Raw genomic sequence first — 115,343 nt, forward strand, 5'->3', positions numbered from 1 at the left:
GTGTTGCCGCTTGTTCATGACGAACGAGTATGTGCTCTACATCGTCTTGTCGAAACAGTGCATCATAAATGTCTAATACTGTTCCGCCTGGATAGCCAAACAAGTATTTTACCTTAAGTGCTGCCAAGGTTTTTACTACCAGTTCAGCACCTGAGAATAGCTCTTTTGTCATATGTAATCCCTTTAATAAATCGATAAATAGCGATAAAAAAACCCCCGTTCTTTTCAGAGCGAGGGTTTATTGTTTATATTTTTACTTTATTTTTACACACAATATCGACCACGCTTTGGTTTTAAGACCAAGACGACAACGAGGAGAGATAAAAGCGTGTTTACGAAGTTCATATTAAAATATTGTGTAAAAAGTAATAGCTACAGTTTTAAGGGGTTTAGCTATAACTGTCAATGAAAAGTTAGTAATTATTTATAAGTATTTATTATTTGTTATAGCTCAAGATATAATTTTGTCATTAATTTAACGTTTGTCTGGTCATATAATGAGATATGCGTTATTCAGTAGATAAGTTAAGTTATTCAAATTGAGCGTTGAACTTGTTACCACCTGTAGCGATATTTTAAGATAGGCTTTATATGAAAACTGACTGTAATTGTTTTTTATTCTGTCTAACTCTGTCTAATAACGTGAAGTCGTTACATTTTTCAACAGCTTATTAACGTATTTATGATAGGCTGTTATAACAAGTTTTAAACACCTCAAAGTTATATGGAAGGATTTATGTTAAAAAATAAACTAATCATAATGTTAGCACTTGTCAGTGCAATGGCCGGCTGTGTATCAACGCAACAAGCTAGAGTTGACTTTGATCGCAATAGTGAGATAACTACATCGCATTATAAAACATTCGCGTGGCTTAATGAGACAAAGGCGCTAGCCGAGTCTGTTGATGCTAATCCAGTAATGAAAGTTAGAATTGATAACGCCATTGAACAGGCTTTTATCGCCAAAGGCTACCAATTAGTTAAAGAAGCAGAGCAGGCTGACTTTACAATTTCATATACTATGGGTAGTAGAGATAAAGTTAAAGTTGATTCTTTACCTGTTATGTATCGCACTAGCTTTATGTGGGGACATAGTTACTACGGTGGCATAGGCATGGGTTCTGATACGCGTATGCGTAATTATACTGAAGGAAAATTAGCGATAGATGTATATGATGTGAAAAGCCACCAGCCTGTATGGCATGGTTGGGCCGTAAAACGTCTTAAGACTTCTGAACAAGATAACCCAAGTAAAGCGATTAAAATGGTCGTTGAGCAGGTTGTTGCGCAGTTTTAGGCTAGAGAGTTAAATAAAGCATTTTTAAAGCGCAGACTATCAGCGCTTTTTTGTTTTTAATAAATTTAATTTATCAATCACCATGTATATTTTCTATTCGGAGCTAATATTAATCAACTTGGTGTTAATTTGTATAATACCAAATGTAATAAGTTATTGACCAATTTTAAGCGAGGATAAATTGTTCAAGAATACATGTTTATTGTTCCAGACTAAACATAAGTACCTGCATGCCTGCAGGCAAGGCGTTTGATTGATTAGGGCATGGATGCCCGTAAGTAGAACAATGCAGGAGCAATTGTCGAGTAATAGCGGGCGTGTGTGATTGAAAACAACGCAGTTATTGACGATTTAAACCGCCTTAAAATGATCGATTATTTATTTCAATTGGTATAAGTGTTTTATCGATAAAAGTGAGGGATATATGAAACCACTAATTTTTATGACTTTCGCAGCATTCGCTTGGTTGGTTTACGTGCCTGCAAGCCAGAGTGCTAATTTAGCTAGCAGTATATGTGAATACGTTGCAGTTGATGAGAAAGGGCGCTTAAGAAAACTACTTAAATCAAACCGGTTAAAATTGCGCAATGTGTTTAAGGACGTGAGTTGCGACAACGATAATATATTGGTTTTTGCTGCGAAAAAAAATGCCAACGAAATTGGTCAACTTCTGATTAAAAAACTCCCCAAAGCTGTTATAGCAAGTGAATTAGAAAATTTAATCAGTTTATCCCCACAATTAGCTGAGCTAGCGAAAGCACGTATAAATTAATGCTAATACGCGCTTGAGTTAATGTGTCTCATCTAAGTTTTAAATGGATGTTCAACGAGATTGAATGTCGTGTTGTTCTCACCAAAAATATAGACATTACATTGTTGCCAAGTATCTGGGATTGTCCATGTGTTGTTGCTTTCTATGGAATAAACGTGGCGTTTATTCGCACATCGAATATCCATCTTAGTTAACTTTCCGGTGATATTGCTCAGGGTGAATTCATTTCGCACGAGTGCATAGCGCCAATAATCATTACTGCGAATATCGCCACTCACCACAAGCGCTTTTTCTGACTCAACAAACTCGTCCATACGTTCTATTAGCACTTGGTAATCAGCTAAATAAGTTTCATCACCCGCAATTTTTTTAAGGTAATTGAATGTGCTGTATGCTGCTTTTAATTGGTTTAATTTTATTTGTAAAATGAACTTCTGCTTAAGTAAAGATACTAGCTGTTGGTTATTCTCGGGATCTGAAGAAAACAGGACTTTATTTAGATGAGAAAGTTGTAGGGCTGGGTCATCTATGTCACTCGCATATTGCGCACTAAGTAATTGTAAAAAATTATTTTCAGATAAATGCATATACTTTATCTTCTCAAATTTGGCTAACAGTTGCTTTACTTCGGCATAATCTTTTTCTGCTAAGGCGGATTTTGTCTTGTTATATAAGCTTCTAAAGCGTTTAGTTGCCCCATTAGTTCCGTTTTTTTGTTTATGCATCTTAAAGCTAAGTTGCACACTGTTAGCGCATTGCTGTATTGGCTCGCCATTTTCCATTGCTGGCTGATATTGCCACTTCATTATTGCTTTTTTAGCCGCGAGGGTGATGTCTTTACTGCCCGATGTTTCTTGTGTTATTACATTAGAAACACTACCGTCTTTTTCAATGATAAAACTAAATCTAGCCCAACCTTCACGACCGTTTCTAGCGGCATCTACCGGATATCGGGGCTCAACTCTAACTTTAGGCGTAGGTTCAGTGGATGTACTAAGGTGCTGAGACAGCTCAAAAGCGGAAACACTATTGCAAAGCAACATTACGGGCAGGAATTTAACAATCGTTTTGTTCATTTGAACATCCGTGTAAGTATTATTAATTTTAATTAACACATTTATAACATTTTACATGCTGATTTGTAATCTATAACCTAGTTTTATTTAGCGACTGAATTTAGCTGTACGAGTTAATTAAATCAGTAATTTTTTTCGCTGTTTCTATCGGCTCTTCCATCGGAAAACAATGATGCTGACCAAAGGTCTGCCATTGTATAATATGATTGATTTTTGAGGCTCTTTTAACGGCTTTCGGAATGAAGAAATAACTTTTCTTTGCTATTAATATTTCTACCGGAATATCAACTTTGTATATTGCTCGCCATAATCCTTTTGGGTAAGAGCCGAAAATGGAAGCTTCCCAACTTGGCTGACAGTTAAGTTGTACAGAATTATCCTGACGTGTATTTGAGGAAGATTCACAATAATCGCTGATCACTTGTGGATGCCAGCTTTTATAAAAAGATTTATTGGCAATACTTTCTTTCATGGCCGCTAAACTTGACCATGTTGCATTTCGATTAGCAACCGATTTTACTAATGCTCTTTGTCGCCATGTTCCTGTTGCACGCATTAGTTGCTGCGCGATAATCATTTCAGTTTGAAATAATACGGGGTCTAACAAAATAATTTCACTGAATAAATCAGGATATTTAACGGCCGCAAAGAGTGTTAAAACTCCGCCCATTGAGTGACCAATGCCAATCAATGGGCCATTTTCTTTTACATTGGCCTGCTGATAAATAGCATCTGCGATAGTATTTGCCATTTTTGGCCAGTTGGGCATTTTTGTCGTTGGCTGTGTTGAACCACCATGTCCAGGGACATCGGTTAACCAAATTGACCAGTCTTGCGGGAATTGTGAAGCCATAGCCGCTAAGGTCATGGCTGAAAAGCCTGTTCCGTGCAGTAAGTGGATACGATTAGCATTTTTAGCTCCCGCCCGGTAATAGCCATTAACCGTCATTTGACTGTTAGATTTTTGCTGCCATTGTTCAATGTTTTCAAGCTCAAGAGGGCTAGAGAGTGGCATGCTTTTGGAAGATGAACATTCAGACATTGGTTTTTATCTACTCATTATTTCGTGTAAGTAAGATATCAACTTACTTAACGGTTGTGAATGTTGTTTATAAGAATTGTTGAATAAATTAACCCAGGATATTATGGTAACTGCCTGAGTTTTAGCCAAATACTAATAATAAAATCCGTTTATAAGGTCATTCGACGTCATTATGATACAGATGACTTTATGATTCGAAAAAATACTACAAGGTATGTCAATGTTTAGTAAGTCCATGTTTAGTAAATTAATGTTTAGTAAAGCAATCTTTAATAAATCAATAGTCGCTTTTATATTGAGTATTGTATTGACGCAAGTGAGTACAGCAAAGACGCAAGTAAATACAGAAAGTGACCATGTTAATGCGAATAGTATTGCCCAGCAGTGTTATTCGGCTAAATGGAATAAGCAAAAATTACTCGGCTTAGCTGAGCAGAACTTTATCATTGAAAATGAGTTGGAACGTGCTGAATTGGCCATGCAATTATTACATTGCTTGGCTATCCCACAACCTGAAATTCGTGATGGTGTCGCCTTTGCTGGTCTTTCAAAATGGTTGAGGGGAGATAAATTATCCCGTGATGTACATCAGTTAATGTTTACAACTTTAATTGAAAACTTTGGCGCTGAAACAAATGACGAAAATGATGTTTATCAGCCCTTTGTCGCATTAGTGTTAGTTGAATTAGCACGTGTTGATCGAAAATCGCCTTACTTAAATCTAGAGCAACGAGACTTATTGGTGTCAAAAAGCACAGCTTTCATGAGCAATACCAATGATTATCGTGGTTTCGATGAAGTCATTGGTTGGCGACATAATGTCGCACATACTGCTGATATATTTCTCCAATTAGCCTTAAACCCAGCAATTAATAAAGCGCAGTTAACCCAGATGTTAAATGCCATAGGAGAGCAGGTGCTTGCGAAAAATACGCACTTTTATATTTATGGCGAACCTGAACGTTTGTCTACAGCGCTGCTTTATATTCTACTGAAAAATCAGCACAGTGAACAAGATTGGCAGCGCTGGTTACAGCGTTACATCACTCCAAGTCCGCTTAAAAGTTGGCAACAAGTCTACACCAGCCAACAAGGCTTAGCTCAGCTGCACAATGCGCGTGCGTTTTTAGGCGCGGTATTTGCCTCAATAGCCGATAGTAATAATGAAAAACTGAAAATGCTAAAACCAGCATTAGTCAATGCCTTTGATAATTTGCCATAAAATAGACCTTTAGTCTTAAAAACGTCTTCATTTTATATTTATCGTGTCATAGCTTAAATAAAACAGGTGGCAACTTTACTCGATAATATCCAAAATAAAGCGCATAAATCGTGCTTTAAGCGCATAAGTGAGGATATATTTCGCGATCATAGCCGAATTTATATTCTTTAGGTGCGCTTGGGTTAATTCTATTGATATAATATCTTCAATTACATTATTTAAATTTTATTATTTTTAGGGGTTCTGTGGATGTCGGAAGTAGAAAACCGTCCAACCAATTTTATTCGTCAAATTATTGATGCCGATCTTGCTAGTGGTAAGCATAGTAAAGTACAAACACGTTTTCCGCCTGAGCCAAATGGTTTTTTACATATTGGTCATGCGAAATCCATTTGTTTAAACTTTGGTATTGCGCAAGATTACCAGGGTTTATGTAACTTGCGTTTTGACGATACTAACCCTGAAAAAGAAGATATTGATTTCGTAAATTCTATTCAAGCCGATGTTAAGTGGTTGGGTTTTGAATGGGCGGGCGATATCCATTATTCTTCAGATTATTTTGACCGTTTGTATGGTTATGCTGTTGAGCTTATCGAAAAAGGTTTAGCTTACGTTTGTTTTTTAAATGCCGAAGAAACGCGCGAGTATCGTGGTACGTTGAAGCAACCAGGTAAAAACAGTCCTTATCGTGAAACGTCAGTTGACGAAAACTTAGCTTTATTTGAAAAAATGAAAGCGGGTGACTTTAAGGAAGGGCAGTGTGCCCTACGTGCTAAAATCGACATGGCATCAAGCTTCATGTGCATGCGCGATCCAGTAATTTATCGAGTTAAATTTGCCCATCATCACCAAACAGGTGATAAATGGTGTATTTATCCAATGTACGATTTTACGCATTGTATTTCTGATGCCATTGAAGGTATTACGCATTCAATATGTACCTTAGAATTTCAAGATAATCGTCGTTTGTATGACTGGGTGATTGAAAATATTTCGATAGAAACCACACCACGACAGTACGAGTTTTCACGCTTGAACCTTGAATATACTGTGATGAGTAAACGTAAATTAAATAGCCTGGTAGAAGATAAGCTAGTTAGCGGCTGGGATGATCCTCGTATGCCAACTATTGCTGGATTTCGTCGCAAAGGCTTTACGCCAGGTTCATTACGAGAATTTGCGAAGCGCATTGGCGTAACGAAAATGGATAACACAGTCGAAATGAGTGTGTTAGATGCATGTATTCGCGAAGATTTAAACGACAATGCACCACGCGCTATGGCGGTTCTAGACCCAATTAAATTGGTGATTGAAAACTATCCTGACGATAAAGTTGAAAATCTTGATGTTAAGAATCACCCAAGTGATGAAAGTCATGGTTCTCGCGTTGTGCCATTTGCTAAAACGCTTTACATTGAAGCAGAAGATTTTCGTGAAGAAGCCAATAAAAAGTATAAGCGTTTAGTGTTAGACAAAGCCGTGCGTTTACGTGGTGCTTATGTTGTTACCGCTACCCGTTGTGATAAAGATGCAGAAGGTAACGTAACGACGGTTTATTGCCAATATGATCCTGAAACTTTAGGTAAAAACCCGACTGACGGCACTAAGCCTAAAGGTGTTATTCATTGGGTTGCGGCTGAGCAAAGTCTTGATGCAGAAATTCGTTTGTATGAACGTTTATTTACCGTGCCAAACCCAGGTGCTGCAGAAGATTTTCATTCAGTGATTAACCCTGATTCATTGACTATCATCAATTCGAAAGTTGAACCTTATCTAGCGAATGCAAAACCTGAACAAGCATTTCAGTTTGAGCGCCAAGGTTACTTTTGTTTAGATAATAAAATATCAGCAGAAGATACTGCTGCAGGTAAGCTAGTATTCAACCGCACGGTTGGTCTTCGCGATACTTGGGAAAAAAAGTCAGCTTAGTGATTAGTGATTAGTGATTAGTTACTAGTTAACTAAGCCGCAACAAAAAAGCTCATAAGATAATACTTATGAGCTTTTTTATTTTCAAACTATCGCAGTTTACTGACAGCTATTACGTGAGCGTCGGCTAATGAACACCTTGAATTTAAATCGTACTCAGGTTTGCATTATATTTATATTCTTCTAGTATTGTTGGTGTTGGCAACAACACCAAGCAGGATGCTGGGTTATGGATACTTCAGGATGAAGTGCGGTGGCATGGAGCCACTACAAGGACGAATAAAACAGGGAGTGTTGATCATGGATGATTTCCTCTGTTTTCCCCCACAAACTTTCTCTACACTTTATTAAGTTTTACGTTCCAAGGTAATAATGCGTTAATGTCGAGTGTTGAGTTGGTTAATTGCTCAAGGCAATGCATGAGATAATCAAACGGGACTAAATCATTCGCTTTTGCTGTTTCTATCATCGAGTAAAGCATCGCACTGGTGTTTGCGCCATTCGCGGTGTTTGAGAATAACCAGTTTTTTCGACCAATCACAAACGGTTTCACGGCACGCTCTGCACGGTTATTGTCGATACTTAGCTCACCATTTTCAATATAACGACTGAGTTTATGGCGTTGATTTTTACAGTATTGAATAGCCTTACCTAAGGCTGTTTTGGGTGGCACGTTGGCTTTTTCTAACCATTGATAAAACTGTACGAGTATAGGCTTAGCTTTTTCCTGGCGCTGTTGATACTTTTCCTGCGCCGTTTTATCTTTTATTTGTGTTTCTAATCGATACAGCTTTTGAATATGGCTCAGCGCCATATTCGCCTTACCTGTTTTTCCTTTTGGTTGTGCGATGTCTGCTTCTTTAAATTTTCGACGCGCGTGTGCCCAACACCCCGCGAGGGTTGCTTGCGTTTTTTCATAACCCGCATAGCCATCCACTTGCAAATAGCCCGTATATCCATTGAGATAATCAACCGGACATTGCCCCGCACGACTAGATTGATAATCAAAAAGCACAATATTAGGCACATCACTGTGCACAGGCGTATCACTGCCCGTGCAGTAGAGCCACATATAGCACTTAGCTTTATCTTCATTAATCACGTTAAGCGTGGTTTCATCCGCTTGAATAACATATTGCTGTAAGAGCGTTTTCTTTAACTGTTCATAAAGCGGCTTAAATAGTTCGCTGCATTTCATCATCCACTCGCTCATCGTCTGCCGGCTTAATGCAATACCGTATTGCTTAAACAAGCTTTCTTGGCGATAAAGCGGCAATGCATATTGATATTTACTGGTGATGATTTGACTTAACAATGACGGCGTTGCAAACCCTTTAGGTATTGGGCTGAGAGGGACACGTGCACTTTTAACGTGCGTGCTAACACCTTCTTTTTCACATGTTCGACAACTGTATTTGAGTCGTACATGCTCAATCACTTTAACTTTTGCCGGAATAAACTCAAGCTTCTCACTGCGCGATTCACCCATAGGATGCAATGACTCACCACAGCAGTCACAGGTCTTTTCTGTGTCGCTTAAATCATGAATTATAATTTCACGCTCAAGCGTTTTAGGGAGCTTTTGTCTCACCGGTTTTTTCTTAACAACTGCAGGGGTTGACTCAACCGTTGCTAAAACCTCATCAAGGACGACTTCGACTTCATTAAACAAATCACCTTGTGCAGGATGACCTTCACTTCGCACACCAAAGCGTTGCTGTTGAGCAAGGCGGAACTGCTCCTCCAGAAACTGCAATCTCGCGGCCTGGTTAGCTGATTGCTTACGCTCAGCCAACAGCATCGCTTTGAGCTGTTCAATGTTATTGGGTAAGGATTGCGCGTCATCATTCATGGACTTATTTTATCAATAAATCACACTAACTTGTTGGCTTTATTAAGATTATTTCGTGATCAATAAATGCTGCTTATGATCACATGTTATAAGGCAACCGTGTCATAACGAATAGCTTGATGTCCCAGCACATCAAAGCCGTTAAACAGCCAATGCAATTGCTGCTCAGATAAATCAAGTGATGTTGAAGTAAGTTTATTGGGCCATTTAAACTTGTCTTTTTCAAGCCGTTTATACCACAAAGCAAAACCGGTTTTATCCCAATACAACACCTTAAGTTTATCTCGCCCTTTATTGCAAAACACAAAGACGCTGCCGGTTAGCGGTGATACTTGCATTTGTTGTTCAACAATCATGACTAAGCCATTGATAGATTTTCTAAAATCAACGACGTTACGATAAAGATAGACCTCTGGCACATCAACAAACATTTTCATTGGGATAACCCGCTAAGTAACTTATCCATAATGGCCTGTGATGTACTACAAAGTAGCGGTAAATCAGCAAGTGGCATGATGAGTTTTATGTTTTGCATGAGCTGATTTATCAGCTGTATCGTGTGAAGGGAAATAATGTGGCCTTGGATGACGCTGCCTTCATCACGTTGTGTGAGGTCCATTTCGCTGTGCGTACAAAGGGATGCCTGATGTAAGTAAGTCAAGCGATTACATGGCGGTTTAGCTAAACCAAAGGTGTTTGTTTTATCAACGGGGTACTGGCAATCATTAAATACTTTGTGTGTCATAAGTTACTCCAAAATTAAATTGAAACAACTGTAAGGTGAAAAGCGACTAAATATAATGTGCTATTGGGCAGACGCTCACGCTATTACTTTATAACTGACAGCTTAAAACTGAAAGCTGACAGCTACTATTTTTACTGACAGCTATTACTTTTTTTTAAATCAAAGCTTAGTAGCCTGTTTCATCGCACGAACAAACTCCGACAACTCGCCCAACATCTTAGCGTTATCATCAAGATTGCTTTCAATAATCTTAACAACCGCAGAGCCACTGATAGCACCTTTTGCCCCTGTTGCTAATGCCGCTACTACTTGTTCAGGTTTTGATATACCAAAACCAATCACAGAAGGCGCTGCTTGGTATTTTTCCAATATATCAATAAGTTTATGGCCCGTCATTTCAGCTTCAGTTTCTGTGCCCGTAACACCGACACGACTTAATACATAAGTATAACCCGAGCCATAATCAGCTACTTTTTGTAACGTTGTTTCACTGGCATTAGGTGGAGCGATGAAGATCGGCGCTATGCCATTGGCTGTTGCCGCTTGTCTAAAGGGCTCACTTTCACGAATGGGCAAGTCAGCGATAAGAACAGAATCAACACCTGCCGCAGCAACATCACGATAGAAGTTATTAATGCCACGAGCAAATACTAAGTTGCCATAAAGTAGCAAGCCAATTGGAATATCAGGCGCATACGCACGAATTTTAGCTAAAATATCTAAACAGACATCGGTATTAATATTGGCTTTTAGTGCACGAAGCGCAGCCATTTGAATGGTAAAACCATCAGCACTGGGGTCAGAAAAGGGCATGCCAAGCTCTAAAGCATCTGCGCCAGCATCAATCAGTGTTTTAATCACTTCAAAAGATTGCTCAGCATTTGGGTCTCCAATGATAACAAAAGGGATAAACGCGCCTTCATTTTTTACCGCTAATTTTTCAAACGCTTGGTCATAACGAGTACTTATATTAGTAACGTTACTTATGTCAGTTGCTTGGCTCATTATGCTTCTCCTCTATGCTTTACATCACTTTTTTCAGCAGTCTCAGGCGATATAATCGCGTTTACATGCGCTAAGTCTTTATCACCTCTACCTGATAAATTAACCAAGAAGATAGTTTCTTCTGTCACTTTATCAGCCATTTTTAAGGCATGTGCTAAGGCATGTGAAGACTCTAATGCAGGAATAATCCCTTCATTGCGCGCCAGTAACTGAAATGCTTCTAATGCTTCGTCATCGTTTATTGCGACATATTGAGCGCGGCCAGAATCTTTTAATTGTGCATGTTGTGGGCCTACAGCAGGGTAATCAAGACCCGCTGATACAGAGTAAGACTCTTCAATTTGGCCAACCTTATCTTGCATAATGTAGGTGTAGTTACCATGTAACATACCTTTGGTACCTGCCACTAAGGTTGCACCGTGGTGTGCGGTGTTTATGCCTTTACCACCGGCTTCAACGCCAATCAATTTGACATCTTCATCACCGATAAAGTCGTTAAACATACCAATAGCATTTGAGCCACCACCAACACAGGCAATAACGTAATCGGGTAAGCGACCTTCTTCAGCTAATAATTGCTGTTTGGCTTCTTCGCCGATCATTTTTTGAAACTCACGCACAATAGTCGGGAACGGGTGAGGACCCGCAGCCGTACCTAATAAATAGTGTGCGTTTTCATAATTCGCTGACCAATCGCGTAATGCTTCATTTACCGCATCTTTAAGTGTGCCGCTGCCGGCGGTTACTGGAATAACTTCAGCACCCATTAATTGCATGCGAAAAACATTCGGTTGCTGACGCTGACAATCAACCGCGCCCATATAAACCTTACATTTTAAACCTAATAATGAGCAGGCAATTGCTGTAGCAACGCCATGTTGACCTGCACCAGTTTCTGCAATAATTTCAGTTTTACCCATGCGTTTTGCGAGTAACGCTTGCCCTAAAACCTGATTAGTTTTATGCGCGCCGCCATGCAATAAATCTTCACGTTTTAAGTAAATTTTAGCTAATGGATTTTTAACAATGTTGCGACACAATGTAAGAGGTGTCGGACGGCCAGCATAGCTGGTCAGTAGTTTGTTGAATTCAGCTAAAAAAGCTTCGTCAGTTTGCGATTCAATAAAGGCTTGCTCTAGTTCTTCTAAAGCAGGCACTAATAATTCGCCGACAAACATACCGCCAAACTCGCCAAAGTAGGCAGGTAAGGTCTTTTTAGGCTGATTTTCAGTTGGTGATTTTAACATCTTAATAATTCCGTATTTGGGCGAAAACTTCATTGAGTTTATCGCGACATTTAATGCCAGGGCTCGATTCAACACCTGAGTTGATATCTAAGCCAAATAATTCTTGATGGGTCAGTTGCGCACATGCTTGGGTGATATTATCGCGTTGTAATCCACCGGCTAAAAAGCAACGGGATAAGTCTTGCTCGCTATCAGCTAGCGCTTGCCAGTTAAAGGCTTGGCCACTACCCGCATTTTTTCCGTCAAGCACAATTTGGTCGACATTTATCGGAAGTGTCGGCACGGTTTTCTCTACCGGTAACGCTTTAAATATTTGACAATTTTTAGCTAGCTTTATTCGTAAGCTATCAATATATTGTTGGCTTTCTTGGCCATGTAATTGCACGGCAGATAGCTGTAAATCTTTGGCTAGAACAATCACTTCTGTTTCAGGGTGATTAACAAACACACCAACGTATTTTAAGCTAGGGTTTTCGCTAATTATAGCGCTCGCCTGTGCTTTGTTAACACGCCTAGGTGATTTTTCCGCAAATATAAGACCGCCAAACTCAGCGCCTGCATCAATAGCAAATCTTGCATGCTCAGGTTTGGTTAAGCCACATACTTTATTGTGACCGAATATTAATTTTCGACAGGCTAAATCAATATCGTCCTCAGCCATCACAGAGCTGCCCACTAAGAAACCATCTACAGCAGGGGCAAGTTCTCTCACTTGGGCATTATTATATATGCCTGACTCAGAAATAACGATGCGATCATCTGGCAGTGTTGGCGCTAGATCAAAGGTACGTGAAATATCGGTAGAAAGATCACGTAAATTTCGGTTATTAATGCCGATGAGTTTAGCATTTAAGCTAATCGCACGGTCGCGTTCTTCTTCATTTGATACTTCGGTTAAAATCGCTAAGTTTAATGACTGCGCAACAGCGGCTAACTCATTGTATTCATTATCATTGAGCACGCTAAGCATTAATAATACCGCGTCAGCCCCATAATGCCTGGCTAGATACACTTGGTAAGTGTCAAAAAAGAAATCTTTATTAAGTACCGGACACTTGACGAGGTCACTGACCGTTTTTAAATAGCTAAAATCGCCTTGAAAATATTTATGCTCGGTTAGAACTGAAATTGCGGCGGCATAATTATCATAAATACCTGCAATTTCAGCGACATTAAAGTCTTCTCTGATCAAGCCTTTTGACGGTGATGCTTTTTTGCATTCTAAAATAAAACCGGCATAAGGCTTTTCGGCTGTACGAGTTAATGCTTGGTACATGTCTTTTTTAGACGGTGTTAAACCATCAATAAAGCTTGCTAACGGTATTTCTTTTTTCAGTTCTGCAATCTCAATACGTCGATTAGCGACGATTTGCTCAAGAATGTTACTCACTATGCTGATACTCCTGCATTAGATAATCGCACTAAATCTGCTAAGGTTTTGGTGGCAGCGCCAGAGGCTAGTACTTTTGTGGCATGTTGCGCTGCTAGCAATAAGGTGTCTGCTTGACCATCTAATTGTTCACGATGTAAATAAAGTAGCGCAGCACAATTAATGATAACGGCACTGTTATGCGCTTCTAGCCCTTTACCGGCTAATATTGCTTTAATAAACTCAGCGTTTTCTTGTGGTGTTCCACCTTTAATATCTTCCAAAGTGTAATTTTTTAACCCAAAATCTGCCGGCGAAATGTCTTTTTTAATTAACTCTCCATTGCTGATTTCAGTGACTTTAGTTTTTCCGTGCAACGCTATTTCATCTAAGCCGCTGCCGTGTACAACCCAAGCGTGCTTAACCCCTGTTAATAATAAGGCTTCGGCTATCGGGGTTATTAATTCAGGCAAGTAAACACCCAGTAACATAACATCGGGCTTTGCTGGGTTCACCAATGGCCCAAGAATATTAAACAAGGTTCTAATCGCCATCGCTTTTCTAACTGGGGCCGCATGTTTAAAACCGGTGTGGTACGCCGGCGCATATAGAAAGCAGATATTGGCTTGTGCTAAACACTCACTTGCCACTTCAGGCGACATAGTTAAGTTAACACCGAATGCTTCAAGTAAATCAGCAGAGCCTGACATACTTGAGACACTTCTATTGCCATGTTTTGCCATTTTTATGCCGCAAGCAGCCGCTAAAATAGCCGCGGTGGTTGAAATGTTAATGGTATTTGCACCATCGCCACCCGTACCAACACAGTCTGTAACACCGTTAGTTTGCATTGGAAAAGGCGTAGCATTTTCACGAATGGCAATTGCAGCACCCGCAATTTCTGCAGGGGTTTCACCTTTAATTTTTAATGCCGTTAGAATCGCGGCCAACCGTTCAGGCGCGACAAAACCATTAATGACTTGTTCAAAAACATCATGGCTTTGCTGTTGCGTTAATGAATCACCATCAACTAAAGTATTGAGTGCACTGTGGGTAATGTCATCGTTAACTTCAACCTGAGTCAGTGGTGACGTTTTGCTACTAAGTTCAGTGGTTTTCATGATCATTCCCTCGGGCTTTATAAATAGTTTGTTCCGCTAAAGCAGATAAATGACTTAGGCTTTGCGCTAATAAATTGGTGCCATAGGTAGTTAATATGGATTCAGGATGGAACTGAAAACCAATGGCAGCATCTGTGCTATGTTCAATGGCCATAGGCAAAGTAATGTCTTCACCATCAGTGGCTAAATTAACATAGGCTGTCATGGTTAATTGTTCTGGCATTTCACTGGCAACAAGTGAATGATAACGAGCCACAGGTAAAGGGCTAGCAATATTGTTAAAAGCGCCTAATTCGTTGTGGCTGATATTTGACGATTTACCATGTACCACTTCAGGTGCACGCGCTATAACACCGCCATAATGTTGAATTAATGCTTGATGCCCTAAACAAATACCTAATATGGGGAATTGTCCTGCACAAAGTGATAATAATGGCATTAAACAGCCGGCATGGGTTGGATCGCCAGGTCCAGGTGAAAGCACTAAAATAACACCGGCGTTGTTGTTTTTTTGTTTCTCTTGCAGCTTATTAAAAATAAAATCAGCGCCGATGGTGTTGCGATAAATAGTCAGTTTATAGCCTAAACAACGAAACTCATCGACCAAATTATAGGTAAATGAATCGAGATTATCTAACATGACAATCTCTGGCAAAGCGTCAGTAGAAGTGTTCGATGAAATGTCAGATGATGTCATTATTTAACCTCCTGCTGTATTGCATCGCTGTTCAGCGTAGTTTGTCTTTCCTGATGAGAAATCACTAATACTTTACCTTCCGCTTCTTTAATCGCACTGATCACCGCTTGCGCTTTTTGTTTGGTTTCGTTGGCTTCAGATTGCGGATCAGAATCAAACACCACACCAGCGCCGGCTTGAATTTGTGCGCGATTATTTTTCACAAAGGCGGAGCGAATAACAATGCAGGTATCCATATCACCTTCGCCGGTTAAATAGCCAACAGCGCCGCCATAACTACCTCGACGCTTACCTTCCACTTCACGAATTAGTGAGGTGGCTTTTACTTTTGGCGCGCCAGATAAAGTGCCCATATTCATACAAGCTTGATATGCATGCAAGGCGTCTAGTTCATGCTCTAAAGTCCCGCAAACACGAGAAACCAAATGCATAACGTGCGAATATCGGTCGACCTTTAACAAGTCAGCCACGTGGCGTGTGCCGGGTTGGCTAACTCTTGCAATATCATTACGGGCTAAATCAACCAGCATAATGTGCTCGGCTAATTCTTTTTTGTCTAGCCGTAAGTCTAATTCGATGCGGCTGTCTAAGTCAGGAGATAAGGTGCCATCAGCGTTAAAACCACGAGGGCGAGTGCCGGCAATAGGGTAAATCTCTACTTGTCGGTTACTTTGTTGATATTTAAGTGCTGATTCTGGAGAGGCACCAAAAATACAAAACTCACTGTCTTGTAAATAAAACATATAAGGACTTGGATTACGGTGCTTCAATGCTTTATAAGCATTTAAATTATTTGAGCAAGTTAAGCTAAAAGTGCGAGAAGGCACTACCTGAAAAATATCACCCGCTAAAATGTTCTCTTTCAAGTCATTAACTATCTGACAAAAAGCGTTATCGTCTATATCGCAACGCAATGTATCCGGCTCTTTTACACTAGCATTTGATGGATTATCAGATGGTTTAAGCTCAAATGTTGCAGTAATATCAGTAAATAAACTGGCTTTTATGGCTGAAATTCTGGATAAAGCTGCTTGCTTTGCCTCTTCATAGCCAACACCCGTAAATTGGTTGGTGATCAGTTCGCTTGACTGTTTTTCATGGTCAATAATGATCAAGGTTTCTGCTAGATAATAAACAAAATCAGGACAGGTGTTTTCGCCGTCGGCAACGTCAGGTAATGACTCACTCATCGACATCATATCGAATGCAAAGGCGCCGCCAAGAAATACCGCAAAAGGATGTTGGTTAGTATTATTAAGTTGGCTAAATAAGCGTAAGCTTTGAAAAGGATTAATAGCAAGTAAACGTGAACGTTCATCTAATTGCTCAGTTACTGTTGCAAAGGTTGCTGTGAAACTTTTATGATCGCCAGTAATCTTTGCATCTGATGCTAAGGCTTGCTTAGCAAAGGCAAGGGCGTTTTCGCCATTTTTACTTAAAGCCGTAAAGTTAACAATATTGCCATTACAAACAATTTTTACTGCAGTATCAGTCAACAATAAACTTTTCAATTGATGTTTTTTGTCGACTTCAGCGGACTCTAATAAAAGCGTGTTTTCTTTTTCAGCACACAAGTAATGAAAAACCGCTAATGGATCGCTCTGATAACTTAATTTATCGGTGATAGTGACTACAGCCCCTGGCTGTTGAGTATCAAGTGCAGTGTTTAGCTGCTGTTTTTCGGTGTTGTTTTTTTGGGTATTGCTCATGGGTATTCCTACAAATAATCTATTTAAAAACGGTCATCCAGCGTAAATAGGCAGAAGCCACCATAAGAACCAACGTTTAACTTTTATACGTAACATACTTATTCTCTTATTATTTAATACTAATTAATTCAAAATTTTAAAAGCAAAAAACCCGCAATAGGGTGCGGGTTTTCGAATTTTTTACTTACAAGTAAACATCACAACCCACTTATGTAGAGTTATGCCACCACCAAATCAAAGAAATAGTTTGTTTTACTTGTATCATTATCTGTTTTATCTCAGTAAAATTGTTTTTATTCACTTGCCTAAATAGCGACTTGCACTTGTTTTCAGATAGTATTAAGTCCCTATAGAAGAACCGATTCGCGTAATGATGTCAACCACTGATTTTACTAATGATAAAGATTTTTCAAACTTACGCGTTGATCTGCATAGTCACACTAATTGCTCGGACGGTGCTTTAACGCCGAAAGAGCTAATAGAACGGGCAGTTAACTTCCAAATTGACGTATTAGCAATCACAGATCACGACAGTGTTAAAGGTCTTGATAGTGCAAAACAAACTATTTTAGATCAAAATATTCCATTAACGTTAATTGATGGCATTGAAATATCGACGCAATGGCAAGGGTTTGAAATTCATATTGTCGGTTTAAATATTCAACCTGAGCATCCAGCGTTGCAATCGTTGATTTCAGCGCAGCAACAACGCCGTGAAGATCGTGCGCTCTCTATGGGTGAAAAGCTAGAAAAATGTGGCTTTAGCGACGTTTATAGCCAGGCAAAAGAGATGGCAGGTGAGGGTTCTATTACTCGCGCACATTTTGCTAAAATACTTTTACATCGCGGTATCGTCAGTAAAATGCAAGCCGCCTTTGATAAATATATTGGTAAAGGCAAACGCGCTTATGTTAATCCTAATTGGTGTAGCATTGAAGAAGCAGTAGCGACCATTCATGCCGCTGGTGGTGTTGCCGTAATGGCGCACCCGATAAGATATGACTTAACCGCCAAATGGTTGCGGCGCTTAATTGTTCATTTTAAGTCGGCACAAGGTGACGGTTTAGAGGTGGTGTTACCGCAGATGAACAACGAACAGCGTAAAATAATGCTAAGCTATTGTTCAGAGTACGATTTACATGCTTCGATGGGGTCTGACTTTCATCAGCCTAGTCGTTGGAGTGATTTAGGACGTAATTTAGTGATGCCTGAGCAAGCCAAGCCTATATGGCAACTTTGGCAAACTCAAACTGTGAGTTAGTCTGCAGGTTTTAAAGTGTATAACACCAAGTTGATTAATTAGCTGCTCATTTTTAATAATTAAAATGAAAACGCAGATCACTTAATTAATCAAATAAGTATGAGTCAAAAAGTATAGCCGCAGGGTATTGAAAAATATGATGATAAATCTGAAATTTAGTTGGAGCTTAATATGAGCCAGTTTTTTTATGTACATCCCGATAACCCGCAAGGTCGTTTAATGAAACAAGCGGCTGCCATTATTAGTCAAGGTGGTGTCATTGTTTACCCAACCGACTCGGGCTATGCTTTGGGCTGCCATATTGGTGACAAAAAAGCCTTGGAACGAATATGCAATATTCGAGATATTAATAAAGAGCATAACTTTACTTTAATGTGTAGTGATTTGTCAGAGTTGTCGGAATATACGCGGGTTGATAACAGTGCTTTTCGCTTGTTGAAAAACAATACCCCAGGTCCTTACACCTTTATTTTCAAAGGTTCAAAAGAAGTGCCTAAACGTTTGTTAAATCCAAAGCGTAAAACGATTGGCATTCGCGTACCGGACAATGCTATTGCCCAAGCGCTTTTAGCTGAGCTAGGTGAGCCAATAATGTCGACAACACTGATCATGCCAGGTGCTGACACTGCAGAGTTTGATCCTGAGCATATTCGCGATATTTTAGAGCACGAAGTAGATTTAATTATTAATGGTGGCCATTTAGGCGAACGCCCAACCACGGTGATTGATTTTTCAAATGATGACGTTGAAATAATTCGTGTGGGTGAAGGCGATCCAACACCTTTTCAATAACGCGTGATTAAATCAGCTAGCCAATAGTTATTAATGCCACTTACAAAGCAAACACAAAGCAAAAAATACATGATAAAAGCTGCTTATGCCTGAAAATACGGCTAAATTATCCAAAAACATAACGCCAGATAGCAAGCCTGCTTCTGGTGTTATGCTTCAGCAAGTATTACCTTTTGCTTTTCTGCGAGGTGAAGCGATTGTTGATAAGCCTCAAGACTTATTTATTCCACCTGATGCCTTAGAAGTTATTTTAGAAATGTTCGAAGGGCCGCTCGATCTTTTATTGTATTTAATTCGCAAACAAAAATTTGATATTCTAGACTTACCTATTTCACCTATTACCACGCAATACATGACTTATGTCGATTTGATGAAAGATATTAAGTTGGAGTTAGCCGCGGAATATTTAGTGATGGCCTCTATTTTAGCGGAAATTAAATCACGCTTATTATTGCCAAAACAAGCGGTTGAAGAAGACGAAGGTGACCCAAGGGCAGAATTAGTTAGAAAATTACAAGAATATGAAATAATTAAAAAGGCGGCTGAAAATATTGATGAGTTACCGCGTGTTGACCGCGATAGCTTTGTGGCAAAAGTAGAGTTAGCGGAAAATTTTGTGCCTGAAATTCTCAATAGCCAAGTCGACTTAGCTGAACTCGTCAGCGCGTTACAAGGTGTAATAAAGCGCACACAGGCTTATGAACATCATCATATTCAAAAAGAGTCTTTGTCGACTAGAGAGCGAATGGCACATATTATGAATACTCTCAAAGACGCTGATAGCGAGCAACCTTATTGTGACTTTAGTGATTTATTTACTGTTAAAGAGGGTAAACAAGGGGTTGTAGTGACATTTTTAGCGATTCTAGAACTGATTAAAGAGTCCTTAATTGAATGTGTTCAAACGCAAATTTATGGCGAAATTCGTGTTTGTCTTCCTCGACAAGGTTAAGCCATTTTTAGTATAAATATCGGCATAAATATCGGCATAAATAACGGCAATAACATCAGTAAAATCAACAGCAATAACAAGAGTAAAATTAGCGAAAATGATAACCGATAAAATACGCCACAAAGATATTGACGATACCAAGCTGCAACGCTTAGTTGAAGCTGCGTTATTTATTGCTGATAAGCCGTTGTCGGTGCAATTACTTAAGCGCGATTTTTTAATAGAATATCGTGTTAGTAACCTTCGCATTCGTGATATAATTATCGCTATTCAGGCTCAGTATAAAGGCCGTGGTGTTGAACTCAACAAAGTCGCTTCTGGCTATCGTTTTCAAACACCGGCAGAGCTGAGTGACGATTTAGCGCATTTGTATAAAGAAAAAGCACCGAAATACTCCCGTGCTATTCTAGAAACGTTAGCGTTAATCGCCTATAAACAACCGATAACCCGTGGTGAAATTGAAGATATTCGCGGTGTTGCCGTCAGTAGTCAGATAATTAAGACACTAACGGATAGAAATTGGATTAAAACCGTAGGTCAAAAGGAAGTGCCTGGTCGACCGGTATTGTATGCGAGCACGCAAGAGTTTCTTGATTACTTTTCGCTAACCTCACTCGACCAATTGCCGGCGTTAATGCCAATGGAAGACTTTACTAGTTAAATGCTTTTACAAATAAGCTAAACTAAAAAACATGGGGTATTTACCCTAAACTTAAAGAGACAGAAATGTAATGGTGACCCAGATAATTACTTGGTTTACTGTGAAGTTACTGACGTAAGAGAGTTAAGACAATGTCTGAAAAATTACAAAAAGTATTAGCACGCGCAGGTGCTGGTTCGCGCCGTGAAATGGAAACTTACATAAGTGCTGGCCGTGTTAGCGTTGAAGGTAAAACCGCTTATTTAGGTGATCGTGTTGAAGGTAATGAACTGATTCGCGTAGATGGCCATCAAGTTAAACTGAAACCTTTAGCAGACGATTTATGTCGTGTTTTAATGTACAACAAGCCAGAAGGCGAAATGTGTACGCGTAAAGATCCTGAAGGCCGCCCAACTGTTTTCGACCGTTTACCTAAATTAGATGGAAGTCGCTGGGTTGCAGTAGGTCGTTTGGATATTAACACTTCAGGTATGTTGCTTTTTACTACCGATGGTGAGCTTGCTAATCGTTTAATGCACCCATCTAAACAGGTAGAGCGTGAATATGCTGTGCGTATTTTTGGTGAAGTTAATGAAGCGATGTTACAAACATTGCGTCATGGTGTAAAACTCGAAGATGGCACGGCAAAGTTTCAAAAAATCACTTATAAAGGTGGTGAAGGCCGCAACCATTGGTTTCATGTGGTTTTATCTGAAGGCCGTAACCGTGAAGTTCGTCGCCTTTGGGAAAGCCAAGATGTACAAGTTAGCCGCTTAATTCGTGTTCGTTACGGTGACATGGAAATGAAGCGTCAGTTACCACTTGGTGGCTGGACAGAATTAAACTTACAAGATGTTAACTACTACAGAAAACTCGTTGATTTAGCGCCTGAAACACAAAGTAAAGTGAAGGTTGATGAGAAAGCGATGGATAACGCGAAAAGCCGCAGAATTCGTCGCTCAGTGAAAAAGCATCAACATCGCAGCCAACAAGCAACTAGACGCAGACGTTAAGCGTTAGATAAAGTAAATTGCTGAATTTATGTGTTACAACAACCAGCTAAACAACCAGCTAAATTAATGACAAGTTCAATTCACTATCGAACTTGTCATTTTTATTTCAGTAATTTAATTTCACCTTTGGTATTGGTAAAAAAATAAGATATTGTAAGTCGACACTTTAGACACTTTTCATGATCAGCTTTATTGTTTAAGTGTCGTGGAAAATATTTACCTTAGTAATTGATTTAATTTTGACTCAACATAGGACATTACGTGCAAGCAACTCTTAAAAGAATTTATATCGAAGACTCCGAGCAATTACATCTAGTTTGTCAACGCTACGCACAAGCCAGTGTGCTTGCTATCGATACTGAATTTGTACGCACGCGAACGCTTTATCCTAAATTGGGACTTATTCAAATAAACGACGGTAAAACCTTAGCATTAATTGATCCCGTTGCTGTGCCAGACTTAACACCTTTTTGGCAATTACTTGAAGATGCAAAAATTCAAAAAGTGTTACATGCTTGTTCAGAAGATTTAGAAGTTTTTTTGACCGCAGGCAACTGTCGCCCCGTCAATTTAATTGATAGCCAAATTATAATGGCTTTTTTAGGTCATGGTATATCCATGGGTTATGCGGCGATGATCTCACATTACACCGATATTGAAGTCGATAAGTCTGAATCTCGTACTGACTGGATGAAACGACCATTAACGCAAAATCAGCTGACCTATGCAGCCGCTGATGTTGAACATCTGTTTAATATATTACCTTTATTATTTGCGGATATTGAAAAGGCGGGTTGGTTAGCCGCGGCTCAAGAAGAAAGTGATGTTATGGTTGAGCGTAAGTTCAGTGACATTGATGAAAGTCAGTTATATCTTAACCTTAAAATGGCTTGGCGTTTAAACCCTACGCAACTCTATCGCTTGCAGCAATTAACCATTTGGCGCTATCAACAAGCTAAAATAAAAGATAGACCCATCGGTTTTATCGCCAAAGACCATACGTTATTAGCCTTGGCGCAAGTTAACCCAAGTAATGTCGGCGCTATGTCGGGTATTGAAGGTGTTGAGGCACTGGATATTCGTCATAAAGGTAATGCGATGTTAACGGTACTGAAACGCGCCGCAGAGGCAGAAAATATTCAATTGCCGCCACAAATTGTTCGCCTTGACGAATACCCTGGTTATAAACAAAATTTTAAAAAAGTTAAAAACCACATTAACGAATTAAGTAATGAAACAAATTTACTGACGGAAAATTTAGCCTCTAAAAAACAAATTAATCAATTTTTATCTTGGTATTTTAAGATCAATGGCGCAGAGCATCAGCCTCAAATGGTTGATATTATGCGTGGTTGGCGCAAACCATTGTTTGGTGAAAAGTTACTTGCCTTTGTTGAGAATGACTTTCAGTAAATTAGCCTTAAATCTTATTGAGTAAAGTGTTACATAACAGTCAAAGACGCTGTTGTATTGTTATGATAACGTTACTCAGCGGTTGTTAAGGCAAATAAAATTAGTAATTCCCCATATATCATTTTAATCATAGGTCTCCATTATGCTGTGTAGTGTTTATAAAAGTTCTAAAAAATTACAAACTTATCTTTATGTTAATAACAGAGATGATTTTTCTGATGTGCCTGACGCGTTAATGAAAATGTTTGGTAAGCCAGTGATGGTTACCGTACTGAACCTTTCTTCAAAGGTGAAATTGGGATTTGCAGACCTTGAAAAAGTAAAAGTAAGTCTAGCTGACCAAGGTTATTATTTGCAGCTAACACCGCAGGAAGAAGATATGTTAAAAGGGCATAAAGCGAGCATGACTAATGCTAAGAATGCTAATACAGGCAAAGATGAACAAGGAGAATAATCATAATGCGCTATTTAAAATCAGTAAAAACAATATCTTTTTCACTATGCTTAGCGTTATTTTCCCAAGTAACCTTAGCTGCAGATGATAATAAAACGACAACGTTAGATGCTAAAGCAAGCTTCGAACAATATATCGTAAAGTTAAAACAAGAAGCGATTTCTAGGGGCTTTGAGCAAACCTTAATTGACGAATCTTTCGCTAATGTGGTTTTTCACCAACGTGCAGTAAAAGCGGATCGTAATCAACCTGAAACCGTTGAAACCCTTGATACTTACTTGCCAAAACGCTTACCTGATTGGAAAATTAAACGTGCTCGAGCAAAATATAAAGAGCATGAAGCACTGCTAACCAAAGTAGCGGCCGAATACGGTGTACAACCGCGTTTTATTGTTGCGCTTTGGGGGCTAGAGACAAACTTTGGTAAAATTATGGGCAACTATAATGTTATTTCTGCGTTATCAACCATGGCCTATGAAGGACGCCGCGAAGCATTCTTTAAAAAGCAGCTTTGGGCCGCGTTACAAATATTAAAAGAAGGCCATATCGATAGTGCGAACATGAAAGGCTCTTGGGCCGGCGCTATGGGACAAAATCAATTTATGCCAACTTCATTTGTTGGTTATGCGGTTGACGGTGATGGCGATGGGAAAAAAGATATCTGGGGTAACCAAGCCGATGTCTTTGCTTCAATGGCAAACTATTTGAAAAAAGAAGGTTGGAATGACCAACTCACATGGGGTCGTCAGGTTAAATTACCGAGCGATTTTGATACGTCATTGGCGATACCTAATAATACCGGTGGTCGTAAAAACTGGTTAAAAGCTTGGGCTAAAACCGAAAAAACCTTAGCCCAGTGGCAGGCATTAGGCGTTCGACGCAGCGATGGTACTAATTTACCAAAAGTTGATATTAAAGCGGCATTAGTTTTTCCTGATGGCGCTAAAGGACGTGCGTACTTAGCTTATAATAACTATAAAAGTTTAATGCATTGGAATTTATCCTATTACTTTGTCAGCTCGGTTGGCCATTTATCTGATCACATTAAATTTCCGCCGATTCAGTAGTCAGTTTTAATTAGCCATAACATGTAATTGCAACAGTAAGCAGCCATAAGTAGTCATATGAGTAAAAAAAATAGTCGTTCGAGCTCAAAACCCACAAAAGTCGTTGTCGAACGTTTTTGGGAAACAAAAACATTAAATGAGATGACGCGAAGTGAGTGGGAATCATTGTGTGATGGTTGTGCTAAATGTTGCCTGAATAAATTCATTGATGACGATAGCACTACCGATGAAACCGAGTTGATGCCGACCACGCATATTGCTGAAGGTGAGCAAATGAGCTACTCAAACATTGCTTGTCATTTACTCAATGATAAAACTTGTCAGTGTTCAAAGTACGAGCAGCGTACTGTACTCGTGCCAGACTGCGTGCAGTTAACCCAAGAGAATTTAGATGATGTGTTTTTTATGCCGCCAAGCTGTACTTATCGGCGCTTAAAAGAGGGCAGAGGTATGCCGTCTTGGCACCCACTGTTGCACAATGGCAAAAAATCAGCCATGCACCAAGCAGGTATGTCAGTGCGTGGTAAAATCATTAAAGATAACGATGTTGAATTAGACGATTTTGAAGACTATATCGTGCTTTGGCCACTGAACGATATTAATTAATTCATCAGAATATTCGTATCATGCATAATAAGTGATGCTAGATATTAACCATGCTACTAACCTGAAAGCTTAAAGTAATAGTAAGCTTTCAGCCATTTATTCAGCAACTTTTATATTAAAGGCATAATGCTCTAAAGGGCAAACTCGCTGCGCCGACAGATACTGGCTCATAAGTTACTTCTGATATCAGCAATTCTGGTTTAGGCCGCTCGGAAGAACGACGATGTAACGCATACATAACCACTTCCTTGATCAATAATTTAGATAATGATTTTGGTATGTGTCCACCAATGACAATGGCTTGGGTATCTAATAAAGCGGCTGATGATGACGCCACCAAACTTACTGCATCTTTAACTTTTGTTATCCACTCTTGAACGCCAGGCCAGTTAATATCGAACGACGCCATTAAGTCAGCATGAGTGCTAATATTAACCCCATTATTGATTAATATTTGTCGTAAGTTTTCTAAGTTAGGGTAGACATATATTTTTGGCGGAAGAATATCGCCAACCTCTCCAGCGTTGCCGTATTACCAATAAAACACCCGACGATGAAACCTACATGAAATATGCTAAATATACTTCTGTTATTTGGGGTGTTGTGACGCTAACGTTGTCACTATACGCAGGTGATATAGCCGCAACGGTTATTGAAGCAATAAATAAAGTTGGCTCAGTGTTTTATGGTCCAATATTAGCTATTTTCTTATTAGCTGTTTTTGACAAACGCTTGTCTGCTTTACAAGTTAACATTGGTTTACTTGTTGGTGTTGCACTTAACTTGTTTCTTTGGTTATCAGTACCAGAGTTATTCTGGTTTTGGTGGAATTTAATTGGCTTAGTAGTTACGTGTGTAGTTGCTTACACCATATTAATTTTTAGTAATAAAGAGCGTCCAGCTTATAATCCAAAATTAACGTCTTTATCTGATACTCCTGCAATTTTAACAAGAAAAGACATGATGGTTTTAATAGCTTACTTTATCGTCATGATCGCTATTTGCCTATCTATTCCAATGCTGTTTCATTAAGACCAGAAGCCTTAGAACCCAGAGGGCTGAAAAGCCTTTTGTCTCTTTTTATTTTATGTGTGAAATAATCATGAAAACCAAACAATTTTTACAAAACCTTTTTGAAATCGCGGTCAATGAAAGTCTACCTTCGGTCTGTATGCCTAAACACCTTGAAAACATAGATGCGAGTAATGGTTTATGTGTTATCGGCGCGGGTAAAGCGGCTGTCGATATGGCTAATACTATGCATCAATTTTTCGGTGATAAATGCTATGGCACGGTTGTTACTCGTCATGGTTATACAACAAAGTCGACTATTGGACGCATAAAAATATTAACCGCGGGCCATCCAATACCTGATGAAGGCAGTGCTAACGCCGGGAAAGAAATTTTAGCCTTAGCTAAAAGTGTCCCTGAAAATGTGCCAGTAGTTTTCTTAATTTCAGGCGGCGGATCTGCGTTACTTTCTTTACCAATCGAAGGCGTTTCTTTTGAAGAAAAAATGAAGCTAAATAAATTTTTATTAGGCTCAGGTGCCTCTATTGATGAAATTAATTGCGTTCGAAAACAATTATCACAAATAAAAGGCGGCAGGTTGGCACAAGCCATAAAAGGTGATTTTTACACCCTTATTATTTCTGATGTTGTTGGTGATGACCCTGCCACTATTGCTTCAGGTCCAACAGTTAAAGATCATACAACTCCCGAGCAAGCATTAACTATCTTAACTAAATATGGTTGGACACGCGTTCCCGCCATTGAACAAGCATTATTAGCAGGGCATAAAAGTGCAGTTAACAATGTACCTTCGCCTGATGTAATTAAAAACTTTACCATCATGGCGAATGCTAGACAGTCAATTGATAAAGCTATTTCTACGATTGATAAATCAAAATGGCATGTTGAAGTGCTAAATTATGATGAAGTAGGGGATGCCAATAAAGTTGCGGAGCAACACGCTGCAATCGCATTACGTGCGCTTAAAACTAATAAACCTACCTTACTATTTTCTGGGGGGAACTAACCGTTACTTTAGCTGATGCTTCTGGTCAAGGGGGCCCTAATCAACAATATATGCTGGCATTAGCCATTGCACTTAAGGGCGAAAAAGGCATTGTTGCATTAGCTTGTGATACCGATGGTATTGATGGCAGCGAAGATGTAGCAGGCGCTTATATTGACGCAACTACGTTACTTAGATCGAATGAACTCGGCTTGTCAGCGATTAATTATTTAAAGACCAATGATTGTTTTAACTTTTTTAAGCCACTAGATGATTTAATAATAACGGGGCCAACACATACCAATGTTAATGACTTTAGGGTGATTATGATTGATCCAAGTTTGTCATAAATTATAACTGGCCTTGCAGAGAATAAGTTACAAGGTCAGTTTTTTAACGATATTTAATGGTTCGTATTTTAAATAGTAAAGTTAAATACATTCAGCCAAAACTACTACGGCTAATCCACTTGCTCTAAATCTTTCAAATAGCGTTCGCCATTTTCAACATAATGCATTGCAGACTTTGTAAACATTTCTCGGGTTGACTCATCAAGTGGTTTAATAATTTTAGCGGGCGATCCTATAACTAAGTGTCCGTCTGGTACTTGCATATTTTCAGTGACTAAACTGTTAGCACCAATTAAGCAGTTTTTACCAATATTAGCGCCATTGAGTACGACCGCGTTCATGCCCACTAGGGTGTTATCTCCTATGGTGCAACCATGCAACATAACTTTATGGCCAACCGTAACATTACTGCCAATGGTCATGGGGTATTGTGCATCAACATGTAAAATTGAACCGTCTTGAATATTGGTTTGCTCACCGATGTTAATGCTGGCTACGTCGGCACGAATGACGACATTAAACCAAATGCTGGTCTGTTTTCCTAAGGTTACGTCTCCGATTAGTGTGGCATTGGGGGCGATAAAGTTACTCTCATTTAAACTAGGGACTAAATCAGCTAATCGATAAATCATCTACTTTTCCTTTTTTAGAATATATCTCTTTATATTAATCTATTCATGTCATAGCGCAAACTAGACCTTATACCAATTGATATAAACAATCGATCATTCTAAAGCGGTTTAAATATCCAGTATCTACGTTGCTTTCAATCCCAATAGCCTGCTATTGCTCAATCAAGCTCCTTGCTACTGAAAATTTATCCTCGTTTAAAATTGATCGATTCATTAAATCAATTGGTATTAGACTACGACCAACAAAATTATAAAGGTTGTCCTATAATGAAAATAAACCAGCTTGATGTATGAAAATTAAACAATTAATGGTAAAACATTAATCTAGTTAGTAATAATAATAATTTTAACGTTCAGTCGAATCAAATAACTCGTAAGTAAGCTCGGCATAATAAATTAAGTCTTGAGCTTGTGAACTGGGTTTTTATGATGAAATAAAGGTGATTTATGATTATTGGTATACCCAAAGAAGCATTGTCAGGTGAGAACCGAGTCGCAAGCGCGCCAACGGCGGTAACTTCCTTGCTCAAGCTTGGTTTTGAAGTGCAAATACAAAAAGGTTGCGGTACAAAAGCAAGTTTTACCGATCAAGAGTTTATTGATGCCGGTGCAAGTGTTGTGACTAAGAAAAATGTTTGGTTGTCAGATATTATCTTTAAAGTAAATCCGCCAACGATTGAAGAAGTCGCAGCAATGAAAGATGGGGCTTATCTCATTGGCTTTATTGCACCAGCCCAAAACGACGATATTTTAGCCGCGTTAAAAGCCAAATCAATCACTACGTTAGCTATGGAAATGGTGCCAAGAATGACCCGCAGTCAATCCATGGACGCGTTAAGTTCAATGGCCAATATTGCGGGTTATCGTGCCGTTATTGAAGCCACTCATCAGTTTGGCCGTTTTTTAACGGGGCAAATAACCGCGGCGGGCAAAATGCCACCGGCTAAAGTGATGATTATTGGTGCTGGTGTTGCTGGTTTAGCGGCCATTGGCACGGCGAGTAGTTTAGGGGCCATTGTTCGAGCCTTTGATACCCGTCCTGAAGTAAAAGAGCAAATCGAAAGTATGGGGGCTGAGTTTCTAGAACTTGACTACGAAGAGCCAGAAGATACCGGATCGGGTGATGGTTACGCCAAAGAAATGAGCAAAGCCTTTATCGATGCAGAAATGGCGTTATTTGCAGCACAAGCAAAAGATGTTGATATTATTATTACCACCGCGATGATCCCCGGAAAACCGGCACCTAAGCTGATTACCGCAGCAATGGTTGAGTCGATGAAAACCGGTAGTATTGTGGTTGACTTAGCAGCCGCAGGTGGCGGTAATTGTGAATTAACAGAAGCGGGTAAAGTGGTTAATGCCAATGGCGTAAAAATCATTGGTTACACCGATTTAGTATCCCGTTTACCTAATCAGTCATCACAACTTTATGCAAACAACTTGGTGAGCTTAGCGAAACTGCTCTGTAAAGAAAAAGACGGCACACTACATATTGATTTTGACGATCTCGTTATTCGTAACATGACGGTAGTTAATCAAAACGAAATCACCTTCCCGCCACCACCAATTCAAGTGAGTGCAGCGCCTGCTAAAGCGAAAGTAGCGCCGGTTAAAACCGCAGAAGTTAAGCCTGATGAACCGATGAGCCCCGCTAAAAAATACGGCATGATGGCGGCTGGTGCTTTACTGTTTGGTTGGGTCGCAAGTGTTGCACCTGCTGATTTTCTCTCACATTTTACGGTGTTTGTTCTAGCCTGTGTAATTGGTTACAACGTGGTATGGAATGTTAGCCATTCGCTACATACTCCGTTAATGAGCGTAACCAATGCCATATCAGGCATTATTATCGTTGGCGCAATTTTACAGGTGGGTAATAGTAGCCCACTCATTCAATTGCTCGCCGGTGTCGCAATACTTATTGCCACTATCAACATTGTTGGTGGCTTTGTTGTCACTAAACGTATGTTAAAAATGTTTAGAAAATAAGGGACACTGTAATGGAATTTTCTCAAGGTTTTATTAGTGCAGCGTATATTGTTGCCGCGTTATTGTTCATTTTTAGTTTAGCCGGATTAAGTAAACAGCAAACCGCTGAAACGGGTAATTGGTATGGTATTGTCGGTATGGCCATTGCGCTTATTGCTACCATTGCTGACCCACGTGTCGACAACGTTTGGATTATTTTAGTGACTATGGTCATTGGCGCAATCATTGGCTTAAAGTTAGCCAAAAAAGTTGAAATGACTCAAATGCCAGAGCTAGTGGCCATATTGCATAGCTTTGTAGGCTTAGCGGCGGTAATGGTTGGCTTTAATAGCTACTTTGAAATGGATCATTCAATGGGCACTTTGTACACTCAAAGTGATCTCATGGCGATTAATATCCATTTAGTTGAAGTTTTTCTTGGTGTATTTATCGGCGCGGTAACTTTTACCGGTTCCATTGTTGCGTTTGGTAAATTACGTGGCGTGATTAACTCGGCGGCATTAATGCTACCACATCGTCATAAACTCAACTTAGCCGCTGGCGTATTATCATTTATGCTGTTAGCGAGTTTTGTCGAGCAAGGTGGCGGTGATGGTACTTTATATCTTATGGCGATAATTGCGCTAGCTTTTGGTTGGCATTTAGTGGCGTCAATTGGCGGTGCTGATATGCCGGTGGTGGTATCTATGCTCAACTCTTATTCTGGTTGGGCCGCCGCCGCCGCAGGTTTTATGTTAAATAATGATTTGCTTATTGTTACCGGCGCATTAGTGGGTTCATCAGGGGCTATTCTTTCTTATATTATGTGTAAAGCGATGAACCGCTCATTTATCAGTGTTATTGCCGGTGGTTTTGGTACTAATGTGGTTATCGATACCGACACCGATTATGGCGATCATGTTGAAACGACCGCTGAATCAGTCGCAGATATGCTAAATGGCGCTAAGTCGGTCATTATTACACCAGGTTACGGTATGGCAGTCGCGCAAGCTCAGTATCCCGTGTATAAATTGACCCAAGCACTCAAAGAAAAAGGTATTGAAGTGCGTTTTGCTATTCATCCCGTGGCTGGTCGTTTACCTGGTCATATGAACGTATTATTAGCAGAAGCTAAAGTGCCTTACGATATTGTCTTAGGTATGGAAGAAATTAATGATGATTTTGCTGAAACTGATGTGGTGTTGGTGATAGGGGCAAACGATACGGTAAACCCCGCAGCGGCCGAAGATCCCACAAGCCCGATTGCTGGCATGCCGGTATTAGAAGTTTGGCACGCGAAAAATGTAGTGGTATTCAAACGTTCAATGAGCACAGGTTATGCCGGTGTACAAAATCCATTGTTTTTTAAAGACAATACACAAATGTTGTTTGGTGATGCTAAAGACTCGGTTGAAGAAATATTTAAGGCCTTATAGCTTGCTAGAGCTTTGCTCGCGTAAAGTTTAAAAAATATAAATTGCCGATACTTGTTATCGGCTTTTTTATTGCTAAAACTCAATTCTGTAATAGCCAGACGCTAAAATTGTAATTTATACATGTTTTACTTCATATTGACTTATTTTTAACCATGCAAGTTGTTATTGATTTTATTCGTTATTGTGATGATAAATTTATTTATCCGACAGACTATTTTGCTAAACTACGCGAGTTGAAATTTCTAAAAATAAATCCTTCGGAGAATAACGTGATAGAACCCAGTGTAATTGAGCCCAGTATCATAGAATTATGGGTAGGAACTATTAACGGTTATTTATGGGGTAGTATTTTAATTTATCTGCTTAGTGCTTGTGGTATCTGGTTTACGTTTCGCTTGAAAGGCTTACAATTCAGACGCTTTTTTCATATGTTCACCATTTTAAAAACCAGTCGTAAAAGTTCAAGCCAAGGTATTTCTTCTTTTCAGGCACTTTGTACATCGTTGGCGGCTCGTGTTGGTACTGGCAATTTAATGGGCGTTGCGGTGGCTATATCTCTGGGTGGTGCTGGCGCGGTATTTTGGATGTGGTTAATTGCTTTAGTCGGCATGGCTACCGCATTTGCTGAAAGTACCTTAGGTCAGCTCTATAAAGAGCGTGATAGCATGGGCAACTTTCGTGGTGGTCCCGCGTATTATATGAGCAAAGGCTTAAAGAATAAAAAATTAGCCATTACTTTCTCGCTGTGTTTGTTTTTTGGCTATGGTTTTGTTTTTAGTGCCGTACAAGCGAATTCTATTACCAGTGCATTTAATGGCTCATACGGTTTTAATCCACTTTACACAGGCATAGTTATAACCCTAGCGGCAGGCTTTATTATTTTGGGTGGACTAAAAAATATTGCCCGCTTTGCTGAACTAACCGTACCTTTTATGGGCTTGCTTTATTTATTGGTTTGCTTCGCGGTTATTTGGATGAACATTGAAAGAGTGCCGATGGTCATCAGTGATATTTTTGCTTCTGCTTTGGGCTTAAAAGAAGCGGGTAGTGGGCTTGTCGGTGCTGCTATTGTGCAAGGCGTTAAGCGTGGTTTGTATTCTAATGAAGCCGGTATGGGTAGTGCGCCTAATGCCGCTGCTGCTGCCGAACCATTTCCTCCGCATCCGGTATCGCAAGGTTATATTCAAATGCTGGCCGTGTTCTTCGACACCATTGTTATCTGTTCATGTACGGCAATTTTAATCTTACTTTTTAAAGATACCGGTGGTGAAGCGCAAGGCATTCAACTAACGCAACAAGCATTGGCTTATCAAGTGGGCGATTGGGGCAGCGACTTTATTACTATCGCTATTTTGTTATTTGCTTTTACGTCAATCGTGGCAAATTTTGCCTATGCTGATAATAATTTAAAATATTTAAAAATGGATAACGTTTTAGGCCGCTGGTTTTTACGTATTGGATTTTTACTGATGTTGGTCTTTGGCTCTGTCGCGACTTTACCTGAAGTTATCGCCTTAGCTGATTTATCGACCGGCTTAATGACCATATTTAATGTTACTGCGTTGTTTATGTTATCTAAAGTGGTGGTTAAAATCACAAAAGACTACCATAACCAGCAAGATAAAGGCTTATTGCCGACTTATCAGGCTGATGAAGCCGAAGAACAACGCTTAAATTTAACGAAAGGCATCTGGCTTAAAAAGTAGTGTTTACACGCGTAATATTTAATACAAGCAACTGTTAACAAAGCTGCTATAATGCGCGCCTTAATATTTTGGCGTGCTGCTTTTAGTCGGTACGTTGTTTACGATAATACAGAAATGGTGATGTGATGAGTGTGGATTCAATAGGTTTATCGGCTGACTTACTTAAAGCGGTAAAAGCCTGCGGTTATAAAAATTTAACACCGATTCAACAAATAGCTATTCCTGTTATTCGTACCGGTGTTGATGTTTTAGCAAGTGCCCAAACAGGTACGGGTAAAACAGCTGCTTTTACTTTGCCAATTCTTGATGGCTTAGCAAAAAAAGTAAAGCCCAATATCGATGGTTTTGACACCACAACGACAGTAAAAGCCCTGATTTTGACTCCAACGCGTGAGTTAGCGGCACAAGTTGAGAAAAATGTGAAAGCTTACAGTGAGTTTTTACCTTTGCGCTCTGGTGCTATATTCGGTGGTGTAAATATGCCGCCACAAACAAAAATGCTTAAAAGTGGTGTTGATATTTTAGTCGCGACACCTGGCCGTTTAATTGAGCACCTTGAACAACGTAATTTAGATTTGTCGCAAGTACAATACCTTGTACTCGATGAAGCCGATCGCATGTTAGACATGGGATTTTACAACGATATTGAACGTATCGTAGCCATGATCAAAGCAAAGCATCAAACCTTGATGTTTTCGGCAACATTCTCAAATAAAGTTAAAACGCTCGCAAAGAAAGTGCTTAAAACACCTAAAACTATTGAAGTAGCGCGTCAAAACTCAACGTCGGGCAAAGTAAAACAGTCAGTATATTGGGTTTCTGAAACCCGTAAAGCTGAGTTGTTGTCTGAACTTATTGGCGTAAATAATTGGCAGCAAGTTTTAGTTTTTGCTGGTACTAAAGAAAGTGCAAATGTTTTAGCGAAAGAACTAAAACTCGATGGTATAAAAACCGCTTTATGTCATGGCGATAAAACCCAAGGTGCACGTAATAAAGCCCTAGAGCAATTTGTTGATGGCAGTGTTCGTGTATTAGTTGCGACCGATGTTGCTGCTCGCGGACTCGATATTGCGAACTTACCTTATGTGGTTAACTTCCATTTACCTTTCCTACCAGAAGATTATGTTCACCGTATTGGTCGTACAGGTAGAGCAGGTAAGTCAGGAACTGCGATATCATTAGTTAGCCCTAAAGATGAGCAGTTTCTTGATAATATTGAAGCCCTAATTGAGCGAAAGTTTGAGCGTATTATCGTACCGGGTTACGAGTTAGATCGTCCTTTACCGGCACATTACGACGCTAAAGAAGACGCTCCTTTGAAGAAAAGCCGTTATAAAGCGACACAAGAAAAGAATCAGTTAATTGCTCGTAAAAAAGCTGATGCTACACCTGCAGCGCAACGTAGAGCAAAAGCAAACAAGAAAAATAAAACGGTTAGTAAAACAGTAAATAAAAAACGTAAATAGTCCATTTCTTAACTTTATAAAGTCACAAGTTATTTATGTTTGATAACACTTACATCGATGTTCCATTTAACTATCGGCATCACTGCTGGTTCTGTTCAGAGCCAGCAGGACACTCTTTTACGTTTCCTCATTCAGCACATCTCGTTTTTGATTGCCCACATGACCCGCTAACTATACCCAGTTGTTTAGAGTGCGCTCGTGCGGCAAACAAGGCTGAAGTGCGTAACATTTGGCAAGTTGAGCAAAGTGTTAAAGTGTATCTCATTAAAAAATATCGCCAAGACCTAGCAATAGGACTAAATTGGACAGAAGAAGAGTTAGCTAATGCTGGCTTTGAAGGAGGCAGTTTTGCCGGCTTTCAAAAAAGTGCTTGGTTTATGTATCAAGTCGCAAAAGATAGAGTTAATTTTCGAGGTTGGCCGCTAGTGCTTGATGGTGTTGAAATTACTAACGAAGATATTGAACGAGAATTCTGCTTTGACGGGGTCAGTTACCCAAGTATTGATCAGGCAATGGAACACTATAGTCTTAATTTTAATTTAGACTTGGATTTTTTACGTCGAGTACTGGCAAAAATTGGTCCACAAAGTTTTGCAAAAGCGGTAAGGTTTTGCCGCTTGTATGTTGGTGCTACACCGAATGAAAAGTCTCATGCACTGCGAGAATTTAGCTAAAGTAATATCTCGTCATTGGCTAAGTAAAGGGTAGGTAAAGGCTGGGTAAAGGCTAGGTATTGACTAGGTAGGTCTGAGAATATAGTTTGTATTCTCAGACCTCTAAATATAATTATTATTTAATTCATTACTCAATTCTAAGCTCTAATCTAACTCTAATCTTAGCTCAACTTAACTCATTACAATTCAGAAAAAATTAACGTTGAGAAACTATACTCAACGTTTGCGGCATAGTCATTTTCTGGGAATATAACGCTTTATCTGCACGTTTAAAAAAACTTGTCGGGTTGTCAGCTCTATTCATAAAAGCTAAACCTAAACTACTGGTAACATTGTATTTTGCTAGCAAAGCATCTTGTGACATAGCATGGTAAATTCTATGTTCAATAACGGATAATGACTGCTCAGTGGCATCCGCAACAATAATCGCAAACTCATCACCACCAAAGCGGAACACACAATCTGTATCTCGAACACTTTGGCGCAATGCCTTGGCAAATTGTACTAATACATTATCACCTATGTCGTGACCGAAGCTGTCGTTAACAGCTTTAAATTTATTCAGATCACTCAATATTAATCCAACACGTGTATGTCGACGGCTTGCTTGTGCCATTGTGCGTTTTATTTGTTCGTCAAAACTTCGTCGGTTGCCTAATTGAGTTAAACTGTCTTGCATAGCCAATTGCATAGCTTGATGATACTGCACCGCATTTTTCAACGGATTCAGCAGTAATTCATGCAGTTCAGTTAATACTTTATAATTACCCATACTGATAGGCATGTTAACCGCATAGGAAATTATGCCAAAAAACTGACCATTAATTTTTAATTCAAACTGACGCTCTGACTTCGCTTGACGACTGCCTCTTGCCGTTGCACTTACTTCAACATGTTTAAAGTAAAGTCCAGTAAAATCAAGATATTTTGCTACTTCAATAGCAAAGATATCGATAAGCTGTTTTACATCTAATGTCGTTTGTAATTGCTCAAGTAAGGCCAAATTGCGTTGGCTTTGTTGCTCACTATGTTGAAATAATGTGAAGGCATTAAATTTTGATTTAGGGTGATTAACAACATTGACTGTGCGCATAGTTTTTCCCTGTTAATTTTGACGTTTTAACTTTCTGTAGTTATCTGTGGTTAACTAAAGCAAAAAGCATACCTACTATTCTATTTTTAGGGGATTTATTCATATTTAAGGTGAAAATAACTTTTTAAGCGTAAAGCGTTACAGCCTGTGAGGATAAATTAAAGCCTAATTTACTAAGTTAAGTCACCGTTTTAATGCATGTTTTTCTTTTGCTGACAGAAAATAATTTAGACAAAAGGGCCTCTAGAGGGCTACACTTATAACAGGCTATTAAGCTCAACAACCAGCCAAACTCTACCATTATCCGTTTTTCACCTTGTAAGGAATACATGTGACAAGTCACCTTGAGTTACTCGCTATATTGTCCAGCGCCGTTTTAATTGTTTGGCTGTTTCGTCGATTACAATTACCGGCCATTTTAGCTTATTTAGTAGCAGGTGTTTTGGTGGGCGATCATGGGTTGGCATTGGCTCAAGAGCATGTTGACTATGAACATTTTGCAGAGCTGGGTATTGTATTCTTACTCTTTACCCTCGGGCTCGAATTTTCACTACCCAAACTTGTTGCAATGCGGCACTTAGTATTAACGGTAGGCAGTTTACAAGTGGTTATTACACTTGTGCTGTTTATGTTAGTAGCGATGTTTTTTGGGCAAAGTTTTGCCGCAGCAATAACTATTGGCGGCATATTAGCACTGTCGTCTACCGCTATTGTTATTCGCCAATTAAGTGAAAGCGGGGGATGAAGAAAAAATCAGGGCAACTTTCTGTCGCTGTATTGTTATTTCAAGACGTAGCCGTAGTTCCACTTTTAATCGTTATACCTTTATTGGCACAGGGCGGAGACTCTTCTTTTATAATGGCATTGTTGTTCGCACTAGTTAAAGGGGTGTTTGTTGTTTCTCTTTTACTCTTTGCCGGTAAATGGCTGCTACCCAGATTATTCAACTTAGTTGCTCAAGTTAGAACTGATGAGTTGTTTGTATTAACAACACTATTGGTAACCTTAGTTGCATCAGCGTTAACGCAATGGTTTGGGCTTTCTATGGCATTAGGCGCATTTTTAGCTGGGATGATGTTAGGCGAAAGCCAATACAAACACCAACTTGAAGCCGACATTAGACCCTACCGTGATATTTTACTGGGTTTGTTTTTTGTTACTGTTGGCATGAAGCTCAATATCAGCGTTGTTTTCTCATCTCCCTTGATCATTATTTCGCTATTAGTTTGTTTTATGGTGGTAAAAGTACTGGTCGTTGTTTTATTAGCAAAGCGCGCGGGAGAGTCATCTAAAGATGCTTGGGCAGCAGGTATTATGTTGGCACAAATGGGCGAATTTGGTTTTGTTTTAATCGCGTTAGCAAGCCAAGTTGAAGTGTTACCAGAAACAACCGCATCTATTTTATTGGGAACAGGTGTGCTGAGTATGGCAATAACACCTTATATGATCAGCCATGCTCGTGGTTGGGCGCTTTGGTTAAGTCATGAAAAACAACTTGATACTCAAGCATTAGAAGAATTACCTCAAAATACAGATCTACATGATCACGTTATTATTTGTGGCTTCGGTCGTATTGGCCAAACCGTCAGCCGATTTTTAAAACAGGAGTCGATCGATTTTGTTGCCATCGATATCGACCCTTTACGCACAACAAAAGCACGAGAAGCAGGTGAAAATGTACTTTTTGGCTCTTCAAGACAGGCAGAGTTACTGCATGCCGCAAAGTTATCTAAAGCTAAATTGGTTGTTATCGCTTTTGGTGAAGACAAGCAATCACTCGATGTTATCCAAAAAGTGCGCTCCTTAGCGCCAGACGTACCTATTTTAGTTCGTACCCGTAATGATGATCAATTAGATGAATTACACGCCGCCGGTGCAAATGAGGTGGTACCTGAGAGCTTAGAAGGTAGTTTAATGCTAGTTTCACAAGTACTGTCATTATCTGGCGTGCCATTCTCTAGAATTGTTCGCCGTGTACAAAAAGAGCGAAAGAATCACTACAATCATTTACATGGATTTTTTCAAGGTGAACACACTGATATGAGCCCAGATGCAATTGATCGCATTGAATTTGCTCACGCTATTATCTTGGTAGATGACTCATTTGCTACAGGTAAATCTATAAGGTCATTAAAACTAGATGAGCGCCGTATTTTTGTTATAGCACTAAGACGTAATAATATCGAAAGTGAAGAACCTGATGTAGATACCATATTACTACCACAAGATACGTTAATTGTGCGTGGCAAGCCTAGAAGAGTAGAGCGTGCAGAGCGTTTTGTGCAAGAAGGGCATTAAGAGGGAGCTAAACTGAATTTTGCGCTAGATTTTGTCAATTAAACCTGACGTTTTTTGGCGGTAAATTCAGGCTTGGTGAGTAATCATTAATAATGATATTAGATATTAGATATTAGGTATCAGATATTAGATATTAGATATTAGGTATCAGATATTAGATATTAGATATTAGGTATCAGATATTAGATATTCAGGAATTCACGTATTTTGGTTTCTTGCTCTAGTGCATCGTTAAAGCCAAGGTTTATTAACTCTTTACAGTAATTTTTTTCAAACAACAGGTAGCTGAGTAAGCTTGATTCTGCATCATTGCTGATACCTATGCTGCGTAGTAATAATCTAATCGATATAGGCAGTTTATCGTAATATTTTACGGCAATACTGTTAAAATTGTGGCTGGGGTTTAATACATAAGATTCGATATTTTTTAAACCTGAGATGTTCTTTTTATTTTCGTCAGGGATCAGCGATAGGGTATGGTTAACTCTTTCCATACGTTCAATATCACTTTGTAAAGTATCTGAGAAAATAGAATCGAGTAAGTGACCCGCGATAGACGCTGTTGTTGGCGGATGAGGGTTATTCTCAAGCGCATGTAGAGGTTCTTTGGGTTGGTCGACACCGACGATAAATATTTTTTCTGCGCCTAAGTGTATTGCAGGGCTTAACGGCGAAAGTTGATGCACTGAACCATCACCCAAATGATGTCGTTTCACCTTTTCTGATGGAAATACTAGCGGTATAGCCGCTGATGCCATTAAGTGCTGGCTGTTTAACTGTGTCGGCTCTCCACGTCGTTTGGATCTAAACCATGGGGAAATTGACTCTTCTGATTGAAAAAAACTAATAGAATCGCCACTGGTATAACTTGATGCTGTAACCGATACCGCAGAAAGATAGCGGCGTCTTATATTTGTATCAATTCGGCTAAAGTCCACTACGGTTTCGAGCAGCTGCCTAAGCGGCGCATTATTCAATAAACTTCTTGCATTTTTATTGGCATAATCTGCTTGAAATCCTCCCAGAAAACCTCCAATTATATGACTAGATACACGTATAGGATCAGTATGATAAATTCTACATGGATCGAGGTTTTTCCATACCCATTCTAATTTTTTGACGGCTAGTTGAAAGCATGAGGCGTAACAAGCTAATGCGGTAGAGTTAATAGCACCTGCTGATGTGCCACAAATGATTGGAAAGGGCACTCCATGGCTGCGCGGCATAAACTTAGCAATTGCAGATAAAACACCAACCTGATAAGCAGCACGTGCACCGCCTCCTGTTAATACTAAGGCGTTATTACTGTTAATGTAACTGCGTTTGTTGGGCATTAATTGAACCGAATTGATTGAAATAGAAGCTTTGGCGTGATTTTAATCAGTTTTAGGCGGCATGGCTAGCTGAAATTAATCTTTCAAGAAATTCAGCTGAAAAAAAGGTCAGCAAAAGCTGACCTTTTTAATGACACAGAAATATTAACTAGTAAAACATCGAACTTACAAAAAAGTATAAACGTCTACAAGAGAATAAATGTCTAGCTGCTAACGCGTTCGTTTGCAGCGTCGATTAATGGTTGCGATCCATTTTGAATAAGTGCCAAGTTAGCTGAAACCGTTTTCTTTGGCAATTTACTAATCATCAAAGTACCTGTTTCAACCGAACCTTTAGTAGCAGCGAATTCTAACAAGTTTTTACCGTTACACATAATACCTGCAAAGATATTACGGATTTTTAATTTATTTGTCTTTAAGAATGAACGCATACGTTTTTTGTCGTCAGCGGCAACATACTCACATACACTTTGTGCAACGTTAGCAGCTTGCGCTTTCGGGGCCGAAATAATAGACGTCATTGTTAAAGTAGTAATGGTAATAACTAGTAATAATTTTTTCATTTTAATAACCTTTTATAATACAAGTAGAGTTAGTAAAAGAAAAAACCACAGGATGTACCTAATAACACGGTAACTCCGCTGTCATAGATAAAGAGTATATTTATCCTTAGACCGGTGGTTTTGCGTAACACGTTTTCGCGTGTTTTGCCTTTTCTTTGTCTATTTCAGTATCGCTAATGTAGCCATAAATTGCAACATAACTGTAACAATCTATAGGTGATAGATGAGGTTATATTCGCCGTACTGTACACATAGCAATGCATTGATGAAGACGCTGATTATTTTAAGTTATACCAAATGTAATAAGTTATTGACCAATTTTAAGCGAGGATAAATTGTTCAAGAATACATGTTTATTGTTCCAGACTAAACATAAGTACCTGCATATATGGACCCACTCCGTTTGCAAGACATTTAATCGTTATGTAAGAGAAAATCATTGCTCTCATATATCCGGCCTGTTTATGAAGGATTTTTACCTTCTGGCCCCGATGGTTGTTTGCGCTCACACTCCTCATCATCCCTCCGGCTTTTTTTATTAGCCAATGCAAGTACCAGGTTTTGTGCAAGCCAGTCTGACTATCTTACCATCCGATTAATTTATCTTTTGCAACTGAAGTAAAAGGGTTTTACTGTTATCTCATCACTGAAACCAATCTAACTTGCTTCAGTTTTGAGCTTTATTTATATAGCCGGGCGATAACTTTCCCCCTTCGCCATTATTACCCAAGCCATTCTTGCTATTTTATTCGCCACAGCAACGCATGCTTTGTTGTGTCCTCGTCGGGATTTTAACGCTTGTGCCCACAAACTAAATCGGTCAGTTTTGTTTTCACTGTGCCTTAATACTGCCCGGGCCCCGTGGATGTATAGTGTTCTTAAATAACTATTACCGCGTTTACTTATACCGAGTAAGGTGGCCTTTCCACCCGTTGAATGCTGCCCAGGAACAAGCCCAAGCCATGCCGAAAAATGTCGACCATTTACAAAGTCTTTTCCATCTCCTGCCGCTGCATAAGTAGCGCTAGCTGTGATTGCCCCAATACCTAATATTTCATCTAAGCGAACACATATTTCATTTTCTTTATTCATCGTGTTTAAGCGAACTTCACACGCTTTAAACTTCACTTCTGTGACTTGAAATTCAAGCCATAACTCATTAAATATCTCCCGACTTAAATACGTTAACTCATTTGTCGCATCCTCTAAAATATCCGGCAGTTCATTGTGAATTGCAGAAATACCTTTATTGATGACAATGCCATATTCTCCTAACAAGCCTCGTATCTGACTTGCTAATGCTTTACGTTCTTTCTTTATGCGTTCACGTTGTCGATGGAAGTTTTGAATATCTTGTTGTTCTATCGATTTAATTGGCACAAACCTCATGGTCGGGCGTTGCGCTGCCTCTGCAATACCTTCGGCATCGTTATAATCATTTTTATTGCCTTTAACGAAGGGTTTTACATATTGAGGCGCAATAAGTTTTACTTGGTGCCCCAATTCAATAAATTTTCTCGCCCAGTAGTTCGCACTGCCACAAGCTTCCATTACAATTAGGCAAGGCTCTAATGTTGCCATGAAACTCAACACTTGTTTTCTTCTTAATTGTTTCTTTTTTACAAATCGCCCATTTTTATTCACAGCAAACATGTGAAAAATTGATTTTGCAATATCTAAACCGATTGTAGTAATCTTCATTATGATCCACTCCGCTTTTATAAATGATTGTTGTCACTTTCATTTTGGCCCTAAAGAGGCCTGAAATAAAGTTGGAGTGGGTCCATACCATTATCCCTGCAGGCAAGGCGTTTGATTGATTAGGGCTTGGATGCCCGTAAGTAGAACAATGCAGGAGCTATTGTCGAGTAATAGCGGGCGTGTGTGATTGAAAACAACGCAGTTATTGACGATTTAAACCGCCTTAAAATGATCGATTATTTATTTCAATTGGTATTACTCATACTTTTATGAAAATAATTTAAATCGGTAAGCCGGTAGAGTTTGCCTACAAAATAAAAGGGGCGATCGCCCCTTAGTATATGTTTTGTTCAGTAGCAGTTTTATTCAGTAGTGAATGTAATAACCATTTGATTAATTATGCGACCAACTTTTTCATGAGGAAAAATTGATATAGTTATCATTTTAACCATTAAAAATGATCAGACAATTAATCAACTTGGTATCAACACTTTATAATTTCATTTCAGGCACATCGCCATCAACAATCAGTTCGCCTTCAGTTAATGACATTATTTCTTCAACTGAAACGCCAGGTGCACGCTCTAATAAGTAAAATTTGCCATCTTTAATCTCGATAAATGCTAGGTCGGTTAGTACTTTTTTAATACAACCTTTACCGGTTAGTGGTAGCGTACAGTTACTTAACAGCTTAGAAACGCCATGTTTTGAAGCATGGGTCATGGTCACAATAATATTGTCAGCACCGGCAACTAAATCCATCGCGCCACCCATGCCTTTAATTAACTTGCCAGGGATCATATATGAAGCAATATTACCGTTAACATCAACTTCAAATGCGCCTAAAACGGTTAAATCAACATGGCCACCGCGGATCATCGCAAATGACTCAGCTGAATCAAAAATTGATGCACCTTTTGCCATAGTTACCGTTTGTTTTCCGGCATTGATTAGGTCAGCGTCAATTTCGTCTTCAGTAGGGAACTGTCCCATACCAAGTAAACCATTTTCCGATTGCAGCATAACTTCCATACCTTCTGGAATATAGTTTGCCACTAACGTTGGAATACCTATACCTAAATTAACGTAATAGCCATCTTGTAGTTCTTGTGCAACGCGCTGTGCTAGTTGTTCTCTTGATAAAGCCATAAATTACTCCTTACTAACTGCGAATAGTGCGCTGTTCAATGCGTTTTTCGAATGTACCTAAAATTAAGCGATTAACATAAATACCAGGAGTATGAATGTGATCAGGGTCTAATTCGCCAGGTTCAACAATTTCTTCCACTTCAACAACGGTTATTTTGCCTGCAGTTGCCGCCATAGGATTAAAGTTACGTGCAGTTTTTCTAAACACTAAGTTGCCATAGCGGTCAGCTTTCCATGCTTTTACGATAGCAAAGTCACCTTTAATCGCAGGTTCTAGAATGTAATGTCTTCCGTCAAATTCACGTTCTTCTTTGCCTTCGGCGACCGGTGTTCCGTAACCTGTTGCGGTAAAGAATGCCGGAATACCCGCTCCGCCAGCACGCATTTTTTCGGCTAAGGTACCTTGAGGTGTTAATTCAACCTCTAGTTCACCGTTCATCATTTGACGTTCAAATTCGGCATTTTCACCGACATAAGAGGCAATGATTTTTTTGATTTGACGGTTAGGCAGTAAAATACCGAGACCAAAATCGTCAACACCGCAGTTGTTAGAAACAACAGTTAATCCTTTCGTGCCTTTACGTTTTATTTCGCTAATCAGGTTTTCTGGAATACCACATAAACCAAAACCACCTGCAATAACGGTCATATTGTCTTCAAGACCGGCCATTGCTTCTTCATAGCTTGACACTACTTTGTCAAATCCTGCCATTGTTTGATCCTCAATAAAAATTATTGTTTTTTGTGCTTGTTGGCTAACGCAGATAATAGGTCTTATATGCGTTAGCAAAATTATTAATAATGTTATTTAAGTACATTAACCAATTAACGCGTTATTGTGCACGATATGCCACAGATACTTTTGATATTGGCGCTTTACCTAATTTGTCGCTAATAAACCAACCAGCGTTAAGTAACTTGTTGAAATCAATATTGGTTGTTATGCCTAAACCGTTAAGCATATACAATACGTCTTCAGTCGCAACATTACCTGATGCGCCCTTAGCATATGGGCAACCACCCAGTCCTGCAATAGCACTATCGACTACCTTTACGCCAGCTTGTAACGCCGCGTAAATATTCGTTAACGCTTGACCATAGGTATCATGGAAGTGTACGGCCAACTTTTCAACCGGTACCTTAGTACTAACCGCCTGTAACATTTTTGTTACGCTTGCCGGTGTACCAACACCAATAGTGTCGCCAAGTGATATTTCGTAACAACCCATTTTGTATAACTTTTCGGCAACTTTTGCGACTTGCTCTGGCGCAATATCACCATCGTAAGGGCAGCCCACCACACAAGAAACATAACCTCGGACGGGAATATTTGCGGCTTTGGCCGCCTGCATTATCGGCTCAAAGCGTTGCAAGCTTTCTTCAATTGAGCAATTGATATTCTTTTGGCTGAACGCTTCTGAAGCTGCGCCAAAAATAGCCACTTCATTCGCATTAACGGCCATGGCGGCTTCAAAGCCTTTCATGTTAGGCGTTAGTGCGGCGTAAGTAACACCTGTTTTGCGTTTAATACCGTTAAACACATCGCTCGACGTTGCCATTTGTGGCACCCATTTAGGGGAGACAAAACTGCCACTTTCAATGTAGCTAACCCCAGCATCGGCGAGTTGCTCAATTAACGCTATTTTATCTTCAGCGCTAATTTGCACTTTTTCATTTTGCAGGCCATCACGTGGGCCAACTTCAACTATTTTTACTGACGTTGGCAACGCAATAGGTAACGAAGCTGCTAGTGAAGGAGTAAATACATCAGTCATTATGCGTCCTCAGGGGTGAAAGCGACTAATTCAGCGCCACCGTCAACCATTTCGCCATCGTTATAATAAATAGCATCTACCACACCATTACTCGGCGCGCGAATAGTATGCTCCATCTTCATCGCTTCCATGATCATCAAGGGTTGGTCTGCTATAACGCTGTCGCCCGCTTTAATTAATACTGACACCATAGTGCCGTTCATTGGTGCTACTAGGCCACCATGGCTATCGTCACCGGTATTGTCGCCACAGTCAGGTAAAATATGCGTAAAGTTAAAGACACCATTTTGATGATAAAGACTAATTTGGTTAGCATTTTGTGCAATAGTTGCATGGCTGCGGTAACCATCGATACTGGCGTACAAGGTATCGTTTTCAATTCGACCTTGGCAATCAACGGTTTGACCATCAACGGTAATTAAATAGTAACTACCGCTGCCTTGGCGTTTTTGCTCGACGACAATGGGGTATTCGGTGCCGTTATGGGCTAAAACGATATGATGAATGTTCGCTTCATTTAAACGCCATGCATTAGTCATATTCCAAGGTGAAAATGGGTCGTTAGTTTTAGCCGCTTTTACTTGCGCTTGTTGTGCTTGCGATAACACTAAATAAAGCGCTGCCATTGGCAATTCACCGGCAAGTGCTTGCTCATTTTCATGGAAAATAATCGCTTGGTTTTTCTCTATAAAACCCGTGTCAATATCCGCATTTACAAAAGGCGCACTAGTGGCTAAATTATATAGAAAGTCGATATTGGTCGTAACACCACTAATGCGATATTCTGATAAAGCTTTGGCTAAACGTTGTAAGGCTTTTTCACGGTTTTCATCCCACACAATTAATTTTGCAATCATAGGATCGTAAAACACGCTCACTTCATCACCTTGACGAACACCGGTATCTACTCGGACAAATTCACTTTCAAGCGGTGGTTGTAAAAAATCTAGTGTACCCGTAGCAGGTAAAAAGTCGTTGTTTGGATCTTCAGCATAAATACGTGCTTCAAAAGCATGACCGTTGATTTTTAGTTCGTGTTGAGCTTTAGGTAATATTTCGCCAGCGGCTACACGCAGTTGCCATTCAACTAAGTCTTGGCCAGTAATTAATTCTGTAACTGGATGTTCTACTTGTAAGCGAGTATTCATTTCCATAAAGTAAAATGAACCGTCGATATCAAGTAAGAATTCAACCGTACCAGCGCCTTGATAACCAATAGCTTGGGCTGATTTTATTGCAGACTCACCCATTTGAGCGCGTAATTCTTCGCTCATGCTAAAGGCAGGGGCTTCTTCTATTACTTTTTGATGACGACGTTGTACAGAACAGTCGCGTTCGAACAGATAAACTGCGTTTTGATGATTATCACAAAATACTTGAATTTCAACATGGCGTGGTTGCGTTAAGTATTTTTCAACCAGCATAGTATCATCACCAAATGATGATTTAGCTTCGCGTTTAGCGGCCGCAAAGCCTTCAGAAAACTCGCTTTCGTTCCAAACTTGGCGCATACCTTTACCACCGCCACCAGCCGTCGCTTTAAGTAGCACTGGATAACCCATGTCATCAGCAGCTTTTTTAATGACTGCTTCAGATTGGTCGTCACCATGATAGCCCGGCACTAAAGGTACGTTCGCTTTTTCCATGATGTTTTTAGCCGCAGACTTAGAGCCCATAGCTTCAATGGCAGCAACCGGTGGGCCAATAAAAGTAATACCTTCTTTAGCACACATACGACAAAAATCAGCATTTTCAGAAAGGAAACCGTAACCCGGATGAATAGCTTGGGCGCCAGTGCGCTTGGCGGCTTCAATGACTTTTTCTGATAATAAGTAACTTTCACGCGAAGGTGAACCACCAATGTGAATAGCTTCATCTGCCATATTAACGTGCAGAGAGTCAGCGTCAGCATCAGAATAAACTGCGACGGTTAATATACCCATTTTACGGGCAGTTTTAATAACACGACAGGCGATTTCACCACGGTTAGCAATTAGTATTTTAGTAAACATGAATATTATCCTTCGCCTTTATTTGTTGATGTTGTTGGCTCTGCTGAACTGTTTGGCGTTGCTAAGTTGATTGGCTTAGCTTGCCAAGCAGGTTGGCGTTTTTCAAAAAATGCCGTTAGGCCTTCTTGGCCTTCTGAAGAAACGCGAATGGCGGCAATACGTTCGCTGGTGTCTTTAATTAATGTCTCGTCAATATCTTGGTAGGCAACATCGAGTGCTAACTGTTTTGCTTGTCGCACCGCTAACGGGCCATTAGCTAATAAGGTATTTACCATGGTCGCAACGGCGGAATCTAACTCTGTTAACGCATAAACTTCATCGACCAAACCCAATTGTTGTGCTTTTTCAGCAAAAAATCGTTCAGCAGTTTGAAAATAACGTCGACTCGCTTTTTGACCAATCGCATTAACCACATAAGGGCTAATAGTTGCTGGAATTAAACCAAGTTTAACTTCACTCAAACAAAAGCTCGCTTTTTCGCTGGCCAGCACAATATCGCAACAACTGGCTAAGCCTACTGCGCCGCCAAAAGCTGCACCTTGCACTTTAGCAATGGTAGGTTGTGGTAAAAAATTGAGGTTTTTTAACATTTGCGCTAGGGCGTTTGCATCCGACAAGTTCTCTTCGTAAGAATAAGAAGCCATACGCTGCATCCAGCCTAAATCTGCACCAGCAGAAAAGCTTTTGCCCGTTGACGCTAGCACCATGACATTAATGTCATCGCACAGTGCTATTTCTTTAAATAGTTGGTTTAGCGCATAAATAATGCTGTCATCAAAGGCGTTGTGCTTATCAGGATTATTTAATGTCACGGTTGCTACGCCACGGCTGTCAACGTCGAACAATACTTGTTCGCTAGGGCTTTTTATATTGTTATGTGAAAACATTTTCAATTACCCCCTTACATTCTAAATAGACCAAATTTGGTCTCTTTAATCACTTTATTTAATGAAGCTGAAATAGCTAACCCTAGTACTTGACGAGTTTCAGCCGGGTCGATAACACCGTCATCCCATAAACGCGCAGAAGCGTAATATGGATGACCTTGACGTTCGTAGTCATCAATAATCGGTTGCTTGAAGTTTGCTTCTTCTTCGGCGCTCCACTGCTCGCCAAGTTTATCTTTTTGATCGCGTTTAACTTGCGCTAATACGCCTGCTGCCTGCTCGCCACCCATTACTGATATGCGAGAGTTTGGCCACATAAATAGGAAACGTGGGTCATAAGCGCGGCCACACATACCGTAGTTACCTGCACCGAAACTACCTCCAATTAAAATGGTAAACTTAGGCACTTGCGCAGTAGCAACAGCCGTTACCATTTTCGCGCCGTGTTTTGCTATGCCGCCAGCCTCGTATTGTTTTCCGACCATAAAACCAGTAATGTTTTGTAAAAATACCAGAGGAATTTTTCGTTGTGCACAAAGCTCGATAAAGTGAGCACCTTTTTGTGCAGACTCACCAAATAAAATCCCATTATTGGCGACAATGCCTACTTGATAGCCGTAGATACGAGCAAAACCACAAACTAAGGTTGTGCCGTAAAGTGCTTTAAACTCATCAAATTCACTGCCATCAACCACACGGGCGATAATTTCTCGTACGTCGAATGGCTGGCGAGAGTCTTTTGGTACTATGCCGTAAACTTCTTCCATAGCATATGCAGGTTCAACCACTTCTTTAATCGCCATTTGTACGGGTTTAACACGGTTTAAGTTACCAATAGCACTGCGGGCAATTTCTAAAGCATGGTGGTCATTTTGCGCCATGTGATCAGCAACACCTGAAGTACGACAATGCACATCAGCGCCACCTAAATCTTCAGCACTCACCACTTCACCGGTGGCCGCTTTAACTAATGGCGGGCCTGCAAGGAAAATAGTGCCTTGTTCTTTAACGATAATAGATTCATCAGCCATGGCAGGAACATAAGCGCCACCTGCGGTACATGAACCCATAACCACGGCAATTTGCGGAATACTTTGTGCTGACATATTGGCTTGATTGAAGAAAATACGACCAAAATGTTCTTTATCAGGGAAAACGTCATCTTGGTTAGGTAAGTTTGCACCGCCTGAATCTACTAAGTAGATACAAGGTAAATTGTTTTCTTGTGCGATGGTTTGCGCGCGTAAATGTTTTTTAACGGTTAACGGGAAATACGTGCCGCCTTTAACCGTTGCGTCGTTGGCAACAATAATACATTCTTGGCCACCAACACGGCCAATGCCGGTAATAATGCCAGCAGCAGGGACGTTATCGTCGTAAACTTCATAAGCGGCTAATTGTGATAATTCAAGAAAGGCAGAGCCTGGGTCGAGTAGGGCATATACGCGATCTCTAGGCAATAATTTACCCCGTGATAAATGACGTTCGCGACTGCGTTCGCCGCCACCCAATTTTATTTCTTCGAGTTTGACTTTTAAGTCATCAACTTGCACTTGCATATGCGCAGCGTTTTCGATGAACTCAGGGCTGCGGGGATTAATTTTCGATATTATCTTAGCCACGTTATAACCTTCTTTTTGTTAATCTTGTGCTTCGTTAGCGTGTTTCTATTTAACAGAGCATATTGATATTGTTGTCGATGCACTAATGTTTAAAATTTACATTTAATTTGATGCTCAACGTAATGAGCGTTCAATAGCAATAGTCACTGGTTTAGCCTATCTTGCTTGGTTTAGCCTGTTGTAACTCTGTTTAATCTGCTTTTAAAGCCAATGGCGTGAGTATTAAAATCACGCGCATTGGCGATTAGGAAAAGTTAAATTAAACTGATTCGTTGAACAACTCGCGGCCAATTAGCATACGACGAATTTCTGATGTGCCGGCGCCAATTTCATACAACTTAGCATCACGTAATAAACGTCCCGCTGGAAATTCATTTATGTAACCGTTACCACCGAGTAACTGAATCGCGTCTAACGCCATTTTAGTCGCCAGTTCGGCAGAATATAAAATAACGCCTGCAGCATCCTTACGCGTTGTTTCGCCGCGATCAGCTGCCATTGCACATAAATAAGCATAAGATTTTGCTGCATTCATTTGCGTGTACATGTCGGCAATTTTGCCTTGAATTAATTGAAATTCACCAATGGCTTGACCAAATTGTTTTCTGTCGTGAATGTAAGGTACAACTAAGTCCATACAAGCATCCATAATGCCTAGCGGGCCGCCGGTTAATACTAAACGCTCGTAATCTAGGCCAGACATGAGTACGCGCACGCCTTTGCCTTCTTCACCTAAAATGTTTTCAGCAGGTACTTCACAATCTTGGAAAACTAATTCACAAGTATTAGAGCCACGCATACCTAATTTATCGAGTTTTTGATGACGAGAAAAACCTGGATAGTCACGTTCAACGATAAAGGCGGTAATACCTTTAGAACCAGCACTGGTATCAGTTTTGGCATAAATGATAAAAACATGAGCGTCAGGACCGTTAGTGATCCACATTTTGTTGCCGTTAAGAATATACTTATCACCTTGTTTTTTAGCGGTAAGTTTCATGCTGACAACGTCTGAACCGGCATTAGGTTCAGACATTGCTAAGGCACCAATATGTTCACCGGTACAAAGTTTTGGTAAATACTTTTCTTTTTGTTCATGGCTACCATTTTTGTTTAATTGGTTTAAACAAAGATTAGACATAGCACCGTAACTTAGGCCAACAGAGGCAGAAGCACGTGAAATTTCTTGCATCGCAACCATGTGCTCTAAATAGCCTAAACCAGAACCACCGTATTGTTCATCTACAGTCATGCCCAATAAACCTAAATCGCCAAACTTGCGCCATAAATCCATCGGAAATTCATTGTCTTTATCGATTTGTTCTGCGCGAGGAGCAATTTCGTCACGAGCAAAAGCGTTCACCGAGGTGCGGATCATGTCAACGGTTTCACCCAAGTTAAAATTCATTGATGAGAATGTAGAAATCATAGTAGGTCCTTTAATAATTGTTTGTCGTGTTAACGCGTTTACTGTTGGCGTTAGCTGTTACTTTAATTTGTGTTTTTTTATCGTGCTTTATTTATTTATCTATCGAAGCGAGCGCATTTTGACAGTTGCTTTCTAAGCCTGTTAATTCAATTAATACAGCTTGAATGTCTTCTAGCTGTTGGTTTAAATCATTTTTCTTGTTCGAGATTAAATCCATAATTGTATTTAGCTGCGTTACACTCGATTTATCGGCATCGTAAAGCTCAAATAAGCGACCTGTTTCAGCTAATGAAAAACCTAAGCGTTTACCACGTAGAATTAACTTTAGTCGAACTCTGTCTCTTTGGTTGTAAATTCTTGTTTGTCCTTTGCGAGTAGGAGTGATCAAACCTTGGTCTTCGTAAAAACGGATACTGCGGGTGGTAATATCAAACTCTCTCGCTAACTCACCAATAGCGTAGGTGACTGGGGTAATATCGCTCATTTTTATTGCTCGAAGTTAATGTGTATTTTAGCTATACGATACCTTACAACAAGTTTACGTTAACGTAAAGTGCGAGGCGTGAGTAAGCTATGCAATACGACATTTATTATTGCTAATATTAGTTAGGTTTTATGCGCGTGTTGTAAAGAATGCTTGGCGAATTTGCAATCAGAGGCAAAGATAACACTAAAGGACTACGATCTTTACGTTGGCGTAAAGCTGTAATTGCGGTAATCTGTTGCGCAATTATTATCGATTAATAGCTACATTTATCGAATTACACTTTTCGGAGAGCCACATGTCTACTCAAGATCCTATCGTTATCGTTGCAGCAAAACGTACCCCTATGGGCGGTTTTATGGGCGGTTTATCTGCAGTTAGTGCTACCACATTAGGTGCAACAGCTATTCGTGGTGCTATGGCAGCCGCTAATTTATCTAATGATCAAGTCGATGAAGTGATCATGGGTTGTGTTTTACCTGCCGGTTTAAAACAAGCACCTGCCCGTCAAGCGGCATTAGAAGCTGACTTAGACTTGTCTACGACTTGTACTACGATTAACAAAGTTTGTGGCTCAGGTATGAAAGCGGCTATGCAGGCACATGATGCTTTATTAGCAGGTTCTATTGATGTTGCTATTGCGGGCGGCATGGAAAGTATGACGAATGCGCCGCATTTATTACCCAGTGGTAGAGCTGGTATTAAAATGGGTCACGGTCAAGTCCTTGATCATATGATGACTGACGGTCTAGAAAATGCTTACGACGGTGTTGCTATGGGGTGTTTCGCACAAGCTACTGCCGATGAGTCAGCATTTACTCGTGAAGACATGGATGCTTATGCTATTCGCTCTTTAGAACGCGCAAATGCTGCGATTGCAGATGGTGCTTTCGTTAATGAAATATCACCAGTAACCATTAAATCTCGCCGTGGTGACTCAGTATTCGACATTGATGAACAACCGGGTAATGCGCGTCCTGATAAAATTCCTAGCTTGCGCCCAGCATTTAAAAAAGACGGTACAATTACTGCTGCTAACTCAAGCTCTATTTCTGATGGCGCAGCCGCATTAGTGATGATGAAATTGTCAGAAGCACAAAAGCGTGGTTTAACGCCATTATGTAAAATTGTTGCTCACGCTATGCACGCGCAAAAGCCAGCAGAATTTACCGTAGCACCGGTTGGCGCTATGAAAAAAGTTTTAGAAAAAGCTAATTGGACAACAGCAGATGTAGATTTGTTTGAAATCAACGAAGCCTTTGCCATGGTAACTATGCTAGGTATTAAAGCGTTAGACTTAGATGTTGCGAAAGTAAACGTTAACGGCGGCGCTTGTGCTTTAGGTCACCCGTTAGGCGCTAGTGGCGCACGTATTATGGTGACATTAATTCATGCCCTGAAAAACAGAGGTTTAAGCAAAGGTCTTGCTTCTTTATGTATTGGCGGCGGCGAAGCAACAGCGATTGCTATTGAAATGATGTAACCACTCAGGTTATACCAAGTTGATAAATGGTATTACTTAAAAAGCCCACTTATTTGTGGGCTTTTTTGATTTTAGTGTTTACTCAAGCATATTTTTATATGGCTAGGCGATATTAATATGAGCTAACGAAATCAAAGTAATTCAAATAAAAAGAAATACTTAGTAACACTTATCTGAATGAAATATATTGAACTACTAACGTAATATTGAGTATAAAGTGTGGGTATATCAATCACTGAAAATTAAAATAATAAACAGGGTAAGTTATGACATTAAAAAATATTCACATAACGGTATTAGCTGTGCTTACGTGTTTCCTCACTCAAAATGTTTGGGCTGACAGCTTAGCCGACTTACAACAAGCTTTGGCAAAGCTCAACGGTAGTGAGCCTGTCACAGGTGTATTAGACGTTTCATTTTCTGAGTCTAGAGGTGAGGGAAAAGATAAAAAATTAAAAACTGGCGCAATTAAATCAACATTGTCTGAGAGTATTGAAGGCTTAGATATCCGTTATTCTAAGGACGTACTATTACAAATAGCAGAAGAAAATCGCCTTAAGTTGGCCGATGAAGAAGCTGATACGCCGGCGTTAAATGGCGCAGAAATTTTATCAGCGTCATCATTAATCCCAATCCTTTCATCGGCACAGCCAATTTTAGATGCTATCTCAAAGGGGGAGCTTAGAGGGGAGACCCGCATTGAGTATTTTGATCAACAGGTACGTGTTTTGGACTTTGAGTTACCGCTCGAAAGTTTTATTGATGATAAAAAAACGCGGGTTATGTCAATAAGTTTAAAGGGAGTTACCAGGTATTGATTGATGATGAAGGTGTTCCTATTGAAACTCGCCTAACGTATTCAGGAAAAGGCAGTGCTTATATCTTTTTCTCTATGTCTGCAGAAAGTCAGATTACTTCACAATTTCAAATTAAAGGCACTCGTTTAGTGAGAGTTAATAAAACGATCGAGTCGAACTCAACGTCTACGTTTAACGACCGCACTTATAGTGGTCGATGGCAGTTGGCGCTGCAGTAATATATTAACGATCACTTATGTAAGTTTTGGGCTCTTGAAAAACCTAATTTCAATAGCCCTGATTGTCTGATGTTTTAAATAGAGTGAAATTAGTGCCATATATTTGGCCTCTATTTAACGCAGCGAATAGCGGCCAATAACGCAGAAGTTGGTTACTTTTCAGTAGAAATATACCGGCTATTAGTCATATTGGCATTACAATTATAGTTAGCGGTAAATTTTCATGGCTGGTGAATTTTAGTCACATCGAATTTCTTGAACCTTGTACTGCTAATACCAATATCACTCATTAAGTATTCTACTTTTTCATGAGAAAAAATAAATAAATACAAGCTATTAAATGGTGTGTTATTGATTCTTTCTAGCTGAGGAACATTAATTGTGTACTTCGCGCCACGATATAATACGGTCGTTGCCCCTGTAGACACCAAAAGTAGCGGTGGCATTAGGATTGTTATCATGTAGACCATTATTATCCCAATCAAACTTTAACCAATGATAGCTATCATATGACACGCCTATTTGTCCTTGATTACCAGAGCCAGTAGCTTCTAATTCAACGGCCTGAGTTTTACCTGCAATAATATTCCCTGTTCCGCCGACCACGCTACTTAGTGCGGGGTCTAAACTAATATTGGTAAGTGAAACTTTACTCGCATCATAAGTAACGCAATTATTATTTGAGGTCACCACAAAGGCCGTACCGTCGAAATGTTCAATTTGCATAGGTTGCGGTAAATTTGATGTTTCAGAGCCAAAACTATTGTTCAACACCCACCGGCCAAATCTAATGTCAACACCTGTGGGTGAGGCGGCAATAGTTGTTGTTACATTGACCGAGTCTGTATCTATGATGCTAGCGATAGAGACATCAATATCCGCGGTAAAAGGCGCTACCAAGGCATTGGCAGAGCGATTATAGAAAAAGTTATCGCTATCAGACAATTGGTAGTGCAGCACACCTTTGGGTAATGGATTATTAGCAGGTACTAGTGTCGTTAAATCATTTTGACTTAAGGTGCCTGAATGCATATTAGCCGTTAACGATAGTTTATTAAGTGGATTGGCATCAACACCTATCGCGACTTGGTCCACCGTTGGTGCAGTAACATTAATATCGGCAACGCTGAGCTTCATATAGTCATTTGCACTAGCCTGACTATCCTCATAATAATTTTGGGTAATATCACCTTGCTTATTGTAAGCCGTAATGGCAAATACTGGCTTGGTTAAGTATGAAATGGCACCAATACTATCGCTTGCTTGGTCTTTTTGACCACTATAAGCAAACGTTGTACCTGTGTTACAAGTTGCAAGAAAATAACCGTCATCGGCGATTGTTTGTTTAAAGTGCTCAGGGATAAAGCGACCAATATTAATGGCCGAAGCAGGTACAATAATACCTAAATTTCCGTAATTACTGTCTTGAAGGGCTAAATTAAGTAAGCCTACTTCTGAATATTGTGCAGCGGTAAAAGTCGATATGCCGAAAGCAAAGTTAGTCAGTGTGATATTTTTAAAAATAGGATTAGTGCTACTTATTGCTACAGAGCCTTGGGCATATTGTAAACTAGCATCTGAGCTATCAATTAAAGTAGGGCCCTTTCTTTCCAGCATTAGTTGAATTTGTCCAGGATTATAGTTTGGCGTAATAACTGCAGGAGTCGCAGCATTGTAGGCTGCTACGGTCAATTCAAAATCCTCACCAGCTTTATGCGTTATATTCGCGGTGGCTGACGTACCGTTTAAGTCAGTTGCGCCTGAAGTTGCCGTTACAACAAGTGCTGCTGGGCTAACCCAAAAGGCATTACTACTACCAAGCAGTGATATTCCACCTGAATTATAATTAGCATGTAAGCGAATTCTTCCTGCATCGTTATATAAAGGGCTTGGTATTATCGCCGTACTGTCTGCCCCAAAGTTCAAGGTTGTACTGGGCGGGGGGCTAATGGTATTGGGGTGCTTCACAATATCATTACCTGAAATACTAAAGCTTAAACCTGTGACGCCTCCTGGGTTAATGTTTTCCTGCGACATTTCAATATTTTTATTGCCACTAAATACGCCAGTACATACGCCATTATCACCCTGTACAGCTTGTATTTTTAGGGTGTCACCAAATACGACACCTGCCGTTTGATTAGGTAAAATGGTGCTATTGCCATAGATAAATCTAAAGCCTGAATCACTAAATGCCATATCACAACTATTATCACTGCTGTCGTCACACACTAAAGGGCCACTTGGAGTAACTGAGGAATTGGCTATTGAAAAGAGCAATGTTTCAATGTCCGTATGATTAAAATTAACGGTGGTACTACCGGTAAAGGTTGTATTGATAGTTTTAGTGAGTGCACCAACAGCGAGAAAATCTACGTTAACGGGTTCAATTGCTAAACTTGAACAACTTTCATCAGCACAGGCTTTAATAATTACAGCCTCACTCTCACAGGTTAATCCTTGGTCGTCATGAACAATTTCAAAATGATCTATAACAGGTAGAGCACAAGTATGGGTTTCAGCCATAAGCGTTGCTACTTCGTTGGTGGTTAAAGGTTTGTTGTAGACGCGTACCTCGTCTATTAATCCGTGAAACTCATAAGTAGAATTTATTGTCCAGCCGCCTATACGCAGTTCACTGTTCACATAGGCTTGGCTATTATTTGGTGTATTGCGACGCTGAGTAAGTACTTGCTCTACACCATCAATATGTATTCGATTATTAGTTACGCTACCGTTGGTAAACTCTACTGCGATATGATGCCAGCCATTAGCTAATCCGTCACTCGACATGCCATACAGATCACCCTGTCCGGTGTTGAATCCGATTGAGCCTTGGTAAATCCAGATAGAGTGAACGTTCCAACCTATGGGCATTACACTGTCAGTACCATCCCAGTTCATCCAGAAGGTAACTGTGGTTTTTACACCATTGGTGGTGGCATCTAATGGTAATCCTGTTGCTTGAATAGAACCATCATTTTGATTAGCGTAACCACAAGTGCCTGGATTACCTGATATAGCTGGTAAGCTCGTGTTAGGCGTAGAATTATTATTAACCTGTGCATGATGGCCATTGCCTGAGCTGTCAAGAATTTCACCAGCTGTGCCGTTCCAAAGCGTTTCCTCAAAACGGTATTCTGCTATTTCGTATGCCGATAAATCTAACGGTGAACAAAAGCCATTATAATTAGCCGTGTTAATGCTATAAGGTGCATAAGTAATTGTGACCCTTTCTGCTAACTTAATTTCATCAGCATTAATGGCACCTTCCAAAATACTGTCTTCTGCTACTTCAACTTTCTTCTCGCCATAAATAAAGCCATTAAATTGAGAGCGTTTACCTAATTTGACATCATCATAGGCAATTATTACTAACTGATCTGGTGTTCCATTAACATTAATATTTATATCTTCTTCATTCAAATCAGCTTTTTTAACAATTAACGTTACTTTGTCGTTACCGTTAATAATAATATTGGTTCTTTCGCCAATATTAAAATCTTCAATCCAATACACACCTTGTTCAAAGATAAAATTAGTGTCGGTATCATCATCTATTTTTCCAGTATCATCTGACTTTAATGTTTTAATAAACGTGTCTTGGTTGGTATTGGTAAAATGCACCGTACCTTGCTTTTTTATTTCAATTTTATCATACGAGCCTTGCGACAAATAAAGCGTGGTTTCTTCATTGATTTTAAAATCTTGGTCTGATGTAGATTGTGGCAACTCCGGTAATATAAATGCCTCCGCTCTGTTGGTTGAGTCTATGCATTTTTGAGAAATACAGCTCGGATCACTATCAATTGTTTCATCTTTAGCAATTTTAATATCTAGAGTGCCGTTTGTTCCGAACAAATCAACATCGACTTTTAATTCAGTTTTACCAGCAATTATCGTAGACGATAATACGGTTGGAAAGACATCCAGACAAATAGGTACCATGGCGTTGGCAGAGACTGAAAAGAGTAGAAAAATAGCCACTAGGTTGAGGTTTTGTAAGCGTCTTTTTATCATACTTTTCATTAATTAATTCTCTTGCCTTGGATAATATAAAAACAGCGAGTAGCCTCGTAGCAGAAGTGCTTAGGCTATTACAGTTGGTTATCAGTTTTTACTATAGCGTATAAACTGATGACAGGAAAATAGTGGTATTAATAGTCAACTGAAGGTCAGCATTAATTTGTGACAGATATAAGTGCAATACTAACGTCATTTGAGTTCATTTGATATGTTGAACATCAACGTAAAGGGTATAAATATATTGTTATTTTGAATTAATATGTTGTTATTTTACATTGATAAGTTGTTACTTTGAATTGATAAGTTAACGTCATTGTTAATTTAAGGTGAGAAAAGTTACTACTTAACTGAGTAAATTTAAAGCGTCATAGTGACTCAATATCGAATTCATATGAATGGTATTATAAGTAACGAGCCATAGTGCGAAAGTTAGGGGATTTCACAAGCCAAAATGCTGCTAACAATATGGCTAACAATATGGCTAAACAATATGGCTATATTAGACTGTTGTTATAGTAACTGACTTTATATTCTAAGCTGAGAGTCAGGTAATTAAAATTAGCCGTGAATTATTTAATTACCTTTAAAGTCAGTTTTGTAATTATGAGTAAATAGTTTTAGCCCAACGCGTAAGCCCAGCGGTAACACTACCAAAATGGTCACCAATGACAATAGGGGTATCTTGGAATTGCTGCTGCAAAAATTGGTTTAATACCGGAGATTTAGCGGTACCGCCAGTGACAAATACTACATCTGGCTGACAGTTTGCCTGCAAAATCGCATCTTTCATTAGTACGGCGATAGCATTCAACTCTCTTTTACATGCCGTGGCAAAGCCATTCCTATCAAGATCTACGGTGAGCCCGTCATCGATATCAGATAAGTCTATTTGTTGTGCAGTTTGCTCGGTTAAGGCAATCTTAGTTTGCTCTGCAGCATTCACCACGCGGTAACTTAGTTTTTGCTGTTGAACTGTTAATAACCGTGTTAACAAGTCTGGCTGCTCGGCATCACGAATAAGCTGCTCTAAATAACGGCCATTAGCCGAACTGTAAAACTCAGTTTGATGGTTAATATTATTAATAGCCATTGCTTGCCAGAAACTATTACTTGGCATAGGTTTGCCTGTTTTTAACAAACTATTTAAACCAAAACTGGGCATAATACCTTTAAGCGCAAAAGCAATATCAAAGTCATTACCGCCAACACGTTCACCACTGTGGCTCAATAAATCACGCGTTCTATCGGCTAATACTGCTTGTTTTGGCCCCATTAATAACATTGAGCAATCTGTGGTACCACCGCCAATATCGACCACTAAAACCTTGGTTTCTTCAGTAAGGCTAGCTTCATATTCAAAACCTGCTGCAACCGGTTCAAATTGAAATTCCACATCTTTAAAGCCAACACGCTTTGCGGCATTCGTTAATAGGTTTATTGCTTGTTGGTTACTTTCTTCGCCGCGAAGGCCTTGAAAGTTAATCGGGCGTCCAATAACCGTTTGGCTTACACTTCTGCCAAGTGCTGCTTCGGTGAGGCTTTTTACGTTACTCATCATGGCAGCAACAATATCTTCAAATAACTCCATTTGTTGCGGCAATAAACCACTGGCACCAAGAAATGACTTTGGTGATTTTATGTAATAGCCTTCATCGGGTTCTTGCAAATAGTTATTTAATGCTTGTTGGCCAAACGATAATTCAGTTGGGTAACCGTCTAAAGTAAGCTCTCGTAAGGAATTTTGTCCTTTTTGTAGCTGCCATTGACGTTGCTGTTGAAAGTTTTTTTGTTCGGGTAAACTCAAGCGCTTTTGTAGCCAATTAACGATCACGTCACGACTGGGGCATACAAAGTTGACGATATATATCGACCATGATCGCCTAAAGATAATAGTTTTGGCGTATTGTTTTCCATAACGCCGACAGCACAATTTGAGGTGCCGTAGTCAAATCCGATCATGTTGAAGTCCAAAGATAAAATGGCCGCGTAGAATACTGGTATATTACACAGTAGGCAAGGGTTTTCAGGTTGTTCGGTGACAAAGTTTACGATTAAATTTCTTCCCCGTTAAGCTACAATTCATTTGTTTCAACATAACACTCAATGAGTACTTCGATAAAGAACTCACTTTAGAACAGGATTTTGGGATACTTATTGTTTTAACTTTTAGTCAGTGTAGATTCTTTGGCGGGGTATTTTCTGGTAGATAATAAGAAAAAAGACAGTAATGAACTGTCATTTTTCTTATTATTCTGGAGCCTATATAAGCAATAAATTAGCCTGAGGCCATTGCCAATATAGTCTTAATATCTAATGTTTCTTGGTATTGAACAAAACCTTTTGTGCATTTAACCCGAGCTAACACGGCCATTCTATCGGAAAGCTCGTTACCTTCGATATTGGCGTGACCTTTGACATGACTAATAATTAAATTAGTTTTTAGCGCTTGGTAGAGGGTAAAACATTGTTTGATGATCTCAAGGTTTTTAATTTCTTCACCTTTGCCACGTGTCCAGCCTTTTGCCTGCCAACCTTTTGCCCATTTAGTGATGCAGTCGATTGAATATTTAGAATCAGAAAGTACTTGAACTGTTTTGCCTTGTTTAATGTGATCTTGTGCGTAATTAAAGGCGGCAAGTAAGCCATTAAGCTCAGCAGTATTATTAGTGCCCATTGGCTCATATAAACCGTACCACAGCTCAATTAATTGCTGCTGTTGATATACCGCCATGCCCGTGCCTGATTTTCCAGGGTTTGGAGAACAAGCACCGTCACAATAAATATTGATATCAGCAGTTTTCCCCGATGTTGAGCTATTACTCGTACCGGTAGTATCAGCTTTAACGTAGGCGGCAGTAGCAACAGGTTTAGCGCCGCTACTTTTACTCATCGAGCGTTTTGTTAAGGCCTTAGTGTAAGTTGATTGGAATGCCGCATCAGCTTCTGCTTTTGATGGAAACCCCATATATTGCGCATCTGCACGTCCTTGAGTGTGACTTTTAACATCATTCCACTGTTCAAATACACCGGTTTTTGCGCCTTTCCATACCACGTAATATTTTTTACTCATAAATTTTGACCATACTTTATTATTTATAATTGTGTTTATACCCAAACTTATTGAGGGGTTTGGGTACCAGTGAAAATCGTTAAGCTTGTTTTATTTTTTGGTTACTTTTTATTGACCAAATAACTAATACAACACCGGCGATAAAAAACGGAATACTCAACATTTGGCCTGCAGTCAGCGCAATATCGGCAGTGTAAGCGGCTTGTTTTTCTTTTAACATTTCAATCAGAAAACGCGCGGTAAAAATTAAGATTAAAAATATGCCTAAAACAGAGCCTTGTGGTGTTTGGGCTTTTTTCTGTTTATAGAAAACCATCAATATAAAAAATATAGCTAAATAAGCAAAGGCTTCATACAGTTGTGAAGGGTGGCGAGCAACGTTATCAATGCGCGCGAAAATTACTGCCCAAGGCACATTACTCGCGGTGCCTAATATTTCAGAGTTGACGAAGTTGGCGCTGCGGACAAAAAAGCCAAATAAAGCCGTACATATCGCGAGTCTGTCGAGTAACCATAGAAAGTTCATGCTATGTTTTCGACTATATATGCCAGCAGCAATAATCGCACCAAGACCACCACCATGGCTAGCCAATCCGCCTTCCCAAATGGCGAGTATTTTCATCGGGTTGGCAAAGTAATAACCCGGCTCGTAAAAGAAGCAATGCCCTAAACGTGCGCCGACAATCACACCGATAACAATGTAAACCAGTAAGTTATCTAACGCAGTTAAGTCTTGCTTTTCGGTTTGAAATATCCATTTCATTACTTGCAAGCCAGATAAAATAGCAGCAGCGAATAACACGCCATACCAATGTATAGTCAGTGGTCCAATGGAGAAAAATACGGGATCCAGATCCCAAACTAAATGTTGCAAAGCGTAACCCTTAATATTGCTAATGTTGAATAATGTGAAGTGCCTCTTCTGATAGGCCGGCACATATTTTTCGATATTCTATCAAGCTCCTTGTTGCTGTGGTGAATTAATTTGTGCCAAAGCGTTAATGACTGCTGTGGGTTGTTAAATTTTGCTTGAAACTTGTGCAAACGATTTAATGAAACTGGACTTACACGACTAACGTTTCTCTTTGTTTGTTGGAAGGTGCTTATGCTTTTTTAATACTCCTTGTCTAAGTTAAGTCACTTTATTCACCAACAGGAATTCAACACTAACTTAATACGTCACTTTAATATTCACTATTTTTATAGTAATTAACTGTGCTGATTACTGAATTTGATGCTTTACTTAAACTGTAAATGGACTTATCCAAAATTAAATTACGTCTTAGATGATAAATGATTGTTATAGAAGGTGAAAATCATTAAACACGCTGGGCAATTGAGTGTTTTATAGCAATATCATTAATCAGTTGTAGTAAGGAGTACTACGTTATGGAAGGGATGATGACGATTGAATCAAAAATTGATATTTTTGAAATAGATCAGCCACCGATTAGTTGTAAGCTTACCATTGCTGCTGAACAGCAAGTAGTAAATGGTATTTTTGTTGATTTTATATTATTTAATCACAGTGAGGGCGACTTATCTGTGTTGACTTGGCATACACCATTAGAAGGGTTTTATTCAAAACTTTTTATTATTACTGATCAATATAATGAGCAAGTGGCCTATCAAGGACCTATGATTAAACGCGCGAATCCGAGTGCTGCAGATTATCAATTGATCAGGGCCAACGGTAATGTTGCCACCTTACTAGACTTAAGTTTAGTGTATGATTTAATTCCAGGTGATTATAAATTACAGCTGAACAAGAAAACCCTGCAAGTTATTGAAAATGAGATGCCATTTTGTATTTGTCAGTGCGAAATAGACACGATAAATTTTAGCGTTAATTAGCTGAAGGTTAAGTAATATTAGGCGTTAATTTTATATAAAAAAAGCTTATTGCATTGCAATAAGCTTTTTAGTTTCAAGGGTAATATATCCACATCATATTATTATTTCTCTATGGATTAGAGCAAATTCAGTCAGCAATTTATTTTATTTCATTAAGCTAATTATTTGGATGCGCTTGTCGTCTTTAATTAGTGGTGTGAGGGGATGGTGCTTGTATATAAAGTAGGGTACTAATATTTGTCACGATTTATGTTTTAAGTCGTCAAAGTAGTTATATATCTATCACTTTAACTACAAAACAGTAATGAGTGTTTTGCAAAATATGCCATTTGTTACATACGTATTCAACGCTGTTTTTAAATGAAAAATATTAAGTAATCTGCTAGTTATTATTTTGAATTTTGTTTGTTTGTTTATTTATTTAACTTACTGATACCAATATATTAAATATCGATTGTGTCGATTTTTATTTTACGATTAATTCTTTGGTGGCTGTTTTTAGCTTCTCTGTAGGTTTTTAAGCTGACGTTATGAATACGTATGCAGATAGTATTCATCATCAAGCCTCCACTCTATATTAGAATTGTCTGCAAAACTAAGCAGAAAATACAAATTATCGACATCAGCGTCGGATCGCTGAATAATAATTAAAGCATGGATGTATAGGGGAGTTCACCAATGTTAAATTTTAAACCAAGCCGAGTCACTTTGGCTTTGCTATCAAGCGGTATTATGGCATTAAGCATGCCTGCTTTTGCAGAAGAAGTAGCAATTGAAACAGCAAAAGAAAAAGAAGTAGAAACAATCACAGTTACCGGTATACGTGGAAGCTTACAAAGAGCTCAAGCAATTAAAATGAGTTCAAGCTCTATCGTTGAAGTTTTATCGGCGGAAGATATTGGTAAATTGCCTGATACAAGTATTGCTGAATCATTAGCACGACTTCCAGGTGTTACGGGTGAAAGAAGAAATGGCCGTACCAGTGGCTTATCTGTTCGTGGTTTTAATGAAAACTATGTTGGCACCTCACTAAACGGTCGTGAATTACTCGGTATGGGTGATAACCGCGGTGTAGAATATGATTTATATCCAACTGAAATTATATCTAACGTTGTTGTCTATAAAACCCCTGAAGCTGGATTAGTGTCACAAGGCCTTGGTGGTACCGTTGATTTACAAACAGTCAGCCCGCTAAATTCAGATTCTGTTATGGCATTTAATGTTAATTTTGAACAGAATGAAAAAGATTCAGCAAACCCAGATTACGATAATGACGGACACCGCTTTTCATTCAACTTCGTTGATAAGTTCATGGATGATACTTTAGGCGTTGCTTTAGTATTATCTTCTTTAGAAACACCACGCCAAGAAGAAAACTTCCGTGCATGGGGTTATGCAGATACACCTGAAGGCAATAAAATATTAGGTGGTCACGATTCATTCGTTCGTTCAGCACTTTTAGAGCGTGACTCTATTGCTGCTATTATCGAATATGAACCAACCGATGCGTTAAAAATTCAATTTGATGCTTTATATATAGATTTCAGTGAAAATGATGTTCGCCGTGGCCTTGAAGAGGGCGGTCCAGTGTGGGGGGGCGTAAATTATACCGAAACTAATGTAGAAGATGGTTTAGTGACTTCTGGTTACTGGGATGGCTTTCAATCTGTTGTTCGAAATGATGCCCGTACTCAAGATTCAAAACTAACCACATTTGGCTTAAATGTTGAGTATGTATTGAATCAAGACTGGACCGCTGAACTGGATATTTCAACAGGCTCTGTTGAGAAATCAATTATTGATGTAGAGAGTTATTCTGGTGTTGGCCGTGCCGGCATTGATGGTCGACCTGGTGCTGCACGCTCTTGGGAAATGACTCCAACAGGTGTAATGTATAGTGATCATCCAACACTCGCGGGTGTTGATTATACTGATGAAAGCCTTATGCGTTTAGCCGGTCCTCAAGCTTGGGGCGCACCTATCATTGGTAGTGACGCACAAGATGGCTTTATTAATCGCCCAGAATTTGAAGAAGACTTAGACAGTGTTCGTCTAGAAGTTAATGGTTTATTAGAATACGGTATTATTTCAGGTATCGAAGCCGGTGTACTTTATTCTGACCGAACTAAAGAAAAAATAAATGAAGGTGATTATTTAACTGCACCAGAATATCCAAATGATGGTCCTATCCCTAATGTATTAGGTGTCGCTGATTTGGGTTTTGTCGGAATTAATGGCGTTTTAGCTTACGATAGTATTGGTTTATATAAAAGTGGCTACTACACAGCAACAGCAGCTTCGTTAGTGCAAACTGATCGCTTAGGTGATACTTATACAATTAATGAAGAGCAATTATCTGCTTACGTAAAACTAAATTTAGAAGCTGAATTTGGTGATGTGTTAATGAGTGGTAATGTTGGTTTACAAGTTGTAAGCATTGATCAAACATCTACAGGCTTCTCCGTTGTTGATAATGCGACTGGCTTTGTTGATGCTACTCCGGTAAGTGGTGGTGATTCATATACTGACATTCTACCCACTTTAAACTTAAGCTTTGAAATTGCTGAAAACCAGTTTATTCGTACAGCAATGGGTAAAGTGTTAAGTCGTCCTCGTATGGATGATATGCGCCCTAATACTAGAGCAACTTTCTCATTCAACGATAACAATATTAATAGCACTGACCCTGAAAATGGTGCATGGTCTGGCAGTAGCGGAAATCCGACACTTAAACCATTAGAAGCCAATCAATTCGATTTGTCTTACGAAAATTACTTTACTGAAGATGGCTATTTTGCAGCAACATTCTTCTATAAAGATTTAAAAAATTGGCATCGAAGTGGTCAAGCGTTAACCGATTTTTCAGACGTTTATATTCCTGAGTATCATCAAGGATCAACGGGCCAGGCGCCAGCAAGCTTTTTAGGTTTTGTTGACTCAACGGAAGATGGTTTACAAGGGTTCGTGCGCGGCTATGAATTTCAAGCTAGTTTACCATTTCGCTTAGTTCACGAAAAATTAGAAGGTTTTGGTCTTGCAGTTAGTGCAACTTTCATCGATGGTGAATTAGAAGACGGCGGTCGAATTCCTGGTTTGTCACAAGAAAGCTATTCTTTAACAGCTTATTATGAATATAAAGGTTTCGAATTCCGTATTGCTGGCACTAAACGTGATGAATTTTTAACTGAAACTCGTGGTTTAAGCCTTGCGCTTGATGAAACTGAAGATTTAGGCTCAGAGATTTGGGATGCACAAATTAGTTACGACTTTAAAGAGTCTGGTATCGAGTCACTTGAAGGGTTGCGTATTACGTTACAAGCGCAAAACTTAACAGACGAAGACACCTTGCAAGCTGAAGCAACTGACGGTCGACAAATTAGGTCTTATCAATCGTTTGGTGCAAACTACTCGTTAGGTCTTAATTACAAGTTTTAATCATTAAGTGTAATTAATTAAACGTTCGTAAAATTAAAACCTGCTAGGCTTCTAGCAGGTTTTATTATTTGGACCGTGATAAAGTTTTATATTGAATCAATTTAGTGCTAAAAAAGTAGAGAATTACACATGACAAATAAAATTAAAAAAGTTGTTGTTCTAGGCGGTGGTACTGCAGGTTGGATGTCAGCCTCATTAATTAAAAAGTTAATGGGCAAGTCAATTGATGTTGAATTAGTTGAGTCAGAAGATATAGCGAGTGTAGGTGTCGGTGAAGCGACTATTCCTCCTATTCGTTTATTTAATAGCGTGCTTGGTATTAATGAAGCTGAGTTTCTGCGCGAAACTAAAGCGACTATCAAGCTTGGTATTAAATTCGAAAATTGGAAAAACACCGAAGAAAGCTATTTTCATACTTTTGGTGCTGCAGGAAAAAGTTCACCATTTTGTCATTTTCATCATTATTTAAAACGAGCACAAGATAACGGACTCAAAGATAATCTCTGGGATTACGACCTGAATTATTTATGTGCAACCCAAGGTAAGTTTGCGCAGATAAAGTCGAAAGATCCCATTATTGATATTCCTTACGCCTTCCACTTTGATGCTGGCTTATACGCACAATTTTTAAGAAAATTTAACGAAAAAATCGGCGTTAAAAGAACTGAAGGCATGGTTGAAAAAGTTGAGCAATGTAAAAAAACGGGCAACGTAAATTCATTAGTATTAAAGAGTGGCGAAGTCATAAAAGGGGATTTATTTATAGATTGTTCTGGCTTTCGTGGGCTTTTAATACAACAAACGCTAAATACAGGTTATGAAAATTGGGGGCATTGGTTGCCTTGTGATAGAGCGGTGGCAGTACCTTCAGAAAGATTTGATGAAACCGTGCCATATACTCGCTCAATTGCCCATGCCGGCGGGTGGCAATGGCGTATACCGTTACAGCACCGAAATGGTAATGGGCTTGTTTATAGCAGCAAACATTACAGCGATGATCAAGCCAAAGCCTTATTATTAGCTAATATTGAATCTGAGCCTCTTGCCGAGCCACGGGTTATTAAATTTACTACTGGACGCCGACGTAAGCAGTGGCATAAAAATGTAATCGCGGTAGGGCTATCAAGCGGATTTTTAGAGCCGCTTGAATCAACCAGTATTCATTTAATTCAATCGGCCATTGTGCGCTTGATTCATATGTTCCCGCAAAATGGTATCAGTTCAGCACAAGTTGACGAATACAATCGTCAATCGAAAGTAGAGTATGAACAAATTCGAGACTTTATTATCTTGCATTACCATGTTAACCAACGAGACGATAGCCAGTTTTGGCGAGATCTGCGTGAAATGGATATACCAGAATCTTTAGCGGAAAAAATTAAACTCTTTAAAGAAAGCGGCAAAATATTTCGTGAGCAAAACGACTTGTTTAATGAAGGTTCATGGTTACAAGTGATGTTAGGGCAGGGAATAGAGCCAGAAGATTATCATCCTATGGCGAATGATATGCCGCTTGAACAGCTGAACTCGATGTTAGAGAAAATTAAAGCTATCAAACATGAGCCGCTTTCAAAGCTGCCAAGTCATGATGAGTATTTAACTAATTTTTGTCGGTTGTAAATGTTTTAGTTATAAAATTTAACTGATCATCAATGGTTATTAGGTAACCGTTAATCGCTTTAATACGTAATGTGTAAATTCAAATTTTAATCAAGAGTATCAAGATGGAAAAAACAATAATTGGCAGTTCGAATATTGAATCATCGCGCCTGATCTACGGCTGTATGCGCATAGCAGGCGACAATACAACTGCTGATAGAAATAAAGGAAAAAAAGCCATAATGGCGGCGTTAGATACAGGCTATACACACTTTGACCATGCTGATATTTATGGCTCGGGTAATAGTGAAAGCTTGTTTGGTGAACTACTAGCCGAGCAACCTAGCATGCGTGATAACGTTATACTGACATCAAAAGCTGGTATTCGACCAAAGTTAAATGAGCCAAATGCCTACGCACCTACACGTTATGACTTTAGACAAAAGTACTTGCTCGAGAGTGTTGAAGGCTCATTAAAACGTTTAAATACCGATCATTTAGACTTGTTTTTACTGCATCGCCCCGATTATTTATTTGATGCAAATGAAGTCGCAGAAACTTTCGCGTTGTTAAAAGCCAGCGGTAAAGTAAAACATTTTGGTGTTAGTAACTTTAAACCTTCTCAAGTTGAGCTATTAAAGTCGGCAATGTCGATGCCTTTATTAGTCAATCAAGTGGAAATTAATATTCACAATATTGATACTTTACTCGATGGCACGCTTGATCAATGTCAACAACACGATATTACGCCTATTGCTTGGTGTCCGTTAGGCGGTGTCGCTTATTCGGCTTGGGGTAATACCTTTTCAGCTGCAGACGAGCAACGTATTGCTAGCGAATTAGCCCAGCAAAGCGAAAAATATAGTTGTGCACCTTGGCAGGTTATTCTCGCTTGGTTATTAAAGCACCCAAGCAATATTTGTCCGATTATTGGTTCAACAACGCCAGAGCGTATAGTTGCTGCTAAACAATCACTGACAATAGAGTATACCCGTGAAGATTGGTATCGCTTGCTAGAAGCTAGGAATGGCCAAGCAGTGCCATAGTCGATAGATAAAGCCGTTTTATATAGCCGTTTGATAAAGTTGCTAGGTGTTAACGACATAATATGAAGTGGCTCTAACTTTATCTGACACTTTTAAATAATAGGGCTTAGCTAAATCTTACAGGGAGTAAAAAGCTAAAAGTAGATAGAGGTGATTGATAACTAATGACCATTGTGAACATTGCCGATATTTCAACGAACCTGACCCCGCAGGTACCTTTGCAATTTAACGCAGTTTATTAAACCGCGTTAAATTAAGCATGTATTATTTTTTTATTGCCATTAATATTTCAAGTGCGTGGTGGCGTTTTTCACTGTCGTATAAGTCATTGGTGAATATAAATTCATCCACAACAAGTTCTTCAACAATAGTTTCTAATTTACTTTTTATCGTCTCAGGGCTGCCAATAACACTTAATGATAAAAAGTTATCAACTTGCGCTTTTTCTTGTGGGCTCCATTTCCCAGCCATACTTTCAACAGGTGCTTGTAGCCACAACTCTTGACCTCGCATAAGTGCAAGTACACGTTGCTTTGATGTGCTTGACAGGTATTGAGCCTCTTCATCTGAATCGGCTGCAACCACAGGTAATGCCAACATAAAGTATGGTTTTTTCAGTGTGGATGACGGTGTAAATTCTCTTCTATATAATGCAACCGCCTCTTTTAAGAAGTGTGGTGCGAAGTGTCCTGCAAATACATAAGGTAAGCCTTTTTTAGCCGCCAGTTGCGCACTAAATAAACTAGAACCTAATAACCAAATAGGTACATTGGTATTTTCACCGGGAATTGCGCGTACCGGATGCGTACCATCGTAAGGACCTAATAGCTTTTGTAGCTCTTGTACTTCTTCTGGAAATCTTTCAGCACGGCGCATATCACTGTTTAATGCATGGCTAGTCACTTGGTCGCTACCGGGCGCTCGGCCAAGGCCTAAATCTATTCGGTTTGGGTATAAGCTTTCCAGTGTACCAAACTGTTCAGCTACGACTAAGGTTGAGTGATTTGGTAGCATGATCCCACCTGAACCTACACGTATACGTTTGGTTTTTCCTGCAATATGGCCAACTAATATAGATGTGGCGGCGCAGATTATACCAGGCATATTATGATGCTCTGCTAACCAAAAACGATTGAAGCCAAGTTCATCTGCTTTTTGTGCATATTGGGTACTTTTGTTTATGGTTTCAGATACGGTAGACCCTTTTTGCATGGGGGCAAGTTCTAATAATGAAAAAGGAATGTTTGATAACAAAATAGCACCTCTTAACTAATACAAATTAGTATAAATACATTTATGCATATGCATAACTAGATATGCTCTTATATGGCTCTGCTTAGTAGATAATTCAAGGTGCTAAACTTAGAACTTATTAAGCCACCCATAGAACTTATTAAGCCACCCATAATAATTTGTTCACAACTTATAAACTTATAAACTTATTAAGCCACCCATAATAATTTGTTCATATTTTCAGCAATAAACTAGAACTTATTAAGCCACCCATTAGAACTTATTAAGCCACCCATAATAAGTTGTACATATTTTCAAAGCTTATTTAGCCACCCATAATAATTTATTCATATTTCCAGCAGTTAAACTTATTAAGCCACCCATAATAATTTGTTCATATTTCCAGCAGTAAACTACACTTAGTTCACACTTTTTAACTGTGGTTACTGTTATGCCCAAGCCTCGTACAACTTATTAAGCCACCCATAATAAGTTGTACATATTTTCAGGAAACTTATTTAGCCACCCATAATGATTTGTTCATATTTCCAGCAGTAAACTACACTTAGTTCACACTTTTTAACTGTGGTTACTGTTATGCCCAAGCCTCGTTCACAACAAATCAATTTATCCAGCACACCGTATTATCATGTTTGCAGTCGCACCGTTCGCAAAGCTTTTTTATGCGGTATTGATAAAGAAACAGGGGTGAGTTATGAGCATAGGCGTAGTTGGATTGAAAAGCGTATTTTTCAATTATCTCAAGTATTTGCTATTGATATTTGTGCTCATGCTGTCATGAATAATCACTTGCACCTCGTACTGCATGTTGATAGCGAGCAAGTGAAAAACTGGACTACGCTAGAAGTGCTTACTCGGTGGCATAAGTTGTTTAAAGGTACAGTTTTGACCGGTAAATATCAGCGAGAACAACCGTTAACACAGTTTGAATTGAAAACGGTTGAAGAAACAGCGTTGGTTTATAAACAGCGCCTCATCGATATCAGCTGGTTTATGCGGGCTTTGAACGAGCCTATTGCTAGGCAAGCAAACAAAGAAGATAAGTGCACAGGCCATTTTTGGGAAGGACGTTTTAAATCTCAAGCCCTGCTCGATGAAGCTGCATTACTTGCCTGTATGGCTTATGTAGATTTAAACCCTGTCCGCGCAGGTATTGCCCCGACACCCGAAAAATCTAGCTTTACTAGTATTCAACTGCGTATCAAGGCAGCGATTAAAGGGGGGCAACCCAAAGTCTTATTACCTTTCACTGACAATGAACATCAAGAGAAAACTACTGGCATTTCTTTTAGCTTAAAAGATTACTTAACACTGGTTGATGAAACAGGACGCGTGATTAGAGAAGACAAGCACGGGGCTATCAATGCCAAAACAGCTGAGATACTGTCAAGACTACATATCAGCAATGAAAGCTGGTTAAAACTCACCACCAACTTCGAAGGTATGTTCACTGGCGCAGTTGGCACAGCTGAGCATTTGTGTGAATTCACTGAAAACGTGGGGTTGAAACGCACACATGGGATAGCCAATGCTCAGGCCTGTTTGAATAGCGCTTAGCAATTTAACTACCACACTAATAAGAGCCAATTACCTTTGTGTAACAGGGAAAACTTGCCTGAAATTCAACTGATGATGAGAAAACTCTACAAACAAACAACATCTTCCGTATTACTTACTCAATTGGCCTATTAAAGCAGCAGTAAGTTTCCGTTTCTATGTTTGGCTATTTTACAAAGTTATTATGGGTGGCTTAATAAAAACGTCTGCATAACTAGATATGCTCTTATATGGCTCTGCTTAGTCGATAATTCAAGGTGCTTAACTTATTAAGCCAACCATAATGCTAACTTATTAAGCCACCCATAATAATTTTTTGCTAGCGAATAAGCCCAGCAAAGCGGAAAATATAGTTGTGCACCTTGGCAGGTTATTCTCGCTTGGTTATTAAAGCACCCAAGCAATATTTGTCCGATTATTGGATCAACAACGCCAGAGCGTATAGTTGCTGCTAAACAATCACTGACAATAGAATATACCCGTGAAGATTGGTATCGATTGTTAGAGGCTAGGAATGACCAGTCTGTGCCGTAGTAATCAACCTCTTGTCTTTATGATTGTTTTAAATTAATTAATTATCGCTATTCGATAACTAATTGTTGTTTTTATCATTGTGTATGTTAGCTTAAGGTCAATTACTACTTTGAGCTAACATAGATATGCTAAAGATTTCACGTATTAGTCAATACATTCGTTATTTAATTTTATTCCTCGCTGGTTTGCAATTACTTGCCTTTATTCTCGTTGCGCTGTTAGGTGAAAATACCGGAGTAGGACAAAAAGTATCGCTTAACTTTGGCTTATTTTACAGTGATTTCAATATCGACTTTAATCACGCTTGGCAAGACATCGCTAAAAACCTACAACAAGAGTATTTCAATACCACCTTAATTCTAGGCGCCGCAGAGTTACTGCCTTATTTTCTTATTTATTATTTTCTATGGCGTTTGTTTTCTTATTATCAACGTGGTGAAATTTTCACGGTGAATACTATTTATTGTTTAAAAATGTTGGGTAAAACGCTACTGTTTTGGTTGCTATTAAACCTAATTTATCCGGTTTTAGTGGCGGTAACTATGCGTATTGCCGGCCTAAGTGACACCTTACCCATCATACTTAACTTTGGCTCTACAGAATTAACCTACTTGCTTCTTGGCAGTGTTGTTTATGTTATAGCTTGGGTCATGCAGGAAGGTTTGCTGATTCAAGAACAACAAGAGCTGGTGATCTAATGGCGATAGTTATTGAATTAGACGTCATGCTGGCAAAACGGAAAATGAAGTCGAACGATTTGGCGCAAATTATTGGCATTACACCGCAAAACTTATCAGTGTTAAAAAGCGGTCGGGCGAAAGCCATACGCTTTTCAACTTTAGATGCAATTTGTCAGGCATTAGACTGCTTGCCTGGGGACATTTTATGTTATCAGCCAAATGAAGTTGATTCGCAAACACCTTAGCGCGTTCGGCTAAAAGTTATAAAATTAAATTAAATTAAAGGATTAAATTATGAAGATTAGATTTATGTTAATAGCGTTGTTACTCAACTTAGTTGCCTGCAGCGCACAATTGACTCAAAAAGGATTTATTGCTCAAGATGAACTAGTGAGCTTTTACAGCAACGAACAATGGCACGAATGGCAATTAAAATATGCCGCATTCGAATTAAAACCGCTGGTAGTAAAAAGAGCAGAAAGTAGCGGTGAAACCACAGAGCTTCATGGTGTGTTTCTCAACCATCCAACTTCAACAGAGGTGATCTACTTTTTGCAGGGAAATGGCATGACTGTAGCAAGTTCTATGACATCTGTTATGGCGTCTTTAGGGAAGCTAAATAAAGATATCGTTATTTTTGACCGTCGAGGAACTGGAGCAAGTAATGGTATAGCTACGATAAATAACTTAATAGCGGACGCAAACTATCAATTTGACTATATTAAACAGCAACTATCGCCAGATAAAATTATTATTCATGGCTTTTCGCTCGGCAGTTTTATTGCTGGGCAGGTTGCAAAAGAGAAGACACCCAATGCGTTAATATTGCAAGGCTCAGCCACTAATGTAGATGAATGGATAGACGCAAGAATGCCATGGTACAGCAAAATATTTATTGATATAGAAGTTGAAGCTGAGTTTTATCAAGTTGATAATGTTGCAGTATTATCAGAGGATTATAAAAATCCGTTACTGATTATTGCTGGCGAAAATGATCAACAAGCTCCAGTAGAGCTGTCTCGTCGTTTATTTAACATTAGCCAATCGCAAAGCAAGCAATTAATTGTCGTAAAAAATGCGAGCCACGGCACTATGTTGGATGACTCGCAAGAAATAGAGTTATATAAAAAGTTTTTAGCCAGCCTTTAATCATTTCTAAGTTTACTGGCGAATAGCATAGTAATGTCTTGTATCCCAGAATAAAAAAGCCCCCAATTTACTTATAAGTAAATTAGGGGCTTTAATGTTTCTTCTATTCTTTTCGCTAACTCAATTTGAACTACCTACAAACCATTATGATATTGAATATTGGTTGATTCAGGCACTAAATTATTAAGTTGTTGTTTTACGGGTGACGCTTCATCTTGTGATTTATTCGACAACAGGGCTTCAAATTGCTGGATTAACAACGCTTTATCTGGAGACTCTTTATCGCCGGCGCCGATGTTAGTTAAATCAATCATAAAACTGTCGAATAAGTTAGATAAGTCTTCAATAATTTCCATATTTAAAAACTGATCTTGGTTATAAATACTTGGATAACCCGCTTTTTGCTTATCAATCGCAAACGACACGCCTTTAAGGTTAGTGATGCTTGTCGACTTATCACATGAGAGCATACAGCCATTGTCGATACGTGGTTTTTCACAGCCAACACTTTGTTGGAAGAAACACTGGCGGCTAGTCATCAACAAAATAGGGTGGTAAATGCTGTAAAACAATTTAAAGTTTTCAGGGCGCGCAATATGCTTCATTTGCATGGCATTAATTTCGTTTGAAATAAACGCGCCGCTACAATCAAAGTCTTCTTTCATGGCTAATAATGCGTATGAATTGGTGGTGTTTAAAAACGGGCCCGCAATCCACTTTATGCCTAATGCATTGGCTTTATACGCAATACCGGTGTTATTTGTGACGATAAGTTCAGGTTTTACTTTCTCTAAAATCGTTACAGCTGCATCGTAGTCTTTACCAATTAGTACGGCAGGAAACCATGGAATTAAACGTGGATTGTCCTGTAAAAAACCAACATATTTGGTACAGCCACGTTTGTAAGCATCAGGTAATTTAAAGTAAATATCGGCATCAGTAACGTCTGTTAGCGCAACATCGGCTTCGTCACAAATCAAAATTGATAATTCAGCTTTACTGGCGTTTTTAGTGTCACTTTTCGGGTGATTAACCAACTTAGGTAACGTTACTTCAGGAATAATATCAACAGCATTATTTAACGTGCTGGCGATTTGGTTTTTAAGTACAGTTAGCTCTTTAAATGGGATGCTTAAGCCTGCAGCTAAGTTGTCGCAGTTTAACTCGGTCAGTAAAAACTCGGCGTTGTTAAAACTTTTAAAACGTTTTTCTATCGTTGCTTTATCAATGCTCGCGTTTTCACTAGCGCGCAATAAGCTAGTCGATTGCACAGTAAAGGTGTTTTGCTCAATAGAAAAGCCCGTTGTTGTAACGGTAATGATTAACGGTTGATCAAGTTGAGCTGAAAAGCTTAAGGTTAGCGGCACTTTTTCAATACTTAAATGCTTTATTTTCTCAACCACTTCCGCTTCAATGTCGTTTTTATCTGTTTGCAGACTTTGCTCTACATCTTGAATTTGTACTACTGAAATAGCTTGGCTTTCATCGGCTTTAAATTTACTCACCGCATGCACCTTTGAGTTATCGCGTGGGTTATCAATAAACATTGATTGATTTAAATCACCACGTAAAAAGGCATTGGAAAAGTCGCGATTAAAGACTTTGTAAAGACGTTCGCCATCTTCAGTTAACTCGCCGGTATTGAGGAAACCATCAATTTGTTTACGGAAACTATCAACCACTGTGTGTACGTAGTTAGCGCCTTTAATTCGGCCTTCAATTTTAAATGAATGTACCCCAGCTTCGATTAAGGCAGGTAAGTCGAAAAAGGCGGAGTTGTCTTTAATATTTAGCGGAAAGTTATGACCCGTCGGTGTGGTTTCATATTCTTCACGACACGCTTGGCTGCAACGACCACGGTTACCTGAATTACCCACACTGGCTGAAGTTGAATAACATAGGCCTGAAAAGGCCACGCAAAGTGAGCCATGCACGAATACTTCGGTTAGCACATTGTATTCATTACAAACTTCAGTGATGGTGGTAATTTCACGTAAATTTAATTCTCGAGATAAATTAACCCGTGAAGCACCTAATTTTTTCAAAAAAGGTATTTGGCCGATATTATGGGTAGTTAGCTGTGTAGATGCATGAATATCTAAGGTCGGAAAATGCTTTTTAATAATGTTAAACATGCCAATGTCTTGCACTATAACACCATCTAACGTGGTATTGACTAGCTTACTTAATAATTTAGCTATTGAGGGAAATTCACGTTCTAAAATGATAACGTTTAAGGTCAAAAATATTTGGCATTGGTATTGGTGCGCAAGGCGAATAATACCGATAAGTTGCTCAAAAGAAATGTTAGAAGCACGGTTTCGGGCATTGAGTGTATCTAAGCCACAATATACCGCGTCAGCGCCTGCAATAATGGCTGCTTTAATTGCATCGACATCGCCGCCAGGCGCTAATAATTCTATTTTATGATCCATTGGTACAACTTTTTTGTTCGCTAAATTTCAGAGCAGGGATTTTACCCGTATATTTCCCTAATGAATACCGTTAAAGTTACAGGATTAAAAGAAAAAGTATTCATCAAGAAGAGCACTATGGCACTCCCTATCCTTTATTCGTTAAGAAACTGCCCTTATGCAATGCGCGCACGTATTGCTATTTTTAAGTCGCATCAACCAGTTGCGTTGCGCGATGTGGTGTTAAGTAATAAACCGCCAGAAATGATTTTAGCTTCCCCAAAAGCTACTGTACCTATTTTAGTGTTAAATGAAGAAAGTGAAATTGTTACCAGCGTTGCTAGCGAAGCAGGTACAAAAGGCAAAATTATTGATGAAAGCCTAGATGTTATGTTGTGGGCGCTGCATGAATCGGATCCTCATGATTTACTTCATCATGAAACGCCTGAAACGTTAGCACAAATGTTAAGCTTTATTACTGAGTTTGATGTTGAATTTAAACGCTGCTTGGAAGCTTATAAATGTGCAAAGCGTTATCATGAAAGCAATATTATTGAATGTAGAACTGCATGCGAGCATTATATTTTGCAGCTTGAGGCAAGATTAGCGCAGCATGATTTTTTAACGTCATCACGAGAAAGCTTACTCGATATAGCGCTGCTACCGTTTATTCGTCAATTTGCGCGTATAGAGCGCCAGTGGTACTTGCAATCGCCGTATCCCAACTTAAAAAAATGGTTAAATCGTTATTTACAAAGTTCAATGTTTACTAAGGTAATGGCGAAACATCCATTATGGCTAGATAGTGGTGAGGAAGTGATTTTTGTTGGTCAGTAAAATAAATGGTTTAAGTGGTCGTTAGATGAGTTTAGCGATGGACATATTCTTTTGGTTATTCATTGATACTATATTGGGTTTTATATTTTATTTTACCGGCTGTTTAATACTTAAAATAATCACTTTGGGCCAGTGTAAAGTTAGGTTTAAGAATTTTGCAGCTTTTAAGGCGAGTAAATCTGCAAAAAGAAACTTCATTTGTCTGTTAGGAATATCTTTTTACATAATCTTAATTTTCTTAGTCGCTTATTTAAGTAATTAAATAATAACGAGCTATTAAATTGGACAAATTGAGCTAGCAGATTATATTTAACGTAGACATATTAATGCCCTTTATCTGGGCTTTCCAAGGAGGATTCAATATGGAACCCAATTATTCAGCGTATTCTTTAGATGAACTTAGAGAAGCTTTAACTCAAATAGACTCAGAAGCTTTCCCCGAAAATGCAGATAACCTTCGTCAGGAATTAAATAAAAGGCAGTCGTCAGTTCCTGAAGCGATTTCAGTTGATAATTTCGACTACAATGAAAAGTTTTATGCTTGTCCAAATTGTGAAGTAAAAATTGGCTTTTTTTCTAAAGAAATGAATAAATGGAGCAAGGATAAAACGTGCCCTCATTGTGGAAAGCCCTATGTTGTTAAATCAGATTTAAAATTTCTCGCTTACCTTTTTATTCCGGTGATGGTTGCCCATTTTCTGCTGCTTAAACCTATTTTACTGACTTTAGGTGTTAATGGTGCTTTCAGTACCGGTATTTTGTCAGGTTTAATTGTTGTTTTATCAATTCGGCTTCAGAGAGTGAGAAGTAACGATAACGTTTAGTGCCGCGATAATCATTGCGCGTTGATGACCGTATTATGCTGCTGGAAAAAGGTCTCAGTGAATAATGTTAACTTAATTTATGATGGGTTCGTGACGTGTTAATGACAGCTTTAAGAGACATTTAATAACGCGCATTACACCGTTATATTATTCAATATGAGTGCACTTTTAAATGTTTGAATAGCAAATGTAGAAGCGAGCTGACAATAAAGCAACTCACTTCTCTATTAGCTAACTTAAGCATTTATAATAAATGGCTAGATATTATTTTTGATACTTCCAGCATTGATGTTTTACCAGAAAACTCGAATCTCACTTTACCGATCGCCGAAAAATATATTTCTAATTCAGAATCAAGATCAAAGGTGCCTGATGTTTCAATAGAGTAGGCTACAATGTTTTTGTAGGGTAGTGAGGTAAAGTCTTTTTTGCTACCAGTAATACCTTGAACATTAACCGCTATTATTCTTTTGGTGGTAAATACCACGCCGTCTCGCATAGTTTTATATGCGTCTACTATTTGCTCATCTTCTAACAGTAAGTCTGTTACTTTTTCTGCGTAGTCAATATCTTGTTTAAGTTTAAAAAAACCTTTGTTTTCAAAATCAATCATTGAACATCCTTAGGTAGTAAATAGTAGTACTGAACGGTTGATAACCGCGTTTATAGATCTTGAGTTAATTGAATAGATGTAAGTAATTGAAATTTAATTGACTTACATTACTCATTCAACTTTACTCAATGCTTGTATAGCAGTTTACTTAAGTGCGTTATTTTTACAAGCGCAATGCGAGGTCGCTGTTATTCTTGCGTGAAACACTAGTGTATAACTAAAGCTGTAACTAACCCTGACGATTAAACGGGGATCGTTAAGCTTTAAAAGTACAACCCTTAATGGCGTAAATAATGGCGTAAATTCTTACGACTAAAACCAATACTTAGGGTAATGCCTGAGTGGGTTTTTAGATAAGTTATTTATGACTAAAGCTATGACTAATAAAATTAGGGTCCCAATGGCAACCGGAGTCACAACAAAGTAATAACCTGCACTGTGAAGCTCTGTACTACCAATAACGGCAATTAAAGCGGTTGCTCCACCTGGAGGATGCAATGTGCGCGTAAAGTGCATAGCTACAATTGACAATGACACCGCTAGTGCACCCAGTAATGCGATATCCAAGGTTAAATACTTTTGCAAAGACACGCCGATAAAAGCCGATATTATATGGCCGCCAATCAGGTTTCTTGGTTGAGAGAAGTCAGCTTGAGGCGCGCCATAAATGAGTACTGCAGATGCGCCGAACGAACCGACAAGAAACATGCTTTTTAAAACATCAACTTCTGTAAGGCTACTCAAAATAGCGACAAAATACATACTTAGAAATGCGCCTAGCCAAGACCATGCAACCTTTGAAATTGGCACTCTAGGGGGACAGCTATCGCTAGCTTTCATTCGTGAAAAAACGACTTTTATCATAATAAAAAATATGTCCGTTAAACTTTTAATTATGGCGACTTAACTAATTATTGAATGCTATTGGCATTATTAATCTATTTAGTTTCCATGGTGGCGTGCCACATATCGCATATTGCGACAATATCGCTTATTGCCTGATGTTTGTTGATAGTAGATACCGACACTAACTGACTAAAGTCGTTAGTGATAATTTTTTCAATACCTTTAACTTGAGATAACCTTTGATAAAAAATGTCTTCATCGGCCTGACACTTAAATATCGCTCCTGATATTTTAATTTCTGTGCTCATTGAGCTCAACCCTGTCAGTTTGTTTATAAAATGTAATGCTTACAGCTCACATTACACAACGTCGGGTAATGTCGCATACTGGGTTAACCATTGAAAATAATTTATCTTAGTCGTTTGTACAATTTGTTATTAGTAATAATTTGTAATCAGGCGCTGACACGCGATTAAGGTGGTTTGTTTTACTTACAAGAATTTCGCTTAAAACTGTTAATTTTAGTGATAAAAAAAGTCCACATCTAGCGGCTAGGTGTGGACTTAATAAGTCAAAATTTTGTGGCTGTATTTACTTGCCCATTATTTGTTGATTATTTGTTGATTATTTTTTAATTCATTGTTTTTCATATATCGCGAAACTAAGCGCCGGCATTTCAATGGTCTGAATATCTTTGCTTGATTGTGTCAATTTGCTTTCACCAACAACTAATCGATAACGTTCACCTTGCAGCGCAATATTAGCTTTTGCTGGCTTATCAGCAGTATTAAAAGCAATTAACATTTCTGAGTTTTGTTCAGCTGAACTTGTATTTTCATGATCAGCAGCTAAGGTACGAGTAATGGCAAAAATAGCATTGTCATCGGCTTGATATACCGTTTTTTGCTCTCCTCGACGTAGTGCTGGATATTGATAAAAAACATCAGCGTATTGCGCGAAGCTTTGGTAAATAGGGTGCTGAGTATCAAAGTTATCGTCAGCGGTTGTAGCGTCTGTGGCTAATAAGTCATCGTCATTATAACTAGCAACTAATGAGGGCATCATGTCTTGTCGAGACGCTTGGTCACCGCCATCACCGACAAAACCTTGTTCGTCACCGTAATAAATAATTGGTACACCACGCATAAAATAGGTCATGGCATGTGCCAGTAAAGTTCGTTTAACCATTTGTGCTTCACTGTAATTAAACTCGCTTTGTTTTAGCATATAAGCAAAGCGTCCCATGTCGTGATTACCCGTAAAGTTCATTAACTGGTTAGCGTTGCTGTCATGGTCCAAGTAATCAACATCATTGGCAAAAAGTGTCGCTAATGATTTCGTGCCTTTTTGTTCAATTAAGCTTTGCACCATGGCACTTTGAAAACCAAAATCTAATACTGACTGCATATTGCCGGCAGTGGTGTATTCACTTAACTCTTTACTCGTAAAACTATAAACTTCGCCGAACATAAAAAAGTTCACAATGCCAAGGCTTTGTGCGTGATTAACTAAGGCTGGAGAAAACTCAGCCCAAAAATCAGTATTTACATGCTTAACGGTATCAATGCGAAAGCCGTCAGGCTTAAATTCAGTGATAAGGTTTTTAAAGATATCGATCATACCTGCTAGTACTTCAGGATTGTTGGTATCGATATCGTCAAGGCCAGCGAAATCACCACGTTTTGAGCTTTCGCCTTGCCAGAAAGAGTCACCCTGATTATGGTAATACTTTGGATCGTTTAACCAAGCTGGGGTTTTTAATTGTTCGTGACCCTTTGGAATAACGGTTGTGTATTTATCGCCGCTTGCCACTTGCTCTGCTGATTTAAATGGGCAGCCTTTATCAGATTTAACTAGCCACTGAAGACCATCTTCACCATGGCATTCAACGTACTTAATAACATCAGCGGTGTGGTTTGTAATAATATCGAAATAAATTTTAATGTTTTCAGCATGAGCACTGCTAATAAGATCTTTTAAATCGTCATTACTCCCCAAGTGCGGGTCAATTTCAGTAAAATCTAAGACCCAATAACCGTGATAGCCTGAACTGTCAGCTTGCATGGCTTGGTTACGTAAAATAGGCGTTAACCAAATGGCAGAAATGCCCAGCTCTTTTAAATAAGGGAGTTTATCTTTTAACCCTTGAATATCACCGCCATGAAACATGCCTTTGTTGGTTTTATCAAGTCCGCCAGCAGAAATAGGCTGGGTTTTTGAACCTAAGTCATTATCGGTATCGCCGTTATTAAAGCGATCTGGCATGACAAAATAAAACACTTCTTCTTGCACATCGCGCTCAAGGTAATGCGGTAGATCTGCAGCGGTTTTATAGTGTTTTTTGGTGTTGGTTTGCCCTAATTTTCCATGTACCCCTGCAACTGGTGTAGGTTCAACATGTGTATCATCGCTTATTTTATCACTGCCACAACCGGCGAAAACCAATGTTGTAAAGGTTGATAATAGTAATGCGGATAGTTTGTTCTTTTTAAACATATTTTTTATCCAATGTTAGTTGATTTTAGTCAGTTTTAGTCAGTTTCAGCCAGTTTTAGACAATGTTAACTAATTTAATTTCGGTTAGTTCGAGGTCGAGCAATGTTCATTGCTGTCGCTAGTTCAGTAACCGAATCAATTTGATCAAACGCTTCTACAGTCACGGGTAATTTTTGTAGCCAATTAGGATGCTCATCTATGGTGCCAGGAATATTGACCTGTTCAACGACTTCTAAAACATCTTCAAGCGGAATTAATTGAATATGACTTGGCGCTTTTGCCATATATTTTTGCACGCCAAGGGTTAGTTCTCGGTTCATTGTTGCAGGAGCTTGCACAGGTGCTTTACTGCTATCAATGACGTTAAGGTCATCTAAAGCATCAAGTAACAACTGTCGATCTTTAATTCGGCTATTACGCTCCTGCTGGCCCATTTCTTCGTTTGGATAAAGCTGAAGTTTTTGACGCCACTCAAGATCTTTGCCTGTCCACCAGCCCGCAAGTGTTGGTAAGTCGTGGGTTGATACTGTCACCATAGATTGCGCAGGGTAAAGCTCTGGACGCATAAAAAATCCTGAATCCCAACGTTCAAAAAATAGAACTTTGTACGATAACAAGCCCGCACGTGCCATTATTTCGCCAAAGCCATCGGGCACAGTACCCAAATCTTCACCTATAACAACACAGTTATTACGGCGAGACTCTAACGCTATAATACGTAAAATATCTTCTAGTGGAAAAGTGATATAGACACCTTGATCGGCTTTCATGCCGGGTGCTACCCAGTACTGACGCATTAATCCCAAAATATGATCGATGCGCAATGCACCGGCATACTGCATATTGCTGCGCAGAGCTTTAACAAGTGGTTGATAACCTTGTTTTTGTAGTGCAACAGGATTAATAGGCGTAAGTCCCCAATCTTGTCCTATGGTATTCATCGCGTCAGGAGGTGCGCCAACGGCTGCGCCAGCAACATAAACATCTTTATCTGACCAAACATCTACACCTGAGCCGTCACAACCCACGGCTAAATCAAGATACAAGCCGATAGGCATTCCTGCTGTTTTTGTTTGCTTGGCAATCGCCTTTAATTGCTCATGAGCTAACCATTGTACAAAACTAAAGTAGTTAATACGGCTTGCGTATTCTTGTTGAAAAGCTTTTACCTCAACGCTGTCAGGTGTTTGAAATTCTGTTGGCCAATCTGGCCAGCCATACGCGTTAGCGTCAGTTTTTCTAAAGTGTTCGTAAAGTGCTTCAAAAGTTGCTAACTGTAATAACTCATTGCCTTGGCTATTTTTAAAGTCAGTAAATTGGCTATACTCATCGGGCTTTTTCGTCATAAAGTCTTGAAATAATATCTCTAAAATTTCAAATTTAACATCGGCAACAGCAGGGTAGTCAATTAATTTTGTTTGTTTAGCGTAAGCTATTTTGTCTTGAATTTCTTCGCTGTTGAAGCGCGCCTGTGCTGCTTGGCAAGCAGCAAAGTTAGGGACTTGTTTAAGGTCAATATACAAGGTATTTAAAAAACAACGGCTAGTGGGAGAATAAGGGCTGCGATGTGCCGGGTTATTTTGATATAACGGGTGCAATGGATTTAAACCGATGGCAGACGCTTGTTGTTTGGCTGATAGTTCAACCAGTTTAGCCAAATCACCAAAGTCACCCATGCCCAAGTTATCTGCACTGGTTAATGAGTATAATTGTGCGGCATAACCCCACATTTTATCACTTGAAGCTTCTTGTGGGCTAAAACACGTTTGTGGCGCACATATCAGCGGACAAGTTGCACTACTTTCGCCGTAATGCAGCGTTAATTGATGATAACCTTCAACTAAAATCGGTAATACTAGAGCATATTTGCTAAATGATGCATCGCTGAATGTGGCAGTATCTAGCAGGGTTAACGCTTTTAAGGCTATGCTGTCGCTAACGGTATCACCTGACTCCAGAGTAATTACCCAGCTCAGTTCAGCTATTGCAGAGTCGGCAATACTTACGGTTAGTTGATGTTGCTCGGCTTCAAGTTCTGCAATATGTGCTGGTGGTAGCATGTTGCGCCAAGACTTTTGCTCTAACTCAGTAATACTGGTTGCGATCTTTTTATCACATGAAAGATCATAACCCATAGCATTAAGTAACGAGTACCTCGCCTCATCCTTGGCATAAACTTGTTCGCCAAATGAATTGGTATAAGTTGCATGAAAGCCAACCAGTTCTGCAAGTTTCTCAATTAAATTCATTCTATGTTTCTCTCTGCTTATCGCCTTGCACTTGTGTGCTAGCGTTATTATTTTTAAAAGTAGACTCTGATAGCACAGAGGCGATAATAATTCGTGTTGTAGATATTTTTATTTGTTTATCGCAACTGGATTTTAAATCGGCAAAAAATGCGCTTTTAAAAAACTGATGCACGGTCATTCATTTTTCTCGAATAACCTTTATGTATAACAGTACAAGGCAAATTAGCTGTTAATGGCTCAGCCAATAAACAGCTAAATTTAAGTTAACCGCTGGCGCTATTTACTGACAGTTAAGTGCCAAATGTTTTGCACATAATCTTCAATAGAACGATCTGAGTTAAATTTACCCATAAGTGCAGTATTTAATATTGCCATTTTTGCCCATTGACTTGGATTTCTATAAGCCTTGTCTAATGCGATTTGCGCATCTGCATAGCTTTGAAAATCAGCCAACACTTTGTAAGGATCGCCACCCGCTAAAAAGCTTTCTTTAATCGCCGATAATTCACCCGGATTACCAGGGGTAAAGTAATCAGTGTCCAACCAATCTAAACAAGCGCGAATCTCGGCGTTGTTCTGGTAGTATTGGTAAGAATTATAACCTTGTGTATCCAAGGCTTTAACTTCATCGACGGTTAAACCGAAAATAAAGATGTTGTCATCGCCAACTTCTTCAGCAATTTCGATATTGGCACCATCAAGCGTGCCGATAGTGACTGCGCCATTAAGGGCTAACTTCATGTTACCAGTGCCAGAAGCTTCTTTACCTGCGGTTGATATTTGCTCAGAAACATCAGCTGCAGGAATGATTTTTTCCGCTAAACTGACACGATAATTAGGTAAAAACACCACTTTAAGCTTGTCTTGTATGCGTGCATCGTTGTTGATTTTTTCAGCGATTTTATTCGTCGCGTAAATAATCTCTTTTGCTAGCTTGTAACCCGGAGCCGCTTTAGCGCCAAAGATAAAAACACGAGGTTGCATATCTAGCTCAGGATTAGCTAATAGCTGTCGGTATAGCGAAATAATGTGTAGGAGATTTAAATGCTGACGTTTGTATTCATGCAAACGTTTAATTTGCACGTCGAAAATAGCATCAGGACTGACCGTAACACCGGTAAGTTTTTTAATTTCTTTCGTCAAGGCAATTTTGTTTTGTTGCTTTATCGCCATAAATTGTTGTTGGAAATCAGCATCGTCAGCAAGGAATTTCAGTTCGCTTAAACTGTTGAGATCTTTTGCCCAATCACCATCAATAGTGTTATCAAGCAAGTTGGCTAATAAAGGATTACACGCTTTTAACCAACGGCGAGGAGTAATGCCGTTAGTCACATTGGTTAATTTTGTCGGCCATAATTGATCAAATTCTGGAAATAGGTCTTGTTTTACCAGGTCAGAATGAATTTGCGCTACGCCGTTCACTCTATGTGCAGTAACAACACAAAGGTGAGCCATGCGAACTTTAGGTTCATGACCCTCTTCAATCAATGATAAGCGAGCGCGCATGTCATCATTATTTGGCCAAAGCGCATTAACCTCATTGTTTAAGAAGGCTTCGTTAATGCGGTATAAAATACTTAAGTGGCGAGGTAGTACGCGCTGAAATAAAGCCACTGACCATTTTTCTAAAGCTTCAGGCAATAAAGTATGGTTTGTGTAGGCAAATACTTTTTGGCAGATCGCCCAAGCACTATCCCAATCAACATGATGGTTATCAATCAGCGTACGCATTAATTCTAAAATAGCGATAGTAGGGTGGGTATCGTTTAACTGAATAGCCACTTTTTCACAGAACGTTTGCCAATTACGCTGCTCTGAAAGCGCGCCATATTGGTTTTCAAAACGGGCAATAATGTCTTGTACTGAACATGCGCAGAAGAAATACTGCTGAACAAAGCGCAGCTCTTTACCGGCATCATGTTCGTCATTTGGATAAAGTACTTTCGATACGGTTTCAGCAGCTACTTGTTGTTGGTGTGCTTGTAAATAATCACCATGATTGAATGTATCCCAATCAAAAGCGTTATCGGCACGACACTCCCACAAACGCAGGGCATTAACTGTATCTGAGTTATAACCAACAATTGGCACATCCCAAGGTACGCCCTTTAACGATTTACCGGCATGCCAAACTGGTTTTATTGTTCCATTAGCTTGAGCAACTTCTTCAATATGACCATAAAGTGGAATAGTTTGGCTTGATTCAGGGCGACATATTTCCCATGGACTACCGAACTCACGCCACATATCCGGAGTTTCTATCTGTTGACCATCGGCAAAGCTTTGTTTAAATAAACCATGTTGATAATGTACGCCGTAGCCCATTGCGTTGTAATCTAACGTTGCAAGTGAGTCTAAAAAACATGCTGCTAAACGGCCTAAACCACCGTTACCTAATGCTAAATCAGCACCTTGTTCGCATAAATCGGCCAGTTCAAAGCCCATTGTTTTTAAGGGTTTTTCAGTATTTGTATATAGGCCTAAGTTATGTAAATTGTTCGACAGTAAACGGCCCATTAAATATTCAAGTGACAAATAATTAACTGACTTTACTTCACTTTGTTGTTGGCGAGCTTTAGTGTTTTGTAGTTTTTCAACGATTATATCGTTAAGCGCAAGGGAGGTAGCGCGCCAGTATGCTGGTTTTTGGTCTACGTTGATTTGTTCATCTAAAGTAAATTTTAAATGGTGTTCGATACGTTGGCTAATTTCAGCCACAGTAATTGATTGTGTTTTATTTTTAGTTGAAGACTGTGTGTTAGTCGACGTTTTTGTTTTAGTAACCATATAACTACAAACTCTTTTATCGGACATTGTATTGTCGGTAAATGTTAACTACTTCTGACGTAATGCAAAAAGTGAAGTACGGTCTCGCTATTATTAATGCGCGAACGAGACAAGGTGCAAAAGACTTCATCGTGTAAATGCACGTGTGAAAGCTAACTTTAATTTAGTGCTTTAATTTAGTTCATAAATAGCGCTTGAATTAATTATGCCGATGTAAGTAATTAGAGCAATGCGCTACATACGTATGCACTGCAAAAATCTGATTTAAAATGCATGCATACGTATGTATTTGAGCTTTTTATGCACATTAATTTTACGTGAGTAAATGTATTGTTTAAAAAGTAGAGATGACGGCGATAAATGCCTGCTTTTGTCTTAGCTGGTTGTCTGATAAATTTAGTGATTGTACTAGGGAGGGCCTATGTTCTCTAAGGGTGTTGATTCATCATCAATTAAATTATGTACTTAGCTTAAACCCTCGGTTAATATGAATTAGATATTTTCACTTATAGGTTTGCTGTGAGATCAAAACAAACATCATTTGATATTGCTTATCGTGCTGGCGTTTCTCAATCGACCGTGTCACGAGCGCTTCGTAATAGCCCATTAGTTAATGAAGAAACGCGTCTTCGTGTGCAAGCAATTGCCAAAGAGTTAAACTATAAAGTTGATAAAAATGCCAGTAGTTTACGCACACAGCTTAGCGGCACTATTGCATTATTACTTTTTGAAGATCCGACCAATGACGATTCGTTAATTAACCCGTTTTTCTTATCTATGTTAGGTAGCATTACTCGTGCAAGCGCGAAAAAGGGCTATGACTTATTAGTCTCGTTCCAACAAATGAGTAATGACTGGCATGCTGATTTTGAAGATACCCGTAAAGCTGACGGTATTATTTTGCTGGGTTATGGTGATTACACAGACTATGAAGAAAAGCTGGTTCAACTTATAAAACAAGAAACCCATTTTGTGCGTTGGGGAGCCGACGTTAAAGGGCTATCTGTAGTGTCTGTGGGTTGTGACAATTTTCAAGGTGGCTATCAAATAACAGAGCATGTAGTTAAGCAAAACCGTCAACACTTTGCATTTTTGGGAGGAATTAGTATAGGTTCTCCTGAGTTTCTAGATCGTTACACAGGCCATTGCCAAGCGCTAAAAGATAATAATCTTAAAGTAGATAGTAACTTACAAATTGATGCAATATCGACTGATGAATCTGGATATCAAGCGGCTCAACAGCTTATTGCTACAGGCATAAAATTTGATGCCATTTGTACAGCAAGCGACTTAATTGCTATTGGCGCGATGCGAGCGATACAAGAAGCGGGATATAACGTCCCTGGTGATGTTGCGATAGTGGGATTTGATGATATAGCTACGGCTTGTTCTACTTCACCGGCATTAACCACCGCTAAACAAGACACGGTATTAGCCGGTGAGCTTTTAGTTGATAAGTTACTGCAATTAGTCAGCGGCGAAGAAACGAAAACGCAATTAATGCCAGCGACATTAGTAGTTCGTAAATCATGTGGTAGTTAATTAATTCCACCTTTTCCTTACATAATTTAAGTCACGCTATGCCAGCTCTTTAAGTCGAATTAATTTGTCGGCTTAAAGTCTTCTGCGGCTCCGTTGTCACACTTGATACAATTTAGCTTCTGGCCAAGTTTTTCATTTCTCGTTGACAGCTTTAGTACCCATGGGCGATTAATAAACGGTGGTTGGTGACGAACATGTTGAAAGTGGCCGCATGCTAGTCGAGCAACCCAATGGTTCTCGTCATCGAGATGATAGTCGATAATCGCTTGTCGCATGTTGGTCTCTGTATTTGTAAGTTGGTTTATTTAAGTCATTTGAACTGATGACGTGAACAAGTTACTTGATGTGAACAAACTAAGCTTTATTTTTCAGCCCAGGCTCCCAATGCATCCCCTCACATTCTGGGCGACTGAGCACGAAACCAAACTTTTTATAAAGCTCAGGTACATCGGCGAGTAAGGTAATATAAGCACCTTCAACCGCAGTTTGTTCAAGGTAGTGCATAATGTTTTGCATAACGATGCGACCTAAGCCTTTACCTTGATAGTTAGGGTCTACTGCGATATCAACAACTTCGAAATTTAACGCGCCGTCACCTACCACTCTACCCATAGCAACTGTGCAGTCGTCAATAACAATATGTACGCCGAACAAGCTATTAGGTAAGGCTTTTTTCGCAGCTTCAATAGGGCGAGGTGTTAACCCTGACACGACCCTTAAACGTAAAAAGTCTTCTACGGCCGGCACTTCTTTAATAATATTTATTTGCATGCTTTATACCAAGTTGATTAATTAGCGGCTCATTTTTAATGGTTAAAATGAATACCCACGGCGTTATAAAATGTATAAGTAGCATAACTACTGACTAAGTTTTATGCCTTGTCATTATCCATTTTACCTCATGAAAAAGTAGAACACTTAATTAATCAAATTGGAATTACTCATTTTCATCTTAATTATCAGATTGCTATAGCCACGCAACTATTGAAGAATTACATCAACTATGACACTTAATTGTATTAGAACTGCCGGATATTAGCATTCACTTTGACCACCAAATAACCTTTAAATTGACCATCAATTATTAAAAAACAAAAAGAGGTATGTGTCATAGAATAGTTATTGAAAACAGGAGTTTATTAGGTTGTTTAAAGAGTTCAAAAGCATAGACCTACCTTTATCCTGACAGACAACTAAGCCACCATAGCTGTCGTTCAATCTTTAGGCTTTAAAGGCGGCTAATCCGACAAAGCGGACATTAGGTGTTTGTTTAAGTTTATGACAGCAGCTAGCCAATAGCGGTCATTAGGTTTTAGTGAATCCATGAACATATTTAGGACAATTTTAGCCAAGACTTTACACTCGACTGTTAGTCGGGCTTAAGTTCATAGTCGTCTGTGGCTTTTCAGCTCAGAACGCTAAAATTTACTAGTTGTCCACCTCAGGGCGTGTTGTTATAAGTTACCTGCTCAAACCACTTTTTCATAATTTATTTTGCGGTCTAGCTTTCCATATTGTAGGTAGCCAAGCAAACAACTAGCACTCCCTACGGAAATTAATAAATACTTAATAATACCTTTAACTTGGTCACCGTAAATTAAGTAATTAATCAGTAGTAATAATACAAATAATATTAACCCACCATATATGTACCAATTTGCTTTTTGGGTGATTTCTTTAATTGGTCGATTATTTAGCCTTTGACCGCAATTAGGACATTCAAACTCCGTGAGTTTTCCAACCTGTTCCAGCTTATCTAAATGTAAGTAACCAAATTCGTGATTGCATTCAGGACAATTCATAGCACCAATACTTGAGTAACTTATAACGCCCCAATAAGGGGCTAAAAATTGTTTGCTAAAATGTGTAGCGAAGCGAAACCGAGCAAACTGTTTTTAGTCCCGCTTGATTGGCTTGTTGAACGAAGCCGCTCTGCGGCAGAGTAGCTTTGAAACTACCTTCCATACTCAATAATAACATCGTCATTGTGACGGTGTGTTATTGGAGTATAACCTCATGAATACATCACAAGAGCAACACTATAATTTTCTTTATGAACAACATCTTATCAACTTAAGACTGCAAGGTAAACGTCCTTCAACTATTGATGCTTATGCCCGTGCTGTACGCCGTATAACAGCCTTTTTTGATAAGTCACCTGATACGTTAACAACGGCTGACTTAAAGCTGTATTTCAACAACCTCATTCAAACCCATTCTTGGAGTACCATTAAACTTGACCGTAACGGTTTGCAATTCTTTTACCGCTATACGCTCAATAAACAATGGGAGTGGCTTTCTATCGTCAAGCCTCCTCAAGTAAAACGCATCCCCGATATTTTAACACCCAAGCAAGTGGATGATGTGATTAATCAAACCAAGCAACTTCGCTACCAAGTGTTTTTTATGACCCTTTACAGTATGGGGTTACGCTTAAGCGAAGGCCTTAATTTAACCATACACGATATTGATAAATCGACCATGTTGGTACATGTTCGTGATGGCAAAGGAGGAAAAGACCGCATGGTACCTCTGCCTGAGCTCACCCTCTTAGCGCTAAGGGATTATTGGAAAACTCACCGCCACGAGCGTTTGATTTTTCCTGGAACTCATACAAAAACGAATACGCCTATGGATAAAGGCAGTGTTCAAAAAGCGTTAAAACGTGTGCTTCAAGACTGCCACATTAAAAAACTCATTAGCCCACATTCGCTGCGTCATTGTTATGCTACGCACCTGCTTGAACAGGGGCTTGATTTACGCTCTTTACAGCATCTATTGGGACACGCAAGTCTCAACACCACGGCACGCTACACACAACTCACGAAAGTTAAACAACGTGATATGTCACGCGCGGTAAATCAATTAACAGATAAATTGACCATTACATGGTCGGTAAAATGAGCACCTTTATCGCGTTACTACGTCAACATCATCAAGCCCTTGAAACTCAGTATAGCCGTCAACTATCACATGATATGCGCCAAGCGATTTTTGCCATGCTGTCATGTAAAACGGGGCAACAAGGTCAATCATTATGGGCATGCTCAGCTTGTGAGCATCATGAGAGCCAAGCGCTTTCTTGTGGTCATAGAAACTGCCCACAATGTCAGCAAAGCACAACGTCAACGTGGCTTGAAAGACAAAAACAAAAACGCTTACCTGTGCAATATTACATGACAACCTTTACCTTGCCCTATGAGTTAAGAGCGTTAGCTCGCAAGCGACCTAAAGCCCTATATCAAATAATGTTTAGTGTCAGCGCGTCAATCTTAAAAGATTTTGCACGACGTAATAAGTTAGGGACAATAGGGTTTACGAGTGTTTTACATACCCACAGCAGAAGACGTGAGCTGCATCCTCATATACATATCATAGTGCCCAATGGCGGTTATGATGCAAAACGTAAGCAGTGGAAGCAAGGCAAGCCGGGTTATTTGTTTAATGCGAAGGCACTCGCTAAGGTATGGCGAGCTCGCATATTTGAGGCAATTAACCAACATCCTGAGTTATCGCTGAAAGACATTAACATCATGCCAAAGCAATGGGTCGTTCATTGTAAAAAGGTGGGCTATGGTCTGCCTGCGTTAAAATACCTTTCAAGATACCTTTATCGTGGTGTATTAGCGGACAAAGATATTATCAGCCATGACCATAAAAACGTCACCTTTCGTTATACAAATAGCACCACTAAAAAAACTGAAACACGTACGCTACCCACCTTAACGTTTCTGATGCTGATATTACAGCATGCATTACCTAAAGGGTTACAGCGTGTTCGAGACTATGGTCTCTTATCCTCGGGCGCTAGGAAAATACGATTATTGATACAGTTTTTATTAACCGAGTTTACTCACCTTTTACCGCCAAGCATCACACCATCCAAACCCAAAGCAAAACGGGCTTGTCCGTGCTGTCAGCATCAGATGCTATGTACTGGCGTCATTAGGGCTGGCTAATAAAGAAAGAAAGAAAAGGATGATGGTGTAAACAAACGCTCATGAGGAAATAAATATTCTATGCATAAATAACTGAATTAACAGCGGAAAAACACCCAGGTTTTTCGCTTTGGCTCAGTGCGCCTTGTATTTACATACAAGGCCAACCCACCTTGAAAATCAATCACGCTATTTACTATATAAAGCAGGCTCCGGGCTTGTCCAACACCCGAATAAGGTGTCGGCTACGCGACACCTATTCTTATTTGTTATACGTTTTATTGCTGTAGGATTTTATTACAAGCAATAACAACATCTGCCCGATAAAACTCTATATTTTCAGCTATTTCCTTATCTGATTTAGCAAGAAATTCAGCTGAACATTGCGGTCTTACATGACTTAATGGAAGATGATCTAGTTCTGACGATAGTAATGCAAAAATATGATAATCAGTATTCCAGCATTGATCGTGCAACTCATTACCGATGTAGCATAATGCAGTTACGTGATCTAAAAAATCAGCGTCACTCTCAAGTAATTTCTTCGCAAGTTTAATTGCTTCTTCAGACATTTAATTTACACCAAACTCTAGAAACGTATAACGCCTTGCTAAGTGGCTAAAACGGTTGGCTTGTTTTTTGCGGTACTTTGCAAAAAACGAGCAAACTGTTTTAGTCCTTTTGAGCAACTTGTTAGGCTTTAACCGTGAGCAGCAGAAGAGCGGCTGGAACCTTCTTGAACACAAGCTTTAAAGTTGCCCATTGATATTTCTTTAGCATGCAACTCTATACCACCTGAGTTCTTATATGTTGTATAGTCTTTATTTGGCATTTTGGTAGAAATGTACCATGCATTACCATCAATATTACTTTCGCAGGAACCAGGAAATGTTACTGTCCAAGTATGTCGAAGAAAACACTTTTTACTAGTTTGTATGTAAGTATCTTCGGTTTTTACAGTGTCATCTTTAGAGCCAAAAATTTGCGTCATTGTAACTTCGGTAGAAGGACCATCTATGCCCCCTGCGTGTTTGTTTATAAATAGGCTCCAGCCACCTTTCAATTTACTTTTTTCAATAATAAAAGCATCACACTTTTTGATCCCATAGTCATGAAATTGCTTCAACAGCAATTGATCATCATTTGCGTAAGCAGGTAGCGCTGATATAAAAGAACTCGACAAAACCACCGCTAATATTGATCTAATTTTCACTTTTTATTCCTTATTGTTGACATGATTGATTATAAATTTAATAAGCCTAACAATTTAATAGGATGCAACTTGCCTCTTTTACAGAAAAAAAGTTTCCACCTTATTTATTTTATATATTAATAACAAATCTTTGCAGCTAACACCACTTATTACCTACAGATAAAAACAGATTTTTGCTTATAGATGAAATGAGGCAACTTGCCTCATTTCCTGACTTGGGAGGAAACAAGGTACAGCTGCATTTAAATACTCAGTTATTAAACTAAATTAAGAACAGGAAGATGAGGCATCTACGTCTGCTTTAGGCTCTTTTAAGCCTTTAGCTTTTAAATCATCAGTGTCCGTAATGAGCTTTGACGCGCCTCACAAGTAAGCAGAGAACCTTGGTTGATTTTGCCCTAAATACTATCACTCCTTCAAATAATTTTAAGGACTTGAGGCTCACAGTTGCTTATAAATACTTAAAACTTCTAGGGTGGAAAACTTAAATATAATTGGCTGGCTGCGCTAGATACAATTGGGTGGGAATGCTGGTAAGTATTTTCAACTATCACTGTTATGGCTATTAACTACAGGGTTTAAGGCTAATTATAAAAAGCATTATATATGAAGAATAAGTCGTTAAGCATATTGATGAAGCCAGTGAAGAGTCAGCTATACGTTAAGTTGAAAAAAAGCCTGAGTTCGTTAGACGTTACGAAGTCAGGCCTTTGTGATGGTTAAAATCAGTTAACTTTATAGAGAGACTGAGAGCCTATTACGGCTAATACTCAGGCTCTTTTACGCGTAAGGTTAATAACCCCGCAAGCACCATACTTGCACCACCAACGGCGAGCGCATATACCGGTTGATTGTCGAAAACCTTGGTAATTAAGAAGCCTAATATACTGGCGGCTAATATTTGCGGTAATACGATGAAGAAGTTAAATATCCCCATATATAAACCCATTTTTTTCGCCGGTAAAGCATTTGCTAAAATAGCGTAAGGCACCGATAAAATTGACGCCCAAGCAAAGCCGATACCGATCATAGAAACAATAAGTAAGGTTGGATCTTTAATAAAGAGGAACGAGATAAAACCAGCACCACCTAGGAATAGGTTGATCATATGTGCAATGCGTAAATTAAAGTATTTAACGACGATTGGAATGCAAATTGCGGCAAAAACCGAGGTTAAGTTATAAGCTGAAAACAGCACTCCCACCCAGTCTGCGCCTTCATTAAACGCTGCCGATGTTACATCAGAACTGCCAAAGTGGAATTCAGTAACGGCTGCTGTGGTATACGTCCACATGGCAAAAAATGGAAACCAAGAAAAAAACTGTACAAAGGCGAGTTGCTTCATGGTTTGCGGCATGGAAAATAAATCTGACATGACTTGTGCAAAGCCATTATGACTATTGTTTTTTGCCATTAAACCAGCCACTAACTGACAAATAGCAAAGAAACAAAACCCACCTGCAAGAATGAATAAACTTTTATCGAGTTGCTCAACATTAAGCGCGACTATCGCAAAACTTACTAGACCTAGTAACAGCCAAGTAGCACCACCAGTAAAGTATTTTTTTGCCGTGCGAGGGATAAAAGACTCTTCGGTCTGCGTTTTATCTTCGGCGTCTTGAAAGGCTTGTAGTTGTTCAGGAGAATATTCCTTGGTTGAATAAATAGTCCACAACACGGCGAGGAAAAAAATAACACCACCAGCATAAAATGAAAATTTAACCGTATCTGGCAGTAAACCGGGCTCTGCTACATTGCTGATATCGAACCAATTGGCCATCATCCAAGGTAATGAGGAGGCGACGACTGAGGCAACAGCAATAAAAAAGCTTTGCATCGCATAGCCCATTGCGCGTTGTTTTCTCGGTAGCATATCGCCTACAAAAGCGCGAAAGGGTTCCATTGAAACGTTAATTGAAGCATCCATTATCCACAACATACCGGCTGCAACCCACAAAGTAGGGGAGTTCGGCATAATAAATAATGATAAACTGGCGGCAATTGCGCCAAAGAGAAAGTAAGGTTTACGTCGACCGAGTCTATTCCAAGTGTTGTCACTGAAATAACCAATAATTGGCTGAACGATAAGTCCAGTTATTGGGGCGGCAATCCATAAAATTGCCATATTAGAATAGTCTGCGCCTAAGGTTTGAAATATGCGACTAACATTAGAATTTTGCAGGGCAAAACCAAACTGTATCCCCATAAAGCCGAAACACATATTCCAAATTTGCCAAAAATTAAGTTGTGGTTTGTTAGTCATATACGAACTCTTATTGTTATAAGTCGGAGTTAACTTGTTTTATTTTTAGGCTTAAAAACTTGCTCAGCCAAAAATATAGGTTAACGGTATCGATTTCCATCTTAGCAATAGTCTTTAAAATACAACATTAGCTGCATACGTATTCACCACTTTTCAATGTCTAAACTTGATTTGAAGCAGGGTGTGTATCGATTCAGTTATTCAATGTTTTTTGTCGCCATTGAGCTTCGTCAATCGCATCGCTTTCGTTGTCGAGTCGCTCAATAAAGGTGATACCGTCAAGATGATCTAGCTCGTGTTGGAAAATCCTAGCAAGAAATCCCGTGAGTGTTTGATTATGCATGATGCCCGTTTCGTCTAAGTAGTTAACATCTATGCTGCTATACCGCGGCACAAGTGCTCGTTTACCTTTTACACTTAAGCAGCCTTCCCAGCCTAATTCTTGTTCATCATGGGTGTTAAGTATTTCTGGATTAATGATGACAGAAGGCGCTAATAACGGCGCATCAGGGTAGCGCTCGCTGGGGGCAGAGCACATAATAAATAGGCGTAAACTTTTCCCAACTTGCGGCGCAGCAATACCGACACCTTTTGCGAGGGCTACGGTAGATTTAAGATCAATAATCAGCTGTTTTATTTCAGCGCTATCAATATTAGATACCGGCATTGCGACAGCAGACAACACTGGCTCGCCACGTTGTAAAATAGTTAAAGTGCTCAAGGTTATACTTCGCTCTGTTGAATAATTTTTTGCTGGGCATTAGCAACCGCATTAGCAGATGCTTGATTAATTTTCTCACGCTCTTTTTTAAAGTAAAACCAGCTAACAGCGAACAAGATAATAATAAAAGGCAAACTAGTGAGCACTACAACATGCCAACCGGCTTTAAATAATATCCAACCTGCCAGTAAAGACGCTGTGGCTTGAAAGCCAAAAATAATAAAGTCATTAATTGCCTGAACCTTATGGCGCTCGCTGGCGTGATAGCTTTGGGGTAATAATGAAGTACCGGTGAGAAAAAGGAAATTCCAGCCAATGCCCAATAAGACTAACGCCCACCAATAATGCATAACTTGTTCACCCGACAAAGCAATAACCGTAACAATCGCATAAATAAAGGTGCCCGCTAACATTAGGTTCTTCAAACCGATACGTTTAACTAATAAAGCGGTAAAAAGTGAAGGAATAAACATAGCGGCAATGTGGCTTTGTATCACCCATTTTGTATCGTTTAAACTGTGGCCATGCAGTTGATGCATACTCAGAGGTGTGGCAGTCATGAGGTAACTCATAAGCGCAAAGCCAATGGCGGCTGACAATATTGCGATAATGAAAATGGGCTGTTTAATGATGACACTTAACGGACGAATTTTACCGTCGTTATCACTGTGTTTTATTTCTGGATTTTTAAAACCTAACATCAACACCATGGCAATAATAAATAGCGCTGACAGAAATAAGAAAGAGCCAGCATAACCATAAGGAGAGCTTAACCAGTCTTTGGCGGTTACGGCAATTTCAGGGCCTAAAAACGCCGAGAAAATACCACTGAGCATAAGTATTGAAAGTACCGTTGGCACTTCATTATTGTCAGTTACGCTTTCAATTGCAGCAAAACGTAATTGTTGAATAAAGGCGGTGCTGATACCAAAGAGCAAACTGGCTAATACCAGCAATTCGAAACTACCATTTAACGCGGCAAACGTTGCCAGCATGGTACCTGAAAAGCCTAAACTAAAACCGGTGAATGAGGCGAAGCGTCGGCCTTTCTTTTTAGCTAATAAAGCCGCGGGAATAGCGCCGCTGGCGACACCGAGTATCATCACAGTTACGGGTAAGGTAACTAATGCCGGATCAGCGCCCATGCTTGTGGCAAGTATACCGCCAATAAAAACAATCACCGGCGATGCAGCCATTACTAACGGTTGCACTAAAAAAAGTAACCAGACATTTTTCGGTAGGGTAAACAGCCGTTGTAAGCCAATAAAGCTGACAATTAATAACGCTAAAGTAATGAAAATATTGGTTAGCATAATTGGCCTTATTGATGCTGTTGCTAAAGATTCAATGATGAAGGTTTTTTATTAGCACCATCATACTTAAGTTTCAAAGTTTTGGGTAAAATTACTCTGCTTGAACCGAAAAATTCTTTTTAATAAGTTATTATCAATCTTTAAACTCAATGATAAACTCCGTTGTAAATATTATTCATTTGCTGAGCGTAAGGTAAATGAAAGTCAATCAAGCCAAGAAAGAGTTGTAATGAAATTTAGCCCGTTAGTTCAAGAACTTATTGATTCATTAAAATGTTTACCCGGTGTAGGTGCAAAATCAGCGCAACGTATGGCATTTCATTTACTTGAGCGTAATCGTCGCGGGGGTAGCAAACTTTCACAAACCTTAGCGCTTGCGATGGAAAATATTGGTCATTGCGAGCAATGTCGTAATTTTACCGAAGAAGCCTTGTGCGAAATTTGTCAGAGTCCAAAACGAAAAATAGCCACACAACTGTGTATTGTTGAAACACCTGCGGATGTAATTGCTATTGAACAAACCGGCGAATTTCAAGGTCGTTATTTTGTGCTCATGGGGCATTTGTCACCACTAGATGGTATAGGTCCAGACGATTTAGGTTTAGACGTTTTAGAAAAACAATTGGCGACAGGGCAGTTTACTGAAGTTATATTAGCCACAAACCCGACTGTAGAAGGCGAAGCAACCGCACATTTTATTGCTGAGCTTACTCAAACCCACGATGTTGAAATTTCACGCATTGCCCATGGTGTGCCAGTAGGTGGTGAATTAGAGTATGTTGATGGTAATACTTTGGCGCATGCTTTGTCGGGACGTAAAAATTATAGTTTTTAAGCTTTAATGATTTAGCTTTAAAAGTAATAACAAAATGCTAAATATACTTAATTCCATTATCACTTTATTCGGTCATCGGCCTTATTAGCTATATTTTTAATGCCACCATCTATACACCTTAATAATATTTGGAGTATAAATGGTGGTATACATAATAAACTTACCCAAATGTATTGGTTGATAAAATTATTAATTGATATCGTGCCCTCAGCTATAAAGACAGAGATAGGGACACATACTAATATAGACATGCATATGCTAGTCAACGTCCACTTTATGGTTGAGAGTAGCGGAGCTTTGGTAAATAATATTGGCAGTAAAGCCATAAATGAAATGAACCATCCTGCACCAAACGGTAATGGGAAATATTTAGTCCAAAATGAATTAGGGACTACTTTAGAAAATAAGAATTGATCTGGAAAAGCTATTATTACGCCCCCAAGCATTACTGCGCATATTAATGCTACTAACCGACTTCCGTGCACCGAATTCTCCTTGTTTAATTATCGCCTAGTTAAGAGATAAATAGTAATTAGTTAAAATTAGCAAAGAAGGAGAAAAAACAACTGTTTTTTGTCCTGATTTAATGACTTATTATGCCAATTATCTCGATGCTTTTAGCTTGTAACTACTAAAGTTTTTATAAATGTCCTCATTTATTCCGTGGCAACCAACTTTAAAATTTACTGATTTTTCAGGTGCAATCTCATCAGATAACCAAGTTTCGCATTGAAATATAAAGTTTTTATCTTCATCAAAGAGGTCAACTTTAAGGTTTACGCCATTTGTAGACAAGTCTCCTGTATTTTTAAGCGTGCCGATAATATCTATTAGGTAAGGTCTAGAAATTGATTTAGAGCTTAATATTTCTATTTTGCTAGATTTAACCTTTGAGCTATTAGCCTCAATAATAGATTCTGATTCTGCTGATATTGGTGAGTTTGGGTAGCGGATATTACTTAAAACAAACGTAAATAAAAACCATACACCTAAAGCAAACCCTGTTCCATACAGAAACCCTTTACCAATCATTTTTAACGAGGACTTGATAATTTCCAATACAATCTCCTTGGTATATAAAACGCCCGCTTAAGCGGAAAAATACAGCTAGCTAAAATGTTGAATGGAGTGAAAACAGCCACCTTCATTTTGCGTTTGTAGCGTGTTATGTGTTATTGCGATTGGATAGTTCTTTTTTGTACTTTCGTTCCGACATATACCAATTTAGAACACCAAACAACACTCCTGCTAATGGCCAAACGATACAATGAACAATCGCGGATTTCGATGTGAAGCCATCAGTAAAAGGCTTATTCATAAAAGCTATGAAAATAAACATTGGTAAGCCCCATGATAAGAGGCCCGTAAAGAGAACAAAATTTAATTTTCCTTTTGTTCTTGTTGATTCCCAGGCTTTAAATTGATCATCTTTCATTTGATCTAACATCCATGTTTGAGTGACACATAACCGTGTATTATTAACATTTCGATTTAATACCAAAACTCGTAATTCAATGACTCACAATACACTTTTTATTAATAATTTAAATACGTTATCAGCAATCATTAGCCTTTTCAAACTTCATCTTGTTTGTAAGAAATGAGCCTTGAGATATGTGAACCGCCGCATGGCACATTAGATACCATTAGAATGGAATATATCTTTTACAAAACAGCAGATTAAAAATACAGTGCATAATATTTGTGTCATTTAAATACTTACATAACGTGCTTACCTATGTTTATTTAAACCCGCCTGTAACTGTCTATACATTTATTCATAGAGCATTGATACATAGCGTATTGAGTTAAGGCTAGTGGGAGAATAAAGCACTTTATTTTTGTTTTGTTATCGCTAAATTAAGTGCAATAATTCTCACTTTACTCTCACTTTACTCTCACTTTATTCGAAGCTTGATAGATAAGTATGTGCATGATTTACTGCTTAATATTCACCACAGACGTTTGAATTGCGTTTGCTACGAATGGCAAAAAAGAGATGCAAACCATCACAAATACCATTGCTGAAATTAATCTAATATTGATGTTTTTAATTTTTCTTTTCATGCTTTGTTATTGATCCAACTGTATAATTTTACGCTTTATTTTCTATTGCCGGCTTAGCAATTAAATTAGTCTGTGCGTATTTAAGTAAGAATATGCCACAACATACAATAAAAGCGGTTAAGTAAAGCGCCGCGTTATAGTTTTTAAACTCTGCTATTAATGCGACACAATAGAGCGGTGCTACCACTTGTCCAACGCCATATGCCGCGGTGATCAGTCCCATAATAAATACTGGGTTTTTACCTGCTAGTTGGCCGCCATAATTCATAAATAATGATACTAGCCCGATAAATGTTGCGCCGAATAATATGCCGCTGACTAAGTTAAGATAGATATTAGCGGAAAATGTCGGTATTAAAATCCCCACCACCTGCAGTGCCATTGCCACTATCATAATATCGATGCTGTTGTATTTATGCGCTAATCGCATCCAAATAATACAAGAAGGAATACCCGCTAAACCAACCGCTAACCATGCATAACCACCGTAACCGTCGAGCCCAGGTAATGAGTTAACAATATCAGGCAGAAATGTAGCTTGAACCACCATGCCAACGCCCTCTGTAAAGTAGGCGAGCGCGAGTACAATAACTAAAGGGGTAAATAGCGATTTATCAAATTTGTGTTTAATGACTTGGTCAGCTGGTTGTTTTTCAAAACTTAAAATATAACCGGAATAGCAGGCAAATATTGCGCCTGCAATAGCTAAAGCTAACCAAGCATGTTGCCAGTTTGTACTATAAGTAAATACACCGCGCATGATTAAGTCAGACACTAAAATAGAAAAGCCTAAACCACTAAAATGAATGCCCATTGCCTTGGTTTTATTGGTTTTTTGTAATTTTGACATCACAATAGCAGAGCCTACCACTAATGCCATGGCGGCACCAAAGCCTGCAAATAAACGAGACAGTAACCAGATGGTATTATTTTCGGTAAACGCCAGTAGTAGCGATGTAATAACACACAAAGCTAAACCGATACGGAAGAATCTAACCTTGGCATGTATATCTTTAATGAATATGGAAAAAATTGAGCCCGACAAATAACCGACATAGTTAATTGATGCGAGCACACCTGCGAAAGCAATACTGAGGTGGTTTTCTAGCATAGAGGGTAATAAAGAAGTAAAAGCAAATCGCGCTACACCCACGCCTACCACTAACGCTAAAATACCAGCTAATAGAATAGCGGCATTGCTATTTCGATCAAAAAACATGTTAATCCTTGTGTAATCGCTGCTTAGACAAAAGCTTATCTCGCTTGAAAAGTGGTAATCAGCGAACGCTTTAATGTATGTACAGAAGTTACTGAAAGCAAATAATTATTTATTATGTAGAGTATGTATAAAAGTATATGAAGACAATGAAATACCACAAAAACGACAGAAAATATGGGCGCTTTCTGTGAAAAAAAATTTATTTCTTGCTTGAAAATATTTTCGCCACCCCCACATGTTAACTATCGAGTGAGTATTGGATAATACCAAATCTATTAAGTATGTCTCTACACGGGAACTTACTGGAATAGGTATAATGTTTGATGGTCACCATAACCAATCGTTTTAATGCTATTTAGAGTAGGAAATTTTCAAATGTCTGAGACAGGTCAAAAAGAAGTTCATGGTTTTCAAACCGAAGTAAAACAACTATTGCAGTTGATGATCCACTCACTTTATTCAAATAAAGAAATATTCTTACGTGAGTTGGTTTCCAATGCCGCTGATGCTGCTGATAAATTACGATTTAAAGCATTGTCGAATGCAGATTTATATGAAGGCGACGGTGATCTACGTGTTCGTGTAAGTTGTGATAAAGAAAACAATACCCTGACTATTTCTGATAACGGTATTGGTATGACTCACGACCAAATCGTTGAACATTTAGGGACTATTGCAAAATCAGGTACGGCTGAATTTTTCTCACAACTTTCTGGTGATCAAGCGTCTGACTCACAATTAATTGGTCAATTCGGTGTTGGCTTTTACTCAGCATTTATCGTTGCTGATTCGGTTACTGTACGTTCACGTGCTGCCGGTGTTGCAGCGTCTGAAGGTGTTGAATGGACAAGTGCTGGTGAAGGTGAATTCACTACGGCTAAAATTGAAAAAACAAACCGTGGTACCGATATTATTCTTCACTTAAAAGCAGAAGAAAGTGAATATGCTGATGACTGGCGTTTAAAATCTATCGTTACTAAGTACTCGGATCATATTTCTGTGTCTGTTGAAATGCTGACACCAGAAGTGCCTGGCGTTGAAGCGATTGAAGAAGCTAAAGACGACGAAGGCAATGTAACAACGCCTGCTGTTGAAGCGCGTGACGCTGTTCCTGCATTGTGGGAACCAGTGAACAAGGCAACTGCGCTTTGGACACGTGAGAAATCAGACGTTTCTGACGAAGAATATAAAGAATTTTACAAGCACGTTTCGCATGATTTTGGTGACCCACTTTTATGGGAACACAATAAAGTAGAAGGTAAGACTGAATATACGTCATTACTTTACATCCCGTCTAAAGCACCATTTGATATGCACAACCGTGAAAAACAGCATGGTTTAAAATTATTTGTACAACGTGTATTTATTATGGATGACGCTGAGCAATTCATGCCTAGCTACTTACGTTTCGTAAAAGGTTTATTGGACTCTAATGATTTACCTTTGAACGTATCACGTGAAATTTTACAAGATAACAAAATCACTGAAACAATTCGCAAGGGTTGTACTAAACGTGTTTTAAAAATGCTTGAAAAATTAGGCAACAAAGATGCTGAGCAATATCAACTGTTCTGGAATGAATTTGGTCAAGTACTAAAAGAAGGTCCAGCAGAAGATTCAGCTAATAAAGATGCGATTGCTAAACTTATGCGCTTTGCTTCTACACATCAAGATAACAGCATGCAAAGTGCCTCACTTGCGCAATATATTGAGCGTATGAAAGAAGGCCAAGACAAGATTTATTACGTGGTTGCTGATAGCTTCGAAGCGGCTAAAAATAGCCCGCATTTAGAAGTATTCCGCAAGAAGGGCATTGAAGTATTGTTGATGTCTGACCGTATAGATGAGTGGTTAGTTAGCCACTTAACTGAGTTTGATGGTAAGCAATTACAATCGGTCACTCGTGGTGGTTTAGACTTAGGTGATATGGATGATGCAGAAACGAAAGAAGCACAAGAGAAGCTTGCGCAAGAATTCGATTCAGTTGTTACTCGCATTAAAGCCGCACTTGAAGGCAAAGCTAAAGACGTTAAAATTTCACAGCGTTTAACTGACTCACCGGCGTGTATCGTTGCAGACGAACATGACATGAGCAGCCAAATGATGAAGTTGATGCAGTCGGTTGGTCAAGAAGTACCAGACTCATTGCCAATTTTTGAAATTAACGCTGAGCATGACTTAATCAAGCACGTTGCCGAAGAGCAAGATGATGCACAGTTCAAACAATGGGCTGAAGTATTATTCGAACAAGCTATGTTAGCAGAACGTGGTAGCTTGAAAGACCCAGCAACTTTTGTCTCACGTTTAAACAAGCTAATGTTAAGCCTGACTAAATAGTAACAACTTAGGTTGAATACTACTTAAGTCATAATGTTGTTAGACTTTAGTCAAAAAAAGGAGCTTTTTAGCTCCTTTTTTGTTTTTTTAGTCTGCTTGCTACTTGTTTGAATTCCTTTGAATATGTATAGTGTTTGAAATTTCGAAAACCAATTCATTTATTAAATAGGGTTATACTAAATGCGCATTATTTTATTAGGTGCACCTGGTGCCGGTAAGGGTACTCAAGCACAATTCTTAATGGCTAAATTTGGCATTCCACAAATATCTACTGGTGATATGCTACGCGCTGCGATTAAAGCAGGAACTGAACTTGGCAAGAAAGCTAAAGCAGTGATGGACGCAGGGCAACTCGTTTCTGATGAATTAATTATTGGTTTGGTTAAAGAGCGTATAGCACAAGATGACTGTAAAGCAGGATTCTTACTGGACGGTTTCCCACGCACAATCCCACAAGCAGATGCTATGAAAGAAAATGGTGTTGCTGTTGATCACGTAGTTGAATTTGACGTACCAGATGAAGTGATAGTAGAGCGTATGGCCGGACGTCGTGTTCATGCTGGCTCAGGTCGTGTTTATCACCTTGTTTACAATCCTCCACAAACGGAAGGTAAAGATGATGAAACGGGTGATGATTTGTCTATTCGCCCAGATGATGAAGAAGCAACAGTACGTAAACGTTTAGGTATTTATCACGAACAAACTAAACCATTAGTTGCTTACTACCAAGCTGAAGCAGCTGCTGACGCCTGTGCTTATTTAACTATTGATGGCACGCAGCCTGTTGAACAAGTTAGCTCATTGTTAGATGAGAAACTATCGTAAGTTAAGCCGTTTTGTCAATTTATGAAATTAAAGCTCGCGCAAGCGAGCTTTTTTATGTTCAAGACAAAAATTAAGTATCTGCGTCCGTGCAGGTAATATCCTCCATTAGCCGTCTAGCTAATTTTTTCTACATTGCCCAAATGAGTTACATCCAAGTAAGCTGAGGCGAAAGCACGACGGTGTTAGGCCTCGGTTAAACATGCTGTTTTCATAACTTGATACGCCTAATATAAGTCATTAGCACTAATATATCTGCGCTGCATTATAGCGCTAGCCTTAACGCTTTGAACTTCTATATAACTAAATACTGCTATGAATTGAGCCGCTTAATAGGTAGTATTCCGCACAATACGAAACTTCATTATTTATTAATCTAGCACGAAGGAAAAACAATGGTAACGCTTTCATTAACTGGCTTTTACGCAAGTTTATTAGGACTTTTATATTTAGGATTATCTATAAATATTATTCGCGTACGTTTGAGTGCGAAAATTGGTATTGGCTCTAACGGCAATGACGTTTTAGCTAAGAGAGTTCGAGTTCATGGCAATTTTTCAGAATATGTACCATTAGCATTAATATTATTGGGTTGTTACGAAATAAATGGCGCATCAGCGTTGATGTTGCATATTCTAGGTGGTGTACTATTGTTAGCGCGTGTATCACATGCCATTGGTTTAAGTAAAACAATAGGCAGTTCACTGCCTCGTTTAATGGGCGTGCTTTCAACATTCGCAGTGCTTTTAGTTTTATCGATTGAGAATATTCGTTTATTCGTTTTTGGCTAAGCTATAACGAAACTAGAAAAGTAATTTAAACGCTAACATTGGTTATATCAATGTTAGCGTTTTTGTTGTTTTAATGGCTTAAAGTGTTGCTTGTTCAAGTATAGTTTAATGTGTTTTTAGCATGCCTATATGCGGAATATCATCTTCTAAATACATGTCACTCACACGTTCAAAACCATGCTGATTGTAGTATTTTTCTAAATGCTCTTGCGCTGATATTTTAACAATCTGATTTGGGAAGCATGTTAAGCATTTAGCTAAACCGACACGCATTAGTTCGTGGCCAAGTCCGGTTCCACGAGCACAGGGCGCAATAACCACACGTCCAATACTAATGTATTCAGGATAAGTTAACCCTTTAGGTAAAATGCGTAAATACGCGGTCATTACGTTGTTTTGATAGCAAAATAAATGCTGGGTTTGTGGATGACGGTCATGGTCGTCTAAGTCAGGATAAAAACATGTTTGCTCAACAACAAAAATATCAATACGTAATTTTAGTAAATCGTAGAGTTCATTAGTATTTAACTGTGAGAAAGTTTTGTTTTTCCAGAGGGGATTATTAGGCATAGTAGTTTGATTAACGGTATTTTTTATATATTTTCACGATACCATAGCGATGTACAGTAAAGAGTTTATGAAGTTAAATTTTTTACCAATAAATCGCGCTTGGCTGACTACAAGGTTACATTTTATTGAAAATATAACCTGTACTGATTACGCTTTTTTCATTAGCTGCTTTTTTCTTTGATGAGTAATTCTTCAAAGTGCTCTTTTGACAATGGCATTGCTAATAAGTAACCCTGACCATACAAGCAGCCTGCCTTTGTTAGAAAATCTTTCTGTTGTTCAGTTTCGATACCTTCAGCTATAACGTCAATGTTAAGCTTACTCGCCATTACTATAATGGCTTCACAAAGCGCGGCATCCTTATTATCAGCAGACATCTTTTGTACAAAACTTTTGTCAATTTTTAAATAATCAATAGCGTAGTTTTTTAGGTATGAGAAAGAGCAATACCCTGTACCAAAATCATCAATGGAAATGGCAACACCTTTATGACGAATTTGGTCAAGCACACTGACGACTTCTTCTTGATTTTCCATTAATAAATTTTCGGTTATTTCAATTGCAATAGCTTGCGGCGAAATATCTCGCTCTTTAAGCGAAGCAACCCACGCCGTAATTTGCTGTCCTTTATTTTTATATTGTACTGGTGAGGTATTTATACTGATCATCAAATCTTGACAATATGTCTCTCTCCAATATTTAACCTGCTGAGTTACCTCATTAAATATCCATTCACTTATTTCTGTTATCAAGCCAGTAGCTTCAGCGATAGGGATAAAATCTAACGGAGAAATTAACCCTTTCTCGGGGTGCTGCCAACGAATAAGTGCTTCTGCTTTAGCTATTGTGTTGTTTGATAAGTTAACTATAGGCTGATAAACCATATGAAATTGCTGTTGTGTTATAGCAATGCGTAAGTCTTTAATAATTTCCATACGTTTGAGAAAATCAGTACGCATATTTTCGGTAAAGTAGTGAATGCTGTTACGACCTTGAGCTTTAGCATTATACATAGCTTGGTCGGCATTCCTTAATAATGTGTCAATGTTGTCGGCATCATTGGGATAACGCGCAATACCTATACTGGCAGTATAGTGAACACTTTGATCATCAATAGTATAGGGTTGTGCAAGCGTGTTTAATAATTTTTGTCCGATGTTGTCGACATCAATCTCAGTAATCGTGCCGACCAGAACTATGATGAATTCATCTCCACCTAAACGTGCGACAATATCATTTTTCCTAATACAACTTTTGATACGGTTTGCACTTTCAACGAGTAATTTATCACCGACACTATGCCCTAGAGAGTCATTAATATCTTTAAAGTTATCAATGTCGAGCATGGCGATAGCAATTTGTTTTTTATCGCGCTTAGCGTTCTCAATTGCCGCTGTTAAATGTTCTATCAATAAATTACGATTAGGTAATTGAGTTAAGTTATCAAAATTGGCTTGATGCCAAATTATTTTATCAGCTTTATCTCGCTCAATAGCAATGCGAACAAGGTTAGATATTTGCTCTATAAGTGTGAAATCCATCTCATTTGGTGTTGATTTTTTACGATGATAAATTGCAAACGTACCGAGTAATTTGCCTTTACTGTCAATAATCGGCTCTGACCAGCAAGCACCTAGACCCGCTTTTTTAGCCAAATCTGCCCATGCTGCCCAATAAGGATGCGTTGATATATCTGTAACCGTAACTCTTTCTCGGGTAAACGCTGCTGTTCCGCAAGAGCCTCTGCCATGACCAATGGCAATTCCGTCGACAGCTTGGTTATAAAAATCAGGTAAACTTGGCGCAGAACCTAACACTAAATTTTTTCCTGAGTCGTCAATTAATAAAATGCTACACAACACTTCAGGGTGTTCTTTTTCAATTCCAAGAATTATGGCAGGTAATATTTTGGATAGTTGATCCGCCGCTGCTATTAACTCAAGAATTCTGTTACGAAGTTGATTAAATTTATCATTGTCTGATAATTGTCGGTTTTTATTTTGCATAAATACTGAAAATGCTAAAGCAAATACATTGGTCAAAATCATTGATATGATAATGCGCGTCATCGTAAAACTATCAAGTTGTTGATAGGTAATGAGATAAGTAATTGTAATTAATAAACCATTAAGTACACTCGCCATTATTGTAGGCAGTAAATAGAAACTGGCAACTACCACGGGGAAAACCCAATAAATTAAATTTTCTCCTTTCAACTCAACGGCTACTAATATTATTATTTGAGCAAAAACGGCAAGAAAAAAGCTAAATATTTTTGTTCTGTTAGTGAATAGTACGCCACAAAAAATGCTGAAAATACCTATAATTGCTGAAAGTGAAAGTATAATTTCTACGCTGTCTTGTATTTTTATACTCATCGCAAGAATAGGAATGAAGCCGATCACCGCTGCAGCGCTCACTGTTAAGAGAATTTTGTTTTCAATTGAGCGATTTTTTATTTTAGCTATCATATAAACATTAACTTCTTGCTAGTGATGTTGTCTGTTGAATTTACTAATACGAAGAATATGCTGAAAAAGTTCTATCTATTTAATAAAAATAGCAGAAATAATAAATAGCGCATAATAGATAGGCATGACTAGAATGAGTTAACCGTTAGAAGTGAGTTAACCGTTAGAAGTGAGTTAACCGTTAGAAATGAGTTCGTTTTAATTTGGTTAGTAACTGTTACTAACCGTTAGTTATGATTTAAACTTAAGCTTAAACGTTGAAAATATTCACTGTAATTTTTACGCACAATATAAGCACTTATTTCTTTTCTATATAGCTCAATATCAAGCTCTGGATATTCAGTAAATAAAACATTTTTTAAGTCGCTTTGCTCAAGACATAGTAAATAAGCGAGTGGTAAATATTTTGGATTAAAATTGTTGTGGTAAACGGTAGATCTAACTTCAGAGGGGCTATAATGCTTTTTTGCACCATAACTGTTAACAAGTACAGGCATGAGTTTGGCGCCGTACTTTTTAATTGCATGAGATTTAAACAACTTGCCTTTCCTTAGCGTGGGTTTCGTCCTGTAAAATAGTGCGCGAATTATATACACTAAGTTCGCAGTGGTCAAGGTAGTCAAAGCTAGAGGCCTTGATTTAATTGACTTGTGTTGTGTTGAGTTGTATTGAGTTATGGATGTATTCATAAAGTGCAGTTTATTCATGCTTTTACAGTAGCAGCACTTTTATATTTAAATAAAAACATAGCTGACTAATTAGCTAACTAAATAAAAACATAGCTGACTAATTAGCTAACTAAATAAAAACATAGCTGACTAATTAGCTAACTAAATAAATAAATAGTTAGCTAATTAACATGCTAATTTACTTTTTTTTGTGTCTTGACTGTAATACGGCCATGACTTCACTTAGGTCAATATTTTGGTCTTGCAAAAGCACTAAGGTGTGATAAAACAAGTCTGCACATTCACCTAATAAATCTTCTTTAGTTTCAGCAACGGCAGCTAGGGCTACTTCAACGCCTTCTTCTCCCACTTTTTGCGCCATTTTAGTGGTGCCGCGTGAAAATAAATGAGCAGTGTAACTATCTTCAGGCGCATCATTTTTTCTACTGGCAATAACTTGTTCAAGTTGACTAAGAAAATTTTGTTGGCTAATTTTTTGCTCTGGGAAACAAGATTCTGTACCCAAGTGGCATGTCGGGCCTTGTGGTCGACAAGCAATTAACAAGCTGTCTTGATCGCAGTCAGTCACAACTTGGCTAACTTTCAAAAAGTTACCGCTAGTTTCGCCTTTACACCACAATGCTTGTTTAGCGCGGCTGTAAAATGTCGCTAAGCCTGAGCTTAAGGTTTGCTCTAAAGCTTCAACATTCATATAGCCTTGCATTAACACCGCACCGGTATCTTGATGCTGAATTATTGCTGGGATCATGCCCGACATTTTGTCCCATGCCAGTTGGCTTATATTATCTTGTGTGATTAGCATAATCTGATCTCAACTTTTTCATTTTTAAGGGTTTGCTTTAATTCGTCCATCGGGATAATGCCTTTATGAAAAACACTGGCAGCGAGGGCACCGTCAACATCAGCTTGCTGAAAAACATCGACAAAATGTGATATTTCTCCGGCACCGCCTGATGCGATTAGTGGCACATTACACAAATCTCTCACTTGTTTAAGCTGCTTTATATCATAACCTTGGCGAACACCGTCTTGGTTCATACAATTAAGTACAATCTCGCCTGCGCCAAGCTTTTGTACTTCTTGGATCCAGTCTAACGTGCGCCATTTGGTTTTTTGCGTGCGCGTTTCATCGCCAGTGAATTGGTAAACTTGATATTCGCCGGCGCCATTATTCGCGTCTTGATTGAAAAAGCTATCAACGCCAACCACAATACATTGTTGGCCAAAAATATCCGCTAAACGTGAGATTAAATTGGGATCTCTTAAGGCCGGAGAATTGATAGAAATTTTATCTGCGCCCATCATCAGAATTTGCTTAGCGTCTTCTTCTGTTTTTATGCCGCCAGCGACACAAAATGGGATATCGATAACTTGAGCAATACGGCTAACCCAGCTTTTATCGACTACGCGATCGTCCGAGCTGGCAGTAATATCGTAAAAAACTAGTTCGTCAGCGCCCGCTTCTGCATATTTTTGTGCAAGCGGTACTATGTCGCCAATTATTTCGTGGTTACGAAATTGAACCCCTTTTACGACTTTGCCATCACGAACATCAAGACAAGGAATTATGCGTTTGGCCAGCATGCGATTGCCTCCTCAAGAGTAAACTTACCTTCCAATAATGAACGGCCGAGTATCACGCCATCAACACCGGTAGGGATCAGCGCTTTAATATCGTCTAATGAACCGATACCGCCAGAAGCTTGCCATTTTATACTTGGGTATTGCTGACAAAGCTCTTGATACATGCCTACGTTGCTGCCCGTCAGTGTGCCATCTTTACTAATGTCGGTACAAAGTACATGAATTAATCCCGCGGCAATGTAGTCATCTAATAATGTTTCTAAGTTAACGCCACTGTCTTTTATCCAGCCGTGTGTTGGCAAGGTTTTGTTGCCCATAGCATCAATTTTTACATCTAATGCTAAAACAATTTTTTCACCGCCAAATTCAGTAATCCATGTGCGTACTAAATCAGGTTCTTTTATCGCTAATGAGCCAATAACAACACGGTCGGCACCTAAGTTAAGTAACTGCTGAACGTCTTCTTTACAACGAACACCACCGCCAACTTGTATGATCATGGTGTCGTGTTTAACCAAAGTTTCAAGTAAGGCTAATTGGCGTTTATTGCTATCTTTTGCACCGTCTAAATCAACAAAGTGCATTACCGTTGCTCCGGCTTTAGCGTAAACGTTTTGTCGCTCTTTAGCGGTATATTGATAATTGGTTTTTTGCTGGTAATCACCTTGAAATAACCGGACGACTTCGCCGTCAATTAAGTCAATTGCTGGGATCATCATGGCTTACATCTCCAAAAAATTTTTAATGATTTTACTGCCAAGCGCGCTTGAGCGTTCTGGATGAAATTGGCAACCGATAAAGTTGTCTTTTGCGATAGCGGCAGAAAATTCACTGCCGTATTGGCAACGGGCGACGGTATATTCAGAAATAGGCGCGGCAAAACTATGCACAAAATAGAAATAGTCATCAGCGTTAATACCTTTGAATATCGCATGGTCGCTAACTTGCGTTAACGTATTCCAACCCATGTGGGGCAAACGTAAATCGTTTGCTTGCAGCGGCGTAATATCGGTAGGAATTAAGCCTAAACATTGAACTACTTCGTCTTTACCCGCGCCTTCAACAGAGGTACGCGCCATTAATTGCATGCCTAAACAAAAGCCTAATACAGGCTGGGTAAGTTGCTGTAATGTAGCCACTAAACCTTTCGATACTATGTTTTCCATCGCATGACGAGCACTACCTACACCGGGTAATATAACTTTATCGGCATTTTTAATGACATCAAGGTCATCAGAAATCGTGATAGCAAAACCTAAACGCTCAACGGCAAACTTTACTGACGCTAGGTTGGCACAACCGGTATCAACAATCACAAAGTTAGCTTGTTTGTTCTCGCTCATGCTATAAGCATCCCTTGGTGCTTGGTAAGTCGTCACCAGCAACGGTAATGGCTTGGCGAAGTGCGCGACCGAAGACTTTAAATAAGCTTTCAACTTGGTGATGACAGTTGCCTTCAGTCGTTGAAAGGTGCAGGGTGATTGCCATAGAGTCGGCTAATGAACGGAAAAAGTGCGAGACCATTTGCGTCGACATTTGACCGACCATGTTATCGGTAAAGTTCGCGTCAAACTCTAACCAAGGACGGCCAGAAAGATCTATCGAACACTCGGCGCGACATTCGTCCATAGGTAAAACAAAACCAAAACGGCCGATACCACGTTTATCACCCAAGGCTTGTTTAAGTGCTTGGCCTAAAGCTAAAGCAGTGTCTTCAACACTGTGATGTTCGTCAATGTGATAGTCGCCATCTACATCTACTTGCATACTAAAACCGCCATGTGCCGCAATTTGTTCCAGCATATGGTCGAAAAAGCCTAAACCGGTTTTAATGTTGATATCACCGACTTTATCTAGGTTAATCGCCACATTAATATCAGTTTCTTTGGTGGTGCGAACCACTTTTGCAACTCTTGAACTGGTCAGTAGTTGTTCAGCAATATCATCCCAATTAAGGGTTTTACGGTCATATTTAATCGCTTTAATACCCATGTTAGCGGCAAGGGCAACATCGGTGTCGCGATCGCCAATAACAAAAGAGTTAGCAAAGTTGACTTTACCTTGCTGTAAATAGTCGCTAACTAAACCTAATTTTGGTTTACGACAGCTACAATTATCAGCTTCAAAGTGTGGGCATAGTAATACGTCGTCAAAGGTAATACCTTGTGAGGAAAATATTGCCATCATTTTATCGTGCGGTAAGTCAAAATCGCTTTGCGGGTAGCTTGTGGTGCCTAAACCATCTTGATTCGACACCATTACTAAGCGAAAGCCTTTCTTCTGTAAGGCAATTAACACCGGGATTACGTTCGGTTCAAAGACTAACTTTTCTAAGCTATCGACTTGTTTATCGGTAATTGGCTCTTCAATTAAGGTACCGTCTCGGTCGATAAATAAAATATTTTCTTGGCTCATATTAATTCTCTTGTGCCACCGTTTGGGCTGTTGTCGTGGTGAAACTATGGGTTATAGTTTGCTGTAATAGTGAAAGCTCGCGGTCACTGCCAATGCTAATGCGCAAACAGTTTGCGAGGTTTTGTTGCTTTGATTGGTCGCGTATTAAAATACCTTGCGCCACTAAGCTATTAAAAATAAAGTCTTTTAGCTCATTGCTTTGACAGCGAAATAAAACAAAATTGGCATCACTGTGAAATACTTCGTTGCACCAAGTTTGTGCTGTTAACCATGTCGCTAATTGCCCACGTAATATGTCAGTTTCTTGTACGCGCATACGCATTTTTTCAAGACCTGGCTGGGCTAATGCTTCACTGGCAATATCGGCAACCGGCGCTGAAATAGGATAAGGCGCTATCACTTTACTGAGCATAGTGATGAGATCTTTATTCGCTAGCGTAAATCCGCAACGTAAGCCCGCTAAAGCAAAGGCTTTTGATAGTGTTCTTAAAATCACTAAATGCGGATAAGTTTTAAGCCAGCTTGCTACTGATTGTTCAGGGCTAAATTCGATATAAGCTTCATCAACCACCACAATAGCTGTTTCAGCGAAAAGCTCAAGTGCGGTTTTAATCTCTTGTTGTGATAGCAAATTACCGGTTGGGTTACCCGGAGAACATAAAAATACCACTTTGGTTTTGCCAACGTTTGCTTTTAAGCCCGCTAAGTCCAGAGACATTGTTTCTGTAAGTGGCACTTTAATAACGTCAGCACCATGGTTTTCAGCACTAATGGCATACATACCATAAGTGGGCGGACAAATTAAAATGCTATCTTGGTAAGCTTGGCAAAAGGTTCTGATGATCAGTTCGATACCTTCATCGGCACCACGCGTGGCGAGCAAATTTTCT

102 protein-coding genes, 1 pseudogene and 1 riboswitch (2 of these 104 running past the window's edge) are annotated in these 115,343 nt (G+C 39.1%); of the genes and pseudogenes, 43 read left to right on the top strand and 60 right to left on the bottom strand.

Annotated features, from left to right (window positions below; translation table 11 throughout):
• On the bottom strand, positions 1-172 hold the 5' end (the start) of the coding sequence (locus A3Q33_RS15370) for an acetolactate synthase 3 large subunit (protein WP_081180702.1). Its footprint begins 1,553 nt before the window's first position; the window shows 172 of its 1,725 coding nt (coding positions 1-172); it begins with the start codon at positions 170-172; its stop codon lies off the left edge, out of view.
• Between the two features lie 564 nt (positions 173-736).
• On the opposite strand from A3Q33_RS15370, the gene A3Q33_RS15375 reads away from it, so the two are divergent.
• Positions 737-1,297, top strand: a complete 561-nt coding sequence (locus A3Q33_RS15375) for a DUF4136 domain-containing protein (protein ID WP_081180703.1) — start codon at positions 737-739, stop codon at positions 1,295-1,297.
• 424 nt (positions 1,298-1,721) lie between these two features.
• The gene (locus A3Q33_RS15380; protein ID WP_081180704.1) at positions 1,722-2,069 is read left to right on the top strand and encodes a DUF3718 domain-containing protein; all 348 of its coding nucleotides are present in this window, start codon (positions 1,722-1,724) and stop codon (positions 2,067-2,069) included.
• A 32-nt stretch (positions 2,070-2,101) separates the two neighbouring features.
• On the opposite strand, the gene A3Q33_RS15385 is transcribed toward A3Q33_RS15380, so the two are convergent.
• Together A3Q33_RS15385 and A3Q33_RS15390 are read right to left on the bottom strand one after the other, a co-directional pair.
• Positions 2,102-3,145, bottom strand: coding sequence for an energy transducer TonB (locus tag A3Q33_RS15385; RefSeq protein ID WP_081180705.1), 1,044 nt, complete (start codon positions 3,143-3,145; stop codon positions 2,102-2,104).
• 100 nt (positions 3,146-3,245) lie between these two features.
• Positions 3,246-4,187, bottom strand: a complete 942-nt coding sequence (locus tag A3Q33_RS15390; RefSeq protein WP_081180706.1) for an alpha/beta fold hydrolase — start codon at positions 4,185-4,187, stop codon at positions 3,246-3,248.
• Between the two features lie 220 nt (positions 4,188-4,407).
• Here A3Q33_RS15390 and A3Q33_RS15395 point away from each other — a divergent pair, with 220 nt between their 5' ends.
• Positions 4,408-5,409, top strand: coding sequence for a DUF2785 domain-containing protein (locus tag A3Q33_RS15395; protein WP_196797976.1), 1,002 nt, complete (start codon positions 4,408-4,410; stop codon positions 5,407-5,409).
• A 249-nt stretch (positions 5,410-5,658) separates the two neighbouring features.
• A complete protein-coding gene (gene glnS / locus A3Q33_RS15400) occupies positions 5,659-7,338 on the top strand; it encodes a glutamine--tRNA ligase (protein WP_081180708.1) in 1,680 nt (559 codons plus the stop codon).
• Positions 7,339-7,675: 337 nt separating this feature from the next.
• Here glnS and tnpC read toward each other — a convergent pair whose 3' ends face one another.
• The 9 genes from tnpC to A3Q33_RS15445 form a co-directional block, all read right to left on the bottom strand.
• Positions 7,676-9,190, bottom strand: a complete 1,515-nt coding sequence (tnpC, locus tag A3Q33_RS15405; protein WP_081177979.1) for an IS66 family transposase — start codon at positions 9,188-9,190, stop codon at positions 7,676-7,678.
• 86 nt (positions 9,191-9,276) lie between these two features.
• Complete coding sequence (gene tnpB / locus A3Q33_RS15410) at positions 9,277-9,627, bottom strand: IS66 family insertion sequence element accessory protein TnpB (protein WP_081177981.1); 351 nt, start codon at positions 9,625-9,627, stop codon at positions 9,277-9,279.
• Positions 9,624-9,935 (bottom strand): hypothetical protein, encoded by a 312-nt coding sequence (locus tag A3Q33_RS15415; protein WP_081177983.1) that lies wholly within the window; start codon positions 9,933-9,935, stop codon positions 9,624-9,626. Before A3Q33_RS15415 ends, tnpB begins: the two co-directional genes overlap by 4 nt.
• Positions 9,936-10,094: 159 nt before the next feature.
• Entirely contained in the window at positions 10,095-10,940 is an 846-nt protein-coding gene (gene trpA, locus A3Q33_RS15420; protein WP_081180709.1) for a tryptophan synthase subunit alpha, read from the bottom strand.
• Positions 10,940-12,187 carry a tryptophan synthase subunit beta gene (trpB, locus tag A3Q33_RS15425; protein ID WP_081180710.1) on the bottom strand — a complete coding sequence of 416 codons (1,248 nt, stop codon included), beginning with the start codon at positions 12,185-12,187 and terminating at the stop codon, positions 10,940-10,942. The genes trpA and trpB overlap by 1 nt, the downstream gene beginning before the upstream one ends.
• Position 12,188: 1 nt before the next feature.
• The gene (gene trpCF / locus A3Q33_RS15430) at positions 12,189-13,577 is read right to left on the bottom strand and encodes a bifunctional indole-3-glycerol-phosphate synthase TrpC/phosphoribosylanthranilate isomerase TrpF (RefSeq protein ID WP_081180711.1); all 1,389 of its coding nucleotides are present in this window, start codon (positions 13,575-13,577) and stop codon (positions 12,189-12,191) included.
• Positions 13,577-14,677: an anthranilate phosphoribosyltransferase gene (gene trpD, locus A3Q33_RS15435; protein WP_081180712.1), complete on the bottom strand. Its 1,101-nt coding sequence runs from the start codon at positions 14,675-14,677 to the stop codon at positions 13,577-13,579. Before trpD ends, trpCF begins: the two co-directional genes overlap by 1 nt.
• The gene (locus A3Q33_RS15440; RefSeq protein ID WP_081180713.1) at positions 14,664-15,374 is read right to left on the bottom strand and encodes an aminodeoxychorismate/anthranilate synthase component II; all 711 of its coding nucleotides are present in this window, start codon (positions 15,372-15,374) and stop codon (positions 14,664-14,666) included. Before A3Q33_RS15440 ends, trpD begins: the two co-directional genes overlap by 14 nt.
• Positions 15,374-17,083, bottom strand: coding sequence for an anthranilate synthase component 1 (locus tag A3Q33_RS15445; protein ID WP_081180714.1), 1,710 nt, complete (start codon positions 17,081-17,083; stop codon positions 15,374-15,376). The genes A3Q33_RS15440 and A3Q33_RS15445 overlap by 1 nt, the downstream gene beginning before the upstream one ends.
• A 370-nt stretch (positions 17,084-17,453) precedes the next feature.
• Here A3Q33_RS15445 and rnm point away from each other — a divergent pair, with 370 nt between their 5' ends.
• From rnm to A3Q33_RS15490, 9 genes are all read left to right on the top strand, one after another.
• Positions 17,454-18,344: an RNase RNM gene (gene rnm / locus A3Q33_RS15450; protein WP_081180715.1), complete on the top strand. Its 891-nt coding sequence runs from the start codon at positions 17,454-17,456 to the stop codon at positions 18,342-18,344.
• Positions 18,345-18,515: 171 nt separating this feature from the next.
• The gene (locus A3Q33_RS15455) at positions 18,516-19,136 is read left to right on the top strand and encodes an L-threonylcarbamoyladenylate synthase (protein WP_081180716.1); all 621 of its coding nucleotides are present in this window, start codon (positions 18,516-18,518) and stop codon (positions 19,134-19,136) included.
• Between the two features lie 85 nt (positions 19,137-19,221).
• Positions 19,222-20,088, top strand: coding sequence for a segregation and condensation protein A (locus A3Q33_RS15460; RefSeq protein ID WP_081180717.1), 867 nt, complete (start codon positions 19,222-19,224; stop codon positions 20,086-20,088).
• Between the two features lie 97 nt (positions 20,089-20,185).
• The gene (gene scpB / locus A3Q33_RS15465) at positions 20,186-20,749 is read left to right on the top strand and encodes an SMC-Scp complex subunit ScpB (RefSeq protein WP_081152852.1); all 564 of its coding nucleotides are present in this window, start codon (positions 20,186-20,188) and stop codon (positions 20,747-20,749) included.
• Between the two features lie 131 nt (positions 20,750-20,880).
• Positions 20,881-21,741, top strand: a complete 861-nt coding sequence (gene rluB, locus A3Q33_RS15470; RefSeq protein WP_081180718.1) for a 23S rRNA pseudouridine(2605) synthase RluB — start codon at positions 20,881-20,883, stop codon at positions 21,739-21,741.
• A gap of 261 nt (positions 21,742-22,002) precedes the next feature.
• Positions 22,003-23,154, top strand: a complete 1,152-nt coding sequence (rnd, locus tag A3Q33_RS15475) for a ribonuclease D (protein ID WP_231295704.1) — start codon at positions 22,003-22,005, stop codon at positions 23,152-23,154.
• A 142-nt stretch (positions 23,155-23,296) separates the two neighbouring features.
• Complete coding sequence (locus A3Q33_RS15480) at positions 23,297-23,608, top strand: YcgL domain-containing protein (RefSeq protein ID WP_081180719.1); 312 nt, start codon at positions 23,297-23,299, stop codon at positions 23,606-23,608.
• Between the two features lie 5 nt (positions 23,609-23,613).
• Positions 23,614-24,675 (top strand): lytic murein transglycosylase, encoded by a 1,062-nt coding sequence (locus tag A3Q33_RS15485; protein ID WP_081180720.1) that lies wholly within the window; start codon positions 23,614-23,616, stop codon positions 24,673-24,675.
• 57 nt (positions 24,676-24,732) lie between these two features.
• Positions 24,733-25,281: a YcgN family cysteine cluster protein gene (locus A3Q33_RS15490; protein ID WP_081180721.1), complete on the top strand. Its 549-nt coding sequence runs from the start codon at positions 24,733-24,735 to the stop codon at positions 25,279-25,281.
• Between the two features lie 115 nt (positions 25,282-25,396).
• Here A3Q33_RS15490 and A3Q33_RS15495 read toward each other — a convergent pair whose 3' ends face one another.
• Positions 25,397-25,690 (bottom strand): ROK family protein, encoded by a 294-nt coding sequence (locus tag A3Q33_RS15495; protein ID WP_081180722.1) that lies wholly within the window; start codon positions 25,688-25,690, stop codon positions 25,397-25,399.
• A gap of 83 nt (positions 25,691-25,773) precedes the next feature.
• On the opposite strand from A3Q33_RS15495, the gene A3Q33_RS15500 reads away from it, so the two are divergent.
• The 3 genes from A3Q33_RS15500 (at position 25,774) to A3Q33_RS20880 (ending at position 27,648) form a co-directional block, all read left to right on the top strand.
• A complete protein-coding gene (locus A3Q33_RS15500; protein ID WP_081180723.1) occupies positions 25,774-26,313 on the top strand; it encodes an SLC5/6 family protein in 540 nt (179 codons plus the stop codon).
• A 70-nt stretch (positions 26,314-26,383) separates the two neighbouring features.
• On the top strand, positions 26,384-27,319 hold the full coding sequence (locus A3Q33_RS15505) for a glycerate kinase type-2 family protein (protein WP_231295705.1): 936 nt from the start codon (positions 26,384-26,386) through the stop codon (positions 27,317-27,319).
• A complete protein-coding gene (locus A3Q33_RS20880) occupies positions 27,301-27,648 on the top strand; it encodes an MOFRL family protein (protein WP_231295865.1) in 348 nt (115 codons plus the stop codon). The genes A3Q33_RS15505 and A3Q33_RS20880 overlap by 19 nt, the downstream gene beginning before the upstream one ends.
• A 110-nt stretch (positions 27,649-27,758) precedes the next feature.
• Here A3Q33_RS20880 and A3Q33_RS15510 read toward each other — a convergent pair whose 3' ends face one another.
• Entirely contained in the window at positions 27,759-28,280 is a 522-nt protein-coding gene (locus A3Q33_RS15510) for a gamma carbonic anhydrase family protein (RefSeq protein ID WP_081180724.1), read from the bottom strand.
• Positions 28,281-28,727: 447 nt separating this feature from the next.
• On the opposite strand from A3Q33_RS15510, the gene A3Q33_RS15515 reads away from it, so the two are divergent.
• The 5 genes from A3Q33_RS15515 (at position 28,728) to A3Q33_RS15535 (ending at position 35,527) form a co-directional block, all read left to right on the top strand.
• A complete protein-coding gene (locus A3Q33_RS15515; RefSeq protein ID WP_081180725.1) occupies positions 28,728-30,266 on the top strand; it encodes a Re/Si-specific NAD(P)(+) transhydrogenase subunit alpha in 1,539 nt (512 codons plus the stop codon).
• 11 nt (positions 30,267-30,277) lie between these two features.
• Positions 30,278-31,681 (top strand): Re/Si-specific NAD(P)(+) transhydrogenase subunit beta, encoded by a 1,404-nt coding sequence (pntB, locus tag A3Q33_RS15520; protein WP_081180726.1) that lies wholly within the window; start codon positions 30,278-30,280, stop codon positions 31,679-31,681.
• A gap of 299 nt (positions 31,682-31,980) precedes the next feature.
• Positions 31,981-33,387, top strand: coding sequence for an alanine/glycine:cation symporter family protein (locus A3Q33_RS15525; protein WP_081182672.1), 1,407 nt, complete (start codon positions 31,981-31,983; stop codon positions 33,385-33,387).
• A 125-nt stretch (positions 33,388-33,512) separates the two neighbouring features.
• Positions 33,513-34,853 carry a DEAD/DEAH box helicase gene (locus A3Q33_RS15530; RefSeq protein WP_081180727.1) on the top strand — a complete coding sequence of 447 codons (1,341 nt, stop codon included), beginning with the start codon at positions 33,513-33,515 and terminating at the stop codon, positions 34,851-34,853.
• A 35-nt stretch (positions 34,854-34,888) separates the two neighbouring features.
• Positions 34,889-35,527, top strand: a complete 639-nt coding sequence (locus A3Q33_RS15535) for a hypothetical protein (protein ID WP_081180728.1) — start codon at positions 34,889-34,891, stop codon at positions 35,525-35,527.
• Between the two features lie 196 nt (positions 35,528-35,723).
• On the opposite strand, the gene A3Q33_RS15540 is transcribed toward A3Q33_RS15535, so the two are convergent.
• On the bottom strand, positions 35,724-36,620 hold the full coding sequence (locus A3Q33_RS15540) for a GGDEF domain-containing protein (protein WP_081180729.1): 897 nt from the start codon (positions 36,618-36,620) through the stop codon (positions 35,724-35,726).
• Positions 36,621-36,951: 331 nt separating this feature from the next.
• Between A3Q33_RS15540 and A3Q33_RS15545 the strand changes: the two are divergent.
• Positions 36,952-38,918: pseudogene (locus A3Q33_RS15545) on the top strand (monovalent cation:proton antiporter family protein).
• 182 nt (positions 38,919-39,100) lie between these two features.
• Here the strand turns inward: A3Q33_RS15545 and A3Q33_RS15550 are convergent.
• From A3Q33_RS15550 to A3Q33_RS15600, 11 genes are all read right to left on the bottom strand, one after another.
• Positions 39,101-40,252, bottom strand: coding sequence for a patatin-like phospholipase family protein (locus tag A3Q33_RS15550; RefSeq protein ID WP_081180730.1), 1,152 nt, complete (start codon positions 40,250-40,252; stop codon positions 39,101-39,103).
• 203 nt (positions 40,253-40,455) lie between these two features.
• On the bottom strand, positions 40,456-40,815 hold the full coding sequence (locus A3Q33_RS15555; protein WP_081180731.1) for a DUF3718 domain-containing protein: 360 nt from the start codon (positions 40,813-40,815) through the stop codon (positions 40,456-40,458).
• A gap of 65 nt (positions 40,816-40,880) precedes the next feature.
• Positions 40,881-40,974: riboswitch (cyclic di-GMP riboswitch) on the bottom strand.
• A 525-nt stretch (positions 40,975-41,499) separates the two neighbouring features.
• Positions 41,500-42,516 carry an IS110 family RNA-guided transposase gene (locus A3Q33_RS15560; RefSeq protein WP_081178562.1) on the bottom strand — a complete coding sequence of 339 codons (1,017 nt, stop codon included), beginning with the start codon at positions 42,514-42,516 and terminating at the stop codon, positions 41,500-41,502.
• A 492-nt stretch (positions 42,517-43,008) separates the two neighbouring features.
• The gene (locus tag A3Q33_RS15565; protein ID WP_081180732.1) at positions 43,009-43,665 is read right to left on the bottom strand and encodes a 3-oxoacid CoA-transferase subunit B; all 657 of its coding nucleotides are present in this window, start codon (positions 43,663-43,665) and stop codon (positions 43,009-43,011) included.
• Between the two features lie 13 nt (positions 43,666-43,678).
• Positions 43,679-44,377, bottom strand: coding sequence for a CoA transferase subunit A (locus A3Q33_RS15570; protein WP_081180733.1), 699 nt, complete (start codon positions 44,375-44,377; stop codon positions 43,679-43,681).
• Between the two features lie 121 nt (positions 44,378-44,498).
• The gene (locus tag A3Q33_RS15575; RefSeq protein WP_286160893.1) at positions 44,499-45,440 is read right to left on the bottom strand and encodes a hydroxymethylglutaryl-CoA lyase; all 942 of its coding nucleotides are present in this window, start codon (positions 45,438-45,440) and stop codon (positions 44,499-44,501) included.
• Positions 45,440-47,452 (bottom strand): acetyl/propionyl/methylcrotonyl-CoA carboxylase subunit alpha, encoded by a 2,013-nt coding sequence (locus tag A3Q33_RS15580; RefSeq protein WP_081180734.1) that lies wholly within the window; start codon positions 47,450-47,452, stop codon positions 45,440-45,442. Before A3Q33_RS15580 ends, A3Q33_RS15575 begins: the two co-directional genes overlap by 1 nt.
• Before the next feature lie 5 nt (positions 47,453-47,457).
• Positions 47,458-48,339, bottom strand: a complete 882-nt coding sequence (locus A3Q33_RS15585) for an enoyl-CoA hydratase/isomerase family protein (RefSeq protein WP_081180735.1) — start codon at positions 48,337-48,339, stop codon at positions 47,458-47,460.
• A 14-nt stretch (positions 48,340-48,353) separates the two neighbouring features.
• Positions 48,354-49,961, bottom strand: coding sequence for a carboxyl transferase domain-containing protein (locus A3Q33_RS15590; protein WP_081180736.1), 1,608 nt, complete (start codon positions 49,959-49,961; stop codon positions 48,354-48,356).
• 259 nt (positions 49,962-50,220) lie between these two features.
• Entirely contained in the window at positions 50,221-51,390 is a 1,170-nt protein-coding gene (locus tag A3Q33_RS15595; protein ID WP_081180737.1) for an isovaleryl-CoA dehydrogenase, read from the bottom strand.
• 91 nt (positions 51,391-51,481) lie between these two features.
• The gene (locus A3Q33_RS15600; protein ID WP_081180738.1) at positions 51,482-51,874 is read right to left on the bottom strand and encodes a MerR family transcriptional regulator; all 393 of its coding nucleotides are present in this window, start codon (positions 51,872-51,874) and stop codon (positions 51,482-51,484) included.
• A 298-nt stretch (positions 51,875-52,172) separates the two neighbouring features.
• Between A3Q33_RS15600 and A3Q33_RS15605 the strand changes: the two genes are divergently transcribed.
• The 3 genes from A3Q33_RS15605 to A3Q33_RS15615 all read left to right on the top strand — a co-directional run bounded on the left by A3Q33_RS15605 (position 52,173) and on the right by A3Q33_RS15615 (position 54,393).
• On the top strand, positions 52,173-53,357 hold the full coding sequence (locus tag A3Q33_RS15605) for an acetyl-CoA C-acyltransferase (RefSeq protein ID WP_081180739.1): 1,185 nt from the start codon (positions 52,173-52,175) through the stop codon (positions 53,355-53,357).
• 266 nt (positions 53,358-53,623) lie between these two features.
• A complete protein-coding gene (locus A3Q33_RS15610) occupies positions 53,624-54,175 on the top strand; it encodes a hypothetical protein (RefSeq protein WP_081180740.1) in 552 nt (183 codons plus the stop codon).
• Positions 54,172-54,393 (top strand): hypothetical protein, encoded by a 222-nt coding sequence (locus tag A3Q33_RS15615; protein WP_081180741.1) that lies wholly within the window; start codon positions 54,172-54,174, stop codon positions 54,391-54,393. Before A3Q33_RS15610 ends, A3Q33_RS15615 begins: the two co-directional genes overlap by 4 nt.
• A gap of 375 nt (positions 54,394-54,768) precedes the next feature.
• Here the strand turns inward: A3Q33_RS15615 and A3Q33_RS15620 are convergent, their stop codons facing one another.
• The 5 genes from A3Q33_RS15620 to lgt all read right to left on the bottom strand — a co-directional run bounded on the left by A3Q33_RS15620 (position 54,769) and on the right by lgt (position 62,363).
• Positions 54,769-58,422 (bottom strand): LamG domain-containing protein, encoded by a 3,654-nt coding sequence (locus A3Q33_RS15620; protein ID WP_081180742.1) that lies wholly within the window; start codon positions 58,420-58,422, stop codon positions 54,769-54,771.
• Positions 58,423-59,020: 598 nt separating this feature from the next.
• Positions 59,021-60,223 (bottom strand): molecular chaperone, encoded by a 1,203-nt coding sequence (yegD, locus tag A3Q33_RS15625; protein ID WP_353615506.1) that lies wholly within the window; start codon positions 60,221-60,223, stop codon positions 59,021-59,023.
• Positions 60,224-60,246: 23 nt separating this feature from the next.
• Positions 60,247-60,378, bottom strand: coding sequence for a hypothetical protein (locus A3Q33_RS21085; protein WP_353615507.1), 132 nt, complete (start codon positions 60,376-60,378; stop codon positions 60,247-60,249).
• Positions 60,379-60,694: 316 nt separating this feature from the next.
• The gene (locus A3Q33_RS15630; protein WP_081180743.1) at positions 60,695-61,489 is read right to left on the bottom strand and encodes a ribonuclease H family protein; all 795 of its coding nucleotides are present in this window, start codon (positions 61,487-61,489) and stop codon (positions 60,695-60,697) included.
• Positions 61,490-61,568: 79 nt separating this feature from the next.
• Positions 61,569-62,363 carry a prolipoprotein diacylglyceryl transferase gene (gene lgt / locus A3Q33_RS15635; protein ID WP_081180744.1) on the bottom strand — a complete coding sequence of 265 codons (795 nt, stop codon included), beginning with the start codon at positions 62,361-62,363 and terminating at the stop codon, positions 61,569-61,571.
• A 515-nt stretch (positions 62,364-62,878) separates the two neighbouring features.
• On the opposite strand from lgt, the gene A3Q33_RS15640 reads away from it, so the two are divergent.
• From A3Q33_RS15640 to A3Q33_RS15655, 4 genes are all read left to right on the top strand, one after another.
• Positions 62,879-63,343 (top strand): hypothetical protein, encoded by a 465-nt coding sequence (locus A3Q33_RS15640; protein ID WP_081180745.1) that lies wholly within the window; start codon positions 62,879-62,881, stop codon positions 63,341-63,343.
• A 678-nt stretch (positions 63,344-64,021) separates the two neighbouring features.
• Positions 64,022-66,778 (top strand): TonB-dependent receptor, encoded by a 2,757-nt coding sequence (locus tag A3Q33_RS15645; protein WP_081180746.1) that lies wholly within the window; start codon positions 64,022-64,024, stop codon positions 66,776-66,778.
• 129 nt (positions 66,779-66,907) lie between these two features.
• Positions 66,908-68,398 (top strand): tryptophan halogenase family protein, encoded by a 1,491-nt coding sequence (locus A3Q33_RS15650; RefSeq protein WP_081180747.1) that lies wholly within the window; start codon positions 66,908-66,910, stop codon positions 68,396-68,398.
• 104 nt (positions 68,399-68,502) lie between these two features.
• Positions 68,503-69,423 (top strand): aldo/keto reductase, encoded by a 921-nt coding sequence (locus tag A3Q33_RS15655; RefSeq protein ID WP_081180748.1) that lies wholly within the window; start codon positions 68,503-68,505, stop codon positions 69,421-69,423.
• Positions 69,424-69,687: 264 nt separating this feature from the next.
• Here the strand turns inward: A3Q33_RS15655 and A3Q33_RS15660 are convergent, their stop codons facing one another.
• Positions 69,688-70,677 carry an LLM class flavin-dependent oxidoreductase gene (locus tag A3Q33_RS15660; protein WP_081180749.1) on the bottom strand — a complete coding sequence of 330 codons (990 nt, stop codon included), beginning with the start codon at positions 70,675-70,677 and terminating at the stop codon, positions 69,688-69,690.
• Positions 70,678-71,253: 576 nt separating this feature from the next.
• Between A3Q33_RS15660 and A3Q33_RS15665 the strand changes: the two genes are divergently transcribed.
• From A3Q33_RS15665 to A3Q33_RS15685, 5 genes are all read left to right on the top strand, one after another.
• The gene (locus A3Q33_RS15665; RefSeq protein WP_081180750.1) at positions 71,254-72,234 is read left to right on the top strand and encodes a transposase; all 981 of its coding nucleotides are present in this window, start codon (positions 71,254-71,256) and stop codon (positions 72,232-72,234) included.
• Positions 72,235-72,639: 405 nt separating this feature from the next.
• A complete protein-coding gene (locus tag A3Q33_RS21090; RefSeq protein ID WP_353615531.1) occupies positions 72,640-72,768 on the top strand; it encodes a hypothetical protein in 129 nt (42 codons plus the stop codon).
• Positions 72,769-72,893: 125 nt separating this feature from the next.
• The gene (locus tag A3Q33_RS15675) at positions 72,894-73,466 is read left to right on the top strand and encodes a DUF2975 domain-containing protein (RefSeq protein ID WP_081180751.1); all 573 of its coding nucleotides are present in this window, start codon (positions 72,894-72,896) and stop codon (positions 73,464-73,466) included.
• A complete protein-coding gene (locus A3Q33_RS15680) occupies positions 73,466-73,693 on the top strand; it encodes a helix-turn-helix domain-containing protein (protein ID WP_081180752.1) in 228 nt (75 codons plus the stop codon). The genes A3Q33_RS15675 and A3Q33_RS15680 overlap by 1 nt, the downstream gene beginning before the upstream one ends.
• A 49-nt stretch (positions 73,694-73,742) precedes the next feature.
• The gene (locus A3Q33_RS15685) at positions 73,743-74,597 is read left to right on the top strand and encodes an alpha/beta hydrolase (RefSeq protein ID WP_081180753.1); all 855 of its coding nucleotides are present in this window, start codon (positions 73,743-73,745) and stop codon (positions 74,595-74,597) included.
• Between the two features lie 134 nt (positions 74,598-74,731).
• Here the strand turns inward: A3Q33_RS15685 and A3Q33_RS15690 are convergent, their stop codons facing one another.
• Entirely contained in the window at positions 74,732-77,032 is a 2,301-nt protein-coding gene (locus A3Q33_RS15690; RefSeq protein ID WP_081180754.1) for a peptidase U32 family protein, read from the bottom strand.
• 117 nt (positions 77,033-77,149) lie between these two features.
• On the opposite strand from A3Q33_RS15690, the gene A3Q33_RS15695 reads away from it, so the two are divergent.
• Positions 77,150-77,848: a glutathione S-transferase gene (locus A3Q33_RS15695; RefSeq protein ID WP_081180755.1), complete on the top strand. Its 699-nt coding sequence runs from the start codon at positions 77,150-77,152 to the stop codon at positions 77,846-77,848.
• A gap of 362 nt (positions 77,849-78,210) precedes the next feature.
• Positions 78,211-78,672: a hypothetical protein gene (locus A3Q33_RS15705; RefSeq protein WP_081180757.1), complete on the top strand. Its 462-nt coding sequence runs from the start codon at positions 78,211-78,213 to the stop codon at positions 78,670-78,672.
• A gap of 244 nt (positions 78,673-78,916) precedes the next feature.
• Here the strand turns inward: A3Q33_RS15705 and A3Q33_RS15710 are convergent, their stop codons facing one another.
• The 7 genes from A3Q33_RS15710 to A3Q33_RS15735 form a co-directional block, all read right to left on the bottom strand.
• Positions 78,917-79,285 (bottom strand): PH domain-containing protein, encoded by a 369-nt coding sequence (locus tag A3Q33_RS15710; protein ID WP_081180758.1) that lies wholly within the window; start codon positions 79,283-79,285, stop codon positions 78,917-78,919.
• A 312-nt stretch (positions 79,286-79,597) separates the two neighbouring features.
• A complete protein-coding gene (locus tag A3Q33_RS15715) occupies positions 79,598-80,146 on the bottom strand; it encodes an HPP family protein (protein ID WP_081182682.1) in 549 nt (182 codons plus the stop codon).
• Positions 80,147-80,223: 77 nt separating this feature from the next.
• Positions 80,224-80,439: a hypothetical protein gene (locus tag A3Q33_RS15720; RefSeq protein ID WP_081180759.1), complete on the bottom strand. Its 216-nt coding sequence runs from the start codon at positions 80,437-80,439 to the stop codon at positions 80,224-80,226.
• A gap of 328 nt (positions 80,440-80,767) precedes the next feature.
• Complete coding sequence (locus A3Q33_RS15725; RefSeq protein WP_081180760.1) at positions 80,768-82,627, bottom strand: alpha-amylase family glycosyl hydrolase; 1,860 nt, start codon at positions 82,625-82,627, stop codon at positions 80,768-80,770.
• 74 nt (positions 82,628-82,701) lie between these two features.
• Positions 82,702-84,876: a 4-alpha-glucanotransferase gene (gene malQ, locus A3Q33_RS15730; RefSeq protein ID WP_081180761.1), complete on the bottom strand. Its 2,175-nt coding sequence runs from the start codon at positions 84,874-84,876 to the stop codon at positions 82,702-82,704.
• A gap of 1 nt (position 84,877) precedes the next feature.
• Entirely contained in the window at positions 84,878-85,054 is a 177-nt protein-coding gene (locus tag A3Q33_RS20650; RefSeq protein ID WP_155866792.1) for a hypothetical protein, read from the bottom strand.
• Between the two features lie 98 nt (positions 85,055-85,152).
• Positions 85,153-87,663, bottom strand: a complete 2,511-nt coding sequence (locus A3Q33_RS15735; RefSeq protein ID WP_081180762.1) for a glycogen/starch/alpha-glucan phosphorylase — start codon at positions 87,661-87,663, stop codon at positions 85,153-85,155.
• A gap of 519 nt (positions 87,664-88,182) precedes the next feature.
• Here A3Q33_RS15735 and A3Q33_RS15740 point away from each other — a divergent pair.
• Positions 88,183-89,205 carry a LacI family DNA-binding transcriptional regulator gene (locus A3Q33_RS15740; protein WP_081180763.1) on the top strand — a complete coding sequence of 341 codons (1,023 nt, stop codon included), beginning with the start codon at positions 88,183-88,185 and terminating at the stop codon, positions 89,203-89,205.
• 59 nt (positions 89,206-89,264) lie between these two features.
• Here A3Q33_RS15740 and A3Q33_RS15745 read toward each other — a convergent pair whose 3' ends face one another.
• The 3 genes from A3Q33_RS15745 to A3Q33_RS15755 form a co-directional block, all read right to left on the bottom strand.
• A complete protein-coding gene (locus A3Q33_RS15745; protein ID WP_081180764.1) occupies positions 89,265-89,480 on the bottom strand; it encodes a DUF3565 domain-containing protein in 216 nt (71 codons plus the stop codon).
• Between the two features lie 79 nt (positions 89,481-89,559).
• The gene (locus A3Q33_RS15750) at positions 89,560-89,976 is read right to left on the bottom strand and encodes a GNAT family N-acetyltransferase (protein WP_081180765.1); all 417 of its coding nucleotides are present in this window, start codon (positions 89,974-89,976) and stop codon (positions 89,560-89,562) included.
• A 698-nt stretch (positions 89,977-90,674) separates the two neighbouring features.
• The gene (locus A3Q33_RS15755) at positions 90,675-91,007 is read right to left on the bottom strand and encodes a hypothetical protein (protein ID WP_081180766.1); all 333 of its coding nucleotides are present in this window, start codon (positions 91,005-91,007) and stop codon (positions 90,675-90,677) included.
• A gap of 214 nt (positions 91,008-91,221) precedes the next feature.
• Here A3Q33_RS15755 and A3Q33_RS15760 point away from each other — a divergent pair, with 214 nt between their 5' ends.
• Together A3Q33_RS15760 and A3Q33_RS15765 are read left to right on the top strand one after the other, a co-directional pair.
• On the top strand, positions 91,222-92,109 hold the full coding sequence (locus A3Q33_RS15760) for a tyrosine-type recombinase/integrase (RefSeq protein WP_081178441.1): 888 nt from the start codon (positions 91,222-91,224) through the stop codon (positions 92,107-92,109).
• Positions 92,106-93,164, top strand: coding sequence for an IS91 family transposase (locus tag A3Q33_RS15765; RefSeq protein ID WP_081178443.1), 1,059 nt, complete (start codon positions 92,106-92,108; stop codon positions 93,162-93,164). Before A3Q33_RS15760 ends, A3Q33_RS15765 begins: the two co-directional genes overlap by 4 nt.
• Positions 93,165-93,421: 257 nt before the next feature.
• Here A3Q33_RS15765 and A3Q33_RS15770 read toward each other — a convergent pair whose 3' ends face one another.
• The 5 genes from A3Q33_RS15770 to A3Q33_RS15790 form a co-directional block, all read right to left on the bottom strand.
• Positions 93,422-93,715: a hypothetical protein gene (locus A3Q33_RS15770; protein ID WP_081180767.1), complete on the bottom strand. Its 294-nt coding sequence runs from the start codon at positions 93,713-93,715 to the stop codon at positions 93,422-93,424.
• Positions 93,716-93,843: 128 nt separating this feature from the next.
• Positions 93,844-94,356: a hypothetical protein gene (locus A3Q33_RS15775; protein ID WP_081180768.1), complete on the bottom strand. Its 513-nt coding sequence runs from the start codon at positions 94,354-94,356 to the stop codon at positions 93,844-93,846.
• 763 nt (positions 94,357-95,119) lie between these two features.
• Positions 95,120-96,619, bottom strand: coding sequence for an MFS transporter (locus A3Q33_RS15780; protein ID WP_081180769.1), 1,500 nt, complete (start codon positions 96,617-96,619; stop codon positions 95,120-95,122).
• Between the two features lie 193 nt (positions 96,620-96,812).
• On the bottom strand, positions 96,813-97,340 hold the full coding sequence (gene def, locus A3Q33_RS15785; RefSeq protein WP_081180770.1) for a peptide deformylase: 528 nt from the start codon (positions 97,338-97,340) through the stop codon (positions 96,813-96,815).
• Positions 97,341-97,342: 2 nt separating this feature from the next.
• A complete protein-coding gene (locus tag A3Q33_RS15790) occupies positions 97,343-98,653 on the bottom strand; it encodes an MFS transporter (protein WP_081180771.1) in 1,311 nt (436 codons plus the stop codon).
• Between the two features lie 229 nt (positions 98,654-98,882).
• Here A3Q33_RS15790 and recR point away from each other — a divergent pair, with 229 nt between their 5' ends.
• Positions 98,883-99,488, top strand: a complete 606-nt coding sequence (gene recR, locus A3Q33_RS15795; protein WP_081180772.1) for a recombination mediator RecR — start codon at positions 98,883-98,885, stop codon at positions 99,486-99,488.
• Between the two features lie 603 nt (positions 99,489-100,091).
• Here the strand turns inward: recR and A3Q33_RS15805 are convergent.
• The 3 genes from A3Q33_RS15805 to A3Q33_RS15815 all read right to left on the bottom strand — a co-directional run bounded on the left by A3Q33_RS15805 (position 100,092) and on the right by A3Q33_RS15815 (position 102,774).
• Entirely contained in the window at positions 100,092-100,547 is a 456-nt protein-coding gene (locus A3Q33_RS15805) for a hypothetical protein (RefSeq protein ID WP_155866793.1), read from the bottom strand.
• 106 nt (positions 100,548-100,653) lie between these two features.
• Positions 100,654-100,923 carry a hypothetical protein gene (locus A3Q33_RS15810; RefSeq protein ID WP_231295707.1) on the bottom strand — a complete coding sequence of 90 codons (270 nt, stop codon included), beginning with the start codon at positions 100,921-100,923 and terminating at the stop codon, positions 100,654-100,656.
• Between the two features lie 660 nt (positions 100,924-101,583).
• Positions 101,584-102,774, bottom strand: coding sequence for a YbfB/YjiJ family MFS transporter (locus A3Q33_RS15815; RefSeq protein WP_081180776.1), 1,191 nt, complete (start codon positions 102,772-102,774; stop codon positions 101,584-101,586).
• A gap of 375 nt (positions 102,775-103,149) precedes the next feature.
• Here A3Q33_RS15815 and htpG point away from each other — a divergent pair, with 375 nt between their 5' ends.
• The 3 genes from htpG (at position 103,150) to A3Q33_RS15830 (ending at position 106,724) form a co-directional block, all read left to right on the top strand.
• Complete coding sequence (gene htpG / locus A3Q33_RS15820) at positions 103,150-105,111, top strand: molecular chaperone HtpG (protein WP_081180777.1); 1,962 nt, start codon at positions 103,150-103,152, stop codon at positions 105,109-105,111.
• A gap of 180 nt (positions 105,112-105,291) precedes the next feature.
• Positions 105,292-105,936 (top strand): adenylate kinase, encoded by a 645-nt coding sequence (adk, locus tag A3Q33_RS15825; protein ID WP_081180778.1) that lies wholly within the window; start codon positions 105,292-105,294, stop codon positions 105,934-105,936.
• A 392-nt stretch (positions 105,937-106,328) separates the two neighbouring features.
• The gene (locus A3Q33_RS15830; protein WP_081180779.1) at positions 106,329-106,724 is read left to right on the top strand and encodes an MAPEG family protein; all 396 of its coding nucleotides are present in this window, start codon (positions 106,329-106,331) and stop codon (positions 106,722-106,724) included.
• A 105-nt stretch (positions 106,725-106,829) separates the two neighbouring features.
• Here A3Q33_RS15830 and A3Q33_RS15835 read toward each other — a convergent pair whose 3' ends face one another.
• From A3Q33_RS15835 to hisC, 9 genes are all read right to left on the bottom strand, one after another.
• On the bottom strand, positions 106,830-107,294 hold the full coding sequence (locus tag A3Q33_RS15835) for a GNAT family N-acetyltransferase (protein WP_081180780.1): 465 nt from the start codon (positions 107,292-107,294) through the stop codon (positions 106,830-106,832).
• Positions 107,295-107,455: 161 nt separating this feature from the next.
• Positions 107,456-109,765, bottom strand: a complete 2,310-nt coding sequence (locus A3Q33_RS15840) for a putative bifunctional diguanylate cyclase/phosphodiesterase (RefSeq protein WP_196797977.1) — start codon at positions 109,763-109,765, stop codon at positions 107,456-107,458.
• 227 nt (positions 109,766-109,992) lie between these two features.
• The gene (locus tag A3Q33_RS15845; protein ID WP_081180781.1) at positions 109,993-110,304 is read right to left on the bottom strand and encodes a DUF6559 family protein; all 312 of its coding nucleotides are present in this window, start codon (positions 110,302-110,304) and stop codon (positions 109,993-109,995) included.
• A 328-nt stretch (positions 110,305-110,632) separates the two neighbouring features.
• Positions 110,633-111,256, bottom strand: coding sequence for a bifunctional phosphoribosyl-AMP cyclohydrolase/phosphoribosyl-ATP diphosphatase HisIE (gene hisIE / locus A3Q33_RS15850; RefSeq protein ID WP_081180782.1), 624 nt, complete (start codon positions 111,254-111,256; stop codon positions 110,633-110,635).
• Positions 111,250-112,038, bottom strand: a complete 789-nt coding sequence (gene hisF / locus A3Q33_RS15855) for an imidazole glycerol phosphate synthase subunit HisF (protein ID WP_081180783.1) — start codon at positions 112,036-112,038, stop codon at positions 111,250-111,252. The genes hisIE and hisF overlap by 7 nt, the downstream gene beginning before the upstream one ends.
• Positions 112,020-112,757, bottom strand: coding sequence for a 1-(5-phosphoribosyl)-5-[(5-phosphoribosylamino)methylideneamino]imidazole-4-carboxamide isomerase (hisA, locus tag A3Q33_RS15860; protein ID WP_081180784.1), 738 nt, complete (start codon positions 112,755-112,757; stop codon positions 112,020-112,022). Before hisA ends, hisF begins: the two co-directional genes overlap by 19 nt.
• 3 nt (positions 112,758-112,760) lie before the next feature.
• Entirely contained in the window at positions 112,761-113,381 is a 621-nt protein-coding gene (gene hisH / locus A3Q33_RS15865) for an imidazole glycerol phosphate synthase subunit HisH (RefSeq protein WP_081180785.1), read from the bottom strand.
• Position 113,382: 1 nt separating this feature from the next.
• On the bottom strand, positions 113,383-114,453 hold the full coding sequence (hisB, locus tag A3Q33_RS15870) for a bifunctional histidinol-phosphatase/imidazoleglycerol-phosphate dehydratase HisB (RefSeq protein ID WP_081180786.1): 1,071 nt from the start codon (positions 114,451-114,453) through the stop codon (positions 113,383-113,385).
• 1 nt (position 114,454) lies between these two features.
• Positions 114,455-115,343 carry the 3' portion of a histidinol-phosphate transaminase gene (hisC, locus tag A3Q33_RS15875; protein ID WP_081180787.1) on the bottom strand. It continues 233 nt past the right edge of the window, so 889 of the gene's 1,122 nt are visible here — the last part of the coding sequence; its start codon lies beyond the right edge, outside the window — the gene reads right to left on this strand; it ends in the stop codon at positions 114,455-114,457.

The organism is Colwellia sp. PAMC 21821, from assembly GCF_002077175.1.
GTDB lineage: Bacteria > Pseudomonadota > Gammaproteobacteria > Enterobacterales > Alteromonadaceae > Cognaticolwellia.

Excerpts from the sequence above, each read along its gene's own strand:
- A3Q33_RS15375 (WP_081180703.1), top strand. The coding sequence starts at position 737 with ATGTTAAAAAATAAACTAATCATAATGTTAGCACTTGTCAGTGCAATG.
- A3Q33_RS15380 (WP_081180704.1), top strand. The coding sequence starts at position 1,722 with ATGAAACCACTAATTTTTATGACTTTCGCAGCATTCGCTTGGTTGGTT.
- A3Q33_RS15385 (WP_081180705.1), bottom strand. The coding sequence starts at position 3,145 with ATGAACAAAACGATTGTTAAATTCCTGCCCGTAATGTTGCTTTGCAAT.
- A3Q33_RS15390 (WP_081180706.1), bottom strand. The coding sequence starts at position 4,187 with ATGTCTGAATGTTCATCTTCCAAAAGCATGCCACTCTCTAGCCCTCTT.
- A3Q33_RS15395 (WP_196797976.1), top strand. The coding sequence starts at position 4,408 with ATGTTTAGTAAGTCCATGTTTAGTAAATTAATGTTTAGTAAAGCAATC.
- glnS (WP_081180708.1), top strand. The coding sequence starts at position 5,659 with ATGTCGGAAGTAGAAAACCGTCCAACCAATTTTATTCGTCAAATTATT.
- tnpC (WP_081177979.1), bottom strand. The coding sequence starts at position 9,190 with ATGAATGATGACGCGCAATCCTTACCCAATAACATTGAACAGCTCAAA.
- tnpB (WP_081177981.1), bottom strand. The coding sequence starts at position 9,627 with ATGAAAATGTTTGTTGATGTGCCAGAGGTCTATCTTTATCGTAACGTC.
- A3Q33_RS15415 (WP_081177983.1), bottom strand. The coding sequence starts at position 9,935 with ATGACACACAAAGTATTTAATGATTGCCAGTACCCCGTTGATAAAACA.
- trpA (WP_081180709.1), bottom strand. The coding sequence starts at position 10,940 with ATGAGCCAAGCAACTGACATAAGTAACGTTACTAATATAAGTACTCGT.
- trpB (WP_081180710.1), bottom strand. The coding sequence starts at position 12,187 with ATGTTAAAATCACCAACTGAAAATCAGCCTAAAAAGACCTTACCTGCC.
- trpD (WP_081180712.1), bottom strand. The coding sequence starts at position 14,677 with ATGAAAACCACTGAACTTAGTAGCAAAACGTCACCACTGACTCAGGTT.
- A3Q33_RS15440 (WP_081180713.1), bottom strand. The coding sequence starts at position 15,374 with ATGACATCATCTGACATTTCATCGAACACTTCTACTGACGCTTTGCCA.
- A3Q33_RS15445 (WP_081180714.1), bottom strand. The coding sequence starts at position 17,083 with ATGAGCAATACCCAAAAAAACAACACCGAAAAACAGCAGCTAAACACT.
- rnm (WP_081180715.1), top strand. The coding sequence starts at position 17,454 with ATGATGTCAACCACTGATTTTACTAATGATAAAGATTTTTCAAACTTA.
- A3Q33_RS15455 (WP_081180716.1), top strand. The coding sequence starts at position 18,516 with ATGAGCCAGTTTTTTTATGTACATCCCGATAACCCGCAAGGTCGTTTA.
- A3Q33_RS15460 (WP_081180717.1), top strand. The coding sequence starts at position 19,222 with ATGCCTGAAAATACGGCTAAATTATCCAAAAACATAACGCCAGATAGC.
- scpB (WP_081152852.1), top strand. The coding sequence starts at position 20,186 with ATGATAACCGATAAAATACGCCACAAAGATATTGACGATACCAAGCTG.
- rluB (WP_081180718.1), top strand. The coding sequence starts at position 20,881 with ATGTCTGAAAAATTACAAAAAGTATTAGCACGCGCAGGTGCTGGTTCG.
- A3Q33_RS15480 (WP_081180719.1), top strand. The coding sequence starts at position 23,297 with ATGCTGTGTAGTGTTTATAAAAGTTCTAAAAAATTACAAACTTATCTT.
- A3Q33_RS15485 (WP_081180720.1), top strand. The coding sequence starts at position 23,614 with ATGCGCTATTTAAAATCAGTAAAAACAATATCTTTTTCACTATGCTTA.
- A3Q33_RS15490 (WP_081180721.1), top strand. The coding sequence starts at position 24,733 with ATGAGTAAAAAAAATAGTCGTTCGAGCTCAAAACCCACAAAAGTCGTT.
- A3Q33_RS15495 (WP_081180722.1), bottom strand. The coding sequence starts at position 25,690 with ATGGCGTCGTTCGATATTAACTGGCCTGGCGTTCAAGAGTGGATAACA.
- A3Q33_RS15505 (WP_231295705.1), top strand. The coding sequence starts at position 26,384 with ATGAAAACCAAACAATTTTTACAAAACCTTTTTGAAATCGCGGTCAAT.
- A3Q33_RS15510 (WP_081180724.1), bottom strand. The coding sequence starts at position 28,280 with ATGATTTATCGATTAGCTGATTTAGTCCCTAGTTTAAATGAGAGTAAC.
- A3Q33_RS15515 (WP_081180725.1), top strand. The coding sequence starts at position 28,728 with ATGATTATTGGTATACCCAAAGAAGCATTGTCAGGTGAGAACCGAGTC.
- pntB (WP_081180726.1), top strand. The coding sequence starts at position 30,278 with ATGGAATTTTCTCAAGGTTTTATTAGTGCAGCGTATATTGTTGCCGCG.
- A3Q33_RS15530 (WP_081180727.1), top strand. The coding sequence starts at position 33,513 with ATGAGTGTGGATTCAATAGGTTTATCGGCTGACTTACTTAAAGCGGTA.
- A3Q33_RS15535 (WP_081180728.1), top strand. The coding sequence starts at position 34,889 with ATGTTTGATAACACTTACATCGATGTTCCATTTAACTATCGGCATCAC.
- A3Q33_RS15540 (WP_081180729.1), bottom strand. The coding sequence starts at position 36,620 with ATGCGCACAGTCAATGTTGTTAATCACCCTAAATCAAAATTTAATGCC.
- A3Q33_RS15550 (WP_081180730.1), bottom strand. The coding sequence starts at position 40,252 with ATGCCCAACAAACGCAGTTACATTAACAGTAATAACGCCTTAGTATTA.
- A3Q33_RS15555 (WP_081180731.1), bottom strand. The coding sequence starts at position 40,815 with ATGAAAAAATTATTACTAGTTATTACCATTACTACTTTAACAATGACG.
- A3Q33_RS15560 (WP_081178562.1), bottom strand. The coding sequence starts at position 42,516 with ATGAAGATTACTACAATCGGTTTAGATATTGCAAAATCAATTTTTCAC.
- A3Q33_RS15565 (WP_081180732.1), bottom strand. The coding sequence starts at position 43,665 with ATGGCTTTATCAAGAGAACAACTAGCACAGCGCGTTGCACAAGAACTA.
- A3Q33_RS15570 (WP_081180733.1), bottom strand. The coding sequence starts at position 44,377 with ATGGCAGGATTTGACAAAGTAGTGTCAAGCTATGAAGAAGCAATGGCC.
- A3Q33_RS15575 (WP_286160893.1), bottom strand. The coding sequence starts at position 45,440 with ATGACTGATGTATTTACTCCTTCACTAGCAGCTTCGTTACCTATTGCG.
- A3Q33_RS15580 (WP_081180734.1), bottom strand. The coding sequence starts at position 47,452 with ATGTTTACTAAAATACTAATTGCTAACCGTGGTGAAATCGCCTGTCGT.
- A3Q33_RS15585 (WP_081180735.1), bottom strand. The coding sequence starts at position 48,339 with ATGTTTTCACATAACAATATAAAAAGCCCTAGCGAACAAGTATTGTTC.
- A3Q33_RS15595 (WP_081180737.1), bottom strand. The coding sequence starts at position 51,390 with ATGATTTCTACATTCTCATCAATGAATTTTAACTTGGGTGAAACCGTT.
- A3Q33_RS15600 (WP_081180738.1), bottom strand. The coding sequence starts at position 51,874 with ATGAGCGATATTACCCCAGTCACCTACGCTATTGGTGAGTTAGCGAGA.
- A3Q33_RS15605 (WP_081180739.1), top strand. The coding sequence starts at position 52,173 with ATGTCTACTCAAGATCCTATCGTTATCGTTGCAGCAAAACGTACCCCT.
- A3Q33_RS15610 (WP_081180740.1), top strand. The coding sequence starts at position 53,624 with ATGACATTAAAAAATATTCACATAACGGTATTAGCTGTGCTTACGTGT.
- A3Q33_RS15620 (WP_081180742.1), bottom strand. The coding sequence starts at position 58,422 with ATGAAAAGTATGATAAAAAGACGCTTACAAAACCTCAACCTAGTGGCT.
- A3Q33_RS21085 (WP_353615507.1), bottom strand. The coding sequence starts at position 60,378 with ATGATCGGATTTGACTACGGCACCTCAAATTGTGCTGTCGGCGTTATG.
- A3Q33_RS15630 (WP_081180743.1), bottom strand. The coding sequence starts at position 61,489 with ATGAGTAAAAAATATTACGTGGTATGGAAAGGCGCAAAAACCGGTGTA.
- A3Q33_RS15640 (WP_081180745.1), top strand. The coding sequence starts at position 62,879 with ATGGAAGGGATGATGACGATTGAATCAAAAATTGATATTTTTGAAATA.
- A3Q33_RS15645 (WP_081180746.1), top strand. The coding sequence starts at position 64,022 with ATGTTAAATTTTAAACCAAGCCGAGTCACTTTGGCTTTGCTATCAAGC.
- A3Q33_RS15650 (WP_081180747.1), top strand. The coding sequence starts at position 66,908 with ATGACAAATAAAATTAAAAAAGTTGTTGTTCTAGGCGGTGGTACTGCA.
- A3Q33_RS15655 (WP_081180748.1), top strand. The coding sequence starts at position 68,503 with ATGGAAAAAACAATAATTGGCAGTTCGAATATTGAATCATCGCGCCTG.
- A3Q33_RS15665 (WP_081180750.1), top strand. The coding sequence starts at position 71,254 with ATGCCCAAGCCTCGTTCACAACAAATCAATTTATCCAGCACACCGTAT.
- A3Q33_RS15675 (WP_081180751.1), top strand. The coding sequence starts at position 72,894 with ATGCTAAAGATTTCACGTATTAGTCAATACATTCGTTATTTAATTTTA.
- A3Q33_RS15680 (WP_081180752.1), top strand. The coding sequence starts at position 73,466 with ATGGCGATAGTTATTGAATTAGACGTCATGCTGGCAAAACGGAAAATG.
- A3Q33_RS15685 (WP_081180753.1), top strand. The coding sequence starts at position 73,743 with ATGAAGATTAGATTTATGTTAATAGCGTTGTTACTCAACTTAGTTGCC.
- A3Q33_RS15690 (WP_081180754.1), bottom strand. The coding sequence starts at position 77,032 with ATGGATCATAAAATAGAATTATTAGCGCCTGGCGGCGATGTCGATGCA.
- A3Q33_RS15695 (WP_081180755.1), top strand. The coding sequence starts at position 77,150 with ATGGCACTCCCTATCCTTTATTCGTTAAGAAACTGCCCTTATGCAATG.
- A3Q33_RS15705 (WP_081180757.1), top strand. The coding sequence starts at position 78,211 with ATGGAACCCAATTATTCAGCGTATTCTTTAGATGAACTTAGAGAAGCT.
- A3Q33_RS15710 (WP_081180758.1), bottom strand. The coding sequence starts at position 79,285 with ATGATTGATTTTGAAAACAAAGGTTTTTTTAAACTTAAACAAGATATT.
- A3Q33_RS15720 (WP_081180759.1), bottom strand. The coding sequence starts at position 80,439 with ATGAGCACAGAAATTAAAATATCAGGAGCGATATTTAAGTGTCAGGCC.
- A3Q33_RS15725 (WP_081180760.1), bottom strand. The coding sequence starts at position 82,627 with ATGTTTAAAAAGAACAAACTATCCGCATTACTATTATCAACCTTTACA.
- malQ (WP_081180761.1), bottom strand. The coding sequence starts at position 84,876 with ATGAATTTAATTGAGAAACTTGCAGAACTGGTTGGCTTTCATGCAACT.
- A3Q33_RS20650 (WP_155866792.1), bottom strand. The coding sequence starts at position 85,054 with ATGACCGTGCATCAGTTTTTTAAAAGCGCATTTTTTGCCGATTTAAAA.
- A3Q33_RS15735 (WP_081180762.1), bottom strand. The coding sequence starts at position 87,663 with ATGGTTACTAAAACAAAAACGTCGACTAACACACAGTCTTCAACTAAA.
- A3Q33_RS15745 (WP_081180764.1), bottom strand. The coding sequence starts at position 89,480 with ATGCGACAAGCGATTATCGACTATCATCTCGATGACGAGAACCATTGG.
- A3Q33_RS15750 (WP_081180765.1), bottom strand. The coding sequence starts at position 89,976 with ATGCAAATAAATATTATTAAAGAAGTGCCGGCCGTAGAAGACTTTTTA.
- A3Q33_RS15755 (WP_081180766.1), bottom strand. The coding sequence starts at position 91,007 with ATGAATTGTCCTGAATGCAATCACGAATTTGGTTACTTACATTTAGAT.
- A3Q33_RS15760 (WP_081178441.1), top strand. The coding sequence starts at position 91,222 with ATGAATACATCACAAGAGCAACACTATAATTTTCTTTATGAACAACAT.
- A3Q33_RS15765 (WP_081178443.1), top strand. The coding sequence starts at position 92,106 with ATGAGCACCTTTATCGCGTTACTACGTCAACATCATCAAGCCCTTGAA.
- A3Q33_RS15770 (WP_081180767.1), bottom strand. The coding sequence starts at position 93,715 with ATGTCTGAAGAAGCAATTAAACTTGCGAAGAAATTACTTGAGAGTGAC.
- A3Q33_RS15780 (WP_081180769.1), bottom strand. The coding sequence starts at position 96,619 with ATGACTAACAAACCACAACTTAATTTTTGGCAAATTTGGAATATGTGT.
- A3Q33_RS15790 (WP_081180771.1), bottom strand. The coding sequence starts at position 98,653 with ATGCTAACCAATATTTTCATTACTTTAGCGTTATTAATTGTCAGCTTT.
- recR (WP_081180772.1), top strand. The coding sequence starts at position 98,883 with ATGAAATTTAGCCCGTTAGTTCAAGAACTTATTGATTCATTAAAATGT.
- A3Q33_RS15810 (WP_231295707.1), bottom strand. The coding sequence starts at position 100,923 with ATGAAAGATGATCAATTTAAAGCCTGGGAATCAACAAGAACAAAAGGA.
- A3Q33_RS15815 (WP_081180776.1), bottom strand. The coding sequence starts at position 102,774 with ATGTTTTTTGATCGAAATAGCAATGCCGCTATTCTATTAGCTGGTATT.
- htpG (WP_081180777.1), top strand. The coding sequence starts at position 103,150 with ATGTCTGAGACAGGTCAAAAAGAAGTTCATGGTTTTCAAACCGAAGTA.
- adk (WP_081180778.1), top strand. The coding sequence starts at position 105,292 with ATGCGCATTATTTTATTAGGTGCACCTGGTGCCGGTAAGGGTACTCAA.
- A3Q33_RS15830 (WP_081180779.1), top strand. The coding sequence starts at position 106,329 with ATGGTAACGCTTTCATTAACTGGCTTTTACGCAAGTTTATTAGGACTT.
- A3Q33_RS15835 (WP_081180780.1), bottom strand. The coding sequence starts at position 107,294 with ATGCCTAATAATCCCCTCTGGAAAAACAAAACTTTCTCACAGTTAAAT.
- A3Q33_RS15840 (WP_196797977.1), bottom strand. The coding sequence starts at position 109,765 with ATGATAGCTAAAATAAAAAATCGCTCAATTGAAAACAAAATTCTCTTA.
- hisIE (WP_081180782.1), bottom strand. The coding sequence starts at position 111,256 with ATGCTAATCACACAAGATAATATAAGCCAACTGGCATGGGACAAAATG.
- hisF (WP_081180783.1), bottom strand. The coding sequence starts at position 112,038 with ATGCTGGCCAAACGCATAATTCCTTGTCTTGATGTTCGTGATGGCAAA.
- hisA (WP_081180784.1), bottom strand. The coding sequence starts at position 112,757 with ATGATGATCCCAGCAATTGACTTAATTGACGGCGAAGTCGTCCGGTTA.
- hisH (WP_081180785.1), bottom strand. The coding sequence starts at position 113,381 with ATGAGCGAGAACAAACAAGCTAACTTTGTGATTGTTGATACCGGTTGT.
- hisB (WP_081180786.1), bottom strand. The coding sequence starts at position 114,453 with ATGAGCCAAGAAAATATTTTATTTATCGACCGAGACGGTACCTTAATT.